This is a genomic window from Bifidobacterium asteroides (genome assembly GCF_009683175.1).
Taxonomy (GTDB): Bacteria; Actinomycetota; Actinomycetes; order Actinomycetales; family Bifidobacteriaceae; genus Bombiscardovia; species Bombiscardovia asteroides_H.
Map to the genome: position 1 here is coordinate 1 of NZ_WKKW01000004.1, position 115,343 is coordinate 115,343.

The 115,343-nt window shown below is 61.7% G+C and carries 96 protein-coding genes and 4 tRNA genes (1 of these 100 running past the window's edge); 22 read left to right on the forward strand and 78 right to left on the reverse strand.

The genetic code is table 11. The annotated features are described in order from the left end of the window. Window positions 1-2,098: 2,098 nt before the first annotated feature. On the forward strand, window positions 2,099-2,623 hold the full coding sequence (locus GKC41_RS06220; RefSeq protein ID WP_154313454.1) for a hypothetical protein: 525 nt from the start codon (window positions 2,099-2,101) through the stop codon (window positions 2,621-2,623). 818 nt (window positions 2,624-3,441) lie between these two features. Next, the gene (locus GKC41_RS06225; protein WP_154313455.1) at window positions 3,442-3,924 is read left to right on the forward strand and encodes a hypothetical protein; all 483 of its coding nucleotides are present in this window, start codon (window positions 3,442-3,444) and stop codon (window positions 3,922-3,924) included. A 148-nt stretch (window positions 3,925-4,072) separates the two neighbouring features. Here GKC41_RS06225 and GKC41_RS06230 read toward each other — a convergent pair whose 3' ends face one another. From GKC41_RS06230 to GKC41_RS06250, 5 genes are all read right to left on the reverse strand, one after another. After that, window positions 4,073-4,747, reverse strand: a complete 675-nt coding sequence (locus GKC41_RS06230; protein ID WP_154313456.1) for a response regulator transcription factor — start codon at window positions 4,745-4,747, stop codon at window positions 4,073-4,075. Then, complete coding sequence (locus GKC41_RS09030; protein WP_324612073.1) at window positions 4,744-6,204, reverse strand: sensor histidine kinase; 1,461 nt, start codon at window positions 6,202-6,204, stop codon at window positions 4,744-4,746. Before GKC41_RS09030 ends, GKC41_RS06230 begins: the two co-directional genes overlap by 4 nt. Further along, window positions 6,132-6,932: an ABC transporter permease gene (locus tag GKC41_RS06240; RefSeq protein WP_154313458.1), complete on the reverse strand. Its 801-nt coding sequence runs from the start codon at window positions 6,930-6,932 to the stop codon at window positions 6,132-6,134. Before GKC41_RS06240 ends, GKC41_RS09030 begins: the two co-directional genes overlap by 73 nt. Then, window positions 6,929-7,681 (reverse strand): ABC transporter permease, encoded by a 753-nt coding sequence (locus tag GKC41_RS06245; RefSeq protein WP_229281686.1) that lies wholly within the window; start codon window positions 7,679-7,681, stop codon window positions 6,929-6,931. Before GKC41_RS06245 ends, GKC41_RS06240 begins: the two co-directional genes overlap by 4 nt. Window positions 7,682-7,776: 95 nt before the next feature. Then, on the reverse strand, window positions 7,777-8,742 hold the full coding sequence (locus GKC41_RS06250; protein ID WP_229281687.1) for an ABC transporter ATP-binding protein: 966 nt from the start codon (window positions 8,740-8,742) through the stop codon (window positions 7,777-7,779). A gap of 406 nt (window positions 8,743-9,148) precedes the next feature. Here GKC41_RS06250 and GKC41_RS06255 point away from each other — a divergent pair, with 406 nt between their 5' ends. After that, window positions 9,149-9,928: a MerR family transcriptional regulator gene (locus tag GKC41_RS06255; protein WP_154313461.1), complete on the forward strand. Its 780-nt coding sequence runs from the start codon at window positions 9,149-9,151 to the stop codon at window positions 9,926-9,928. 84 nt (window positions 9,929-10,012) lie between these two features. Beyond that, entirely contained in the window at window positions 10,013-10,540 is a 528-nt protein-coding gene (locus tag GKC41_RS06260) for a VOC family protein (protein WP_154313462.1), read from the forward strand. A 308-nt stretch (window positions 10,541-10,848) separates the two neighbouring features. Here the strand turns inward: GKC41_RS06260 and GKC41_RS06265 are convergent, their stop codons facing one another. From GKC41_RS06265 to GKC41_RS06320, 12 genes are all read right to left on the reverse strand, one after another. Beyond that, on the reverse strand, window positions 10,849-11,274 hold the full coding sequence (locus GKC41_RS06265) for a DUF2511 domain-containing protein (protein ID WP_229281688.1): 426 nt from the start codon (window positions 11,272-11,274) through the stop codon (window positions 10,849-10,851). Window positions 11,275-11,289: 15 nt separating this feature from the next. Then, window positions 11,290-12,150, reverse strand: coding sequence for an ATP-binding cassette domain-containing protein (locus GKC41_RS06270; RefSeq protein WP_154313464.1), 861 nt, complete (start codon window positions 12,148-12,150; stop codon window positions 11,290-11,292). 31 nt (window positions 12,151-12,181) lie between these two features. After that, a complete protein-coding gene (locus GKC41_RS06275; RefSeq protein ID WP_154313465.1) occupies window positions 12,182-12,940 on the reverse strand; it encodes a murein hydrolase transporter LrgB in 759 nt (252 codons plus the stop codon). After that, entirely contained in the window at window positions 12,937-13,422 is a 486-nt protein-coding gene (locus GKC41_RS06280) for a hypothetical protein (RefSeq protein WP_198229339.1), read from the reverse strand. Before GKC41_RS06280 ends, GKC41_RS06275 begins: the two co-directional genes overlap by 4 nt. A gap of 239 nt (window positions 13,423-13,661) precedes the next feature. Next, a complete protein-coding gene (locus GKC41_RS06285) occupies window positions 13,662-14,507 on the reverse strand; it encodes a hypothetical protein (protein ID WP_154313467.1) in 846 nt (281 codons plus the stop codon). 14 nt (window positions 14,508-14,521) lie between these two features. Continuing rightward, window positions 14,522-15,118: an RNA polymerase sigma factor gene (locus tag GKC41_RS06290; RefSeq protein ID WP_324612074.1), complete on the reverse strand. Its 597-nt coding sequence runs from the start codon at window positions 15,116-15,118 to the stop codon at window positions 14,522-14,524. Between the two features lie 241 nt (window positions 15,119-15,359). Continuing rightward, a complete protein-coding gene (locus tag GKC41_RS06295) occupies window positions 15,360-15,893 on the reverse strand; it encodes a ClbS/DfsB family four-helix bundle protein (RefSeq protein ID WP_154313468.1) in 534 nt (177 codons plus the stop codon). 281 nt (window positions 15,894-16,174) lie between these two features. Next, window positions 16,175-17,560 carry a hypothetical protein gene (locus GKC41_RS06300; RefSeq protein WP_046322885.1) on the reverse strand — a complete coding sequence of 462 codons (1,386 nt, stop codon included), beginning with the start codon at window positions 17,558-17,560 and terminating at the stop codon, window positions 16,175-16,177. Between the two features lie 32 nt (window positions 17,561-17,592). Beyond that, the gene (locus tag GKC41_RS06305) at window positions 17,593-18,324 is read right to left on the reverse strand and encodes an ABC transporter ATP-binding protein (RefSeq protein WP_229281689.1); all 732 of its coding nucleotides are present in this window, start codon (window positions 18,322-18,324) and stop codon (window positions 17,593-17,595) included. Window positions 18,325-18,639: 315 nt separating this feature from the next. Further along, the gene (locus tag GKC41_RS06310; protein ID WP_154313469.1) at window positions 18,640-19,680 is read right to left on the reverse strand and encodes a zinc-dependent alcohol dehydrogenase family protein; all 1,041 of its coding nucleotides are present in this window, start codon (window positions 19,678-19,680) and stop codon (window positions 18,640-18,642) included. 237 nt (window positions 19,681-19,917) lie between these two features. Next, on the reverse strand, window positions 19,918-20,487 hold the full coding sequence (locus GKC41_RS06315) for an endonuclease III domain-containing protein (RefSeq protein ID WP_229281690.1): 570 nt from the start codon (window positions 20,485-20,487) through the stop codon (window positions 19,918-19,920). 174 nt (window positions 20,488-20,661) lie between these two features. After that, complete coding sequence (locus GKC41_RS06320; protein WP_154313471.1) at window positions 20,662-21,336, reverse strand: HAD family hydrolase; 675 nt, start codon at window positions 21,334-21,336, stop codon at window positions 20,662-20,664. A 284-nt stretch (window positions 21,337-21,620) separates the two neighbouring features. On the opposite strand from GKC41_RS06320, the gene GKC41_RS06325 reads away from it, so the two are divergent. Both GKC41_RS06325 and GKC41_RS06330 read left to right on the forward strand, forming a co-directional pair. Then, window positions 21,621-21,959, forward strand: a complete 339-nt coding sequence (locus GKC41_RS06325; protein ID WP_154313472.1) for a metalloregulator ArsR/SmtB family transcription factor — start codon at window positions 21,621-21,623, stop codon at window positions 21,957-21,959. Between the two features lie 10 nt (window positions 21,960-21,969). Next, window positions 21,970-22,698 carry an SdpI family protein gene (locus tag GKC41_RS06330; RefSeq protein ID WP_154313473.1) on the forward strand — a complete coding sequence of 243 codons (729 nt, stop codon included), beginning with the start codon at window positions 21,970-21,972 and terminating at the stop codon, window positions 22,696-22,698. Window positions 22,699-23,069: 371 nt separating this feature from the next. Here GKC41_RS06330 and GKC41_RS06335 read toward each other — a convergent pair whose 3' ends face one another. From GKC41_RS06335 to GKC41_RS06345, 3 genes are all read right to left on the reverse strand, one after another. Then, entirely contained in the window at window positions 23,070-23,549 is a 480-nt protein-coding gene (locus tag GKC41_RS06335; protein ID WP_154313474.1) for a GNAT family N-acetyltransferase, read from the reverse strand. A 238-nt stretch (window positions 23,550-23,787) separates the two neighbouring features. Then, window positions 23,788-25,896, reverse strand: coding sequence for a bifunctional cytidylate kinase/GTPase Der (gene der, locus GKC41_RS06340; RefSeq protein ID WP_324612075.1), 2,109 nt, complete (start codon window positions 25,894-25,896; stop codon window positions 23,788-23,790). After that, a complete protein-coding gene (locus GKC41_RS06345; RefSeq protein ID WP_045924410.1) occupies window positions 25,893-26,666 on the reverse strand; it encodes a pseudouridine synthase in 774 nt (257 codons plus the stop codon). Before GKC41_RS06345 ends, der begins: the two co-directional genes overlap by 4 nt. Before the next feature lie 170 nt (window positions 26,667-26,836). On the opposite strand from GKC41_RS06345, the gene GKC41_RS06350 reads away from it, so the two are divergent. Then, window positions 26,837-28,066, forward strand: coding sequence for an aquaporin (locus GKC41_RS06350; RefSeq protein ID WP_154313475.1), 1,230 nt, complete (start codon window positions 26,837-26,839; stop codon window positions 28,064-28,066). Between the two features lie 31 nt (window positions 28,067-28,097). Here the strand turns inward: GKC41_RS06350 and GKC41_RS06355 are convergent, their stop codons facing one another. From GKC41_RS06355 to GKC41_RS06435, 17 genes are all read right to left on the reverse strand, one after another. Continuing rightward, window positions 28,098-28,445 (reverse strand): DUF3017 domain-containing protein, encoded by a 348-nt coding sequence (locus GKC41_RS06355; protein WP_154313476.1) that lies wholly within the window; start codon window positions 28,443-28,445, stop codon window positions 28,098-28,100. Between the two features lie 132 nt (window positions 28,446-28,577). Further along, window positions 28,578-29,951 carry an NAD-dependent succinate-semialdehyde dehydrogenase gene (locus GKC41_RS06360; RefSeq protein WP_324612076.1) on the reverse strand — a complete coding sequence of 458 codons (1,374 nt, stop codon included), beginning with the start codon at window positions 29,949-29,951 and terminating at the stop codon, window positions 28,578-28,580. A gap of 130 nt (window positions 29,952-30,081) precedes the next feature. Further along, a complete protein-coding gene (gene purH / locus GKC41_RS06365) occupies window positions 30,082-31,683 on the reverse strand; it encodes a bifunctional phosphoribosylaminoimidazolecarboxamide formyltransferase/IMP cyclohydrolase (RefSeq protein ID WP_154313477.1) in 1,602 nt (533 codons plus the stop codon). A 52-nt stretch (window positions 31,684-31,735) separates the two neighbouring features. Beyond that, a complete protein-coding gene (locus tag GKC41_RS06370) occupies window positions 31,736-33,112 on the reverse strand; it encodes a DUF6350 family protein (RefSeq protein ID WP_229281691.1) in 1,377 nt (458 codons plus the stop codon). Further along, window positions 33,109-34,032, reverse strand: coding sequence for a succinate--CoA ligase subunit alpha (sucD, locus tag GKC41_RS06375; RefSeq protein ID WP_154313479.1), 924 nt, complete (start codon window positions 34,030-34,032; stop codon window positions 33,109-33,111). Before sucD ends, GKC41_RS06370 begins: the two co-directional genes overlap by 4 nt. After that, a complete protein-coding gene (sucC, locus tag GKC41_RS06380) occupies window positions 34,029-35,243 on the reverse strand; it encodes an ADP-forming succinate--CoA ligase subunit beta (RefSeq protein ID WP_154313480.1) in 1,215 nt (404 codons plus the stop codon). The genes sucD and sucC overlap by 4 nt, the downstream gene beginning before the upstream one ends. Window positions 35,244-35,265: 22 nt before the next feature. Next, window positions 35,266-35,850 carry an adenine phosphoribosyltransferase gene (locus GKC41_RS06385; protein WP_154313481.1) on the reverse strand — a complete coding sequence of 195 codons (585 nt, stop codon included), beginning with the start codon at window positions 35,848-35,850 and terminating at the stop codon, window positions 35,266-35,268. A 108-nt stretch (window positions 35,851-35,958) separates the two neighbouring features. After that, entirely contained in the window at window positions 35,959-36,546 is a 588-nt protein-coding gene (locus GKC41_RS06390; RefSeq protein WP_154313482.1) for a preprotein translocase subunit YajC, read from the reverse strand. Window positions 36,547-36,612: 66 nt separating this feature from the next. Next, window positions 36,613-37,689 (reverse strand): Holliday junction branch migration DNA helicase RuvB, encoded by a 1,077-nt coding sequence (ruvB, locus tag GKC41_RS06395; RefSeq protein ID WP_229281692.1) that lies wholly within the window; start codon window positions 37,687-37,689, stop codon window positions 36,613-36,615. Between the two features lie 3 nt (window positions 37,690-37,692). Continuing rightward, complete coding sequence (ruvA, locus tag GKC41_RS06400; protein WP_324612077.1) at window positions 37,693-38,304, reverse strand: Holliday junction branch migration protein RuvA; 612 nt, start codon at window positions 38,302-38,304, stop codon at window positions 37,693-37,695. A 42-nt stretch (window positions 38,305-38,346) separates the two neighbouring features. After that, a complete protein-coding gene (gene ruvC, locus GKC41_RS06405; RefSeq protein ID WP_154313483.1) occupies window positions 38,347-38,928 on the reverse strand; it encodes a crossover junction endodeoxyribonuclease RuvC in 582 nt (193 codons plus the stop codon). A gap of 4 nt (window positions 38,929-38,932) precedes the next feature. Continuing rightward, entirely contained in the window at window positions 38,933-39,688 is a 756-nt protein-coding gene (locus GKC41_RS06410) for a YebC/PmpR family DNA-binding transcriptional regulator (RefSeq protein WP_045935369.1), read from the reverse strand. Window positions 39,689-39,749: 61 nt separating this feature from the next. Next, complete coding sequence (locus tag GKC41_RS06415) at window positions 39,750-41,036, reverse strand: glycosyltransferase family 4 protein (protein WP_154313484.1); 1,287 nt, start codon at window positions 41,034-41,036, stop codon at window positions 39,750-39,752. Then, window positions 41,011-42,021: a phosphatidylinositol mannoside acyltransferase gene (locus GKC41_RS06420; RefSeq protein WP_154313485.1), complete on the reverse strand. Its 1,011-nt coding sequence runs from the start codon at window positions 42,019-42,021 to the stop codon at window positions 41,011-41,013. The genes GKC41_RS06415 and GKC41_RS06420 overlap by 26 nt, the downstream gene beginning before the upstream one ends. Window positions 42,022-42,025: 4 nt before the next feature. After that, complete coding sequence (pgsA, locus tag GKC41_RS06425) at window positions 42,026-42,700, reverse strand: phosphatidylinositol phosphate synthase (RefSeq protein WP_154313486.1); 675 nt, start codon at window positions 42,698-42,700, stop codon at window positions 42,026-42,028. 3 nt (window positions 42,701-42,703) lie between these two features. After that, the gene (thrS, locus tag GKC41_RS06430) at window positions 42,704-44,749 is read right to left on the reverse strand and encodes a threonine--tRNA ligase (protein ID WP_154313487.1); all 2,046 of its coding nucleotides are present in this window, start codon (window positions 44,747-44,749) and stop codon (window positions 42,704-42,706) included. A 76-nt stretch (window positions 44,750-44,825) separates the two neighbouring features. Then, a complete protein-coding gene (locus tag GKC41_RS06435; RefSeq protein ID WP_045924425.1) occupies window positions 44,826-45,656 on the reverse strand; it encodes a PAC2 family protein in 831 nt (276 codons plus the stop codon). A gap of 162 nt (window positions 45,657-45,818) precedes the next feature. Here GKC41_RS06435 and GKC41_RS06440 point away from each other — a divergent pair. From GKC41_RS06440 to GKC41_RS06455, 4 genes are all read left to right on the forward strand, one after another. Then, window positions 45,819-45,891, forward strand: a tRNA-Gly gene (locus tag GKC41_RS06440). 27 nt (window positions 45,892-45,918) lie between these two features. Next, window positions 45,919-45,989: transfer RNA gene (locus GKC41_RS06445), tRNA-Cys, on the forward strand. Between the two features lie 23 nt (window positions 45,990-46,012). Further along, window positions 46,013-46,084 (forward strand) — tRNA-Val (locus tag GKC41_RS06450). Between the two features lie 31 nt (window positions 46,085-46,115). Next, window positions 46,116-46,188: transfer RNA gene (locus GKC41_RS06455), tRNA-Val, on the forward strand. 600 nt (window positions 46,189-46,788) lie between these two features. Here GKC41_RS06455 and GKC41_RS06460 read toward each other — a convergent pair. Together GKC41_RS06460 and GKC41_RS06465 are read right to left on the reverse strand one after the other, a co-directional pair. Continuing rightward, window positions 46,789-47,442 carry a helix-turn-helix transcriptional regulator gene (locus tag GKC41_RS06460; RefSeq protein WP_154313488.1) on the reverse strand — a complete coding sequence of 218 codons (654 nt, stop codon included), beginning with the start codon at window positions 47,440-47,442 and terminating at the stop codon, window positions 46,789-46,791. A 752-nt stretch (window positions 47,443-48,194) separates the two neighbouring features. Continuing rightward, a complete protein-coding gene (locus GKC41_RS06465; protein ID WP_324612078.1) occupies window positions 48,195-51,353 on the reverse strand; it encodes an InlB B-repeat-containing protein in 3,159 nt (1,052 codons plus the stop codon). A gap of 95 nt (window positions 51,354-51,448) precedes the next feature. Between GKC41_RS06465 and GKC41_RS08845 the strand changes: the two genes are divergently transcribed. Next, on the forward strand, window positions 51,449-51,787 hold the full coding sequence (locus tag GKC41_RS08845) for a hypothetical protein (RefSeq protein ID WP_229281710.1): 339 nt from the start codon (window positions 51,449-51,451) through the stop codon (window positions 51,785-51,787). An 88-nt stretch (window positions 51,788-51,875) separates the two neighbouring features. On the opposite strand, the gene GKC41_RS06470 is transcribed toward GKC41_RS08845, so the two are convergent. Further along, a complete protein-coding gene (locus GKC41_RS06470; protein ID WP_154313489.1) occupies window positions 51,876-52,751 on the reverse strand; it encodes an undecaprenyl-diphosphate phosphatase in 876 nt (291 codons plus the stop codon). A gap of 145 nt (window positions 52,752-52,896) precedes the next feature. Here GKC41_RS06470 and GKC41_RS06475 point away from each other — a divergent pair, with 145 nt between their 5' ends. Beyond that, window positions 52,897-53,691, forward strand: coding sequence for a fructosamine kinase family protein (locus GKC41_RS06475; RefSeq protein WP_154313490.1), 795 nt, complete (start codon window positions 52,897-52,899; stop codon window positions 53,689-53,691). A 10-nt stretch (window positions 53,692-53,701) separates the two neighbouring features. On the opposite strand, the gene dnaJ is transcribed toward GKC41_RS06475, so the two are convergent. Together dnaJ and hrcA are read right to left on the reverse strand one after the other, a co-directional pair. After that, a complete protein-coding gene (gene dnaJ, locus GKC41_RS06480) occupies window positions 53,702-54,838 on the reverse strand; it encodes a molecular chaperone DnaJ (protein WP_324612079.1) in 1,137 nt (378 codons plus the stop codon). Between the two features lie 84 nt (window positions 54,839-54,922). Continuing rightward, a complete protein-coding gene (gene hrcA / locus GKC41_RS06485; protein WP_154313491.1) occupies window positions 54,923-55,996 on the reverse strand; it encodes a heat-inducible transcriptional repressor HrcA in 1,074 nt (357 codons plus the stop codon). Window positions 55,997-56,180: 184 nt separating this feature from the next. Between hrcA and tkt the strand changes: the two genes are divergently transcribed. Continuing rightward, a complete protein-coding gene (gene tkt / locus GKC41_RS06490; protein WP_154313492.1) occupies window positions 56,181-58,283 on the forward strand; it encodes a transketolase in 2,103 nt (700 codons plus the stop codon). A 156-nt stretch (window positions 58,284-58,439) separates the two neighbouring features. Then, window positions 58,440-59,549: a transaldolase gene (gene tal, locus GKC41_RS06495; RefSeq protein ID WP_154313493.1), complete on the forward strand. Its 1,110-nt coding sequence runs from the start codon at window positions 58,440-58,442 to the stop codon at window positions 59,547-59,549. Between the two features lie 79 nt (window positions 59,550-59,628). Here the strand turns inward: tal and hemH are convergent, their stop codons facing one another. The 12 genes from hemH to GKC41_RS06555 all read right to left on the reverse strand — a co-directional run bounded on the left by hemH (window position 59,629) and on the right by GKC41_RS06555 (window position 74,376). Further along, a complete protein-coding gene (gene hemH / locus GKC41_RS06500; protein WP_154313494.1) occupies window positions 59,629-60,552 on the reverse strand; it encodes a ferrochelatase in 924 nt (307 codons plus the stop codon). Further along, entirely contained in the window at window positions 60,545-61,942 is a 1,398-nt protein-coding gene (locus tag GKC41_RS06505) for an MFS transporter (RefSeq protein ID WP_154313495.1), read from the reverse strand. The genes hemH and GKC41_RS06505 overlap by 8 nt, the downstream gene beginning before the upstream one ends. A gap of 4 nt (window positions 61,943-61,946) precedes the next feature. Next, window positions 61,947-62,705, reverse strand: a complete 759-nt coding sequence (gene hemQ / locus GKC41_RS06510; protein WP_154313496.1) for a hydrogen peroxide-dependent heme synthase — start codon at window positions 62,703-62,705, stop codon at window positions 61,947-61,949. A 232-nt stretch (window positions 62,706-62,937) separates the two neighbouring features. After that, the gene (secG, locus tag GKC41_RS06515) at window positions 62,938-63,186 is read right to left on the reverse strand and encodes a preprotein translocase subunit SecG (protein ID WP_045935382.1); all 249 of its coding nucleotides are present in this window, start codon (window positions 63,184-63,186) and stop codon (window positions 62,938-62,940) included. A gap of 60 nt (window positions 63,187-63,246) precedes the next feature. Continuing rightward, a complete protein-coding gene (tpiA, locus tag GKC41_RS06520; protein WP_154313498.1) occupies window positions 63,247-64,029 on the reverse strand; it encodes a triose-phosphate isomerase in 783 nt (260 codons plus the stop codon). 90 nt (window positions 64,030-64,119) lie between these two features. Next, complete coding sequence (locus GKC41_RS06525) at window positions 64,120-65,316, reverse strand: phosphoglycerate kinase (protein ID WP_154313499.1); 1,197 nt, start codon at window positions 65,314-65,316, stop codon at window positions 64,120-64,122. A gap of 79 nt (window positions 65,317-65,395) precedes the next feature. Continuing rightward, window positions 65,396-66,355 carry a DNA-binding protein WhiA gene (whiA, locus tag GKC41_RS06530; RefSeq protein ID WP_045935384.1) on the reverse strand — a complete coding sequence of 320 codons (960 nt, stop codon included), beginning with the start codon at window positions 66,353-66,355 and terminating at the stop codon, window positions 65,396-65,398. Between the two features lie 120 nt (window positions 66,356-66,475). Further along, window positions 66,476-67,369 (reverse strand): RNase adapter RapZ, encoded by an 894-nt coding sequence (rapZ, locus tag GKC41_RS06535; RefSeq protein ID WP_154313572.1) that lies wholly within the window; start codon window positions 67,367-67,369, stop codon window positions 66,476-66,478. 2 nt (window positions 67,370-67,371) lie between these two features. Then, window positions 67,372-68,331, reverse strand: a complete 960-nt coding sequence (locus GKC41_RS06540; protein ID WP_154313500.1) for a shikimate dehydrogenase family protein — start codon at window positions 68,329-68,331, stop codon at window positions 67,372-67,374. A gap of 61 nt (window positions 68,332-68,392) precedes the next feature. Further along, complete coding sequence (gene uvrC, locus GKC41_RS06545) at window positions 68,393-70,693, reverse strand: excinuclease ABC subunit UvrC (protein WP_154313501.1); 2,301 nt, start codon at window positions 70,691-70,693, stop codon at window positions 68,393-68,395. Continuing rightward, window positions 70,690-73,611, reverse strand: a complete 2,922-nt coding sequence (gene uvrA / locus GKC41_RS06550) for an excinuclease ABC subunit UvrA (RefSeq protein WP_154313573.1) — start codon at window positions 73,609-73,611, stop codon at window positions 70,690-70,692. Before uvrA ends, uvrC begins: the two co-directional genes overlap by 4 nt. A gap of 162 nt (window positions 73,612-73,773) precedes the next feature. Further along, window positions 73,774-74,376 (reverse strand): DNA-3-methyladenine glycosylase I, encoded by a 603-nt coding sequence (locus GKC41_RS06555; protein ID WP_154313502.1) that lies wholly within the window; start codon window positions 74,374-74,376, stop codon window positions 73,774-73,776. 412 nt (window positions 74,377-74,788) lie between these two features. Between GKC41_RS06555 and GKC41_RS06560 the strand changes: the two genes are divergently transcribed. Beyond that, on the forward strand, window positions 74,789-75,751 hold the full coding sequence (locus GKC41_RS06560) for a TspO/MBR family protein (protein ID WP_154313503.1): 963 nt from the start codon (window positions 74,789-74,791) through the stop codon (window positions 75,749-75,751). A gap of 117 nt (window positions 75,752-75,868) precedes the next feature. Then, window positions 75,869-77,470, forward strand: a complete 1,602-nt coding sequence (locus tag GKC41_RS06565; RefSeq protein ID WP_029678807.1) for an ABC-F family ATP-binding cassette domain-containing protein — start codon at window positions 75,869-75,871, stop codon at window positions 77,468-77,470. Window positions 77,471-77,494: 24 nt separating this feature from the next. Here GKC41_RS06565 and GKC41_RS06570 read toward each other — a convergent pair whose 3' ends face one another. After that, window positions 77,495-78,184: an MgtC/SapB family protein gene (locus GKC41_RS06570; protein WP_015021846.1), complete on the reverse strand. Its 690-nt coding sequence runs from the start codon at window positions 78,182-78,184 to the stop codon at window positions 77,495-77,497. Between the two features lie 136 nt (window positions 78,185-78,320). On the opposite strand from GKC41_RS06570, the gene GKC41_RS06575 reads away from it, so the two are divergent. The 3 genes from GKC41_RS06575 to GKC41_RS06585 are packed head-to-tail and all read left to right on the forward strand — an operon-like array spanning window position 78,321 to window position 82,002. Next, window positions 78,321-80,228 carry a bifunctional ADP-dependent NAD(P)H-hydrate dehydratase/NAD(P)H-hydrate epimerase gene (locus GKC41_RS06575; protein ID WP_154313504.1) on the forward strand — a complete coding sequence of 636 codons (1,908 nt, stop codon included), beginning with the start codon at window positions 78,321-78,323 and terminating at the stop codon, window positions 80,226-80,228. A 28-nt stretch (window positions 80,229-80,256) separates the two neighbouring features. After that, window positions 80,257-81,039, forward strand: coding sequence for a 2,3-bisphosphoglycerate-dependent phosphoglycerate mutase (locus tag GKC41_RS06580; protein WP_154313505.1), 783 nt, complete (start codon window positions 80,257-80,259; stop codon window positions 81,037-81,039). A gap of 24 nt (window positions 81,040-81,063) precedes the next feature. Continuing rightward, window positions 81,064-82,002: a LysR family transcriptional regulator gene (locus GKC41_RS06585; protein WP_154313506.1), complete on the forward strand. Its 939-nt coding sequence runs from the start codon at window positions 81,064-81,066 to the stop codon at window positions 82,000-82,002. 19 nt (window positions 82,003-82,021) lie between these two features. Here GKC41_RS06585 and GKC41_RS06590 read toward each other — a convergent pair whose 3' ends face one another. The 9 genes from GKC41_RS06590 to GKC41_RS06630 form a co-directional block, all read right to left on the reverse strand. Continuing rightward, a complete protein-coding gene (locus GKC41_RS06590) occupies window positions 82,022-83,140 on the reverse strand; it encodes a DsbA family protein (RefSeq protein ID WP_154313507.1) in 1,119 nt (372 codons plus the stop codon). Window positions 83,141-83,296: 156 nt separating this feature from the next. Then, window positions 83,297-84,046 carry an orotate phosphoribosyltransferase gene (pyrE, locus tag GKC41_RS06595; protein ID WP_154313508.1) on the reverse strand — a complete coding sequence of 250 codons (750 nt, stop codon included), beginning with the start codon at window positions 84,044-84,046 and terminating at the stop codon, window positions 83,297-83,299. Further along, a complete protein-coding gene (locus tag GKC41_RS06600) occupies window positions 84,043-84,990 on the reverse strand; it encodes a dihydroorotate dehydrogenase (RefSeq protein ID WP_154313509.1) in 948 nt (315 codons plus the stop codon). The genes pyrE and GKC41_RS06600 overlap by 4 nt, the downstream gene beginning before the upstream one ends. Continuing rightward, window positions 84,987-85,832 carry a dihydroorotate dehydrogenase electron transfer subunit gene (locus GKC41_RS06605; RefSeq protein ID WP_154313510.1) on the reverse strand — a complete coding sequence of 282 codons (846 nt, stop codon included), beginning with the start codon at window positions 85,830-85,832 and terminating at the stop codon, window positions 84,987-84,989. The genes GKC41_RS06600 and GKC41_RS06605 overlap by 4 nt, the downstream gene beginning before the upstream one ends. Further along, the gene (pyrF, locus tag GKC41_RS06610) at window positions 85,829-86,890 is read right to left on the reverse strand and encodes an orotidine-5'-phosphate decarboxylase (RefSeq protein ID WP_154313511.1); all 1,062 of its coding nucleotides are present in this window, start codon (window positions 86,888-86,890) and stop codon (window positions 85,829-85,831) included. Before pyrF ends, GKC41_RS06605 begins: the two co-directional genes overlap by 4 nt. A 2-nt stretch (window positions 86,891-86,892) precedes the next feature. Next, window positions 86,893-88,317 (reverse strand): dihydroorotase, encoded by a 1,425-nt coding sequence (locus GKC41_RS06615; protein WP_154313512.1) that lies wholly within the window; start codon window positions 88,315-88,317, stop codon window positions 86,893-86,895. Between the two features lies 1 nt (window position 88,318). Next, window positions 88,319-88,732, reverse strand: coding sequence for an aspartate carbamoyltransferase regulatory subunit (locus tag GKC41_RS06620; RefSeq protein WP_154313513.1), 414 nt, complete (start codon window positions 88,730-88,732; stop codon window positions 88,319-88,321). After that, window positions 88,729-89,736, reverse strand: a complete 1,008-nt coding sequence (pyrB, locus tag GKC41_RS06625; protein ID WP_154313514.1) for an aspartate carbamoyltransferase — start codon at window positions 89,734-89,736, stop codon at window positions 88,729-88,731. Before pyrB ends, GKC41_RS06620 begins: the two co-directional genes overlap by 4 nt. Window positions 89,737-89,806: 70 nt before the next feature. Continuing rightward, on the reverse strand, window positions 89,807-92,887 hold the full coding sequence (locus GKC41_RS06630; RefSeq protein ID WP_154313515.1) for a bifunctional [glutamine synthetase] adenylyltransferase/[glutamine synthetase]-adenylyl-L-tyrosine phosphorylase: 3,081 nt from the start codon (window positions 92,885-92,887) through the stop codon (window positions 89,807-89,809). Window positions 92,888-93,580: 693 nt separating this feature from the next. Here GKC41_RS06630 and GKC41_RS06635 point away from each other — a divergent pair. Then, the gene (locus GKC41_RS06635) at window positions 93,581-93,901 is read left to right on the forward strand and encodes a hypothetical protein (protein ID WP_154313516.1); all 321 of its coding nucleotides are present in this window, start codon (window positions 93,581-93,583) and stop codon (window positions 93,899-93,901) included. Between the two features lie 58 nt (window positions 93,902-93,959). Here GKC41_RS06635 and metF read toward each other — a convergent pair whose 3' ends face one another. From metF to lepA, 12 genes are all read right to left on the reverse strand, one after another. Next, window positions 93,960-94,841 carry a methylenetetrahydrofolate reductase [NAD(P)H] gene (gene metF, locus GKC41_RS06640; protein WP_154313517.1) on the reverse strand — a complete coding sequence of 294 codons (882 nt, stop codon included), beginning with the start codon at window positions 94,839-94,841 and terminating at the stop codon, window positions 93,960-93,962. Further along, on the reverse strand, window positions 94,834-97,170 hold the full coding sequence (gene metE / locus GKC41_RS06645) for a 5-methyltetrahydropteroyltriglutamate--homocysteine S-methyltransferase (RefSeq protein ID WP_154313518.1): 2,337 nt from the start codon (window positions 97,168-97,170) through the stop codon (window positions 94,834-94,836). Before metE ends, metF begins: the two co-directional genes overlap by 8 nt. Window positions 97,171-97,339: 169 nt before the next feature. Next, complete coding sequence (locus GKC41_RS06650) at window positions 97,340-97,909, reverse strand: SixA phosphatase family protein (RefSeq protein ID WP_154313519.1); 570 nt, start codon at window positions 97,907-97,909, stop codon at window positions 97,340-97,342. A gap of 80 nt (window positions 97,910-97,989) precedes the next feature. Further along, complete coding sequence (locus tag GKC41_RS06655) at window positions 97,990-99,123, reverse strand: tRNA (adenine-N1)-methyltransferase (RefSeq protein WP_154313520.1); 1,134 nt, start codon at window positions 99,121-99,123, stop codon at window positions 97,990-97,992. 6 nt (window positions 99,124-99,129) lie between these two features. Further along, complete coding sequence (locus GKC41_RS06660) at window positions 99,130-101,076, reverse strand: ABC transporter ATP-binding protein (RefSeq protein ID WP_154313521.1); 1,947 nt, start codon at window positions 101,074-101,076, stop codon at window positions 99,130-99,132. Beyond that, window positions 101,077-102,840, reverse strand: a complete 1,764-nt coding sequence (locus GKC41_RS06665) for an ABC transporter ATP-binding protein (RefSeq protein ID WP_324612080.1) — start codon at window positions 102,838-102,840, stop codon at window positions 101,077-101,079. A gap of 142 nt (window positions 102,841-102,982) precedes the next feature. Continuing rightward, window positions 102,983-103,822 (reverse strand): ATP-binding cassette domain-containing protein, encoded by an 840-nt coding sequence (locus GKC41_RS06670; RefSeq protein ID WP_154313522.1) that lies wholly within the window; start codon window positions 103,820-103,822, stop codon window positions 102,983-102,985. 2 nt (window positions 103,823-103,824) lie between these two features. After that, window positions 103,825-104,277, reverse strand: a complete 453-nt coding sequence (locus GKC41_RS06675) for a hypothetical protein (protein WP_045935411.1) — start codon at window positions 104,275-104,277, stop codon at window positions 103,825-103,827. 45 nt (window positions 104,278-104,322) lie between these two features. After that, complete coding sequence (locus GKC41_RS06680; RefSeq protein WP_154313523.1) at window positions 104,323-105,870, reverse strand: glutamate synthase subunit beta; 1,548 nt, start codon at window positions 105,868-105,870, stop codon at window positions 104,323-104,325. 1 nt (window position 105,871) lies between these two features. Then, window positions 105,872-110,446, reverse strand: a complete 4,575-nt coding sequence (gene gltB / locus GKC41_RS06685) for a glutamate synthase large subunit (protein ID WP_324612088.1) — start codon at window positions 110,444-110,446, stop codon at window positions 105,872-105,874. A 123-nt stretch (window positions 110,447-110,569) separates the two neighbouring features. Then, window positions 110,570-111,913 carry a radical SAM family heme chaperone HemW gene (gene hemW / locus GKC41_RS06690; protein WP_324612081.1) on the reverse strand — a complete coding sequence of 448 codons (1,344 nt, stop codon included), beginning with the start codon at window positions 111,911-111,913 and terminating at the stop codon, window positions 110,570-110,572. 4 nt (window positions 111,914-111,917) lie between these two features. Next, the gene (gene lepA / locus GKC41_RS06695; RefSeq protein WP_324612082.1) at window positions 111,918-113,795 is read right to left on the reverse strand and encodes a translation elongation factor 4; all 1,878 of its coding nucleotides are present in this window, start codon (window positions 113,793-113,795) and stop codon (window positions 111,918-111,920) included. A 145-nt stretch (window positions 113,796-113,940) separates the two neighbouring features. Between lepA and rpsT the strand changes: the two genes are divergently transcribed. Further along, entirely contained in the window at window positions 113,941-114,201 is a 261-nt protein-coding gene (rpsT, locus tag GKC41_RS06700) for a 30S ribosomal protein S20 (protein ID WP_015021872.1), read from the forward strand. A 40-nt stretch (window positions 114,202-114,241) separates the two neighbouring features. Here the strand turns inward: rpsT and GKC41_RS06705 are convergent, their stop codons facing one another. Beyond that, window positions 114,242-115,024 carry a trimeric intracellular cation channel family protein gene (locus GKC41_RS06705; protein WP_015021873.1) on the reverse strand — a complete coding sequence of 261 codons (783 nt, stop codon included), beginning with the start codon at window positions 115,022-115,024 and terminating at the stop codon, window positions 114,242-114,244. Window positions 115,025-115,206: 182 nt separating this feature from the next. Then, on the reverse strand, window positions 115,207-115,343 hold the end of the coding sequence (locus tag GKC41_RS06710; RefSeq protein ID WP_154313525.1) for a branched-chain amino acid aminotransferase. The gene runs 991 nt beyond the window's last position; 137 of the gene's 1,128 nt are visible here — the last part of the coding sequence; its start codon lies beyond the right edge, outside the window; its stop codon occupies window positions 115,207-115,209.

A 115,343-nucleotide genomic window follows, 5' to 3' on the forward strand; every position in this document is an offset into this window, starting at 1 on the left:
AATACAAGTATTGCTTGCGTGACGGTTAAAAGTCTTCCATAAATTATTGACAAAAGATGCAATAAGTCAAAAGTTATTGTAAAGTACGATTCGTATGCGCTAAGGGCATACCTAATTTAGGGGAAGGAGGGGAACATGAACAACTCATTGCAAAATCTGCAGGAAGCAGAGACTCCGCACATGGAGACTTTCAGTAACTCACAGTTTAGTTCCTATAGGCCGGTAAAGAAGAATATCAAAAAAACAGATACGAGAAATGAAAGATATTTTCCAAAATCCAAGGAAAGGGAGGGCGAGGCGCATTTTTTGCTGTCCGGAGTATAACAAACTGAATAACAAAAGGTATCGATGCCGAACACAGAGCATAAAACTCTATTTTAACCAATACTAACTACGTTCTAAATTTAGTATAAAGGAAATAGACAACAGAAACTAGCAGAAAAAACACAGTATGCTAACAAGATGTCCTTGTAATTATGCATAATCCGCCGCATCCGCCGCCCTCGGAAAATCGCTAGCCCATATCAATGGTAATAACCTTCAGCTTCTCAATATCCAATCCGAATTGTGCTCCACTCTAACATTTGTCATACTAGCAATCTCCATAAACCTTCATTCATACAAGGACACCGTGAAAGGAAAGTGACGGGCTATGTCTTACCGATCTTTTCTGTTTTAAAGGCCCATGGTTTTCAGTAGTTGCTTGAGAGCACAACTTCCCTGCCTGGTGCTCTGCCCCTCAAGTCAGCGCTGACATTAGCCATCGGGCTGCTATCGTCAATGAATATTATTATCTTATCGATCTGGCTTAGAATGATAGCTCCAGTTCACCGTCTTGCCTATTGAAGTTTGGCCAAAGGGAGAGTTACAGGGTTGAAATATGTGCTCGTTGTTTGAATCGAGTACGTCTGCAAGGTGGAAGTCGGGGATTGAAATGGCCATTTTCGATCGAAATGATCGCCTGTCGACTTACTCCCAGCTTTTTGATAGTTGTTCTTGAAACCTATCGTATTCCTTTCGCAGCTTTACCAGGCGGTAATCCATGATGTACGAACCTTACGATTGCATAAGACAGGGCGGGAATCAAGAGCATCGTTAACAGAGCTCACACGAGCATGAACACCCAATTGATCAGCCCCCATCAACTGGCGGCCAGCAGGCAATCGACTGACACCAGTCCAAGGAAAACACGGCATGAATGTTGCTCGGACTTTCCGTACTGGTGGTCCTATACTGTACTTTTCTGCATGCTGATTGGTTCCGCACAAGATTGGGATCCATCAAAACGCCCCGCCAAAGGCTCACGGCTGCGGGACAAAGTATCACGGACACGATTAATGCCTTAATCAGCCACAGCACAGTCTGTGGCATGAAGCCAACCAGAATCAATCTCATAGGAATGCTACTCGTAAGGTTTGAAATCAAGGCGGTTGTGAGCAGTAGCATCGAACGAAAACGGAAACGAGCAGTGCCAGACGATCTGGGTCGGGTATCGGCTGCTGCTTTTCAGGAGCAATGAGAGGGGGCATTCTGTGGAAAAATCGTTCATAAGCATCCACAAAACGATTGAGCGATCGAATCAAACCTCAGAAGACCTTTAGATCCCTGTTATTGTTGAAACGTCGACAGAATCATACTGATGATAGGGGGAATTTCCTAATTTGTAGGAGAAGATTTCGGAGCCTGATTACATTTTGATCGCAATAAACCGGTAGGCCGCAGATCCAATTACCACGCAGTTCTAAACACTGAGATTGTAGCGAAATTGACGGGGAAACAGTTCAGTCTGCTTAGGCTGTGTGCATAGTGTTGGCGGTCCACTCCACAGACTTTTGAGAGCATATAAAAGCTATTAGGATAAATCAAATAGCAAAGTAAGCAGTGCCGAAGAGTCCATAAAACTTTAGAAGACAACTTTGGTGGCTAGGAATGACAAAGATCTAAAAAAGCTTCAAATAAAGAATCTTGGACCGTAATTAATGCTATTTCAAATTCTCGGAAATCTGCTTATTAACCAGCTTTTAGGATATGATACGTATACTAAACTAGTAAAGTGTTAGATGAATTTTTGAATCACTGAATATGGAGGAAAACAAAAATGGATTCCTATCCTATTGGCATTGCATCGCAATCATTGAGGATTCCTGATGAGGGGGCTACATTCCGTACCATTCCAGAAGCACTTACTTTCATGGCGAAAAATAAGGTTAGTTTTACAAATCAACAAGTTCCGTCAGTTTACAGCTTCTATCAGCATTCCTCACGGTCGCCAACGGTATCTACTGGTTTAAATGCAAAAAATCCTCCTCATGTCACTGCTGCCTCTCCTGGTTTAACTAGCCTTCAAATATCATTTTTTAAAGAAGGAAAAGATAATTGGGACTTTGTTTCATCTACACCAAATAGAAAATACATTATTGAACGTTGGCCAAAAGAAGAGAATTCCAAACGTGATGGTAATTCTATAGGTCTTAAACGCCATATCTTCATAATGTATAAGCGAGACACAAGACGCAACATATACACATATCTCGGTCAATACAGGATTGTTGCTCTGTTCCCAATTGCAGAAGATGAGGCACAGACCGAAGGTTTACAGATAGCTCTTTGGGAGAGAGAGTAATCTTATTCAAAAAGATTGATTAGTCTATATATTCCATCTTCTGTCTTGCGATAATGCAACCTTTGCATAAGGGCATTGCGATTGCAGCTTTAGGACAACTCTATATAAAACTTTGTTTCAAATTCCACACCTAATAGATAGATTCCAATTACTATTCGATGGCGGGAGCCGAGTCGAGTTTTATACGCCTTATATGCGTTCGTTTAAACTAATGGTGCGACAGGACGCACTCTAATCACTTATCTGGAGTGGCACGCGATTTCCTGGGTGGGTTTGGAGGCGGTACCTTTGAAGCGAGATGCATGGACAGCATGCTAATGGGTCCTGTGTTAGGCTTTGCATTTGTGTGTCCATGTCAGTGATCTAAAACCAGTTTCTTCAACTCGATGGTGTTTTATTACGTGTATTTTGGGGTCCATTATGCTCGTGGAAGATGAACTCGTGAAGGTTGGATCGGTCTTATTCGACACACAAATATAGCTAAACGACATTAGCAGGTTAAGCGCTATGAGCACAAGCTCAAATTTGCCGGAACTGAGGCTGAAGGGGTAAGGTCGGTCAGTCAAGTGTTTCGTAATACACCTATAAAGGAACACTGTCGGGCATTATGCATTAGTCCGATTTATTGTGTCCGTACGACCATATTCGATTGCTTTGAGTTAGCGTCCCATGTGGTCTCGTAGTATTTCGGTTAGATAGCGCTTTTCAAATCATGCTATAGCTGTGGGTGCCAGGGTTTTGGTATTTTTACCTTACTCCCATCGAGATATGTAATCGTCTAATTTCTCTTTTCCGGTTCGGTCAGAGCTGGGGAGGCTATGCCGTCGGCGCTGTTCTCAACCTTCACCCAGAGGTCAAGGCCGCAGTCATGGGTTTCTGGATTCAATCGCTCGATCGATATGATGCGTCAGCCCGGCAGAAAAATCGCCGGACCTGCCGTCTCGCTTATCCTGCCCTGCCTGGGCTTATATGAGCATGTAAAGTTCGGGAAGTTTGCGGGCTATACCGCTTTGGATAGCTTGAAGAAATCCGAGGTGGGAATTTTCATCACTCAGAGCCGGGATGATCAGGTGGTACCGGTTAGATATAGTTATGACCTCTTTCATGAGGAATTTCAGTCCAATCCACGATTCAGGTTCCGTGAATACCAGGATCGCGGGCACGCCTATGTCTACTATTCCCAGGACTCGGTGCGATACCGAAAACAATTCGGCAAGGAATACAAGGAGCACATGAAGCAACTGGGTCAAAAGCCTTCTAACAAAAGCTATAACACATATTCTGCCAAGCATTTCGACTAGTCGAAGGGCTTCGAGCTGGATGTGCCGTTGATGAACCAAATGGCGGATTTTTATCGTCAATATAAGAGTTAAAGAGTTAAAACGCAGGAATTCCAGTCAGACGCGGTTTTCTTCCGTCCACGGATGAGCGAGTCGGCGTTCAATACGATTACTGATTCGTCATGTTGGCCTGATACCAAAGGACGGCGATGTTGATCCGGTCCCTGACCTTGAGTTTTGCCAGTATGCGGCTGACGGTCTTTTTGACCGAATCATGCTGCAGCTGGAGGCGCTTGGCAATCTCCGCATTCGTCAGGCCTTGACTAACCAGCGAAGCGACCTGAAGTTCGCGTTTGCCTAGTTGCGCGAATTTAAGGCGAGCCTCAGATTTATCATTAGCTTTTGGCCTTGGAACTCCTTTCCTGATCACTTCGGCCGTGATGCGCGGCGTGAGAATGGCATCGCCTGCATGCACCGCATGGATGGCTCTGTTCAGATCGGCTGTCTTGACATCCTTGAGCAGGAATCCAGATGCGCCTGCCCCTAAAGCTGTGAACGCATAGTCGTCCTCGTCGTAGGTGGTCAGAATGAGAATGCTCATTTCAGGATGGAGCTTTTTGATACGGCTGGTGGCATCCAGCCCGTCCATGACAGGCATGCGCACATCCATCAGAATCACATTGGGCAGAGGCTGCTGATTTTCCGTGGCTGTGGCCAGCTGATCCAGAGCCTCTTGGCCGTTGGCCGCCTGTGCTACGACATGCAAGGTTGGATCCTTGGCGACCATGAGTGCCAGTCCCATGCGGGTCGGGCGCTGGTCGTCGACGATCATGACACGGATCATGCACTTTCCTCCTTACCCTTGTTGTCAGCTGCTGTTGCAGCTAGTGGGGGTATGCGAGCCTGCAAGGTCCAACCGTTCGGACCAGGACCTGAATGGAAGCTGCCGCCATGAGCTTGCAATTCGGCTCTTAACCTGGCAAGGCCTGTACCGTTGTCACCGCCATCGTCAGCATCATTGTTCAAGAGCTGGCCATCATCACGAACGATGATGTCTATACAGCCCTGGCTGTCGTGATCCCAGGAGACCACAATGCGGTTGACCTTCCGTCCATGGCGGAGGGCATTGGTGACTGCCTCCCTGGTCACGGTGAAAGCGAGGTTGGCCTGTTCGGAATCCTGCGGTCGATGGCCAGTCTCTGTCAGGGCAGTGCTGATTCCGGCTTGGCGGGCGTGGTCGAGAATGGGTTTGATGTCATCCCAGCCATGCCCCTCCCCTATGGGCTGCGCTGGGTTGTTTTCAGTTCTTGCCTTTGATTGCAGGGTTTTTACAGCTGTCCGGGTGTCATCCAATCCCTGCCGTGCCAGGTCGTTGATCATAGAGATGGCCTCATCGATTTCCGGCTTTCCGCTGGCATGATCCATCCCCTCGGATAGGGCGATGATGGCGGTCAAGTCGTGACCCACGCTGTCGTGCAAATCGGCGGCGACCCTGGACTGATACATGGCCTGATCCCGCTCATGGGCCAGGGTTAGAGCATGCGAGTGCTCCTTCTCCAATGCCTGCTCTGACAAGTGTGATTGCCTTACGGAGCGTGAGAGGAAGGCGACTGTCAGACACAGGGCGAATGCCAGACCTGTTGGATACAGAAGGTCGGTGAAGTGGACATCATGATGCCAGTTGGCAGAGAGTGCAATGCTGAGCAGACCCAAAATGGTGGAACTACACAGTCCAGCTGCCAATGATGCCATGCTTTTGGCTTCTACAGCGCAGGCGTAGAGGTTGACGAGCCAAGGAATGATCAGGTAGGTGCATCCCGAGCCATAGATTGCGGCAGTCAGGGCAAGCAGGCCACTGAAAACCAGTAGGGTCGCCATAGGATATAGGCGGCGCAGGCATAGGGTGACAAGTGCGACAAAAATAATGACCACGAACAGGGGCAAGCCCCAGCTGTCAGACGTCAAAACCTGGTAAAGGGTTCGATTGGCACTGCCTGGGGCGAGAATCAGCCTGGTCAGCATCATCGTCTCGTAGATGGCGCAGAGAAAGACTGCCACGAAGGCCGTGTATGGCCGGTTCCATAACTGAATCCAACCTTGAGTCTTCTTGTCTGCCCTCATCGATGAGCCTCTTCCTGGTAACTGCTGGTAGTCCATTATGCTGTCTGACACTGAAATGTGCGACCTTACGAGTGCTGCATCCTCTCTTAATTGACTCTGCATCAAAATTAGACTGCTCTGCGGGCCTCGTGCCGGAATATAAGGAGGCTGATCAGCACCCAGAGGATTGCCGTCATGCACGAGGCCGCCATAGAGGCCGTAGACGCGATATTGCCCATGTCACGGGCTGCGGATGCAGTGGTGATCAGGGCCAGCGGATACGGCAGTGCCAAAGCCGGTGCGGCAATCGACAGCACACAGCCTGCCAGAGTGAGCAGAAACATGATGCTCATGGTTGAGGCAAAGGATTCGGCTCTGGCAGCTATGGCCTGGGTCAGAGTCATAATGACCCACACTGCCAACGTCATCGGTACGCCACGCATAAGATAGGGACCGAGTTCCGCAGGGTCGAAGCCTCCTACCAGAACACCCACGAGTATGAATTCGGATTCGAAAATGGCGACGGTAAGGAGGGATGCCAGCAGTCCGTGCAGCATCTTCCCGACTATGGCGGTCCCGACCATGCCGGAGGCATTAAGGCGCTGCCAGTTGCGTCCCTTGTGCTCGCTGGCTTCAACCTGGGCTGCAAAGGCTGCGACCAGGACTGGTATGAAGACCATGCTTGGCAGAAGGATCGCCTGCCCCCAGACCGCAGCCCAGGTCACTCCTTGAGCCTGGAAGTCCGGTCTGTAGCTCTGGTACTGGTCCCAACCGTTGAATATTCCTATGGCGTCGAAGAGCACTGTGGCTAGCCAGTACCAAGTATTGCCGGCCTTGCGGATCTCCCATCTGAAGGCGGCAGTGATCGATGGCCTAGGGCGATTCATCGGGCTAATGGTTATGGTGTTTGTCGAGTACTGTCTGTTCATCGGTCTGGCTCCTTGACCTTGACGATGAATGCTGATATTCCGGACCAGATAATGCAGGCCAGAAGGCTGGTCAGGACCTTCATCCAGGGATTGGTGACCAAGGTCATTCTGGCAAAACCATCAGAGCTGGCTGAAAACAGGAACGGGCTGGCGGCGGAACTGATCCCGGCCGGGAAGAACCAGCCCAGACCCGGCATACTCATCGGGGCCAGTCCAGTCCCGATCAGACCGGCTATCACACCCAGTCCCAGGCCTATAGCCTGCCTTTCGATAGTCAGGGAGAGGGCGAGTTGTATGGTCGTGACAGCCATGGATGAGAAGCAGGCAATCAGTGTCGGAAGGAGTATGTATTCGGCCAGACTGCCCTCGAGATGGAACCCTTGTGCCGAGGCCGTCAACGGTATCCAAGTCAGAGGAATTACGAAGCAAAGTGTAAGCGCGCACCCCGCAACTACGAGCTTGGCAAGAAACATCCCCATCGGGCTCTGGCCCAAGGAGAGCCATTTGAGATCCATGCGCTCGCTGCTCTCCATGACGGCAAGCCGGCTGGTCAGCAGGGCCGCGAGGATTGGTGCCAGCAGGCCTACGGTCTGGAAGATCTCACCTTGTGCAAGGGCTACGGTACGAGTGGCGGGGTTCGAAGATTCAGCTCGTTTCATGAATGCCAAGCCCGACCATGACGAAACCAGAACAATCATGCCCAAGGCCATCCACCAGAATGAGGAGCCTTTCAACTTGCGAAGCTCCATGGAAAGCAGAACAGGTAGCCCTCCTGGATGGGATGGGCGTGGCGGTTTTCCCAATCGAAATTCTTCGGACCGCATGGAGATTGATTCGACAGAGCTCATCGTGTGCTCCTCCGTTTAAGACCGGACGGCTTCATACCACTCTGAGCTACATGGTTCTGTAAGACATAGTTTTGTGGAATATGGTTCTGCGGGTTTTCCACTAGTTCGAGGAAGGCCTCTTCCAGGCTTTTGCGTTCGGAAGCGACACGGTATACCTGCAGACCATGCGAAACCAGTCGAGTTACCAGCGATCCGATTTGTGGATCGGGTATCTCGGGAATGCGCAGGGTTGCGCTCTTCCTGATATATTCGTGGTGAATGCCTTGAGCTTCGAGCATCTCTGATGCGAGCCCAGGATCGGACACCCGTAGATCGATATGACCCTTATCGCGCAGATTTTCCAATGTCCCCTGGTAGAGCAAATGACCACCGGCAATGATGCCAACCACCGGAGCCATCTTTTCGATCTCGGACAGGATATGACTGCTGATGATGACGGTGGCCCCCTCCGAGGCGGCCAGGTCCATGATTATCTGTCGCACCTCGACCACTGCCTCGGCATCCAAGCCATTGGTGGGCTCATCCGAAAGCAGGAGCTCTGGCTGCGAGATCAGCGCCATGGCGATGCCCAGCCGCTGCTTCATCCCTAGAGAGTAGGCGCCCGCCTTCCTCTTCTCGTATCCCCGCAATCCAACCTTGGTGAGCACTTCTGAGGCAGCCGAAACTGGCAGATCCAGATAATCGGCTACCATGCGGCAGTTATCGAGACCTGATAGGCCTGGATAGAAGCTGGGTCCTTCAATCATGGAGCCCACACGGCCCGGCTGAATCCTGCTCTTCTTTCCGACCTGCTGTCCAAGCATCCATATGCTTCCAGCAGTCGGTTTTGTCAATCCCAGGAGGAGTTTCATGGTGGTCGATTTTCCGGCTCCGTTTGGTCCCAGCAGTCCGTAGACCCCGCCTGCCGGCACCCGAAGATTCAGTCCATCCACGGCTTTGAATCCGCCATAGGCCTTGACCAACCCCTGTGTGGACACAGCCAGTTGCGGGTCGTCGTTTCCGTCCGTATATGCCATTACGCCTCCCCTTCCAATCGGAATTCAACTGATTCCTATGCAAGTTCGACGGGCGCAATCCTTCAACGCGGGAAAAGAAACTGTCCCCTGCAGGGGACACGTCGCTGCTGACGGGCTGATTTGCATCCAAAGGAAAAGAGTCTCGCTGGATTTAGTAGTCTTCATGATTGGATAGGGGCTACTTTGCAAACAAGCAGAACTAAAAGCGTCCTCATCAAGAACCTGTTATCGTCAAGAACCTGTTATTGGTTATTGGGACGCTAGGGGCCGGCGTGTGCATGCACCCACTCACCCATCCCCCAGAAAACAAACGATTTGACCTTGACATGATGGCAGGGTTTAGGGTCAAGGCATGACACGTGAGAGCGAATTCAGTGGCGAAGGCAGCAAGAGCGGCTTGAGCATCGGTCAGATGTCTGAACTTACAGGGGTCAGTAGGAGAATGCTGCGCCACTGGGAAGAGGAAGGACTGATCTATCCCATTCGTGGACTGTCGAATTACCGGCAATATATGCAGGATGACGTCGCACGGCTGGAGCGAATTGTGACCTACAGGGAGATGGGATTCAATGCCAGACAAATCAAGGCATTGCTCGATTGCAAGACACCACTTGCTTTGGACGAGTTGCAGGGACAGCGCTCACGTATTGAGGAGAAAATCCAGCTTTTTAGGAAAGCTGCGGATCGTCTGGACCGACTCATAGCCCTTGCCGAGGGAAAGTCAGGTAATGATTCAGTTCCTACGAAGTCGGAAGCATACGAACGCTGGGGTGCTAGCAGGCAGTGGCTTGAGTATGCGGAGCGAAAAGCTTCCCGCTCCGAACAAGAACAGAAAAAGGACATGACCCGGCTTAAAGACGTGGAAAGTGAGCTTGCACAAGCCAAACGAAAAGGTCTGGCTCCGACATCAGATAAGGTTCTTGAACTGATTGACGAGCATCGGCAGGCTTTGTCATGGTTCCATGTGACGCCGTCCATGCATGTCATTCTGGGGCGAATGTATGTGGCCGACCCGCGTTTCAGGCGCCATTACGAACAACTGGAACCTGGATTGGCGAAATGGATGCTGGTTGCAATCGAAACTGCAGCGCGTGCAAGCGGGATAGATCCAGCCACAGCCAGATGGGAGTGACGCAGTCAGTGTCTTCCACCCACGTATCACGTCTTCTGTTTGAGAATCCAATTGAAAATCCTTCAACTAAGGAACGAGGCAACCATGCACAACCATGACCAGCCCAAAGCTACTGCTTATACAGGTGCAGGCACAAGTCCCGTGCCGGAGCCAGGGAAAGATGCGGAGCCGCCGGAGCCTTATAGGGGCGTTTACCTCATGCCTATGTTCATGTGCCTGTATAGCCACGATCTAGAAGAATCGGAGGTTTTCTGGACGCAGGGATTGGGTTTCATCAATTTATACACCATGCCAGGCGTGATGATTCACTTGCGGCGCTGGACCTTTCAGGATGTGCTGCTCCGCAAGAGTGGCCCCAATGCTGGCAGCCCTGATGCGGATATGGAGTCCATAGGAAGCCTGAGCGTAGCAGTCACGGAAAAGCAGATATGCAAGATTGTGGATGCATGCGAGCGCCTTCGTCCGGGATCTACTTCAGCTCCATCACGTAAGCCGTGGAACTCACTCGAAGCCAGGATTCACACTCCGGAAGGCCTGATTCTTATTCTGACAGCCGCTTTGGCTGTCGACAAACAGAAGGCTCAAGTTTATCTGAACTCGCACGGTCAATGAGCAAAGTTCAAGCCCTCCTCCCCTGTCATGATTTGATTCTAAGAGCAACGATTAGATGTCTCGAACGGTCGGTGGGTTCAAACATAAGGCTCTACATCTTTGAGCAGATAATTATTGGCTCCAGCCTCGATGGCCGGCAGAACATGGTGGTAAGAGGTGCATTCCAACTGCGCTGCCAGCCAGTTGAATGGCAGGGTTGTAACAGAATGTAGATACATAATCCGGCAGGCTGCTCTGGACCCGGTAAGATCAGGTAGGCTACCTGAAGAGGACAAACCGCAAAGCCCTGTAAAATTGGTTTAATTGGTTTATTTTGGTATGTCGCAGACCGAGAAGGCAAAACTCATCAGAGTTCCTACTGACTTACTCTTGTCTGATTTTAGTGTTTCAATGCTTTTGAGATGCTCATTGTCTTGTACCTGGTTCAGTGCGTACTGTGCGCCATCTGAGGTGGTAAAGCGGAGGATGGGGTCTCCCTGCTTGCTGAGCCTGCAGGACACGGCACCTTTATCTACCTTCAAAGGCCAGGTGTGTCCCAGATCTTCCTTCGAAATTGTTTGCGGGTTACTGGTGGCTGCAACCTTATTGCTTCCATCAGTGGAATACTCTTCAGGGTGCTTCATGCCATCAGTGCATCCGACAACCCCCACTGTCAGCATAATTGTGGCGTATATCAGGAAAAGGGTTCTGAGGCTCTGCTTGATTAGCTTTATAATCATTCGACGTTCTTTCATACTTGGAGATGGTTTCTAGCGCTCGCTGGCCAAAGCCATATATCCGTCCTCAAGGTTGGGCGCAGTTTCTACAGAGCCCGCGGGCGGTGTATCGGTAACTATGCGGTATCTTGTCCCCTGTGGGGTGGGTTCCGCGTTGATGATTGTGGCATTATCCGGTGGGGCCGCGATGGGAGGCGTGACCCAGGTGTGACCGGCAGCTTCATGGATCAGCCCCTCAGTCGGCCCGTCATACTGGTTGCGTCCGAAACGTAATACGCATACCCAGGGGCAGGTTTGTGCAACGTCATCGAGTATGTGGGTGGAGAGGATAACGGTTCGATCCTGCCCCAGCTGGGCAAGGAGCGTGCGGAACCGCATGCGCTCTTCGGGATCCAACCCCGCTGTGGGCTCGTCGACTACCAGCAGCTGGGGGTCGCCCATAAGGGCCTGTGCGATGCCAACCCTGCGCCTCATACCCCCGGACAACCCTCCGATAGGTTGGTTCATCACATCATCCAACCCCACTTGTTCCAGGAGGGTATGGGCCTGCTCCTGCCGCACACGTTTATTGCCAATCATTTTCAAGATGCCGATATAATCAAGGAATCCAAGTGGCGACAGGTTGTCGTACGGGGTGATGTGCTGAGGCAGATAACCCAGGTGTCGTTTTAAATTTCGCCTATTGGCCGGCAAAGACAGGTCTTGCCCATCAATAAAAACTTTACCTTCAGTCGGTTTGATTATTCCAGTGAGAATGCGCATGAGGGTTGTTTTGCCGGCACCATTTGGACCAATAAGCCCTATCATGCCCTGTGGAAGATCAACGGTCAGATCGTTCAAAGCCGCCGGTCTCCCCCGAAAATCCTTGGTCAGATGGTCAATAGAGATAAACATGTGAGTAATTCCTTTCAGAGTCAGATGAAAGTCAGACCTGAGCTTTTATGTGGTTGGAGGCTATGTTTGCGCCAGTGAAGAGAAGGAGGATAATACACGCCTGCCAGAGCAAGGATATGACTCCCGATTGGACGGTAAAGGGGCCGTTCGCTGGTGCGTATATAGGATCGGTATGGAACCATCCTTGCGCAATGGGATCACCAATGACGGCCAGCGGGCCGCCATTGAGCGTTGGAAGTGGCAATAGGGGGGTATAGAAAGCCAGCCAGGCCCATGCCAGGACGGCAAGAATTCGGGCTACGATTGTGGGCAACAGGGCTCCTAGCAGGGCGGATATCCCCATAGCGATCAGCATTGATGGTGAGAGTATGACAAGTGCTACTGCCAGGGCCACCAGTATTGCCTTACCGTTGCCTTTAAAGGCTTGGTGTACCGCGATCAATACAAGGAAAAGCAGGGAAGATGATATGCAGATGACCCAGGCTCCCAAGACATGAGCCGAGCGGATGACGGCCATCGGCAAGGGGGAGGTGGATTCAAGTTCGTCCATACCTGTTCGCCTGCCGGCAGTCATAAGGTCGCTAAAAGATGCTGCGTATGCCAACGGGGTGAACATAGCAAGAACCTGTCCGGTAAAGACAAGACCATCTGTGTTGCTGAATCCAGGTGACATAGGAGAAGCATAGGCCAAAAAGAGGGCGAAGAGCGCCAGCGGTATGCTGGCTATCCACAAGGCCTTGCGCCGATAAAACATCAGTAGCGTGATGCGTACAAGGCTCAGTATCCTCATAGGGCTGCCACCCTTACAACATTGCGCTCCGCATCACCGCACATGTTCCATCCGAAGATTGCGCCTGCTGCTGCAATAAACAATGGAATGAGTCGTTGCCGGACCGGATCGGTTATGTATGGATCCCATATAAAACATAAAAACAGCCAAATAGCTATGGAAGCCAGCGACGATGTTGGCATAGACGTGGTGAGTACGGCTATAAGGAAAACCAGACAGTTGACAATGAATATACTGCCAACCGGGGTAACGATGCTCACCCACCCCATGTCGCGTGGCCAAAGTCGCATCATATGCAAGCCGGTAAAAAGAAGGCCTGCGGCTGCAAGAAATGCTCCGGTAATGATAAGCAGCCTGGTCACTTGAACCTTCCGCCATCCAGTTGGGGTTGACTCAGCAAGTTCAACGATTGGATCACCGTTGAGTACAAAAGCTGTAGATAGACCAGCAGCAATTACTGGCACCTGAGTAAGAACCATCATAACCGGCCGTATGCGGCGCAATGACCAAATGCTCTCCAGTACGAAGCCCGCAAGAAGAACACCTGCAGTCAGTATGAACGGCAGTAATACTAGCCTATAAAGCCTCTTGAGCTGTATACCTACGAAAGCCAACCTCGTCCACCTTCCTCATATCTGGTTTTGGCCTCGGCTGCTGCCAGACATTGTTCGCTACTCGTTCCGTCTGCTTAGTTAGTAGCGAGAGAGGATGAAAAGGTTCATTAATTTTTATCTCCACCGGCGAGTCGAGTATGCCAGGCAAGAGGAGCGGTAAGGATAACAGCAGATAGGAGTCCCACTGTCAGTAGGATGGTCCCTGCCCAGGCTGCGGTTGTAGTGGGTACCGAATTGACCCATGCCGGTAGGAAAAATGATGGCCTCAAGTTCTGCAAAGTTCTCAATAGTGGTGCAAGTACCCCTAGGAGCAGTGCAATCCACGAGCATTGCCATATGCATAAGAGGGCCACAATATTCGCCAGGAGTGTTATGGGGGCTATCGTTTGGGCAATAACTGTCAGGGGTCTTATTCCAGGGTTGATTGCAGTGACAATCAATAAGGTTACTCCCCCGACGACAATATTGGAGATGAAGGCCAGCAATAGCCTAGAACCTACTACAACTTGAGGTCCCAGGGGCATACTGAGCGTTAATTCACGATCATCTTTAATGGAAAAGACCAGGATCATGGTCAGTGCCATGTTGAGCATGAGTATATTTGAAAAGATATGCGTACCGAGACTGCCGTAACGTGCACCTTGCATAAGGTTGCTAATTAAAACGGAGCACGCTGCTATCGCAATTTCCACCAGTAAGATATATCGCGGTATGAGGCGGAATTGTGCCAGAACAAGCGGGCCACAGGAACGCACTCGACGCATGAATGGTATTGGTCGATCCGTTGCCAGCGACGGCTTCTGTTGGATGGCCTTCAGTACGCTATTAAAAGCTGGAACTGCCGGCTGAACATTCTGCTCTCTTTCCCTAAGCGCCTCTTGAACTTCACCCCGGTATTCTTCGGTGAGCGGGCCTGTGCTGTCTGGGCTTGTGCTCTTATATCGGTCTGCCATAATCACCCCTTCAATTATCTCTGGCTCTGCAGTTTTTGGGTTTTGACTGGAGCGAGGTCGGTCAACTGCGGGCGCAGGATCTGTCTTGCCCGGGCAATGCGAGATTTCACAGTCCCGACCGGAACGTCGAGCAGGGAGGCTATTTCCGGGTAGGGTAACTCGTGAAGCCATGCCAGCGTCACCGTGTATGCCATTTCTGCTGGGAGTGCATCAATCCTTTGCCGTATTATTTCCATCGTCAGATCTTTACTGACCAGTTCTACAGGCTCCAGCTGATCATCGGTTATCGAGTCAAGTTCCACCTGATCCATTTGGTCAGGTGGTTTCGGTTTGCGACGTTTCATATAGATTTGCCGCCGGGCAATGCTGAGTATCCAGGTAAGCACCTTGCTGTCTGCACGGAAGGTTTTTGAGGAACGCCAGCAGCCCAGCCAAGTGTCAGCAAAAACTTCGCTGGCATCCTCATCGTCGGATATTCGCAGGGAAATAAAGGCTTGGACGGTATGGGCATACTTATGGTAAAGTGCTTCAAAGGCCGATTCATTTCCGTCAGCCACCATCTTGATCAGCCTTATATCATCAGTATCTGGATCAATGCGAGATCGTTTCACTGATGATGTCCTTTCGATGATGTCCCTTCGCCTTTATGGGGATATGTGTCCTTCGCCGTCGTGCTTACATCCGAGATAACGTCTTGCATATTGCTATGCAAGCGGTTGTCGCGGTTTTGCTCCATTGCTATTACGAATATGCTGAGATGCTGCTTTTAGGATCGCCCATCCTGTGAATCACATCGCATGGCAACCCATTACTGTCTTGTATGAAACTGATTCTTTTCAGGTATCCTAGCGCTTATTTGCGTCCTTTCAAGTACTTCCGTATCTTCTTCAGGGCCCAGTCGTAATGGCTGGAGGTCGAAGAGATGAAGGCAGAGCCCAAGGTAGAGTTGCCTGTCCATGGGAGGGCGCCCTTGGTGAATAGCTGCTCGTCGGTGAACGATTGCGCCAGGGTCATGACCTTCTTATGGGATTCGATAAACAGGTTCAAGGCCTGATCGTAGGTGGTGTCATCATGCTTGTCCCGCAGCTTCACATTCATTTCGCCGTAATTGCGCCAGTTGTAGCCGTCAGGAAGAAAGTCGTGGGTCCTGCCCTGCTGGTTGTCCTCCACCCAGTTCAACAGCAGCTGATGCCACTCGTAGAGATGGACGAGCACATCCTTGATGTTCCTGTCGCGTGCCCAATGGGCCCCCTTCTCCTTGCTCAGGTCGAAGGAAAAGCGGCCATTGCGTTCATCTGGTGTCAGCGACTCAAGCAACGCTATGAGTTTGTCGAAGCCATCATCAGCCGCCTTGATAAGTTCTTCCTTGGTGGTCGGTCGCGCCATGATGGTCCTCCATTTGTCTTTGTTCGACAAGATTTGACTGGTTCATCGTCACCTGTCACGGTTTGTCATTGACTGTACCCTATATGGGCCTTGCAAATGCTCGTGTGTAGGAAATCGTCGCGAACTCAAGTGCTTACAGTTGCACCTACCAATTAAATACATCAAGCCGAGCGCTACATATACCGACTTAATTGATTTAACAAGAGACCTGAAGGAATGACAGAAGTCGGCAGGGTTGCTGTGGCTCAAATATGTATTCGTGTGCATACAGCAGGACTTTATTACTCGCCGATGGCATGCGATATGACGCTGACAGAGTTCTCGAATCTGGTGGTCAGAGCTTGGATTCCTGTGGCTGCGGCACCAAGCAGGGATACGATGAGCACCACTACGATCCATGCGCCCCATTGCACGCTCATCTGTGCTTTGCCCATGAAGCGTGAGAGCATGAAAGTCAGGGATGAGGTGCAGAGCAATGTGATGACCAGGGAGAACAGTGCGCTGGTAATCATAGTGATGATGCCGTCAAGCGCGCCCAATACTCTGAGCTGGCCGATTCCAGCACCTGATACGTAGGTCAGCGCCAGATCAAGTCCTCTGCCTTTGGAAGTGATCAAGGTGCCTGCAATTGCACCTGTTATCGCGATGATTATTGGCGGTCCAGTGAGCGCCAAGAGACTCGCAAACATGTCTGTGGTCGCCGGAACGCTGCCTGGTGTGTGGGGAAAAGCGACTAGCAAGGTGGTGATCATTGTGCTCAACCCTCCGCTGACGGTCATCAGCAATGATAGACCCGCAGTCATCGGGATTATCGTCGCTCCCTGGCGCTGTATGCTGCCGACAGCCTGTTGGCCTGCCAGCCTCCAGGTTCTGGATGGCAACGCTACAATACGCGTCCATATCGCCGTGAAGCCGGGCAGGAGATATGGCGCGAAAGCTGCCAGCGAAAATATCAGGAGGAACATGCCGCCCATGGCGAAGGCGAGAAATACCGTCATCCGATCTGGAGCGGCATCGCTGCTCATCTGACTGGCACGAGGGTTAGTTGCAAGTGCAAAAGCTGGAATCAGCAACATGCAGCCAGCACCAATCAAGCATACGATTCCCAGGAGGAAGCGGAAGACGCCTATCCGCTTTGGAGGGTCCTGGGATTGCCTGAGGGCTTCCATTGGTCGTATTTTCGAGAGCGAACGGATAGTCAACAAAGTGCTTATGAAGATGGGCGCAGCGCTGAAAGCGAGGCCTTTGCCTAGCGAATCGAACAGGTGGCTGCCGGCATAGGTCAAATGCAAATCAAATGGATTTGTCACCATGGCGAAGGTCAAGGGCGTAATCACCGGCAGCAAAAGGCAGGTGGCTGCAATGGACAGGATGAATAATCCCATGACTATCAGCAGATTCCAGGCCAGCAGTTGCCAAGGCAGAGCGCCTTGCAAAACCATGAGCGCCAGTTGATGCCGGCGTTGATTCAGTGCTGAATTCATGACCCATAGCAGCACAGCTATGGTGATGATCACGCTGAATGCCAAGGCGGGACCAGTGTATGTGGATCCAAGTACCTGCTCCGGGCCCTGATAGTCCTGATCAATGATCGTGGCGATCGCGATGAGGGAGCAGATGACAGTCTGGGATACGACCATGGCCAGCAAGACGGCGCTCCAGACCATGGGCGCTGCTTTGAGTTCGGACAGAGCGCCTCTCATGCCATGGGCGCTTTCGCAGAGAATGACTGGCTGATTCGGCCATCGCGCACGGCAAACAACCGATCGCACTGACCTGCCACTTCATTGCTATGCGTCACCAGTATGATGGTTTTCTTCTCGTGGTTGGCGAGTTCCTTCAGCACCGATATGACCTTTTCTCCGGATTCCTGATCCAGGGCGCCAGTCGGCTCGTCCGCGAATACCACGTCTGCGTCGGATAACAGGACGCGGGCCAGGGCAACACGTTGCTGCTCGCCGCCTGACAGCAGGGTGACGCTTTGCTTTTTCTGATCGATCAAGCCAAAGTACTTCAAGAGTGAATCCGCCGTCTTTCTGGGAAAGCGGGATCCGCGAAGGGTGAATGGCAGAGCCAGATTCTGTTCGACTGTCATGCTGGTGATCAGGTTGTAGGACTGGAATACAAAGCCTAGATGCTGGCGTCTGAACTTGGTCATGGCCGACAGCCCCAGACGGGTTATGTCCTTGCCCAGCAGAAGCACAGTGCCGCTAGTGGCCTTCTCCAGCCCAGCCAGGCAGTACAGCAGAGTTGATTTGCCGCTGCCTGACGGCCCGATGATGCCGGTCATCTCCCCCGGATAGGCAGTGAATGAGATGTCATTGAGAATGGTCAGTGAATCGCCGCGGCGCGGGGAGACCACCATGGACAGCCCCGTAGCTTCAATCGTGGGTGTCGGGCCTCTGCTTTCGCTTACGTTGGGGTTATTCATGGTTGCATCTTTCCCTTGGTTGATCATCGACAACCTTCCAGACCGAGGCATCTACGCTCAGTAATGCTGATTCGCCTCGCAGATGTCATGTGCCCTCGTTCGTCGCTTGACCCTGTATGACGGTCATCCTTGTCGTCATCAGTCAATTCCATTGATATCAGCGAAAGAAGGGATGAAATACCCTGGTTTACCCTGAATTATCCCTGACTCGGCCCTGATTTTTTCGAAATAACGGACATGTTCGAGCAGCTATGCTTATGCGCCGCCACTGGCAAAGTCAGTAGCGGCGGGGATCAGCTGATTACTGCTGCAGGCTCATTCGCTGACAAGCAGTAGGGATTTGATGGCGGTGCGCTGGTCCATGGCCTCATAGGCCTCCTGGATGTGATCCAGGGCAAAGCGCTGGGTAAAGACCTTGCCTGGCTGGATGCTGCCCTTGAGCACCTGGTCAAGCAGCAGAAGCCTGTCATATGTGGTGACCGCGGCCGTGCCTCCTCGCAGACCGACATTGCGCCAGAACAGCTTAGAGGTGTCCATGGTAGCCTGCTGCGGCACACCCACCCTGCCGACCACTGCGCCGGGCCGGGCCACCCTGACGGCGGTATCGGTGGACAGTTCGGTGCCCACGCATTCCAGAACCGCATCGGCTCCTGCACCGTCGGTGAGGGCCATGACCTGCTCCACAGCAGCGTCGCCGCGTTCAGCCACGATGTCAGTCGCTCCGAATTCACGCGCCAGCTTCTGGCGGTCCTCATGCCGGCTCATGGCGATGATGCGTTCGGCCCCACGCAGCTTGGCTGCTATGACACCGCACAGACCCACCGCTCCATCGCCCATGACCACGACCGTATCGCCTTCTTTGACCTGGGCTGTTGCGGCTGCATGATAACCGGTGGCCATCACGTCGGAGAGGGTCAGCAGAGAGTCCAGCATGTCGTCGCTGTAGTCCCCGGGCTGGCCTGGAATTTTCACCAAGGCCCAGTCCGCGTTGGTGAATCGTAGATACTCGCTCTGGTAGCCGCCGCTCCCCCGCCTGTCCGGATCAAGGCAGTCACCGTCGAAGCCGGCCCTGCAGGCTGCGCAGTGCCCGCAGCCATGAGTGAAGGGTGCTACGACGAAGTCACCAGGTTTGACATGAGTGACATCCGAGCCCACCTTTTCGACCAGGCCGATGGCCTCGTGCCCTACGTGACTGCCTGAGGGCATTGAGGAAATACCCCGGTACCACCACAGGTCGGATCCGCACACGCAGGCCCGGATGACCCGAATCACGGCATCTTTAGGCTTTTCGATGGTCGGCATCGGTGATTCCTCCAGCTCGATGCGGCCTGGCTTTACAAACTTTGCTGCCTTCATGCTCTTGCTCCCCATTCTTCACTACCTGGCGTATTTGCCTGCCAAGTATGCGGATGAAACATAGTCTACGGAGTTCAATCCGCTCGAAGTCAAGTCAATACCTTATTGTGCGCGATTCACCGAGGTTCGGACAAGATTGTTACGCGGGAACACGGTCATAAGATGCAGCCGTATAGAGGTGGCGTATAGGTGTACCGTCATATGCCTTGTGACTCGGCCGAACCTCGAGGGATCAACTCATTTGGAAGAGCTTTCATGACCGCCAAGTTCCTTAAGGAAGGCGGCATAGGCTTGGGGGCTGCGATGGTTTTTGCCTGCTTGGACAATCAACCCGTGATATTCGCGCAGATCGTTGAGTGACCATTGATCAACACGGATAAAATCCGCCTCGTACTCTTCGCCCTCCTGGTATGACTGCAGGGAGGCCCAACCCAGGTCGTCCAGCATCCGGCGTGCATAGGCGTCCCAGATGAAGCAAGGCTGGCCGAAGGCATAAAGCCGTATGACGTCCGCTGTCTCGCGTCCAACCCCGGCAATGGTGAGCAGGTCGTCACGCAGACCTTCATCCGCGCAGTCCTCAACATCGGCCGTGTGGATGCCACGAGCCAGCAGCCACTGAGCCAGGGCTTTGCAGGTGCGTGCCTTGGCCTTCATGAAGCCGCTTGATCTGATCAAGTTTGTCAGCCTTGCCAGGTCAACGTCGGCCATGTTGCAGGGGTTGAGCAGATCGGCCGTGCGCAGCTGCTCGATGGACATGGCCGCGTTCCTCCAGGCTGTATGCTGGACCAGCACCGCCCCGATCATCATTTCGAAGTCAGTCTCTGCCGGCCACCAATTCTGAGATCCCAGGCGAGCGAGCAAACGTGAATACAGCCACTTTGAGCAACCGGCATTTATCCTGCCTGAATTGCCCATAACGCCTCCACCAAACTACTTGACGCTTTTCATGGTAACAGCTGGCTCCAGCCGGCGCGAAGCGAGTCAGAGAATGGCAGGCGCCTGGGCGAAGTCAGTGATAGCGCCATCAGCCTCAGAGCGGATGGCATCCCAATCCTTGGCCGAAGACTGGTCGTACATGGCCCAGACCTTCATCCCAGCGTGTTTGGCCGAATCGACGGCGACCAGAAGATCCTCGAACACTGTGCAGTGGTCGGGCGCAACTCCCAGCATCCGTGAAGCCAACAGGTAGATTTCCGGTTCCTCCTTGCCAATGCTTTTGGCATCATCCACGCTGCAGACCTGGTCGAAACAATCGGTCATGCCAGCGTGCTTCACAGCAGCCTGTCGCAGGCGCGGCGGAAGGCTGGTTGCCACAGCCAGGGCGGCACCGCTGGCTTTTAGCGCCTGCAGGTAATCAAGTGCATGTGGCTTGGGTTGTACAGCTGTGGCGTAGAGCAGGAGTGCGTCCTCGTTCCATTCCTCCACAAGATCTTCTGGGCGCTCGTCAAGGTGGAAGCGGTCGATGGTGTATCTGGCGATGGCACCGGTCTGCATGGAGGCGACTACAGATGCGTAATCGTCCGGCATAGGGATGTTGCGGCGAGCAAAGAATCGTTGGTCGATTTCCTTCCAAACTCCCATAGAATCCAGAAGTGTGCCGTCGAGATCGAAGATAGCGGCCTTGCCAATGTTGGCTTTTATTCCATTTTCGCCCATGCCGCAAATTCTCCTGTTCGCCGAAGTTATTCATAGTAGCATGACCTCAGATCGGGTCTGGCTCACCGGGTTTGAGCCAATGTTCTCCCCAACCAGCCTTGGCTTCAGAAAAGTAGGTATGTTCAACAGTTTAATGTCGCCACGACAGGCATCAATCCGGGCGATTGTCAATTATTTTGCGCTCAGTGAGTGAAAAGCGCATAAAAGTTGAAGAAGATATACAATATTGGTTGAAACAATGTTAGCATGCAAATACTAGAGAAAATCATCGAAAAAGGAGACTTATGGCTATTCAAGAAACAACAGCGGCTCTGGCTGATCCCCTGCGTCGTCGTGTGCTGGATCTTTTGGAGCAGGGCGGCATGGAGGCTGGACGCCTGGCTGAAAAGCTGGGAATGACGCCATCCAAGCTGTCCTATCATCTGCGGAAGTTGAAAGAAGCAGACCTGATTGTCGGCCACAAGCAGGGCACCAGGGTCATCTACGAACTCAATCTGAGTGTGCTGGACAGCACTATTCAGTGGCTCTACCGCCTGCGGACCAGCGCCAGCGACAAGAGAAGTCTGCCCGAGCCGCAGGCTGTGAGCAAGGAAACTGGTTCGACGGCGGTTTCCGAGTCCTAAGGAGACTCTCATGGGGGATGGCAGCAAAGCGGGTCGGTTCGTCCCGACCCTTGTCGCGGCTCAGTGGTTGCCGGGGATAATCATGCTGGGCGTAAGCCGCATAGTGATCAATCGTCTGCCGAACGAAAACGTCCCGCTTCATTGGAACGCACAGAACCAGGTGGATCGTTGGGGCTCTCCCCAGGAGCTGGTTTGGATGCCCTGCTTCTGCCTTGTCATTGCGCTGATTTGGACCATCCTCATGCTCGTCCTGCGCGCATATTTGATTAAACGTGGTGATGAAGCGGGACATACTTTGACCGTTTTTCTGCTGGGTGGGCTATGCGTGCAGATTATTTTCACTGTTATAGATCTGTTCGAAATAGCTGTTGCTGATCCGCATTGGGGATGGTGGCCGACGGATTTCGGCATTGATAAGGTCGCCATGCTATTGACTGGTCTGACTCTCATAGTCATCGGCAATCTTGCTCCTAAAACCAGACCCAACGGCATCAGCGGTTTTCGGGTGCCAGGTGCCTACGCCAGCCGCGAGGCTTGGCGCCGTTGTCAGCAGTTTGGCGGGGTGCTCTTCATGATTCTGGGCGTGGTCATGATCCTGTCTGCCCTGGCTTATAGCGGAGTCAGGCTCTATTGGATTTGTGGAACCGCTCTGGCAATCGCTCTTGTACTCATTCTTGCCTATGGTTCATACGCTGGCAGAAAGTATGCCGGGCAGGGAGAACCTGTCTACCACCGTTAGTTCCTGTAGGCAATGCGTGAGCTAAAGGGGACTGTGAATGACAGATCAGGATACAAGTAAGAACTTCCTGAATTCGAAGGAAGGATGTCGATGCTGATTTAGACCAAATCAAGTATCCGGCGCCATGGTGCTCTATTAGCGGCCATGGCGCACAGCCTGTATTTCATGGAAAATAGTTTGTCAAAAACAAGGATTAAAGCCAGCGCACTTCTATCGGGGTTTACTGTGGATGTAAGAGCATCCCCGGTATCTTTCTCGTCCAACTAACCCAAGAATGGCTGGCTACACGCCCAGCAATCACCCGCACGTTCACCCGCTTGAACTTGCATAGCTATCTACTCAGTGTAGATCCCAGGGAAGTTCTTGCTTTCTTAGCAACGATCCGCAGTTTTGCTTAAATTAATGAATTCATATACGCCATCGTTTGATTTCTGCAGCTTGGAACCATCTATTTTAAATCCCGCTCTCTGATAAACTTTGATTGCACGCTTATTGAAGCTGGCTACTGATAGAATTATTAATTCATAATTGAAATTATTCTGTATAAAGGCTTCAATTTCTTTAACGAAATTTAATCCTAGCCCTCGTCCAGTCAAGTCGGGTCTCAATCCTAAACCAACTTCTACCTTTTCCTCTGATAACCTTTCCAAGCAAAAATAACCAACCAGTTCATCTTTATCGTCCAAAATCTGATAATACTTATTTGCCCGCAATCTTGGTGTGATTATCTCTTCAAGATCCTCTGGATCATTCTCCATATCATAAAAACTATACATATCGTTGTAATGCCATTCTCTGGCTATCTGGTCTGCATTTGCCTGAGTTAATAACGCTATTTTTTCAAACTTCATATTTTCCCTTACTCAATATACAGACTCGGAATTTATATTGGTAATAATGGTACAAAGACCTCAGTTTTAGCGACTCCAAAGTCAATCAATACAACCCGAACTTTGGGAAAGACACGAATCCTGTAAGTCAAGTTTGCATTGCGCTGCTACTGGAGTGAGATGGTCGAGGTGCCGCGCCCGCCCGCAGGGGTATGGAAAGGTCCCTGGCCCGGCTCCTTAGTCGGCCCAGGGACCTTCTTTATTTGCGCTTCTTCTTCTCGCGGATATGCACCGAGATCTGGATGGGAGTGCCCTCGAAGCCGAACTCCTCGCGCAGGCAGCGTTCCAGATAGCGGCGGTAGCCTTGCTCCAGGAAGCCGGTGGCGAAGATCACGAAACGCGGTGGCCTGGTGGAGGCCTGGGTGGCGAAGAGAATCCTTGGCTGCTTGCCGCCCCGCAGCGGATGCGGGTGGGCAGCCTGAACCTTGCCCAGGAAGGAGTTGAGCTTGCCGGTCGGTATGCGCTTGTCCCACGATTCCAGAGCTGTGCGCATGGCCCTGGCCAGCCGGTTGGTGTGCCAGCCGGTCTTGGCAGACAGGTTGACCCGCTCGGCCCAGGTGACCCGGTCGAACTCGGTCTGCCAGAGCCGCTCAAGACGCTGGCGGCCGAAGTCGTCCAGCAGATCCCACTTGTTGAAGACCAGGACGATGGCCCGACCCGCATCCACAGCCTGGCTCATGACCTTCAAGTCCTGGTCGGCGATGGGCTGGGAGGCGTCGAAGAGGATGAGCGCCAGTTCCGAGCGTTCGATGGCCGCCTGGGTGCGCAGGCTGGAGTAATACTCGGCCCCTGAGATCTTGTGCAGGCGGCGCTTGATGCCGGCGGTGTCGATGAAGAGCCAGTCCTCGCCGTCCACCTGGACCACCTCGTCGACCGGGTCGCGGGTGGTGCCGGCCACATCGTGGACCACTGCCCGCTCTTCGTGGGCCAGTTGGTTGAGCAGGGAGGACTTGCCCACGTTGGGCCGGCCGACCAGGGCCACCCGGCGCAGGCCCTCCGGGGTGAGGAATCCCGAGGTCTTCTCGGCCTTGCTGAGCTGTTCCAGCGCGGCATCCAGCAGATCGCCTATCCCCCGGCCGTGCATGGCGGAGATGGCATAGGGTTCGCCCAGACCCAGCTTCCAGAATTCGGATGCGGTGTAGTCGGCCATCCGGTCGTCCAGCTTGTTGACGGCCAGGACGACCGGCTTGCCGGCAGCCCGCAGCATGGTGACGATCCGCTCGTCGCTGGCGGTCAGCCCCACCTGGCCATCCACGACCAGAATGACGGCATCAGCCAGGGATACGGCTACCTGTGCCTGGGAGGCGATGGCGGATTCGATGCCCTCCACGTCGCTCTCCCAGCCGCCGGTGTCCACCAGCTTGAACTGGGTGCCGGCCCACTCGGCCTCGTAGCTGACCCGGTCGCGGGTCACGCCAGGGGTGTCCTCGACCACGGCGGCACGGCGTCCGAGAATCCTGTTGACCAGGGTGGACTTGCCCACGTTGGGCCTTCCCACCACGGCCAGCACGCCCACGGCCTTGGGTCCATGGTCCTGGTCATCCTGGTTCTCGGAGCCGCCCTCCAGCAGGGCTCGGTCCTCCTCGTCCAGCTCATAGTCGTCCAGGTTCCGGGCGTACTCGTCGTAGGAGTCCTCCTCCATGGCCGAGGAGACCAGATTGATCAGGACCTGCAGGGTCTGCTCGAAGGTCAGATCGGAGTTGTCCACGGTGGCCACCCCGTCGGCTGCGCTCATGAAGGAGGTGACCTTGGAGTCCCGGGCATCCCGGGCAGCCAAATCCTCGGCGCCTGCCGACCCGGACTGGGCCTGGCCGCTGCGGCGGGCCTGGCGGACCTCTTCGCGAGCTGTCAGCAGCACACGGACCTGGGCATCCGGGGCCACCACGGTGGTGATGTCCCGTCCCTCGGCCACCACGCCTCGCTCCTGGTCGGCCATGATGGCCCGCTGGGCGGCGATGAGGACATGTCGCACGGCCGGAATCGAAGAGACCACGGAGACGTGTTCGGAGACCTTGGTGGAACGTATCTCTTCATCCACATCACGGTCATCCAGGCTGACTCTGGGATGTTCGGGGTCCAGTCCCATGACCAGGTGGCCGCCGGTGATGGAATCGGCCACGGCTTCGGTGATGGCCTCCTGGTCGGGTTGATCCGCGTCCAGGTCCAGTCCGCGGTCCATGCACCATAGGGTGACGGCCCGGTACATGGCGCCCGTATCCAGGTAGGCCAGGCCGAAATGCTTGGCCAGGGCTCGCGAGGTGGAGGACTTGCCCACGCCTGCCGGGCCATCGATGGCGACGGTGATCACAGTCCGACCTCCTTATCCAGAGCCTTGATCTCGGCGGCGGAGAGCACCCGGTAGGAGCCCGGACGGATTTCGCCCAGCCGGATGGGGCCGATCTGGGTGCGCACCAGCCGGGTCACCGGGTAGCCGATGGCGCCGAAGATGCGCCGGACTATCCGGTTCTTGCCCGAATGCAGGACCACCTTGACGATGGTGTGCTCGCGGTTGTGGTCGATGATGGCGCAATGGTCCAGCCGGATCAGGCCGTCGTCCAGCTCCACCCCCTGGGTGACCAGCCGTCGGCAGACGTTGCCGCCAATGTGGCCGCTGAGCGTGGCGATGTAGGTCTTCTCCACCTCGTAACGCGGGTGCATGACGTGCTGGGCCAGCTCCCCGTCGTCGGTCATGAGGATGAGGCCCTCGGAGTCATAGTCCAGCCTGCCCATGTGGAAGACGCGCTCGTAGCGGTCCCCGATGATGTCGCGCAGGGTGAACCGACCCTTGGGGTCGTCCATGGTCGAGAGGACCTTGCGGGGCTTGTTCAGGGCCAGGGTGACGTGCTTGTCGTTCAGATGGATGCGGGATCCATCCACGCGGATCTGCTGATGGGAGGGGTCCACCCGGCTGCCCAGGGTGGTGACCAGCTTGCCGTCGACCTCGACCCTGCCCTGGGTGATGATTTGTTCGCATTTGCGACGAGAGCCGAATCCGGCCTGGGCCAACACCTTCTGGAGGCGGATGCCTTCCTCCCCCTGTTCGCGCGCTCTGATCGCCTGTGTGTATGGATGTGGCATCGTTCTCCCAACGTGGCCTGATAGATATGTAACGGATACCGTTCCGGACGACCGCAGCCGCCGAAAGGTCATATCATACTATATCGGAGCCTAGGGAAGTGTTGTTGGCTTGCCCTAAGCTGGAAACTGTTATTGCTCATTGTCGTCGAAGGGATAGCAAGGTGGGGAACATGACTATGGAAGCAAGTGCTGAGCCGGTCCTCGAACAGGCCGACGGGCAGGTTGCCGCAAAGCCCGTCCGCAGGCGGATCAGGCCCCGTGATGTTCGTTGGATTCGTGCGGCCGCAGAGCTGGCGGGAACCTTCCTGATCTGCGCGGTCATCTACCTGTCCTACAGCTTCGGCCAGCTGGTCATGGGCCAGCCCAGCGTGGTGCTGCCGGTTCTGGGAACCGCTCTGGCCTACCTGGTCGTGACAGCCATGCTGGGCGGCGTCTCCGGCGGACACTTCAACCCCGCCGTGACCGTGGCCGCCATGTTCACCTCTCAGATCGGCATGGTGGATGGGCTGATCTACATCGTCGCCCAGGTGATCGGCGCTATCGGCGCCGGCGCGATCGCGGTCGCCTTTGTTCCGGTTAGCAGAGTGCCGCAAAGAACCTGGCTCATGTTCTCGGTCAACGGTTTTTCCGGCGGCTCGCCCGCTGCGGCCACCCTCAGTCAGCAGCACATCGCTTTCGGAGCGCCGATGGCCATCGTGGTTGAGCTGATCGGCTGCATGATCGTGGTGGCTGCGGCCATCACCACCCTGCGTTCCGACGGCCGCGCCCGTCGCAACCATGCACTCTATACCGGGCTGGCCTATGGCGTCGGCGTGCTGGTCACCTACCCCATCACCTGCTCGGGACTGAACCCGGCTCGCTCAACGGGCATCGCCATCTTCGCCCAGTCCAAGCACATGGCCGTCAGCCCGATCTCCCAGCTCTGGCTCTTCTGGATCTGCCCCCTGCTGGCTGCATCCCTGGTGGCCCTGGTCATCATCGTGACCAGCATCATCACCGACAACATGGCCATGCATGCCATGGGTATCGCCACTGACGCCCAGCCGGTTGCACAGGCACAAACACACGCTGACGCCTTCGCTGCTACAGGTGCGCAGACCCAGGATCAATCCGCCCAGGCCAATCCTGCTCCGGTTCAAAACACTGCCGCTGATGCAGCAGATGCTGCAGACACGGTCGCCCCCGCAGACACCACGGCTCAGGCTGTCGATGTATCGGCTCTATCAGATACTGATGCAGGGCAGGATGCCGATGCCGGTAAGCAGGCTGATGGTGGCCAGGATGAGGTTGCCCCAGTCGATGCAGGGACCATTCCCGATCTGCAGGTCGAGCCCCTTCACACCGCTTCCGAAAACGAAGAGGGTTACGAGGAACCCAAAGACAAGCCTACCGAAGGCTGAACTTAGCGAGGACCGAAAAGCCTGAGAGGGGTCACAGCAGCAGCTGAATGCTGAAATAGGTGACCAGGAGGCCGATGCCCAGGGCGATGCTGATGAAGGCGTCGAAGGGCACCGACCGCACCTTCCAGGGGCTGCGATCCTTGAGAATCAGCCGCAGGGCGCCGCAAACCAGGGCCGCGATGGACACCAGTCCAGTCGCGGCCCATGTGTATCCACAGAAGGCCACGAGCGCGGCGACCAGCACCACCGTAAAAATGATCCCCTCGCATACAGGACGGCCTTCCTGGGCCTCAGAGACGAAGGGATGACCTCGGCCTGATGTCTTGGGCGGCTGCGGGGGCTTGAGGTCCGGGTTCTCGGCCTTATCTGCGTCTGTCATGCTCTCCTGCCTCTGCACTTGCTCTGCAGGTTCGAGCCTACCAGCGCTGCTGACGCAAAGCGACCGTGCCGCCATCGCCCTCGGACGATGATGGCACGGTCGCCGTTTCAACAAGGAGTCAGAGCAGCCTGATCAGTTCTTGTGTTGGAAGATCAGATGCTCGTTGGCGAAGGTGTCGAAGCCCAGGCTGTAGAGCTCGCGGCCGTAGCCGGAGTTCTTGATACCTCCGAAGGGCAGCTCGGGCATGGTCACCCAACCGCCGTTGATGAAGGTCATGCCGGTCTCGATGCGACGGGCAAGGGCGTCCGCATGCTCGGTATCCGAGGAGAAGACCACACCGCCCAGGCCGTAGCTGGAGTCGTTGGCCAGCTCGATGGCCTCATCCTCGTTGGCCACCTTGTAGATGGAGGCCACAGGGCCGAACATCTCCTGGTTGTAAACGGGGTTGTCGCGGTCGATGTCCGTCAGAACCGTCGGGGTGAAGAAGGCCCCCGGCGAATCGTAGGGCTTGTTGCCGTAGGCGACCTTGGCTCCACCGGCCACAGCGCTTTCGACCTGCTTGGCCAGGTTGTCGCGGGCGGAGACCATGCACATGGGGGCCAGCGTGGTTTCGGGGTTGCTGGGATCTCCAAGAACCGCGTGCGAGAAGGCGTCGACGATGAGCGAGACGAAGTCGTCGTAGCGGTTCTCCGTGACGATGAAGCGCTTGGAGGAGGTGCAGACCTGGCCGGCGTTGGTCAGCCTGGCGCCTGGGGCCACCTTCTTGAGCAGATCCCAGTCAGCGTCATCCAGGACGATGAAGACGTCGTTGCCGCCCAGCTCCATGGAGGACTTCTTCAGGTGGGCTCCAGCCGACTTGGCCACTGAGGCACCACCGCGCTCCGACCCGGTAAGGGCCACGCCAGAGACCCGTGGATCGGCGATGGCACGGTCCACCTGGTCATAGTTGATGAAGAGGTTGGTCAGGCTGCCCTCGGGGGCTCCGGCCTTGGTCACGGTCTCCTCAAAGGCTACCGCCGAGCCGGGCACGTTGGAGGCGTGCTTGAGGATCATGGGGTTGCCCAGAATGAAGTTCGGGGCGAACACACGCATGATCTGGTAGTAGGGGAAGTTCCAAGGCTCCACCATGACCAGAACGCCAGTGGCCTGCTTGACGTAGTAGGCCTTGCCGGCGGGGTTGTCCAGGGGGACGGGAGCCAGTAGCTCCTCGGCGTGGTCGGCGAAGTAGTCGGCGATGTCCGCGCACAGTTCCACCTCGGCACGGGCCTCGCCCACCAGCTTGCCCATATCCAGGGTCAGGTTGGCTGCCAGTGCATCCTCGTTCTGGCGGAAGAGCTTGGCGACCTGGTGCAGCTGCGCGGGACGGTCTCCGGGGCCCTCCTGCTTGCGCCAGGTCTTGTAGAGGTCATGGCCACGGGCCAGGGCGTTCTCCAGGTCTTCGTCGGTGGCATCCGGATAGGTCTTGATCAATTGGTTGTTAAAGGGATTGACTGTCTGATAGGTCACAATATCTCCTTCGAATTATGGTTCCCAGTCAGCATCATCGCTGGTCAGTTCATTCAGCATATCACCGCATTGGACCCCACGGTCAAGGAATTTGTCGCAAGGCGACATCCGACCGCGGGGTCTGGTTTCATCAGTGGAAGAAGTGGCGGGTTCCGGTCAGATACATGGTCAGATCGGCGTCCTGGGCGGCCTTGATCACCTCGGGATCACGGATGGATCCCCCCGGCTGCACCACGGCCCTGATGCCGGCCTGAATCAGATACTCCAGACCGTCTGCAAAGGGGAAGAAGGCGTCGGATGCGGCTACCGAACCCTTGGCGCGGTTGCGGCCCTCGTCCAGGGTGTTGGCACGCTCGACCGCCAAATGGCTGGAGTCCACCCTGTTGACCTGACCCATGCCGATGCCCACGGTGGCTCCCTGGTTGGCCAGGAGCACAGCGTTGGACTTGACCGAGCGGATGGCCCGCCAGGCGAAGGTCAGATCATCCATGGTCGCCTGGTCGGCGGGATTGCCGGAGACCAGACGCCAGGTGGAGGGATTGTCTCCAGGGGCATCGATCAGGTCGGGCGTCTGCACCAGTGCTCCCCCATCGATTTGACGGATGATCGGCCGCTGACGCGGGCGGCGTTGCACGGACAGGATACGCAGGTTCTTCTTGGTCCGCAGCAGGTCCAGGGCCTCGGGCTCATAGCCTGGAGCCACAATCACCTCGGTGAAGACCGGCTTGATCTGCTGGGCCATTGTCAGCGTAACCGTGCGGTTGGCGGCGATGACCCCGCCATAGGCGCTCATGGGATCGCAGGCGTGGGCGCGGCGGTGGGCCTGGGCGATGTCCTCCCCCACGGCCAGACCGCAGGGGTTGGAATGCTTGACCACGGCCACTGCGGGCAGGTCGGGGAAGTCCCAGACCGAGCGCCAGGCGGCATCCGCATCCACGTAGTTGTTGTAACTCATCTCCTTGGCCCCGCCCAAGTGCTCTGCTGCGGCAAAGCCGTCCCGGTCCAGCGGGTCCAGGTAGAGGGCGGCCTTCTGGTGGGGGTTCTCCCCGTAGCGCAGTTGGTTGGCCAGACGCCAGGTGCGAGTCAATGCCTGGGGTGGTTTCTGCTCCTCGGCCTTGTCCTGCTTGTCGTCGACCCATGTACGTGCAGTCCACTCGCCGATGGCCGCGTCGTAGGAGGCGGTCAGCGCGAAGGCTTTGGCAGCCAGGCGTCCGCGCTCGGGCAGGCTGAACCCGGTGCCGGAGGCGATGCGCTCGGCGGCTAGGGCATAGTCTTCCGGGTCGGTGATGACAGCCACGCTGGCATGGTTCTTGGCAGCGGCGCGAATCATGGCAGGGCCGCCGATGTCGATGCGTTCCAGGCACTGGTCTGCGTCGGCGCCCTCAAGGACGGTCTGCTCGAAGGGGTATAGGTTGACCACCACCAGGTCGAAGGGGGCAATGCCCAAGTCTTTGAGTTGCCGGACATGGTCGGGGTTGGTCATGTCGGCCAACAGCCCGGCGTGGATGTGCGGATCCAGGGTTTTGACCCGACCATCCAGGCTTTCGGGAAAGCCGGTGACCTTTTCCACCGGGGTGACCTTAACTCCCAGATCCTGCAGCTTCTTTGCGGTGCTGCCGGTGGAGACGACCTCGGTGCCTGCCTGGCGGAAGGCCGATGCCAGGGCCTCGAGGCCCTGCTTGTGGTAGACCGAGACCAGTGCTCGGTTGATGGTTCGATTCGTGGTGACCATGGAAACTCCTACTCCTATGCTTGAATGCCGAGGCGCCCCGCCACCTTCGGACCTACTTGCCTGGTCTGCGGGTGGACGAGACCTGTCGTGGTGTGTCTGCTCGGTCGGTTGCCTTGGGCTCCTTTCCCTCCTGACCGCGTGATTGATTGTGTTTTTCCTTGTTTTCCGCCTGGGCGGAAGTCTTTTTGTCGCCTGCCTGGCGCAGATAGTCAATCAGGACGTCCTTGATGATGATCAGGGCGGCGGTGACAAGTGCCAGCAGCCATACTCCCAGCAGGCCGACCCCCAGGGAGGTTCCGATCATGCGCAGGGTGGAGGCTATGGGCACGCCCACTCCGGCCAGTCGCTGGCGGCCCAGGGCACCGTTGGAGAGCTGGAAAAGCAGAGCAAGACCGAGCAGGGTTACCAGCCAGGTCAGGGCCATGGCCAGGGTTGCCATAAGGAAGCAGACTGCGGTGTCTTGGGATTTCAGCCCTGCTTGACGCACGGCAGCGTGAATTCTGACACCCCATGGTCCGATGAGCAAGAGAATACCGACAACCACTCCGGCCAGCAGGGGCAGGTTGAGCAGGAGCAGACGAACCTCCTGCCGGGAGACCGGCTCCGGGAAAAGTCCAAAGAGGGGCAGCGAGGGCAGACTGGAGGCATGGCCTGACCAGAGGGTGAAGGTCGCCAGCCCGCCGATGTTGAAACCGTTTCCGAAGAGCCAGGAGGCGGCCCATATGATCAGATTGGGCAGCCAGGCAAGGGACGCCAGGCTGGTCGTCACAGCCGAGGCGGTGCCCATACGTGTCAGTTTGAACAGGCGGCCCACGTCTCCGTGATAGAGGGCGATCCAGACGATCAGGGCGATCAGGCCGGCGGCGAGCATGGCAGCCAGGAGGATCATACCGGCCGTGAGACCGAGCCGAACGGTCCTGCGGACCTGGACCGGCAGAGCTTTTTCGATGCGTTTGGTGAAAGCCTGGCGGAAAGGTTCAGAGCGGACCCAGGCCCAGCCGTAACCCAATAGGAAGACCAGGCTGGTCCGCAAAAGAATGACCGGGGTGGTGTCGACCTGCATGGTCTGGCTGCCCTGCATGAGAATCAGGTTGCACAGCACCCAGACGACCAGGCCGGCAATGCAGCCGCCGACGGACACACCCATGCGGCCGACCAGGGTGCGGATCACCCAAATCAGCAGGCCGGTCAGCAGTAAGGGGATGATGGTCAGGGTCAGGGCACCGGCTGTAAACCCGCAGCCTTGGGTGAGCAGGGTGATGGTTTCCGTCAGGGCCACAGTGGCCATGGACAGGGAGGGCCCGCCCTCCTCGATGGAGATGATGAGCAGGAGCAGGGCCATGCAGGCGCCTAGGGCGACAGTGTAGATAAGCATGGCCAGAAAGGCCTCTAGGGCCCCCCGGAGCCATACTTTCACTCTGCCGGTCATATGATGGCATGCTCCCGCAGCAGGTCGCGGGTCAGCCGGGCGGTCTCGCCGGGTGTGGTGCCCACCTGGATGCCGACGGACTCAAGCACTTCCTTCTTGTCTGCAGCCGTGCCCTTGCCGCCCGAGATGATGGCTCCGGCGTGGCCCATCTGCTTGCCTTCGGGGGCGGTGAAGCCGGCGATATAGGCCACGATGGGCTTGGTCATGTGGGTGGAGGCCCAGCGGGCGGCCTCCTGTTCGGCCGAGCCGCCGATCTCGCCGATCATGACGCAGGCCTTGGTTTCGGGATCGCGGTTGAAGGTCTGCAGGGCCTCCAGCATGGTGGTGCCCACAATGGGGTCGCCGCCGATGCCCAGGCAGGCGGTAAAGCCGATGGAGGACAACTCCCCCATGAGCTGGTAGGTCAGGGTGCCGGACTTGGAGACCAGTCCTAGAGGGCCGCGACTGGCGATGCCCTGCGGGATGATGCCCAGGTCTGCGCCAACGCCGTTGGGCCGGTCGGACATGGTCATCAGTCCCGGGCAGTTGGGGCCGACGATGCGGCAGCCGCGTTCCCTGGCCAGGGCCACGCAGTAGGCGGTATCGGCAACGGGAATGCCCTCGGTGATGACCACGATCAGGGTGATGCCGGCCTCGATGGCTTCGACCATGGCGTCCTTGGCGAATCTGGGCGGGACGAAGACCACGGAGATGCGGGCTCCGGTCGCCTGGCGCGCTGCTGAGCAGTCGGTGTATACGGGCAGATGACGAGCCTGGCCGTCTGGGCCGTCAAAGTCCACCGTCATTCCGGCCTTGCGGGCGTTGACCCCAGCCTGGATGTTGGTGCCTGCCGCCATCATGCGGGCCGTGTGGACCATGCCCTGGCGACCGGTCATGCCCTGAACCATGACGGGGGCGCCGTCTTCAACGAAGAGGGTCATCGTCCCGTCTCCTTTCCTGCCTGAGCGGCCAGGGCCACGGCCTGATCCGCCGCCTCCTCCATGGTGCGGGCCACCTTGAGCCGAGGCTCTTGGGCCTTGGCCAGCAGATCCAGTCCCTCGGCAGCCTCATTGCCGTCGAAGCGGACCACGATGGGCCGGTCGTCGTTATGGTCTTGCCCGTCCGCAACGTCCACGGCGGCCAGGATGCCCTGGGCCACCTGCTGGCAGGAGGTGATCCCTCCATAGACGTTGACCATGACCGAACGGACCTTGGGGTCGGAGAGGACCACGTCCAGGCTGGTGCGCATGACCTCGGGCGAGGCTCCGCCGCCGATGTCAAGGAAGTTCGCGGGTCCGACAGGAACGCCCTGCCTGCGTCCCGATCCGGCGACCGCATCCAAGGAGCTCATGACCAGTCCCGCGCCATTGCCGATGACGCCTACCTGACCGTCCAGATGGACGTAGTGCAGGCCAGCGGCCTTGGCCTTGGCTTCCAGGGGGTCAAGCTGAGCCGGGTCCGTGAAGCGCTTCCAGCCGTCGTGCCGGAAGGCTGCGTTCCCGTCCAGTGAGATCTTGGCATCGAGGGCGTCCAGGTGCTTGGTGGCCTCGTCGTCCGGATCACCCACCTTGGCCAGGGGGTTGATTTCGACCAGGGTTGCATCGCTGTCCTGGAAGGTGTGCCACATGCCCAGAAGAATCTGTGCAGCCTGCTCCAGATCGGCATGGTAGAAGCCGATGCGCTCGGCCATGGTGCGGGCGGCCTGTCTGTCGAAATCCTCCAGGGGGCCGATGTGCAGGCGCCGGACCGATTCGGGATGTTCCCGGGCGATGGTCTCCACCTCGGTGCCCCCGCTGGCCGTGGCCAGGACATCATAGTCCCGGGAGGTGCGGTCCACCGAAATGGACAGGTAGTACTCGTGCAGGATGTTGCGTGCCTCGGTGACCAGGATCCCGCTGACCGGATGGCCGTCGATGTTCATGGGCAGGATGGCCTCGGCCAAGGCTACGGCCTGATCGTGATTCTCGGCTCGCTTGACTGCTCCGGCCTGTCCCCTATGACCGATGGTGGCCTGGCCCTTGATCATGCAGGGGTAGCCGATGACGTCGGCTGCCTGGCCGGCCTCTTCTGCGGTTGAGGCATAGACGGCCCTTGGTTGGGAGATGCCATGTTCAGCGAGCAGCTGCCTGGCCTGGTATTCGTACAAATCCATGGTGAAGATCCCCCAATCGTGCTCAGGCGGGCATGTTCATCAGGCAGGTGACCGGGTAGGCGCCCAGGGCCTTACGGCCGTCCAGACCGTTGAGTTCCATGACGAAGCTGAAACCAGCCACCTGGCCTCCGGCCTGCTCCACCAGACGTGCAGCCGCCTGAGCAGAACCGCCGGTGGCGATCAGATCGTCGACTATCAGGACTCGCTGGCCTGGTTTGAGGCAGCCCTGCTCGATTTCGATACGGGCGTTGCCGTATTCGAGGGCGTATTCCTGGCTGTAGGTGGGGGCAGGGAGCTTTCCGGCCTTGCGCATGGGCAGGAAGCCCTTGCCCAGATCGGTGGCCAGCTGGGGACCAATCAGAAAGCCGCGTGCCTCAAGGCCGGCTACCAGGTCGAAGTCCTCTGGCTTCACGGGTAGGGTGCGCTTCATGGCGTCGAGGATGATGGCCAATCCCCTGGGATCCGACATGGCCGGGATGAAGTCCCTGAAAAGGATCCCCTTCTTGGGAAAGTCCGGAATGGTACGGATCAATGAGATCAGATAAGCGGCGTCATCATCGCCGACCTGCTTAAGTTCTCCAACCTTGATATCGTCCGATTGAGCCATGATCTTCTTTCTGTCTTGCTCCTAGGAAGTGGTTGCCGGGGCCATCATACGCGCGTCGCGTTTCCGTTCAGAGTCAGCCTGACGGAAGGTGTGGCGTGCGAATAAGGTTCAGGACTTGGCGGAAGTCGAATCTGAAGCCTTGGAAGCATCGGATTCTTCAGCGTCTTCCGACTTCTCCGCAGTCTTGGCCTTGTCTGATTCGTCTTCAGGCTCCGACTTGGATTCAGCCTCGTCCTTGGGCTCTGAGGCGGCGAAGTTCTGTGTGGCAGTATCGTCAGCGGTGGTTTCTTCGCCATCGGCATTGTCGTCGGCGTTGTCATCGTCTTCAGCGGCGGTGACCTCGGCGGGGGCGTCCGCATCCTCGGACTGGCCCTCGACCTGCTCGGGCAGGGGGTTGCCGTTTTCGTCAACCTCGTCGTCGTGGACGTAGGCCGGGACGATGGGCGGCTTGGTGATGGCCTGGATGCGCCAGCGGGACTGCGAACCCTCGGAGTCGATGACCACCTGCTCCTTCTCCAGATCCACGGAGACGACCTTGCCCAGAAGGCCTGTGGTGGTGGCTACCTCGTCACCGGGCTGTAGGGACTGGCGGAAGTCCTGGACGGCGGCCTGCTGCTGTTTGCTCTTGCGGGAGCTTCCCCACATCATGGCGATCATCAGGGCGATGATGACGATCATGAAAATCATGGATCCCATGGTTGTTTCCACTCCTTGTTTCGACGGGTATCAAACGGCGCTATGCATTGCTGCGAAGACCCCAGTCTAGAACAGCTTCATGACATCCTCGGGCGGTTTGCGGCCCAGGTGCTCCCAGGCCTTGGAGGTGGCTACACGCCCCTTTGGGGTGCGTACCAGGAAGCCCTCACGCACCAGGTAGGGCTCACAGACCGTCTCCACCGTCTCGGCCTCCTCGCCCACCATGGCGGCCAAGTTGTTCAGGCCCACGGGTCCGCCGTCGAAACTGTTGACGATGGCCTTGAGGACGGCCAGATCCAGGCGGTCCAGCCCCTCGGAGTCGATCTGGTAGAGGGCCAGCGCCTGCTTGACGTCATCAGGGCCGACCTGGTCAAGATCGTGGACTATGGCCCAGTCGCGCACACGGCGCAGGAGGCGGTTGGCGATCCTGGGCGTGCCGCGGGAGCGCAGGGCCAGCTGATGGGCGGCGTCATCCTGCAGGACGATGCCCAGGACCCTGGCCGACCGCTCGACCAGCTTCTCCAGCTCCTCCTCCGGGTAGAAGTCCAGGTGGGCGGTGAAGCCGAAGCGGGCCCTCAGGGGCGAGGGCAGCATGCCCTCACGGGTGGTGGCGCCGATGACCGTGAACCTGGGCAGGGTCAGCGGAATGGAGGAGGCTCCGGGACCCTTGCCCACCATGACATCCACGCGGAAGTCCTCCATGGCGATGTAGAGCAGCTCCTCGGCGGCCCTGGGCAGGCGGTGGATCTCGTCGATGAAGAGCACCTCGCCGGCCTCCAGGGAGCTCAGGATGGAGGCCAGGTCGCCGGCATGCTGGACGGCCGGCCCCGAGGTGACACGGATGGGCACCTCCAGCTCGTGGGCGACGATCATGGCCAGGGTGGTCTTGCCCAGGCCTGGAGGGCCTGCCAGAAGGATGTGATCGGGGGCCACGTCCCGCTTCTTGGCGGCCTTCAGGAAGAGGCCCAGCTGGGCCTTGAGCCGGGGCTGTCCGATGAATCCGTCCAGGGTTTCCGGACGCAGCTCCTCGTCGCTGACCGGCTCGCCTTCGATGGGCCGGGCCGAGACCATCCGCAGGGATTCCTCCTGGGCGTCGCCATTCTGGGAGTCGATGTACCCCGTAGACATCTGCTTGTCAGCCATGGGTCAGCGCCCCCTGTCCAGCCGGGTCAAGGCCTGCTTGAGGACCTTGGGAATGTCGGCCGACTGCAGGGGCAGGGAGTAGCCGCCCTCGCTGCAGGTCTGCTCCACGGCCTGCTCGGCATCACGCTGCAGCCAACCCAGGGAGATCAGTCCCTCAACCACCTGATGGGCACCATCGTCGGTCTGGGCGGGTCCCTGCCTGCCTGTGCCGGCATCCAGATCCAGCTTGCCGGAGAGTTCGAGGATGATCTTCTGAGCGCCCTTCTTGCCCAGGCCAGGCGCCCGGGACAGGGCCGTAGCATCGCCGTCGGCCACGGCCTGGGCCAGCTGGTCCGAGTTCAGGGTGGCGAGGATGGACAAGGCCACGCGGGGCCCGATGCCGCTGACCTTCTGTAATTGGGCAAAGAGCGATTTGGAGGTGCGGCTGAGGAATCCATAGAGGGTCAGCGCGTCCTGGGTCAGGGAAAGGGCGGTGTAGACGGTGACCGTGGACTCGGCCCGCATGGAGGCCAGGTCCGACTGGGGCATGCGCACCTCGAAACCCACCCCCGAAACATCGATGACGGCGGAGCCCGTTTCGATGGCGGCCACCTGCCCGGTCAGCATTGCCAGCACTTGATCACCCCTCGATGGAATCGAACGTCTGTTCGAATCAGCTTACATGTCTCGCTGGACTCCCCGGTGCCTGCCGTACCTGGCAGAGGCCTGGGCCCACTGACGTTGGGCCTGGGTCAGATGCTCCTCGCGTTCCCCGCCCTGGATGGCCCCGGCCGGCCTCAGGGCGTGGCAGATGGCCTGGGCAAGAGCGTCGGCGGCATCGGCGGGTTTGGGCAGCTGGTTGAGCCCAAGAATGCGGGCCACCATCCGCTGCACCTGGATCTTGTCGGCCTGGCCGTTGCCGGTCACGGCCATCTTGGCCTCGGTGGGTGTGTGCAGAGCCACCGGAATGCCTCGTTGTGCCGCCCCCAGCATGGCCAGCCCGGCCGCCTGGGCCGTGCCCAGCACGGTGTTGTGATTTGATTGGGCGAAGACCCGCTCGATGGAAACCACGTCGGGGCTGAAACGGTCCAGGGCGGCCGTCAGCCCCTGGTAGATGGTCAGCAGCCGCAGGTCCTGGCTCTGTTCGGGGTCTGAGCGCACGACGTCCACATGAACAAAGGAAAGCCGGCGCGATGCACCGGCTTCAATGACGCCGACGCCGCATCGGGTGAGCCCCGGGTCGACGCCGAGAACGATCATAGGGTCACTCGTCGTCCAACTGGGCCATGACCTCGTCGGGGGCGGTCCAATTGCTGTAGATCTCCTGCACGTCGTCCAGGTCGTCCAGGTTGTCGATCAGCTTGGAGACCTTGCGGGCGGAGTCCAGGTCCAGGGTGACCTCGCTCTTGGGGTTGAGGACCAGGTCGGCGGAGTCGTAGTCCATGCCGGCGTCCTGCAGGGCCTTGCGGACGTTGACCATGTCGCCGGGGGCGGTCAGCACGGTGTAGCTCTCGCCGTTGTCCTGCACGTCCTCAGCACCGGCCTCGGCGGCCTTCTCGAAGACCGTATCGTAGTCCAGTCCCTCCGAGGGGACGATGATCTGGCCCTTGCGCTCAAAGTTGAAGCTGACCGAGCCGTTCTGGGCCAGGGAGCCGCCGCCCTTGGTCAGAGTTGAACGGACCTCGGCGGCCGCGCGGTTGCGGTTGTCGGTCAGGCACTCGATGATGATGCCCACGCCGGCGGGAGCGTAGCCCTCGTAGACGATGCTCTCGTAGTTGGCCGCTCCGGCCTCCTCGCCCGAGCCGCGCTTGACGGCCCTGGTGATGTTGTCTGCGGGCACGGAGGACTTCTTGGCCTTGACGATGGCGTCGTAGAGGGTGGGGTTGCCGTCGGGGTCACCGCCGCCGGTGCGGGCAGCGATCTCGATGTTCTTGATCAGCTTGGCGAAGAGCTTGCCACGCTTGGCGTCGATGGCTGCTTTCTTGTGCTTGGTGGTCGCCCACTTCGAATGCCCTGACATATGTCTCCTGACGGTACGAATGCGTAAACGAATGGAATTCTAGTTCCGCTCTTCGACAATTTTACGGGTTTTCAGGCCCTTTCGTGGGGGCTTCATCGTAAAGAGAACCAGCCTCCCGGCCCACCAGTCTGCCCAGCAGGCCACGGCGATGATCGGGCCGGGCTGCCAGGGCCCGGGCGTAGACATCCAGAACCTGGTCGGTGACCCGCTCCCAGTCGTAGTCGCTGGCCCGCTGCATTCCGCACGAGGCCAGATCCAGGCGGGCAGGTCGGTCGTCCAGCAGGCCCAGGACCACCCGGGCGCAGTCCTGGGGGTCTCCGTTGGCGAACAGACGTGCGCTGCGCCCGTTCTGGGAGACATCCTCGAAGGCGGGCAGGTCCGAGGCCACCACCGGGCAACCCGCCGCCATGGCCTCGACCAGCACGATGCCAAAGCTCTCTCCCCCGGTCTGCGGAGCCACATACAGGCCAAGGCTGTGGTAGAAGGAGGCCTTGTCCTCGTCGCTGATCCGTCCCAGGAAGGTGAAGTGCCGGGCCAGTCCGGGATCGACGGCTTCGAGTATTTCCCGGGCCTCCCCCTGGCCGTCACCTGCACACAGGAAGCGGGCTCCGGGCACGCGCCGAAGAATGGCGGGTGCGGCCTGGGCCAGAATCCTGAACCCCTTGCGCTCCTCCTTCATCCTTCCCAGGAATCCGATGGTGGGTTCCCGCTCGCTCCCCTGCCATTCCGGGCGCGGCCGGGCATTGCGCAGGGCTCTGGTCTCGATGCCGTTGGGGATGATCTGGCTGGGTATGCCCGGCTCCAGCAGATTCCGGGCGTTCCGCATGGCCGAGGGGCTGACGAAGATGGCCTGGCTGATGTTGGCCAGGTATCGGCGCAGGTAGCGCCTGGTCAGCCTCAGGGCCAGCGGGGTCGTATCGAAGGCCGCATGGAAGGTGGCCACATAGGGGCAGGGAATGAATCCGGGCCTCAGGGGCTTGTGGCTCAGGGAGGGCACCTCGGGCTCGTGCAGGTGCAGGATGTCGAAATGGCCCTGCCTGACCCACTGCCGGGTCTTGTGGCCGGCCACGCCGAAGTAGCTCAGGTTGGCCACGGATCCGTTGTAGGGAATGGAGAAGGAGGAACCGGTGGTCTGCACCCAGAGGGGCATGTCCTGGGTGCGTCGGCCCGGGGCCAGAACCTGCACCTGGTGGCCGCGGTCCATAAGATGTCTGGCGAAATCGCGGATGTGCAGTTGGACGCCGCCCGGGGTCTCGAAGGAGTAGGGCGAGATGATCCCCACCCGCAGACGCGCCTTGATGGCGGCCCGCTCCGGCTCCCGCTCAGGCCTTTGTTCGGGTGCCTTCATACCCGTCACCTCCCTTGTTCCTGGATGCCTGGGCCAGTATGAAGTCCGGCAGGTCGTGCATCCGGGAAAGATCCAGATCCTCAAGGAAAATCGGCTGGAGCATGTGCCAGTCCTCGGGATGCTCGCGAATGCCCTGGGCCCACTGGTCCACCCAGGCCTGGGTCAGGTCGTTGATGGCCTGCTCCCGGGGCATGTCCAGGTAGGGATCGATGGCGATGGGCCCGTCCACCTGGCAGACATAGCCGTAGGGGGCCTTGGCCCGCCGGCGGCGCTCCCCCGTCAGCCTTTCCCTGTGCATGTTCACGGTATACAGGGGCAGACGGGCGTCCAAGGCGATGACGGCAGGTCCGGCAGCAACGCGAATCCAGGAGTCGAAGGCCTTGACGAAGACGCCTCGGCGGCTCAGGTCGCGGTCGGCCAGCAGGGGCACCACCTGGTCAGGCTTCCGCAGCAGGGTCGTCAGACGGCCGGTGATGTCCGGCTCGCCGGTCAGCAGGATGTTCATGCCCAGACGGCGACGGATGTCCGCAAAGGTGTTGAGCATTCCCTGGTCCCGCAGCCGCTCGGCGACCGTGGTGACCTGGCCTACCGTGGAGCAGGCCCAGAAGCCCGCGTAGTCCCAGTTGCCCTGGTGGCCCATGCCGATGGGCAGGGAGCGCAGGCTGATGTCGGTCTTGGCCGGATCCGGGTAAGCACTGCCACCGCCGTGTATGCGTGCCAGCAGCTGCTCCTTGGTGCGGGCTCCCACGGTCAGGGCCTCGACGAAGTAGACGAAGTAGGAGCGCATGCCCTGGCGCGAGGTGCGCCGCAGATTACGACGGTCGGCCTCTGGCATGACATGGGCCAGGTTGCGCTCCAGCTGTCTGACACCGCCTATCCGGAAGAGCCAGCAGAGGTCGGCTGCCGCCAGAAAGAGGCCGCGCAGCAGCCGCTCGGGCACCAGACGCGCGTGCTGCGCCAGAAAGATGAGCAGTCGGTCCGGCATAGGCTCACTCGTGGTTGGGGTTGGCAGGCTGCGGGTTGCGGCTCATGTCCTTGGCGACGTGGCTGATTCGCTGCCAGACGGTGACGACGCCCAGCAGGGCCAACAGGACCAGGAAGCAGCTGAGTACGGCCAGAGGCAGCCCGGCCCCGGTCAGGGCCATGCCCACCAGGATGATGACCAGCCGGTCCGACCTGGTGGCGATGCCGTTCTTGGCCTCAAAGCCCTCCGCCTCGGCCCGGGCCCGGGCGTAGGAGGTGACGAAGGAGGTCATGATGGCGAAAAGCGCTGCAGCCATGCCCACCTGGGCCCAGATGTCGGGACCCTGGTGGCTGCCATCAGCCACCCAGGCCAGTTCGTGGCGGCGCAGGTAGATGATGACTCCGGCCAGGACGGCCCAGTCGGCTATCCGGTCAAGGGTGGAGTCCAGGAAGCCCCCGAACTGGGTGCCACCGCCGGTTAGCGCGGCCACGGACCCATCCAGGGAGTCGAAGGCCACCAGAATGGCCAGGACGATGGCCCCGGGCAGGAGCCAGCCGGTGAACCCGGTCGCGATGGCGACCAGGGTGGTGCCTACGGCTCCGCTGATGGTGACACCGTTGGCGCTCACGCCCAAACGAACCAGGCCGTGGGCGATGGGGGCGATGATGCGCTTCCAGGGGCGTCGTAGATGCTCGAACATTGGTCAGTCCTGACTGCAGGAGGTGTTCGCTCGGAAGTCGTCCGCCGAGTTGATCTGGGCGCGGACCTTGATGGCCTCGTTGATCCAGGTTCGGGCCTGCTCCACAGGCACGCCGTTGAGCTGGCTGCCGTCGCGGAAGCGGAAGGAGACCGCGTTCTTGGAGATATCCTCCTCGCCGGCGATCAGGATGAAGGGGGCCTTGGACTTGGCCGCGTTGCGGATCTTCTTGCCGAAGCGGTCGTCGGAGCGGTCGATCTCGCAGCGGACCATGTCGTCGCGCAGCTGGTCCAGCAGGTGCTCCAGGTGGGGGGCGAACTCGTCGGCCACGGGCACGGCCTGCACCTGGACCGGGGCCAGCCAGGCCGGGAAGGCGCCGGCGTAGTGCTCCAGCAGGATGGCGAAGAAGCGCTCGATGGAGCCGAAGAGGGCCCGGTGGATCATGACCGGCCGCTGGTGGGAGCCGTCGGCGGCGATGTACTCCAGCTGGAAGCGCTCGGGCAGGTTGAAGTCCAGCTGAATGGTGGAGACCTGCCAGGTGCGTCCGATGGCGTCCCGGGCCTGCACGGAGATCTTGGGCCCGTAGAAGGCGGCGCCCTCGGGGTCGTCGACCAGCTCCAGCCCGGAGTCCTTGGCCACTTCGGCCAGGGTGTTGGTGGCCTCCTCCCAGACCTCGTCGGAGCCGACGAACTTGTTGGGATCCTTGGTGGACAGCTCCAGATAGAAGTCGTTGAGGCCGAAGTCCTTCAACACCTTGAGCACGAACTGGAGCAGGTTGGTCAGCTCCCCCTTCATCTGGTCCCTGGTGCAGTAGATGTGGGAGTCGTCCTGGGTCAGGCCGCGCACGCGGGTCAGGCCGTGGACCTCGCCGGACTTCTCGTAGCGGTAGACGGTGCCGAACTCGAACAGCCGCAGGGGCAGCTCCTTGTAGGAGCGCTGGCGGGACTTGAAGATCAGGTTGTGCATGGGGCAGTTCATGGGCTTCAGGTAGTAGTCGAAGCCCTGGCGGGTCACCTTGCCGTTGGCGTCCTTCTCCTCGTCCAGATGCATGGGCGGGTACATGCCGTCCTTGTACCACTGCAGGTGGCCCGAGATCTCGTAGAGGTGGCCCTTGGTGATGTGCGGGGTCTGCACGAAGGAGTAGCCGTTGCGCCGGTGCATTTCACGGGAGTAGTCCTCCATGGCGTTGATGACGGCCGCGCCCTTGGGGTGGAAGACGGGCAGGCCGGGCCCGATCTCGTCCGGGAAGGAGAAGAGGTCCATCTCGGCGCCCAGCTTGCGGTGGTCGCGGCGGGCGGCCTCCTCCAGACGGGCGGTGTAGGCCTTCATGTCGTCCTTGTTGGCCCAGGCGGTGCCGTAGATGCGCTGGAGCATGGGGTTCTTCTCGTCCCCGCGCCAGTAGGCGGCGGCCGTGCGCATGAGCTTGAAGCTGCGGATGTAGCGGGTGTTGGGCAGGTGGGGGCCCCGGCAGAGGTCCTTCCAGACCGTGTTGCCCTCGCGGTCCAGATTGTCGTACATGGTCAGCTCGCCGCCGGTGGCCACCTCGGTGGCCTCCTCGCTGTTGATCTCGGCCTCCTTGGCCCCGATCAGCTCCAGCTTGTAAGGCTGGTCGGCCTCCTCCTTGCGGGCCTCCTCCTCGGTGACCACGCGCCGGCGGAAGCTCTGGGAGGACTTGATGATCCGCTTCATCCGCTGTTCGATCTGCTTGAGGTCGTCGGGGGTGAAGGTCTTGTCCACGTCGAAGTCGTAGTAGAAGCCGTCTTTGATGACCGGGCCGATGCCCAGCTTGGCGTCCGGACGGATCTCCTGGACTGCCTGGGCCATGACGTGGGTGGCCGAGTGTCGCATGATGGCCAGCCCTTGGTCGCTCTCCAGGGTGATGGGCTCGACCTTGTCGCCCTCGTGCAGGGGTGTGTAGAGGTCGCGTGGCTGCCCGTTGAGGTCGACGGCGATGATGTCCTTGTCGTCAGCAAAAAGCTGGACGCCAGTCTGATCCGCCGCCACCTCCTTCCGTTCGCCCTTGACGATGATGGAGATGCTCGACTGTGTCATGAATGCCGTCCTTGCTATCGGAGCCCGCGTTACAGGGTGCAGGCTGGACATGGTTATCGAGCCACAGCCTAGGTCGTCACTCAGACAAGGAGGGGCCTTTGTTGCCCATGGAGCGCAGGTAATCCTCGGCTTCCCGGACCAGCTCTTCGGCGGCCGGCTCGTCCACCTGGGCCTGGTCGACGTCCATCTCCAGACGGTGGACGTAGTTGGCCAGGTCGTCGTTGCAGCGCAGGAGCATGCCGGCCTGGGCCTTCCACTCGGCGGCCTTGCGTGGCAGCTCCCCCTCGTCAAGGTGGACGCCAAGCATGGCCGAGAGCCTTTGCAGCAGCTGCAGGGTGCCCTGGGCGCACTCGTCGCTGCCCAGGTACTGGGGCACGGAGACCCAGATGGACTCGGTGCTGTAGCCGTCCTGGGTGGCCAGGGCATCCAGCACGGTGGGGATGCCTATGGGGCCGGAGTGGCCGTCGGTGTCGGTCTTGGGCTGGTCGCCGGCCAGGTCGTCGATGGGCAGGGGCCTGGTGTGGGGGCAGTCTGCGAACATGGCGCCCAGGGTGATGATGGCCTCCGCCTCGTCGTCTTCGGCCCAGTGGATGCTGCGCCGGCAGAAGTCGCTCCAGTGGTAGTTGGGCTCCGGGCCCATCTCCAGCAGCAGGGTGTGGGTGTCATCAATCCGCACCCGGTAGATCTTGGCGGAGGGCCAGATGATCCGCCGCCGACCCTGCACATGGCAGAGCATGGGCCGTGACATCTGGTAGTCGTAGAACCCGTCGCCCGGAATGCTGCCGATCTCGTGGGACTCGTAGACGTTCAACAGGTGGCGGATGACGTTGGTCGAGGCTGAGCACGCATCGTTCCAGCCATCGAAGGCGGCCACCATGGTGCAGTGCTGCCTGGCTTCTTCACTCATACCTCTCACCCTACCGGTAGGAAGCCTTGTATTGCGCAGCTTTGCCATCAGCGGAGGGTGGCTTTATGACGCGGCGACACGCGCTTTTTGCCAAGTGCGGAGGTCTACGCTACAGTAGTGCAACGTGCTTCGGCAGTCACCACCACGGTGAAAGTTGAATGTGCGGGCATAGCTTAGTTGGTAAAGCGCGACCTTGCCAAGGTCGAGACCGCGGGTCCGAGTCCCGTTGCCCGCTCGAGGTTTCGAGCAGTTTAACCAATACGGTGGGTTAGCCAAGCGGTTAGGCAGCGGCCTGCAAAGCCGTATAGACGAGTTCGACTCTCGTACCCACCTCTCTCTCGAAACGAGAATGACCCGGGCGGTTGGCGCAGAGGTAGCGCACTTCCCTGACACGGAAGGGGTCACTGGTTCGAATCCAGTATCGCCCACGAGGATCACTTCGGTGGTCTTTCCCAATCCGGGCGATTGGCGCAGCGGCTAGCGCACTTCGTTCACACCGAAGGGGTCGCAGGTTCGATTCCTGCATCGCCCACCTGGATTTTCTCCCTCTCCCCTATATTCCATCTAGAGACAGTTTTCAGTCAGTAATTGATGCCTACGAATCTTCTCAATTATCAGTGATCGTATTCCTAATGATCCCCGACTGATGATTCCTCCAGCAGGAATTTAGGTAATAAATTATTGTTACCAATCCAAACGAGGTTTACTCTTCATGCTCACTTGCAGTGCTCGTATCGGCTGAATTGCGCACCAGCTGACGCTTGCCATGCCGGTTGTCATGGCGGATAGCGAACGGAGTGTTGAGCATGTCCGGGACCTTGTGATAATTTGCTCTTAGCAACAGGTCGGGGGACCTGCCAGAAACGGGAGTACCTGATGCATCCTTGAAGAGGTGATAGTATGAAGAAAGGCCTAGGCCAATGAGGGCACGTAACTAGCCTGGCTGATTCTGCACTGCATCACAGCTTGAGGAAACTGTGGTCTCCCTGTTTTACCTATGAAATACTTGCGTGGTCTGTCTGTGTGGCCACGTTCCGGTTGTCGCCAGTGGCGACACCGTGCTGTAAAGCTCCTCCGGCGGCACAGAAATATACCCCCCTCTCCTGCCGCCGGAGGTTTTACTTTTCAGGCCCTATTTGAGGGCCTGCAGGTACCGGTAGAGGGTGGGGATCGAAATCTTGAGCTCGGGGGCTACGATGCCTACCGCGCCCTTGATGAGGAAGATGCCCCGGTCCTTGATGTTGCGGATGATGTCCAGCCTGTCCTGCTTGGTCAGCTTGTCCATGGGGATGTTGAACTGGCGGACCTCATCCCTGGTGATCCTACGGATGTTCTCCGCAGGCTCCTCGCTCACGTGGCGGCGGGAGGTCTCCGTGGAGATCTGCACATCGTCGGAGTCAATCGAGGACAGGGTCTGCAGCACATGGGCGGCCTGCTGCAGCTCGGTGATGTTGATACTGATGCAGAGCAGGCCAATGACTGTCTGCTCCTGGTTGCGGATCAGGTAGGAGGAGACGCGGAACTCGTGCTTGTTCAGGCGGCGCCCACGGTAGTCGGAGACGAAGTCGGCCCCGTCCTGGTCGGCCCGTATGGTCAGCTGGAGCGTCTGGTCCGTAATCCCGTCGCCCAGGGAGCGTCCGGAGAGCTGACCGTTGCGGATGAAGACGATGGAATTCTCCGGGCGGGTAATGTCATGCACAACAATCTCGGCCATAGGACCGAAGGAATCGGCTATGAATTCTGCCAGGGGAAATACCTCTTCAAGGTTGTCTACTGTGAAATGCATGGCTGATCCTCAACATCCTAACAGGGCGGCTTGTAGCCACCGGTTGGTGCTGCGGGAAGCGAAAGGTATTGGATGGCGTGATATGGTCCATCACCTCCATACCAGCCAATCGGCCTCCTCTAATCCCGTATATTAGACCTTCTTTTGCGCACTTCCGTCCTTTACATACGGCCTATTGAGGCCGCAGGAGAGCCGAAGTGCAGAAGGGATTTTCATGGTAGCGCACGAAGGCGGCTGAATCTTGCTTTTCGCAAACCCGGCCAGTCGTAACGGACGCAGCGTCGTGGCGGAGCCGCTTCCCACCTGTCCTGCAGGACGGGATGAGAGCGGAAACCTGGTAATCATGGGGAACCGAGTGATTCAGAAGCTGAGGATACGTACCTGTAGCGCGCCTAGGACAAAGTGCATGAACAATGTGAGTCTGGTCACGTATTTTGGGATCGGTTGGATCTAAAGGCCACTTTGTCAAAGAAATTAAACAAGTTGATACGACACATGTCTGAATGGATAAACAGCGGCCGGGCCGGCTGGTGGCTGTTGAGCCTCCTGGCCTGCCCGGCCGTGTTTCCTCCTCTCCCAGGCGGGGACGGGGGCGTGCATGCCTGCCCTCGGCTTCCGCCTGCAGAAGTGTGGTGGGGGCGCGGGAGGGAAGTGTCGGCTCTCTTGGGGTTTGAGCCTTGACTGGCACTTGTCCTCCCTGCTCCCCCTTGATGGGCCGGGGGCGGGGGGATTGATACGCCGCCCGGCCGCTCTTACTCGTGCGAAGCGTGCAATAGTTGGTGTGTTTCCTGCCGGTGGCGTCGTGAGGCGAGGACCCCGCCCATGCCGGTCATGCCCGTGGCCAGGGCGAGCAGGATGCCTTCCCCTCCGGCCTTGGGGAGCACGCCTGCAGGCAGGTACGTGTATCGGAGAGAAGTGTCGGGCGTTTGGGGTGCGCCGCCCAGCGTGTAGTCCACGCTGACCGTGACCGTGCCCGGCGCGTGCGCGGGCGTGAACACGGTGACACTATTGCCGTCGCCGCGCGTCAATCCTGATACGGCGGTCTGGTCGAACCTGACGCCGGTGATCACCAGAGCCAGGTTGAACGACACCGGCACAGGAGCCGACTTGCTGTTTCTGCTGCCGTTGCCGAGCTGGCCGTACTGGTTGTCTCCCCAGGCGTAGGTGTTCCCGTCGCTGCCCACGGCCAGCGAATGCAATTGTCCGCCGCTGACCTGTGTGGCTTTGAGCCCTAGGCTCTTGTCGGTGGGGCTGGCGGGGTCGCGCACGCGCACAGGAGCCGACGAAGAGTTGTTGCTGTTGTTGCCGAGGTTGCCATACCAGTTGTATCCCCATGCCCAGGCGTTGCCGTCGCTGCCCACGGCCAGCGAAAGATGGGATCCGGCGCTGACCTGTGCGGCTTGCAGTCCTTTGCTCTTGTCGGTGGGGCTGGCGGGGTCGCGCACGCGCACAGGAACAGGATTCGTGTCACTGTATCCGCTGGCGGTGTTGTTGCCGAGGTTGCCATACCAGTTGCATCCCCATGCCCAGGCGTATCCGTCGCTGCCCACGGCCAGGGAATGATCCCATCCGGCGCTGACCTGCAGGTAGGTGAAATCCTCTGGCAGGTCCGGGTACGCCTTGCGGTCAGGCGTCTTCACCCTGACCGGCGTTTTCTGGCTGCTGCTCGTCCCGTCGCCGAGCTCGCCATTGCCGTTGTATCCCCATGCCCAGGCGTTGCCGTCGCTGCCCACGGCCAGGGAATGCCAGCCTCCGGCGCTGACCTGCAGATAGGTGAAGTCCGCTGGCAGGTCCGGGTACGCCTTGCGGTCGGGCGTCTTCACCTTGACCGGCGCATACCGTGTGGTGCTCGTCCCGTCGCCGAGCCGGCCATAGGTGTTGTTTCCCCAGGCGTAGGCGTTGCCGTCGCTGCCCAGGGCCAGGGAATGATATTGTGCGGCGCTGACCTGCAGGTAGGTGAAGTCCGCTGGCGCGCCTGCAGGCTTCCCCACTTTGACCGGCGTTTTCTGGCTGCTGCTCGTCCCGTTGCCGAGCTGGCCATTGCTGTTGTCTCCCCAGGCGTAGGCGTTCCCGTCGCTGCCCAGGGCCAGGGAATGAGAGTCTCCGGCGCTGACCTGCAGGTAGGTGAAATCCGCTGGCGCGCCTGCAGGCTTCCCCACCATGACCGGCGTATGCTGGTCGGTGCCCGTCCCGTCCATCCCGTTGCCGAGCTGGCCATAGTAGTTGGATCCCCAGGCGTAGGCGTTCCCGTCGCTGCCCACCGCCAAGGAAAAATAACCGTTTGTTGATCCGCTGATCTGGCTGAATCTGATGCCCCGGCTGGCGCTGTCGGGCGGGGTGATGGTGGCGGGTTCCCTGCCCAGCTGGCTGCCCTTGTCGGGGCTGATGCTCCACCTGCTGTTCCGGCTTGCCGGCGTCCAGTGGGCGGCCAGGGTCAGGTCCTTGTCGACGGGCCTGCTGAAATCATAGGCGACCTCGCCAATGAACCAGCCGTCGAACAGGAAGCCATCGCGCGACGGATCAGGGGAGGGGCGCTTCACCCTCCCGTACGGGGCGGGGACAGTCTGGTCTGCTGGTATGGGGCTTCCGCCGCCCGTGTCGAAGCGGACCGTGAACGCGGATCCTGGTTCCGCAGCTCGTGCCGGCGGCTGGTCGACCGTGTACGCAAGGCTCCTGGCGAAAGGCTGCCCGTCCTGCCTGCCCGTGATGAGGATGGCGGCCTGTCCGGGCTTGCGGGCGGGAGCTTCAGCCTGCCAGGAGCTGCCGGTCTTGCTGAGGTTGAGCGGCTGGCCGTCCAGGCTGGCTGATGCCAAGGTGGGCGCCTGCGTGGTGTCGAGCCTGACGGGTTTGCCGGGCTGGCCCTGCCCGTCCAAGCTCCATGTGAGCATGCCGCCCTGCCTGCTGACGGCGGTGATCCTGCCGCCGGCAGCGGCGGCCCGCATGTACTGCTGGCTCCCGTCGTCCGCACGCTTGGGGGCTTCGCCTGGCTTCCAGGCCCAGACAAGACCATTGGAATCAACCAACGCTGCTTGTGTAGCGTTACTGCTTATTGCTGCGACGGCAGAATGGTCGGGCATAATCAGCAATTCTGGCTGGGTTTGTCTGTTATCCAGATAACTGGTCTGGCCGGCTGAGTCCAGAAGCACAAAACCATGATCCGTGGCTGATATCTGAACAATTCGGTGAGCAATCTTGACGTCTTGGATCTGAGCGGTATCAACGGCATCCGGCTTCCAAGCCCAGATTTTGCCTTTGCTGTCCATGGCGAGCAGGCGATCAGCATTGCCAGCCACCTTGATTGTTGAGGCCTGGTTGGGCAGGCTTATGGCCTTTTCTGTCGGCTTCCCCATGCTGGTCCATGTGCGTATACGGCCATCCTGATTCACTGCTATGAGCTGGTCAGAAGCCATGGCAATGCTGGTGTACGTCGTGGAATCTGCGTCAAGCAGGGCAGGCGTATCCCCGCCTTTGCTCCAGGTGTAGATGCGGTGATCCCTGCTCAAGGCCGCAAAGCCGTCATGGCCAACTATTCCAGTCATGAATCGCACGTCACTGCGTTCGCCCTGAGGTGACGGCACCTGAACAGGCATTTCAGCCTTTGATGTCCACGTGAACAGGCGGCCATCGCCGGTCACGCCGATCAGCTTGTCGTCATGGGCTTCCAGGGTGCTGAACGAGGGTGAGTCCGCACTCGGGGGTGTGATGGTGATGCTGGTGCCGCCGGAAGCCGGACCATGGTCGGGGCTGAGCGCCCAGTCAGTCACCGGGGTCCACTTGGCCTTCAAAGTGATGTCCCTGGTGATCGGGGTGCGGAAATCCATCATCGCGTCATGCTCGGACCAGCCGTCGAAACGGTAGCCGTCGCGCTTCGGATTATCAGCAGACGGCGACGCCAAGGAGCCATCCGGCACAGTTACATGTTCCGCTTTGCTTCCATCGGCAGGGTCGAACACCACAGCATGAGCATCAGAAGCAGACTGGAGCCCAGCAGGTGAATAAGAGCTGGATGGCGAAATTCCAAGGGATTGGGAAGAACCTGTCGGGGTTTGAACAGGGGAAGAAGAAACAGATGACGCCTTCAGCGGCGACGGGGAAGGCAGGCTTGTTGGTTGTAGATGGCTCAGGGAACCGTTATCTGCCTGAGCGGTATAGCGACCCCCCCCCCCTGTTGACATCTGAGCCGGAGGCGAAGACGGTGCCGGTGGCCATGCCGGTCAGCAGCAGGGGGATCAGCACCAATGCTGACATGAGCGACCGCAGGCCAAACCTATGCGTACGAGAATCGGCAGACGTCGACGACGAAACCACAACAAACCTCCCCAAAGGATTCAAAACGCTTGGCTGACCCAGTCCCCCGCAACCATGGGCAGCGCATGAGCAAATCGTATCACGCAGCCATGTGAGCGTCGAATCCCTCGGCAATTCACCCAGGCTCAGCTGGCCGCCACGCCCCCTACTGCGGGCAGGGCGCCGACCATGAGCATGATGGCCACGAAGATGGCCAGGCCGATCCGGTAGATGACGAATCCCCGGTAGGAGAAGCGCGAGACGATCTTCAAAAAGGCGATGATGACGATGTATCCCAGCAGGAAGCTGACCACGGTGGCGCAGATGGTGGCCCCCCAGCCGGGGAAGGCGGCGTCCGCGTTGATGTTCTTCAGGGACTTGACCGTCTCGAGGATGCCGGCGCCGAAAACGGCGGGAATGGCCATGAGGAAGCTGACCCGGGTGGCGGACTCGCGGGTGTAGCCCAGGGCGCGGCCGAAGGTCATGGTGCCGCCCGAGCGGGAGACGCCGGGGATCAGGGCCAGCATCTGCCCGATGCCGAAGAGCAGGGCGTCCCGGGCGCTCATCTGGCGGATCTCCTTGTTCTGGCGGCCGTGGCGGTCGAAGTAGTCCAGCAGCAGGCCGAAGACGATCAGCACCACCACGGTGATCCAGAGGTTGCGCAGCTTGGTCTCGATGATCTTCTGGAAGAGCAGGCCCGCCACCACGATGGGCAGGGTGCCCAGAATGATGTACCAGCCCAGGGCCGCATCATGGTCCTTGGAGCCCATCCGCTCACGCCATGAGGAGCCGTCCTTGCCAGCCAGGCAGCGGAACCAGTGGGTCAGTATGCGGGCAATGTCATGCCGGAAGTAGAGCAGGACCGCCAGCTCGGTGCCGAATTGGATTATGGCCGTGAAGGCCGCGCCCGGGTCCTGGCCCAGCAGGCCGCCCACAATGCGGATATGGGCGCTGGATGAGACGGGGAAATACTCCGTCAGGGCCTGCACCAGGCCGAACAGAATGGCTTCGTAGAAATTCATGGACCCCTCTTGCTATGTCGGACAACAATGGCAAGCATAGCCACCGCGCAGGGCAGGCAGAGCCAAGGGCCGGGCATGTCTCGCAGAATGCCCACAATGGGTCTTGTCGGAATCGACGACTCGACGAATAGGGGTGTGGATCATCATGGCCAAGACCTACAGAAAATCCAGGGGCGGGGCCCCGGCGGGATTCTTCGAGTGCGAGGGGCGCGGGCTTCAATGGCTGGGCCAGGCCCAGGCGCAGGGCGGTCCCCGGGTGGTGGACGTCTACGGCTGGGGCCCGGACTACCTGGACATCGAGGAGGTGGCCTCCGCCTCCCCCACGCCTGGCGCGGCCTACCGCTTCGGCGCCCAGCTGGCCCACATGCATGATGCCGGGGCCGACCACTTCGGCTCCGCGCCCGAGGGCTACACGGGCACCTGCTACTTCGGACCCCTGCAGGATCCGCTGCCCATGGACGTGGGTGCCTGGGACGACCCGGCCACCTACTGGGCCAAGGGGCGGCTGGAGCCCATGGTGGGCATGGCCATGGATCGACGGGCTCTGAACCGCGATGACATGAAGATGACCGAAGATGTGATCCAGGCCCTGCCGCAGCTGTTGGGCCCGGCTGCCAATGACAAGCCTGCCCGTGTCCACGGGGACCTCTGGAGCGGGAACGTCATGTGGACCAGGAATGACGGGAACACCCAGGCCGTTCTGATCGACCCTGCGGCCCACGGCGGCCACCGCGAGGAGGACCTGGCCATGCTGCAGCTGTTCGGCATCCCCTACCTGGGGCAGATTCTGGACGGTTACCAGAGCGTACATCCCCTGGCGGCCGGCTACCAGAACCGGACCACGCTCTGGCAGCTCTACGCCATCGCCGGGCACTGCGCATTCTTCGGCGGCGGCTATGTGAGCGAATACCGGTCCATGTGCCGGTCGCTGCTGGGCTGACTCAGCCGCCTCAGCTGAAGATGTCCTTGAGCTTGCCGAAGATCCCCTTGCGGCCCCCGACTCCAGCAGGCTTGGCGCTCTGCGGGACCTGCTTGGCTTCTGAGTCGTGGCTGTTGGCGAAGTCCTCAATCAGGCGGCGCTGATCGTCGTCCAGCTTGGTGGGGATCTGGACCAGCACGTGGACGATGATGTCGCCGCGCTCCTCCCGGTTGCCGAGCCTGGTTACTCCCAGGCCCTTGATGGTGATCTCCTGGTCGGGCTGGCAGCCTGCGGGAATATCCACCTGGCGCTGGCCGTCGAAGGTCTCCAGGTCGACCTGGTGGCCCAGCACGGCCCAGGTCATGGGCACGGCGATCCAGCAGTGCAGGTCCTGGCCGCTGCGGGTGTAGTGCTTGTCGGGCTTGATGCTGATGTCCACATACAGGTCGCCGGCGGCACCGCCGCCCTCGCCCACCTCGCCCTGGGAGGCCAGCCGCAGGCGGGAGCCGTCAGCCACGCCAGCGGGCACGTTGACGCCCACCTCGCGCCGGGTGCGCACACGGCCATGGCCGTTGCAGACCGGGCAGGGATGCTCGATGATGGTGCCGTGGCCCTCGCACCGCTCGCAGGGTGCCTGGCTCATCATCTGGCCCAGCAGGGTCCGCACCACTTTCTGGGCATAGCCCTTGCCGTTGCAGACCGGGCAGGTCACCGGGGAGGTCCCCTTCTGGGCCCCCGAGCCGCCGCACTCCTGGCAGAGGCCGTAGGTGCTGATGGGGGTGCGTACCACGCCGCCGAAGATGGCGGTCTTCATGTCCACGGAGACCTGGGCCAGGGCGTCCCGGCCGGGCTGGGTGCGCGGAATGGGCCCCTGGGTGGTGCCCCCGAAGCCGCCGCCGAAGAACTGGTTGAAGACGTCGCCCATGTCGAAGGGGCTGCCCCCCTGGGAGGCCTGGGGATCGTTGGGGTCCACGCCCGCGTCGTACATGCGCCGCTTCTCGGGGTCGGAGAGCACCTCGTAGGCGCTGTTGACCTCCTTGAACTTGTCCTCGTATTCAGGCCCGGCGATGTCCGGGTGGTACTTGCGGCTCATCTTGCGATAGGCGCGCTTGATGTCCTGATCGCTCGCGCCGCGCTCGACTCCCAAAACCTCGTAGTAATCTGCCACCGATCATCCTTTTCGTTTGATGCCCTCTCGACCCATAGTTGCATGGGCCCACGATACCTATGACTTATGCCCTTGCCCTGACGGTCACGGCTCCCCGTCGCCGGCCAGGAAACCGGTCAGATAGGAGGCCACAGCACGAACCGCGCTCATGGTCGCCGGATAGTCCATATGGGTCGGGCCGATGGAGCCCACAAAGGCCACGGGTTCGTCCGCTTCGGAGCCGTCGGTCTGCCTGGACCGGGCATGCCCGTATCCGCTGGTCACCACCGAGGCGTGGGCCAGCTCCGGGGTCCGGGTCTCGGTGCCGATGGCCACGCTGACTCCGTTGCTTTCACGTGAGAGCTCGCTCTGGGCCCGCATGAGCCGCATGAGCACCACCTGTTCCTCCAGGGCGTCCAGCAGCGAGCCCAGATCCCCCAGGGAGACGGCCTGGCTGTGGGTCAGCTGGGAGGTGCCAGCCATGTAGAGGCCGCTGGTCTGCTCCCGCGTGGCCATCTCGTCGAAGACCGTGGCCACCAGGCGCAGCATGGACTTGTCTCGGCCCTCGGTGAGGGAGTCGGCCAGCATGCGGCAGCGGTCGGCGGCGCGGTCCAGGGGCAGGTCCTGGCATTGTCTGTTGATCTTGTCGGACAGGTCCGCCAGGGCGTTCGGGTCCTCCTGCAGGGGCCCGTGCAGGGTGCGCTGGACCACCCGGCCGGTGTCGGTGATGACCACCATAAGTACGGTCCCCCGGCTCAGTCCTATAAGCTCGGCCCGGCGCAGGTTCGAGCTGGCCAGGGAGGGCGAGGCCACCACGGCGATCTGCCCGGTGATCTGGGCCAGAAGACGGGCGGCGTGCTGCAGGGTGTCCTCCAGGTTGACCGACCCGGACAGGAAGGCGTTGATCCCCCGGCGCTGGGCGGCGGACAGAGGCACGATGGTGGCCAGCCTGTCGACGAAGTAACGGTAGCCCTTCTGGGTGGGGATGCGGCCGGCCGAGGTGTGGGGCTGGATCAGGTAGCCCTCGCTCTCCAGGGCCGCCATGTCGTTGCGCACGGTGGCGGAGCTGACTCCAAGCTGATGATTTCTGGTGAGCGAACCCGACCCTACCGGCTCGCGAGAACGAATATAGTCCTCGACGACCGCGCGCAGCACCAGCATGCGTCTGGTATTAGGCAATGTCGCTCCTTCCGTCATGGTTTCATTATTAGCACTCGGGCCATGAGAGTGCCAAAACGTCGTGCGAAGAGCCGAATTGTGTCGTCTCAAACCGATACGATGGAAACGCATAGTGAAGGTAATCGAACATTTTCGACACAAGTCGAACATGGAGACCTCTACATTGGAAGGAAAGCAGCACCATATGGCAGATTTCACATGGTCCGAACTCGATGAGCGGGCTGTCAAAATGGCCAAGGTCCTCTCGGCCGACGCGGTCGAGAAGGCCGGAAGCGGCCATCCCGGCTCCCCTATTTCGCTGGCGCCCATCGCTTACGCGCTCTACCAGCACTTCATCCGTCATGACCCCAACGACCCCGACTGGGTTGGGCGTGATCGGTTCATTCTTTCCGGCGGCCACGCCTCGCTGACCCAGTACGTGCAGCTCTACTTCTCCGGGTACGGACTGACCCTGGACGATCTGAAGCGCTTCCGCACCGCCGGCACCAGGACCCCCGGCCACCCCGAGTACGGCCTGACCCCCGGCATCGAGATGACCACCGGCCCGCTGGGCCAGGGTCTGGCCTCGGCCGTGGGCTTCGCCTATGGTCAGCGCTACGAGCGCGGTCTGCTGGATCCGGACGCACCCGAGGGGCAGTCCCCCTTCGACCATAAGGTCTGGGTCATCTGCGGCGAGGGCGACGTCGAGGAGGGCGTCTCCTCCGAGGCCAGCTCCCTGGCCGGCGACCAGCGCCTGGGCAACCTGACCGTCATCTTCGATGCCAACCACATCCAGATCGAGGGCGACACCCGCATCGCCCTGGGCGAGGACATCCTCAAGCGCTACCAGGCCTACGGCTGGTACACCGACGAGTTCAGCTTCATCCAGCCCGACGGCTCCTACAAGGAGGACGTCGAGGGCCTGGCTGCCGTCCTGGAGAAGGCCGAGCAGGTCACCGACCGCCCCAAGTTCATCAAGGTGGACACCCTGATGGCCTGGCCAACCCCCGGCAAAACCAACGATCCTTCAGCCCACGGCTCAGCCCTGGGCGCCGAGGCCGTCGCCGGCCTGAAGAAGACCCTGGGCTACGACCCTGAGCAGAGCTTCCAGATTGACGAGGAGGCCCTGGCCCACGCCCGCGAGGTCGCCCAGCGCGGTCTGGCCGCCCACAAGGACTGGGACGAGAAGTACCAGGCCTGGCGCAAGGCCAACCCCGACAAGGCTGCCCTCTACGACCGCATCCATGCCGGCAAGCTGCCCGAGGGCTTCGACAAGGCCCTGGACGACCTGGAGGCTGGCTTCGAGCCCGGCTCCAAGGTGGCCACCCGCAAGGCCTCCGGCGCAGTCATCAACGCCCTGGCCCCCATCATGCCCGAGCTCTGGGGAGGATCCGCCGATCTGGGCGGCTCCAACAACACCAACATCAACGGTGCCGTCTCCTTCGCTCCCGAGGCCGACAAGACCGTCCAGTGGCCCAAGGCCAGCAAGTACGGCCGCCAGCTGCACTTCGGCGTACGCGAGTTCGGCATGGGCGCCATCACCAACGGCATCCTGCTGGGTTCGGACACCAGGCCCTACAACGGGACCTTCTTCCAGTTCAGCGACTATGAGCGCCCCTCGGTGCGCCTGGCCGCCCTGATGGACATCCCCAACCTGTATGTGTGGACCCACGACTCCGTGGCCCTGGGCGAGGATGGCCCCACCCACCAGCCCATCGAGCACCTGACCGCCGTGCGCGCCATCCCCCAGATGGAGGTTGTGCGCCCGGCCGATCAGTACGAGACCGCTGAGGCCTACCGCGCCTTCTTCGAGAAGGACAACACCCACCCCACGGCCATGATCCTGACCAGGCAGGGCGTGCCCACCCTGGAGGAGACCAAGGCCAAGGCCCGCGAAGGCGTGCGCAAGGGCGCCTACGTGCTGGTCGACACCGAGGGCCAGCCCGACGTGCTGATCATGGCCTCCGGCTCCGAGGTGCAGCACGCTGTGGCCGCCTCCAAGACCCTGGCCGAGCAGGGCGTCAAGGCCCGCGTCATCTCCGTGCCCTCGCTGGAGTGGTTCGAGGAGCAGGACGACGAGTACAAGGAAGCCGTTCTGCCCGCCTCCGTGAAGGCCCGCGTCTCCGTTGAGGCCGGACTGGCCACACCCTGGTACAAGTACCTAGGCAGCTATGGCAAGCCTGTCTCCATCGAGCAGTTCGGCCTGCAGGGCAGCGGCGACGAGAACATGCGCGACCTGGGCATCACCGCCGATCATGTGGTCGAAGCAGCACAGGCCTCCCTGGAGGAAGTCCGTCGGGCCCGCTGAACCCGGCATCGTGATCAATCGGGGGGCCGTCCGCGACGCCGGCCCCCTCCCCTACGGGCACGCCCGAAACGCGGGCCTGCGGGAATACAGCAACAGACTTCCCGGTAGTGCATAGTGAATGTGATTCCATCGGGAACCCAAATAAGGAGTGACAAGATGGCAGAAAATGCAAACACCCAGCGCACCAGCGATTCAGGTGTCTCGATCTGGTTGGACGATCTGAGCCGCACCCGCATCGAGTCGGGCAATCTGCAGCAGCTGATCGCCGAGCGCAATGTGGTGGGCGTGACCACCAACCCCTCGATTTTCCAAAAGGCCCTGAGCCAGGTGGGTCCCTATGACGAACAGCTCAAGCAGCTGGGCCGCATCCCCGTCGAGGAGGCCGTCCGCGAGCTGACCACCACCGACGTGCGCAACGCCACCGACATCTTCCGCGAGGTTGCCGAAAAGACCGACTACGTGGATGGACGCGTCTCCATCGAGGTCGATCCTCGTCTGGCCCACAACACCGAAGAGACCGAGAAGCAGGCCGAAGAGCTTTGGAACAAGGTCGATCGTCCCAACGCCATGATCAAGATCCCCGCCACCCTGGAGGGCCTGCCTGCCATCACCGCCACCCTGGCCAAGGGCATCTCGGTCAACGTGACCCTGATCTTCTCCCTGGAGCGCTACAAGCAGGTCATCGACGCCTTCATCGAGGGCATGGTCCAGGCCGACAAGAACGGCCATGACCTGAAGCACATGGGCTCGGTCGCCTCCTTCTTCGTCTCCCGCGTGGACACTGCGGTCGACAAGCTGCTGGAGGCCAACGGCTCTGACGAGGCCAAGTCCCTGGAGGGCAAGGCCGCTGTTGCCAACGCCCGCCTGGCCTACGAGCTCTTCGAGAAGGCCTTCGACAGCGATCCTCGCTGGGCCGACCTGGAAGCCAAGGGCGCCAAGCGTCAGCGTCCGCTCTGGGCCTCCACCGGCACCAAGAACGCCGCCTACTCCGACTGCAAGTACGTGGACGAGCTGGTGGCCCCCGACGTGGTCAACACCATGCCTGAGAAGACCTTGAACGCTCTGGCCGATCACGGCAACGGCGCTCCCTCTGTCAAGGGCACCTACGAGGAGAGCCACCAGGTGATGCAGAAGCTGGCAGACCTGGGCATCAACATCAAGGATGTGACCGACAAGCTGGAGGCCGATGGCGTCGCCGCCTTCATCGACTCCTGGGATTCGGTCCTCTCCGACGTGCAGAAGGGCATCGACCGCGTCAACGGCTGAGCGCCTGACTGACAGTCGCTGCCAATAAAGATTGTGCCCCCGTCCGGCTCAAACCGGACGGGGGCACAATTCGTATCAGTTACTCGGCCTTGGCCTCCTCGACCACCTGCTGCAGGGTGGCGATCAGGGCCGGGCTGTCGTTGGGCATGTTCAGCCTGGTCAGGGTGCCGCCGGCGGACTCGATGGCCTTGGCCAGCTCCATGTCCACGTCGTAGCAGATCTCCAGGTTGTCGGCGATGAATCCGATGGAGGCGGAGACAATGGTCTTCATGCCGCTCTCGGTGATCAGATCCTTGGCCACGGTGACGAAATCAGGCCCGATCCAGGGCTCCTGGGTGCGGCCTGCCGACTGCCAGGCCAGTACGTACTGGTCCTCATTGAGACCGGCTGCCCGGGCCACGGCATTGGACAGACCGATGACCTCATCCTTGTAGGGGTCCCCTCCCTGGATGATGCGCAGGGGCAGGGAGTGGGCGCTGAAGATCACCTTGGTGTCCGGCCGGTGGGTCAGATCCTTCTTGGCCACCAGCTGGTCGCTCCAGAAGTGGATCAGCTCCTGGTGGTTCCACCAGGACCGCACCGGCAGGTATTCCATGCCCGGATGGGCCTCGATGGCCTTGCGGGCGCGGTTGTGGTAGTCCTCGCTCGAATAGGAGGAGTACTGCGGGGCCAGCGGCAGGCCGATCACCCTGGTGATGCCATCGGCGGCGATCTGGTCGACCGCATCCTTGATGAAGGGGGTGATGTACTTCAGCCCCTCGTAGACCTTGTAGGCGCCGGGATGGGCCTTGTCCAGCGCAGCCTGGAGGCCGTCGCGCTGGGCCGTGGTGATCCTGGCCAGGGGCGAGGGCAGACCGATGGCCTTGTAGCGGCCGACCAGCTGGTCCATGAGCGGCTTGGGGGGCTCCTGCCCATGGCGGATGTTGGTGTAGTACCCCCTGATGTCGGACTCCTGGTAGGGGGTGCCGTAAGCCATGAGGAGGACTGCTGTAGGTTCAGTCATCAGCAACTTCTTTCTGTGAAAATGGAATGCAGTATGTCAGGCCGATATTGACCAGGGCTATGACGATGACCACCAGGAACATGTTCCTGTAGGAGGCCAGACCGGCCTGTCCGCCCGCCTTGCCCAGCTCAATGGCCGAGGCGAAGAGCAGGGGGGCGATGGTGGTGCCGATCTTCTTGCAGGCCGACAGCCCGCCGATGGCCTGCATCCGGTTCTCGGGCCCGGCCAGCCTTCCGGCAATGACCTGGAGCGGCGAGGACATCATGGAGCCCATGCCGACCCCCATCAGGAAGGACAGGACCATGAAGAGCTGCAGGTTGTGCAGGGTCAGGGTGATCACCAGAGCCATCAGGCCTATCAGCGACGACGAAAAGACCAGCGTGGTCCGGTAGCCGAACTTGTCGACCAGGAGACCGCCCAGCCAGGACCCGACCACGGAGCCGAGCCCGACGCCGACCATGACCATGCCGGCCGAGCGGACCGGGAGCCCGAAGACGGAGTGGACATAGGTCGGAATGTAGACGAAGAGGGAGAAGAACATGCCTCCCAGCGTTCCCAGCAGCAGGGTGAGCCCGTAGGAGGGCAGCTTCAGCAGGCGGATGGGTAGGAAGGGCATGGTTTCCTTTGAACCGCCCAGATTGCGCTCATGCACCAGGAAGACCGCGCCGGCCACCACTGTGACCAGGAGGCACCCGATGATCAGGGCCAGATAGGCGGTTCCGTACTGGAGGAAGGTGATCGCCACCATCAGCAGTGCCAGGGCGATGCTGAAGGAGCCCAGGCCCAGGTAGTCGGTCTTCCAGGCGCGGTCGGTCTGGGAGTCGCCCATCATGAACCAGGCCAGAATAAACAGGATGGCCAGGAAGGGCAGCATCATGAAGTAGTAGGCCCGCCATCCGTGGGTGATGCCCAGGAGCATGCCCGAAAGTACCGGGCTGACCATGGCGGAAAGGCCGGCGATGATGCCCACCGTGGAGACCTTCCTGCCCTGGTTGTTCCTGCGGGCGCGCTGCAGCAGGACGTTCATGGACAGGACCATGATGCCGCTGTCTCCCAGGGACTGGATGAACCGGCCCAGCAGCATGACCGCATAGTTGGGCGAGACCGCCGTCATCAGACATCCAAGGAACCAGAAGGCCAGCTCCCAGAGGAAGACCTTCCTGGTCCCGTGGGCGTCGGAGAGGTTGGAGGTGATGGGGGTGCCCACCACCAGGCCCAGCGTGTAGAGTCCGACCACCCAGGAGGAGCCCATGGTGGTCAGGCCGAAGGTCCGTGTGATGGACGGCAGCATGGTCGGCACCGCTCCCCCATCCAGCTGGGTGATGAAGACGATGACCATGAAGAACCATATGGGCGTGGAAAGGATCGATCTTCTCTCTCTTGTCGACATGGTGTTACTGTCCCATCTGGTCCGCGAGCAGCCTGTCGATGCGCTCGGGATCGGTATGGGTGCCTACCAGGAAGTAGGGGAATTCGCCGTAGATGGAACTGGCTTCGATGTAGCGCATCTCGGTGACGATCTTCTTGAATTGGACAGGGTCGTCGGCGAAGAGCGTGACGCCCCACTCGTAATCGTCCAGGCCGATGGAACCCGTCAGGATGATGGAGACCTTGCCGGCGTAGGAACGGCCGATCTTGCCATGGTCGTGCATGTAGGCCTTGCGCTGGTCGTAGGGCAGCGTGTACCAGTTGGCTCCGGGCACGCGGGTCTTCGACATGGGGTAGAAGCAGATGTAGGGCTTGTCGGGCGTCTTGGGATGCAGGCTGGCATTGACGTAGGACCAGCCGCGGTCCGTGGTCGGCTTGCCCGAGTAGAGGCCCACCTCGGTGACCGACACGTAGGAAATGGTAGGCTCCAGGTAATCGGACAGGCGCAGCTTCTCCAGGGAGGTTTCGACCTCCTGCAGCTGATCCAGGGTTTCCCTGAGGACCATCAGGCCCAGGTCGGCCTTCTGCCCGTTGACCTGGCACCAGTAATGGCTTCCCTTGCCCTGGGACTGGACCTCGTCCAGCTGTGCGGCCAGGGCCTTGAACTCATCCAGGCATTCCCGGCGTTCGTCCTGGGGCACTCGGCGCCACTTGGCCCAATCGATTTTCCAGAAGAGGTGAAGGCAAAACCAGCCCTCCAGACTCGGTGCAGCTTGCTCAGCCATGAGCACTTCCTTTCGCTTGCTTAGCTTGCACGGCATTGTGTGATGCGCCGCTCATCCGGCACACCGTTTCCACCTTATCCGTTGAGCGACTGAATCGTTGGATTATCGGTGCATAGTGAATGACATATTGTGGTAATAGTCAAGGACTAAGGGCCTTGAACCAAAGTCGTCCGGATATGGAAAAACCCCGGTCGATGCCGGGGTCGGGTATTTCAGGTATTGTCTGTCGGAATCAGGCCAGCTTGTACTTGGAAATGAGATCCAAGGCGATGATGATGGCCACCCAGATCAGGGCCACGATAATGGTCAGACGATTCAGGTTCTTCTCGGCTGCGCCCGAGGTGCCGGCGTTGGAGCCGATTCCACCGCCGAACATATCGGACAGGCCGCCGCCCTTGCCCTTGTGCAACAGAATCAGCATGGTCAGCAATATGCTGGCGAGGATGACGACGATTTGAAGCACAATCTTGACAATGGCCACGGCACATACCTCCACGTAAGGAACTGGAAACAAGTATACATACACCCGTCGAAAAACGCATCAGCCCTTGGCGGCCAGTCGCACAATCCGCGCGAACTCCTCCACATCCAGGGAGGCGCCGCCCACCAGAAAGCCGTCCACGTCCGGCTGGGTGATCATCTGGGAGGCGTTCTTGGAGGTGACCGAGCCGCCGTAAAGGATGCGTACGGCCTGGCCGGCAGAATCTCCGAACTTGCCTGAAATGTGATCGCGGATGGCCCTGGCGGCCTGCTGGGCGGTGTCCGGGGTGGCCACCATACCGGTGCCGATGGCCCAGACCGGCTCGTAGGCCACGATCAGGTTGTCCATGTCCTCCTTGGCCAGGTCTCGGGTGACGTCGTTGACCTGACCAACGGCGAAGTCAAGCTGGATGCCCTGGCGACGCTCCTCGTAGCTCTCCCCCACGCAGAGGATGGGCTTCATGTCCGCAGCCAGGACGGCCCGGACCTGGTCGACGATGTTGGCATCGTCCTCGGGATGGTACTTGCGCCGCTCGGAATGGCCCACTATGACGTAACTGCAGCCCAGTTGGGCCAGCATGTCGGCGGACACATCCCCGGTAAAGGCCCCCTGTGCGGTGACGGAGACGGCCTGCGCCCCGTATTCGATGGGCAGGTTGTCGGCCTCCACCAGCACCTGGACGGAACGCAGGGCGGTGAAGGCGGGCATGAGAGCCACCTGGCAGCGCCTGCGGTCGAAATGGGCATCGCGCAGGAGCCAGGCCAGCTTCTGCACGAAATAGGTGGCTTCCAGGTGGTCGAAGTTCATCTTCCAATTGCCGGCCACCAGGGGAATGCGTGCCATACCAGACCTTTCCATCCGCGCAACAACAGCAATGCCGGGCCGCCGGATGCGAAACCCGGTGACCCGGCATTGCCCGTCTGTCTGCCGATTCTACTCCAGCACCTTCAGACCCGGAAGCTCCTTGCCCTCAAGGAACTCCAGGGAGGCGCCGCCGCCGGTGGAGATGTGCGAGAAGCCATCCTCGGGGAAGCCCAGGTTGCGCACGGCAGAAGCGGAGTCGCCGCCGCCGACGATGGTGAAGGCTCCGGCCTTGGTCGCATCGACCAGACCCTGGGCCACAGCCCGGGTGCCATCGGCGAATGCCGGGAACTCGAAGACGCCCATGGGGCCGTTCCAGACCACGGTCTTGGAGTCCACGATCTTGTCGTGGAAGAGCTTCTGGGAGTCGGGGCCGATGTCCAGACCCATCTTGTCCGCGGGGATGCCGTCGGCAGGAACCACCTGGTGGGGCGAATCCGCCTTGAACTCGTCAGCCACCACGATGTCGGTGGGCAGGACCAGCTCCACGCCCTTCTCGCGGGCGGTGGCCATGTAGCCCTTGACGGTATCGACCTGATCCTCCTCCAGCAGGGAGGAACCGACCTCATGGCCCTCGGCCTTGAGGAAGGTGAAGACCATGCCGCCGCCGATGACCAGACGGTCGGCCTTGCTGAGCAGGTTCTCGATGACGCCCAGCTTGTCGGAGACCTTGGAGCCGCCCAGGACCACAGTGAAGGGCCGCTCGGGGTTCTCGGTCGCCTTGGACAGGGCCTTGACCTCCTTCTCGACCAGCAGGCCTGCCGCAGAGGGCAGGAACTTGGCCACGGAGTAGTTGGAGCCCTGGGCACGGTGGACCACACCGAAGCCGTCGGAGACGAAGACATCACCCAGGTCGGCGATCTTGCGGGCGTAGGCATCGCGCTCGGCCTCGTCCTTGCTGGTCTCCTCGGGGTTGTAGCGCACGTTCTGCAGCAGGACCACGTCGCCGTCGTTCATGGCGGCCACCTTGGCATGGGCATCGGGACCGTAGGTGTCCTCGGCCAGAGGAACCTGCACGCCCAGCAGCTCGCCCAGGCGGGCGGCCACGGGGGCCAGGCTCAGCTCGGGGACGACCTTGCCCTTGGGGCGACCCAGGTGGGCCATGAGGATGACCTTGGCGCCCTGGCCACGAAGCTGCTCGATGGTTGGCAAGGCGGCGCGGATGCGACCGTCGTCCGTAATGGTGGTGCCGTCCAGCGGCACATTGAAGTCCGCGCGGACGAGCACGCGCTTGCCCTTGAGATCACCGAGGCTCTTCAGTGTTTTCATGCGTATCCTTTCTGACTGCGGGTCCATGCGCCCGCTCCCCTGCCATGGTACTCAGGCAGACCGACCTGTGTGAGCTATCTCACTCTTGTTTGGCCTGTTCCTCGGCCCTCTTCTTTTCGACCTTGGTGGCCAGCTGCAGCAGGCGGCGGATGCGTCCGGCGATGGCGTCCTTGGTGACCGGTGGATCGGCCAGGCGGCCCAGCTCTTCAAGGGAGGCCTCGCGGTGGTCCAGACGGAGCTGGCCGGCCGCACGCAGGTTCTCGGGGATGTCGTCGCCCAGAATTTCAAAGGCCTTGGTGACCTTGGCGCTGGCCTCGACGGCTGCCTTGGCCGACCGGCGCATGTTGGCATCGTCGAAGTTGGCCAGGCGGTTGGCCTTACCACGGGACTCACCGTCGCTGCGCTTGCCGGTCCACTCCCTGGAGGACTTGGGGGCGCCCATGAGGTTGAGCATGCGTTCGATGACGTCCGGATCGCGCAGGGTGACGCGCTCGGAGCTGCGCACCTGGCGGGCCTTGGCGTTGATGCCCAGACGGCGGGCTGCGCCCACCAGGGCCAGGGCGGCCTCGGATCCGGGGCAGACGATCTCCAGGTAGGAGGCCTTGCCCGGGTCGGACAGCTCGCCATGGGCCAGGAAGGCCCCTCGCCAGGCGGCCTTGACCTGGGCGATGTTGCCGGAGACTATGTCGGCGGGAAGACCGCGAACCGGGTGCTTGCGGCGGTCCAGCAGACCGGTCTGCAGGGCCAGGGCGCCGCCAGCCCGCAGCACTCGGACCGAGTAGCGGGTCAGGTTGCCGGTGGGGGCCTGACGCTTGACCTGGATCAGATCGGAATCATGGCCGTAGACGTCCCTGATGGTGTTCTGCAACCACTGCGCTGCCGGCAGGGAATCGAATTGCGCTTCCACCACAATGTGACGCTGAATGATGTGCAGACCGCCGCCGAAGCGGATCATTGCCGCCGATTGCGCTTTCTTGGCAGAGGGGGGTTCGTTGTCAATCGCGGCCAGCTCGCTTTTGACATCATCAAGTAGGGCCAAGAGCCGTCCTCCTACGAAAAAATACTGAAAAATGAATACTTCCTGGCCGCGCGACACACCTGCCGTGCAAACCACCGGATTACTGTGATACCGAATATCTTGGACAAATTGTGCCTTTGGCTATCCGCGGGAACGGTGCGGCAGCTCGCGGGCCGAGACCGTCACCTCCATTCCCCGGGACCGCAGGCGGGCGGCCAGAGCGTCGGCCATGGCCACTGAGCGGTGCTGTCCGCCAGTGCAGCCAAAGGCGATGGTCACATAGTGTTTGTCCTCGCGTGCATAGCCGCTGAGCGCGGTCAGAATGGCGGTGGTGTAGGCATCCAAAAACTCCTTGGCGCCCTTGCTGGCCATCACATAGTCGCGGACCGGGCCGTCATGGCCGTTCAGGTCCCGCAGCTCGGGGACCCAGTAGGGGTTGGGCAGGAAGCGGACGTCGGCGACGAAGTCGGCATCGATGGGCAGCCCGTACTTGAACCCGAAGCTCATGATGTGCACGCCCACGGTGGTCGGGCCGGAGCCCAGGACCATTTCGTACAGGCGGGTGGAGAGCTGATGGATGCTCAGGTTGGAGGTGTCGATGACCATATCGGCACGCTCCTTGAGCCCGCCCAGCAGGCGGCGCTCCTCGCGGATGCCGTCGATCAGGCGGCCCGAGCCCTGCAGGGGGTGGGGTCGGCGGACGGATTCATAGCGTTTGACCAGCACCTGGTCGGAGGCATCCAGAAAGAGGATGCGGCAGCGCACGCCCAGGTCGTCCAGGTGGCTGAGCACGGCCGACAGGTCGTCGAAGTAGGAGCGGGACCGGACGTCGATGACGGCGGCCAGGCGGTGCAGGGAGCTTCCGGCCGAGGTCATCATGTCGACCAGGGGCACCAGCAGGCGCGGTGGCATGTTGTCGACCACATACCAGCCCATGTCCTCCATGGAGTCGGCGGCGCGGGAGCGGCCTGCGCCGGACATGCCCGTGATCAGCAGTACCTCGAAGCCTGCGAAGGGCGGTTTTTCCGTCGTCATCGTCATGCCTCCCTCAAGGCTTGGTCCATGGCGGCCACCGGTACAGCGGCCAGGGGTCGCTCGGTCATCAGCGCCACCTGACGCACGGCTTGATAGAGCAGCATGCGTTCACCGCTGATGGCCCGGGCGCCCGGCCGACGGCAGAAGGCTCTCATGAGCGGGGTGGGCCGTGGGTCATAGACCACATCCAGAAGGACCGGGCCCATGCGGCTGCCGCCATCAGCCGTATTGAACAAATCGGCCAGGGGATCGGCTGCACCCGAAGGCAGGGTGGAGACGACGATATCGCCCTTGGTCAGGGCCCTTTCGGCTGCCTCAGCCTGGTCCATGGCGGTGACGGTTGGCTCAGGCAGACCCAATCGGGAGGCAAGGTCCAACATGTGGTCACAGTGCTCCGGGTTGCGGGCCAGCAGGTCCACACGCTCGACCCCCAGCACCTTCAAGGCACAGAAGGCGGACTCGGCGGTGTTCCCGTTGCCGATGACCAGGGCCTGCGCTCCCCCATACGGTTGGTCAGGAAGCCGGTCCTGCCGACCCTGACCGGCTGCCTTAAGCAGGGCGGCCAGATCGTCAGGGTCGTCGTCGGCCCGGCAGCGGTCGGCAGCCTCCAGCAGGGCGGCCACAATCCCCTCCACGTCGGTGTTGTACAGGGACAGGCCCCTGGCTGGGCCGCCCTGTGCAAAGACTGCTGTGTTGGCCACGCCCAGGGTGCTGGACCAGCAGTCACGAAAATCGCCCATGGGGCCAACGGCACTCTTCAGGGGCATGGTCAGGCTGAGACCGGCCCAGGTCGGGTCAAGCCCGTGGATAAAGTCCGCCAGGCCGTCAGCGTCCATGCGCACACGGTCGTAGCGCCAACCGTCCAGGCCCAGTGCGGCGTAGGCCGAGCGATGCAGGAGGGGCGAAAGGGAATGGCTGATGGGGTCGCCCAGAACGGCACAACGACAATCAGGTCCATTCATGTCTGCAATCACGCACCAATCAAGATCAGGGCATGGCCTTCTGCCAGCCTTCTGGGCCATTTTATCGCTGGCTGTCCCCGGCCTGGTCCTGGTCGCTGTGCAGGGCCCGGTAGATGGCCTCGGCCTTGGCGGAGCCGATGCCCTTGACGGCCTCAAGCTCCTCCTGGGAGGCCTGACGCATGCGCTTGACCGAACCGAAGTGATTGAGCAGCTTCTTCTGATAGGCGGGACCAATGCCCGGAATCTCATCCAGGGCCGACCGGAGGGCACCCTTGCGCCGGGTCTGCCGGTGATAGGTGATGGCGAACCGGTGGGATTCGTCGCGCACCCGTTGCAGCAGGTACATGCCCTCGGACTGGCGCTTGAGGATGATGGGATAGTCGTCGTCAGGCACCCAGACCTCCTCCAGGCGCTTGGCCAGGCCGCACAGGGCCACATCGTCCACCCCGCAGTCGTGCAGGGCCCGGGCGGCGGCGGTCACCTGGGGCTTGCCGCCGTCGACCACGACCAGGTTGGGCTTGTAGGCGAAGTGACGGGCGGTGGTGTTCTGCTGGACGATGGCGCCCTCCTCCTGCTCCACCAACTCGGGTGCCTTGTCACTGGCCTTTCGCTCAGCCTCCATGCTGTCACCGCTGTCGCCCGCGATGTTGCCGTGGCGGAAGCGTCGGGTCAGGGTCTCGTAGATGGCGCTCATGTCGTCCACAGCGCCCTTGCCGTCCTCGCCGCGGATGGCGAATCGACGGTATTCGGACTTCTTGGGGACAGCGTCCTCGAAGACCACCATGGAGGCCACCTGGAACTGGCCGCCCACCGTGTTGGAGATGTCATAGCACTCGATGCGCAGCGGGGCGCGGTCCAGTCCAAGGGCCTTGGCCACGTCGTTCATGGCCTGGGTGCGGGTGCCCATGTCGCTCATGCGGCTGAGCTTGCTGCGCTGCAGGGCCTGGCGGGCGTTGGCATTGGCCCGGTCCATCAGGGACTTCTTCTCACCCCGGCTGGCCACCCGGATGGTCACTGCGGAACCGCGCAGCTCACGCAGCCACTCCTGCAGGTCGCCGGTCCGATCCGGCTGGATGGGGACGATGACCTCGGGAGGCACCGGCGAGATGGGGGCCAACAGGTCGGCGCGTCCGGTCTGATCCTGATGCTGGTGTCGGCTCCTGGTGGCCTTGGCCCGGGCTTCGGCGTCCAGGGCCGTGACCTTCTGGGTGGAGCCCATGGCATCCCTGTCCTGGCTGATGGAGACCTGGGTATCGGAATCTCCGGGCAGCTTGTGCAACTCGCTGTCGTTCTCATTCATCAGGTCCGAGTAGACCTGCACCAACAGGTCGCTGATCAGCTCGCTGTCGGAGACGTCCTCCACCCGCTCCACGCTCCAGTTGCGTTCGCCCCGGATGGCTCCCGAGCGCACGAAGAAGGCGTGGACCGAGGCCTCCAGTTCGTCAGAGGCCACGCCGAAGACGTCCACATCCACGTTGGAGGCGAAGGCGACGGCATTCTGTTCGATGACCGTGTCCAGCATGGCGATCTGGTCGCGCAGACGGGCGGCCTTCTCGAAGTCCAGCTCCTTGCTGGCCTTCTGCATGCTTCTGGTCAGCCCGGCCCGGTAGCTCTTGCCCAGCCTTCCGGTGATGACCCCGGTCAGCTCCGTGCACAGACGCCGGTGGTCGCTGGCGCTAATCCGGCCCACACAGGGTGCCGAGCATTTGCCGATGGAGGCCAGCAGGCAGGGGCGGCCGCTGAGCTTGGCCTTGCGGAAGACACCGGGGGTGCAGGTGCGCACCGGATAGGTCTTGAGCAGGGCATCCAGAGTGTGCTTCATGTCCCAGACCTTGGCGTAGGGGCCGAAGTAGCGGGTGTCGTGCCGCTTGCGCACGCGGGTCATCCACACCCGGGGGAACTCCTCGCCCACGGAGACGGCCAGGTAGGGGTAGGTCTTGTCGTCGCGCAGCTTGACGTTGAAGTGTGGATCGAACTCCTTGATCCAGGTGTATTCAAGGGTCAGGGACTCCAGGTCGGTGCCCACCACGGTCCACTCCAGGCTCCGGGCCGTCAGCACCATGGTCTGGGTGCGCGGGTGCAGGTTTTCCAAGGGCTGGAAGTAGTTGGTCAGACGGTTGCGCAGGTTCTTGGCCTTGCCCACGTAGATGACCCGGCCGTCGCCGTCCCGCCACTTGTAGACGCCCGGCTGGGTGGGGATGTCGGAGGTCTTGGGGCGGAAGAGGTCCCGGCTGTCCCCCAGCAGGGGCGCGCCGTTCTTGTTGACGCCGGTCGTGGTGCCGGTGGCGGACTCCTCCTCCAGGGCTTGGGCGGTGCGTCGCCATACCTGCGGCGTGTGCCGCTCGAAGCAGCTGCGGGTCATGATTGTGCAGCCTTGGCGACCTTGGCGGGATCAAGCATGGGCTTGAGGTACTTGCCGGTCCAGCTGTCCGGATTGGCGGCCACCTGCTCGGGAGTGCCCTGGGCCACCACGGTGCCGCCGCCGTCGCCGCCCTCCGGTCCCAGGTCGATGATCCAGTCGGCGGTCTTGATCACATCCAGGTTGTGCTCGATGACGATGACCGTGTTGCCCTTGTCGACCAGGCCGTGCAGGACCTTGAGCAGCTTGCGGACATCTTCGAAGTGCAGGCCCGTGGTGGGCTCGTCCAGGATGTAGACGGTCTTGCCGTCGGAGCGCCGCTGTAGTTCGGTGGCCAGCTTGACCCGCTGTGACTCGCCTCCGGACAGGGTGGGTGCCGGCTGGCCCAGACGGATGTAGCCCAGGCCCACGTCCACCAGGGTGTCCAGATAGCGGGCGATGGAGGGATAGGCCTTGAAGAAGTGGGCGGCCTCCTCGATGGGCATATCCAGCACGTCCGAGACGGTCTTGCCGTTGTAGGTGACTTCCAGGGTCTCCCTGTTGTAGCGCTTGCCGTGGCAGGTCTCGCACTGCACGTAGACGTCGGGCAGGAAGTTCATCTCGATCTTGATGGTTCCGTCACCGTGGCAGGTCTCGCAGCGGCCGCCCTTGACGTTGAAGGAGAAGCGGCCCGGACCATAGCCGCGCACCTGGGCCTCGGGGGTCTTGGCGAAGAGCTGGCGGATCTTGTCCCAGACGCCGGTGTAGGTGGCCGGGTTGGAGCGCGGGGTGCGGCCGATGGGGTTCTGGTCCACATGGATGACCTTGCGCACCTGGTCCACGCCCTCCACCCGGGTGTGCTTGCCGGGCACGATGCGGGCGTTGTTGAGCTGGTCGGCCAGGACCGGATAGAGGATGGAGTTGACCAGGGTGGACTTGCCGGAGCCGGAGACGCCGGTGACCAGGGTCATGACCCCCAGCGGGAAGGAGACCTTGAGATTCTTCAGGTTGTTCTCGCGAGCCCCCACCACGGTCAGCTGACGGGTCTTGCTGGTCTTTCGGCGGCGCTTGGGCACCTCGATGGAACGGCGACCGGCGATGTAGTCGGCGGTGATTGAGCGGGAGGCCTTGACCAGGTCCTGCGAGCGCCCGGAGAAGATGACCTCCCCGCCATGCTCGCCGGCCCCCGGGCCGATGTCGACCAGCCAGTCGGCCTGGCGGATGGTGTCCTCGTCGTGCTCGACCACAATCAGGGTGTTGCCCAGGTCGCGCAGCCGCTGCAGGGTCTTGATCAGCCGGTCGTTGTCCCGCTGGTGCAGGCCGATGGAGGGCTCGTCCAGCACGTACATGACGCCCACCAGGCCCGAGCCGATCTGGGTGGCCAGGCGGATGCGCTGCGCCTCGCCGCCGGAGAGGGTGGCCGCCGCCCGGGACAGGGTCAGATAGTTCAGACCCACGTCGTTGAGGAAGCGCAAGCGGGCGCGGATCTCCTTGAGGACCTCGCCGGCGATCTTGGCCAGGGCGCCCTCCATGTGCAGGCCCTCCACCCACTTCAGGCTGGCGGACACGGCCATGTCGCAGACCTGGGCGATGGACAGGCCGTCCACGGTCACGGCCAGGACCTCGGGCTTCAGACGCTTGCCCTGGCAGACCTGGCAGGGCACCTCGCGCATATAGGACTCGTAATACTGCTTCATGGGCTGCGAGTCGGTCTCGTCGTGGCGGCGCATCAGGGTGCGGACCACGCCCTCGAACCCGGTGGTGTACTCGCGCAGGCGGCCCCAGCGGTTCCGGTAGGAGACGTCCACCTTGAAGTCGTGCCCGTACATGACGGCATGACGGACCTCCTCGGGCAGGTCCTTCCAGGGGGTCGAGGTGGAGAAGCCCATCTCCTTGGCCAGGCCGTCCAGCAGATGGCCGTAGAAGCGCTGCTGGCTCTTGGTGCCGCTCCAGGGCTCCACAGCCCCGTCCTTGAGGCTCTTCTCCGGGTCGGGCACCACCAGCTCGGGGTCGATCTCCAGGTTGAATCCCAGGCCGGTGCAGGCCGGGCAGGCTCCATAGGGGGCGTTGAAGGAGAAGGTCCGGGGCTCGATCTCGTCCAGCTCCAGCTCGTGGCCGTTGGGGCAGGAACGCTTTTCGGAGAAGGGCTGGCGGCGCTCGGGGTCCTTGGCATCCAGATCCACGAAGTCGGCCACCACCGTGCCCTTGGCCAGGCGTAGGGCGGTCTCCACGGAGTCGGTCAGCCGCTGGCGCATGCCCTCGCGGATGACCAGCCGGTCCACCACCACCTCGATGGTGTGCTTCTTCTGCTTGGTCAGCTTGATGGAGTCGGACAGCTGGTGCATGTCCCCGTCGATGATGGCCCGGGAGTAGCCGTCGGAGCGCAGGAGCTCAAGGGTCTCCACGAACTCGCCCTTGCGGCCCTTGACGATGGGGGCCAGCAGCTGGAAGCGGGTCCCCTCCGGCCTGGACATGAGGGTGTCGACGATCTGCTGTGGTGTCTGGGCGCGTACCTCGGCCCCGCAGACCGGGCAGTGGGGAATGCCGGTCCTGGCGAAGAGCAGGCGCAGATAGTCGTAGACCTCGGTGATGGTGCCCACCGTGGACCGGGGGTTGCGGTTGGTGGTCTTCTGGTCGATGGAGACGGCCGGGCTCAGACCCTCAATGAAGTCCACATCGGGCTTGTCCATCTGCCCCAGGAACTGGCGGGCATAGGCGGAAAGGGACTCCACATAGCGGCGCTGCCCCTCGGCGAAGAGGGTGTCGAAGGCCAGGGAGGACTTGCCGGAGCCCGACAGGCCGGTGAAGACCACCATCCGGTTGCGGGGTATGGACAGGTTGACGTTCTTGAGGTTGTGGGCCCGTGCGCCCTGGATGACGATCTTGCGGTCGTTGGGCACCATGGACAGGTCCGCCACCAGGGACCCCTTGGATTCGATCATGCGCGGGTTCTCGATGGCCGCGTCCACTGTCGACTTAGGCTTGTTCTGCTGCTTCACGTGCTTCCCATCCGCTTCCCTGAAGACCCATGGCCAAGGCTGAGGCCAAAGCCTGACCATAATATCGCCGGGGCCGAATAATTCGAACAGGTGTTCGACGACGGCTTAGATGGACGGGGCGGGCGAATCCAGGGGCGGACTGCCGCAGCCGTTGAGGAAGCAGTCGTGCTGGTGGTCGTTGATCATACCGGCTGCCTGGAGGAAAGAGTGGACCGTCACCGGCCCCAGGAAGCGCAGGCCCAGGTCGCGCATGTCCTTGCAGACGATGGCTGACAGGTGGTCGTAGCGCGGTATGGAGGGGTCGTCCGGGTAGTCGTGGTTGATGGTTTGGCCACCGGTGAAGGACCAGCAGTAGCGGTCGAATGCCTCCCCGGGAAATTGTCGGGCGATCAGGGCCGCGTTGGCCACCGTGGCTTCGATCTTGCGACGATTGCGGATGATGGCTGGGTCGGCCATGAGAGAGTCGATTCGGTCCGCGTCGAATGCTGCGACGGCCTGAATATCGAAGTTGTCGAAATCCCTGAAGAGGGCCTGGCGGCGGTGCAGGACCAGCTTCCAGCTGAGCCCACACTGGAATATCTCCAGGGAGAGCATGGCGAAGAGCCTCTGGGAGCCGTGAAGGGGGCGACCCCACTCACGGTCGTGGTAGCTGCGCATGAGTGGGTCGTCCACCCGGGCCCAATCACATCGATGTGAAGGTTCGGCCATGCTGCACTCCCCTCTCCTGTGTTCGGCTTCAGGCTAGCACCGGCGGCCGCCCGGAACGGGTGGTCAATACCACTGAGCCAGGCGGGCTGATTTAGAGTTGGAGCAGAGGCCGGTCGGCCCATGCCCGGGGCAATCCCAAAGGCGGCAGTACGGTTGCGGCCGGCAAGGAGAGGAAGCATGTGCCATGACTGACAAGGACAATCCGCGCAGACTCTGGACCGACGATGAGGACCCGGTCGAGAGGGCCAAGCGCACCTCCCCTGCCATGCAGGGCAGCCAATCAAATTCACACTCGTCATCGGCGACCCAGGAATCGAGAAATGGAAGTTCGGCATCTTCGGGTGCATCGGCTTCAAATTCATCGACTCCAAAGTCGTCTACTTCAAGTTCGTCTAGCTCAGGTTCATCGCCTTTGGGTGCACCGGCCAAAAGGTCTGATGATTCGTCGAAGAAGGCATCGACCGGAAAAACCGATGTCGATCAGACCACCAATGGAGGCGGCGCTCGCTCTGGAAACAGCAGCAATGAGGCAGCGCAGGAATCAAATCAAGCAAAGCAGGGTGAGCCTGACAAAGAACAGGAATCCTCCAAGGGACGTGGCTGGAAGATCTTCGAGGACATCCTGCTCTGGGTTGCCTGGGTGGCCATGGTGGGCTTCAACGGCTATGCGGAGGTCTACCACTTCAATGGCACGACCGTGGGCGGCCTGGCACGCAAGGTCGACCTGTGGATCATGCCCGCCGGCTACGTCTTCGCCATCTGGGGGGTCATCTACATCGCCCTGGCCATCTGGCTCTTCCGCTTCTGCCTGGCCGGCCCCAGCCGCAAACGTCTTGGCTTCCTGCCCTTCACGCTGAGCGGGCTGCTCTTCGTGGCCACCTGCTGCCTGAACATCGCCTGGCTGGCACTGTGGCATATGGAGCGAAACTTCTGGGCCCTGGTCATCATCCTCATTCTGACCGTGCTGGCCTGGATGCTCTACGCCCTGGTGCGCAGGGATGCCACCAAGGCCGGAACCCCCACCGCAGCCAAGGCCCTGGATTGGATCCCCCTGTCCATCTACGCCAGCTGGCTGAGTGTGGCCACCCTGGTCAACGCCGGATACATGGTGGTGGCCGGGCACAAGGTCGGCAATGCAGTACAGGGATTCGCCACCATCATCGTGGTCGGCGCCCTACTGGCCGTCGCTTATCTGATGAACAGGCATGGCAAGGACTGGGTCTTCGGCCTGGTGGTCATCTGGGCCTGCCTGGGCATCGGCATCAGGATCTTCTCCTTCGCGGCAGTCATGGGTGTGCTCGTCATTGCTTTGACCGCAGTGGGTGCCTTCCTGGTCTACTTCCCCTGGAGCAAGTTCAGGGTGGTCCGTCGCTGACCCATCCATGACTGATCCATTGCCCCGTCAGCCGAGACGCACTGGCGGGGCTTGCTTCTTGCTACCATGATTCCTTGCAAGTTTTGAATCCATAAGGAAAGCGGGGTCGGAGGCGGCATGGCTATTGAGGCGCAGGGACTTGAGATCCGAATAGGTGCCCGGCTACTGCTGCAAGCCACCGACTTCCACGTGACCAAGGGCGACCGGATCGGCCTGGTGGGCCGCAACGGCGCAGGCAAGACCACACTGACCCGGGTCATCACCGGCGATATGCTCCCCTCGGCCGGCAAGGTGCGTGTGACCGGACAGCTGGGATACCTACCCCAGTCCACCCATGCGGGCAACTCCGAGCAGAGCGCCCTGGACCGGGTCATGAGCGCCAGGGACATCGCTTCCATCATCCAGCGGATGCGCAAGGCCGAGACCGAGATGACCAGTCCTGATCCCAAGGTCATGGAAAAGGCCATGAAGCGCTACGACAAGGCCCAGCAGGACTTCGAGAACGCCGGGGGCTATGCGGCACAATCACAGGCCATCGTCATGGGCGAGAGCCTGGGGCTGAGCCAGGAGACCCTGCAGCAGGCACTGGGCACCCTCTCCGGCGGTCAGCGCCGACGGGTCGAGCTGGCCAGAATCCTCTTCTCCGATGCCGACACCCTGATTCTGGACGAGCCCACCAACCATTTGGATGCCGACTCCATCGAGTGGCTCAAGGGCTACCTACGCCGGTTCGAGGGCGGCTTCCTGATCATCTCCCACTCCACCGAGCTGCTTGACGAGACCGTCAATCGCATCTGGCACCTGGATGCCCAGCGCTCCTGCATCGACATGTACACCATGGGATGGAAGGCCTACCTGCGCCAGAGGGTGGTGGACGAGGAGCGCCGTCGCCGCGAACGGGAGGTGGCCGAGAAGAAGGCCGACCGTCTGATGCGTCAGGGCATCCGACTGCACGCCAAGGCCACCAAGGCCGTGGCCGCCCAGAACATGATGCGCCGCGCCCAGCGCCTGCTGGCCGACACCCAGGAGGCGGAAAAGGCCGAAAAGGTGGCCGACCTGCGCTTCCCGGATCCTGCCCCCTGCGGCCGCACGCCCATCATGGCCGAGGACCTTTCCAAGGCCTACGGATCCAACATCGTCTTCGCCGGAATCAATCTGGCCATCGACAAGGGCTCCCGGGTGGTCATCCTGGGATACAACGGCGCTGGCAAGACCACCACCCTGCGCCTGCTGGCCGGCATCGAGCAGCCCGACACGGGCAAGGTGACCCTGGGGCACGGGGCCAAGATCGGCTACTTCGCCCAGGAACATGACACACTGGATAACGACGTCACCGTTCTGGAGAACCTGCAGCATGTGGCCCCTGACCTGGACAACACCCAGGCGCGGACCATCCTGGGCTCCTTCCTCTTCTCGGGGGACGACGCCATGAAGCCCACCAAGGTGCTTTCGGGCGGCGAGAAGACCCGACTGGCCCTGGCCACCCTGGTGACCAGCCGGGCCAACGTCCTGCTGCTGGACGAGCCCACCAACAACCTGGACCCCGCTTCCCGCGACGAGATACTCAAGGCCATCGCCAAGTACGAGGGGGCCATCGTGCTGGTCACCCACGACGAGGGGGCCGTCAAGGCGCTCAACCCCGAGCGGGTGCTGCTCATGCCCGACGGTGATGAGGACCTCTGGAGCGACGACTACCTGGATCTGGTTGCCGAAGAGTAGGTAGCCACAATGGCGAAAAGCGGGTCAGTCGTCCTCCCCCAGGACCTCCACCCCTTTGACCCCTGGAGTCTGCCCAATGGATTCGACCAGCTCGGTCACGTCCCCCTTGCCCAGCAGGTTGACGGTGACATCGGCGCCCTTCCAGGCATCCCGGTGCAGCTCATGGATGGTCAGCACCCGGGATTCGAAGCCCATGCGGGTGGCCAGCAGCAGGGATTCGCGCAGACAGCCGTGTCCGTCCTGATATACGATGCGCAGGACCGTGTTCTGACGATTGCGCAGGAACCACTTGAGGATGGGCGCGATGACCAGGACAGCTAGAAAGTAGAAGACGACGGCCAGGATGGCGATGGCGAAGAGCTGAACCCCGCAGGCCATGCCCACGGCGGCGGCCACCCAGATGGCGCTGGCCGTGGTCAGACCCTTGACCGAATCATGGTTGAAGAAGATGACTCCGGCACCGATGAAGCCGATGCCCGAGGCCACCCCGGCCGCGATTCGCGAGGCATCCCAGGAATAGTTTCCTACAGCGGCCTGGATGCCGTAGAGGGAGACCATGGTGAACAGGCAGCTGCCCAGGCCCACCAGAATGTGGGTGCGGATGCCAGCGTCGTGTTTGAGGAACTCGCGCTCGAAGCCGATCAGGCCACAGAGCACCACCGTCAGGACCACTGCCATAATCTGGCCTTGATTCGGCATCGCGAATCCCTGCATGATTTCCTTTCCTGCCCTCGTAAATAGGCAGACCTTATAACGCTTGCAGGACAAGGCCATCGGATAGAGTGGAGCCAGCACGTGGCCGGCCCTGCCGCCGCCGCACGTGGACCTTTTGAATGAGGGGTGTGATGCCATGAAGCCGTCATCAGATGAACGCCGCGAAGCCCGGCGGACCCTGGCCACCAGCGCCTATACCGCCGACATGATCCGATCCCTGGAGCAGCCGTTTTTGGATGACGGGGTGCCCCTGATGCGCATTGCCGCCGGATCCCTGGCCTCCGTGGCCGACGTCATGCTGACCCAGGCCGGGCTGGAGCCGGCAGGAGCCAGGATCGTCCTGCTGGCAGGGGCCGGCAACAATGGCGGCGATGGGCTCTATGCCTCGGCTGATCTGGCCGGGCATGGAGCCGATGTGACTGTGGTGGCGACCGGGCGCAGCCTGCACCAGGGCGGGTTGGATGCCCTCCTGCGCGCCGGCGGAGTGGTCACTGCCCTGGATCCCCAGGCAGCCATCCAGGGCTGCGAGGCACCAGTAGGACCGGACCAGGCTTCCGAGGAGCTGGACCAGGCCCTGGAGCTGTGCCGACAGGCGGATTTGATCATCGACGCCATGACGGGTATCGGTCTCAAGGGTGCATTGCGCGGCATTCCCGCAGCTCTGGCCGCAGAACTGGGCATGGAGAGCGGTCTGCCCGACAGACCAGCCTGGCACGACCCCGCCGGACAGGATGGCCCCCTGGTGTTGGCTGTAGATACCCCCTCCGGCGTGGACATTGATGAAGGCACCCTGCCCGGGGCCTACATCCCGGCTGATGTGACCGTGACCATGGGGGCCATGAAGCCCTGCCTGATGCTGCCCCCGTCCGCCTACGTCTGCGGCAGAATCGTCCTGGTGGACTTCGGCTTCGATACCTCGGCCCTGGTCCCCAGCGTCTCCTGCATGAACGCCGAGGACTGCGCCGGTCTCCTGCGGGCGCCCCGGGTCGATGACACCAAGTACAGCCGGGGCGTGGTCGGCCTGGTCACCGGATCCGCCCTCTACCATGGAGCCGGGCTGCTCTCCAGCAGGGCTGCGGCCAGCGGCAATGTGGGCATGATCCGTTACTGTGGCCCCGAACAGGTGGGCAACCTGATCCTGCAGGAGCTGCCCGAAACGGTCCTGGGCCGTGGGCGGGTCGAGTCCTGGGTGCTGGGCTCGGGCGTGCCCACCCGGCAGGCCCAGGAGGCCGCCGGACCTGAAGGCCAGGACGGCCAGCGGGACCTGATTGCCGACATACTCAATCGTCAGGCCGCGGACCTGGACGAGGACGATGCAGCGGCCGACCCGCCGGTGGTGGCCGATGCAGGAGCCCTGGATCTGCTGCCGGACCGACTGGGCCCGCGTACCGTGCTGACCCCGCATGCCGGCGAGATGGCCGCCCTGCTCAACTCGCATGGCGAGAACGTGGACGGCGACCAGGTCATGGCCGAACCCTTGCGCTGGGCTGTCCGCGCCTGCCAACTGACCGGGGCCACCATTCTGCTCAAGGGGGCCATCACGCTGGTCGTCGGCGAGGACGGCACCGACCGCCCTCGAGTCATGACCACCGGTTTCGGCCCAGCCTGGCTGTCCACAGCCGGATCAGGGGACGTGCTCTCCGGAACCATCGGGGCCATGCTGGCCCAGAACGCCGGACCGATCCAGGATGATGCCACACTGATGGTGGATCTAACGGCTGCCGCGGCCTTCCTGCACGGACTGGCAGGTTCTCTGGCCAGCGGCGGCAGGCAGACCGGCTGGGAGCAACCGCTGATCTTCGACCCCCGCAAGCCTCAGGACTTTGCGGATCTGGTTGCCGAGGACAACCAGCCAGAGGGTCAGGGGGTCGTTGCTGGGCACATGGGACAGCCAATCCGCGCCGGGCAGGTGGCCGATGCCCTACCCAGGGCCATAGGACTGGTCATGTCCAGAGCCGAAGGGGCTGCTGAACAGATCGACCAATCCATCCAAGACGGAGACGATGCCTCTCAATTCTTCGAAAACAGCTCACTTTGGTTCTAAGCATGTGGTTGGAAAAGGAGTTGATTCGATGACCGCGCAGCTCATCGTCATGCGTCACGGAGAGAGCGTCTGGACTCAGAAGTCGGTCAACCGTTTCGCCGGTTGGGTGGACGTACCCCTGACGGAACGCGGACTGCAACAGGCCCGCCATGCCGGACAGCTGCTCAAGAAATCAGGCTTGCTGCCTGAACTGGTCTTCACCTCCCTGCTGACGCGGAGCATCATCACCGCCAACACTGTCCTGGACCTTGTCGATCGGGCCTGGATTCCGGTGGAGCGCACATGGAGGTTGAACGAACGCCACTATGGCGCCTTCCAGGGACAGACGCGACCGGCCATGCTGGAACGATACGGCCAGCAGCAATTCAATATCTACCGGCGTTCCTACGATGTTCGGCCGCCTGCCATCGCAACCGATTCACCCTACTTTCAGGGACGGGATCCGCGCTATGCCCCGGCCATGGGCGACGAGTTGGACAGCCAGAATCCGGCCGAGATCCGTGCCGAGTGCCTCAAGGACCTGCTGATTCGCCTGCATCCCTACTGGCGCAGCCGGATAGCCCCCAACCTGGCCCAGGGTCGGACTGTGCTCATCGTCACCCACGGTTCCGTGGTCCGCAGCCTGATCAAGGTCCTTGAGGGCGTAGACGACAAGGACATCCGATCCATCAATGTACCCACCGGCGTGCCCATGGTCTACAGCTTCGAGACCGATGGAGACGGCAACCCCCAGGTCCAGGGACCGGGTCGCTATCTGGATCAGGAGGCCGCAAACCAGGGCATGGCGGAAACCGTGGCCCTGGGCCGATAGGGCCTTGGGTATAGATTGGCTTATATGACACTGCTCCAACTGCGCTACATCGTCAAAATTGTCGAATGCGGCTCCATGAACGAGGCCTCGCATGAGCTCTACATCTCCCAGCCGGCCCTGAGTTCATCGGTCAAGGAGCTGGAGAACGAGCTGGGCATCGAGATCTTCACCCGCCATTCGCAGGGGATTGCTCTGACCGTGGACGGGGCGGAATTCCTGACCTACGCCCGGCAGATTCTGGACCAGACCGACCTGCTGGAGGCCCGCTACCGGCAGGTCAGGCCCCGCAAGCAGCTCTGCCGGGTCTCCACCCAGCACTACATGTTCGCAGTCGAAGCGTTCGTGGAGATGATCAACTCCATCGATTCGGACGAGTACGAATTCACCATACGGGAGACGCGCACCAGGGACATCATCGACCAGGTGGCCACCCTCCAGTCGGAGATTGGCATCATCTACGAGTCCGACTTCAACAAACGGGTCCTTTCCAAGATGCTCCGCGAGAAGCACCTGGACTTCCACCCTCTTTTCCGCGCGGACCTGCATGTCTTCATCGCCCGGACCAACCCCCTGGCAGATCGGGCCATGGTGACCATGAAAGACCTGGAACCCTATCCCTTCCTGCAATATGAGCAGGGCGAAGAAGGCTCCTTCTACTTTGCCGAGGAGGCGGTCTGGCCCGACTACTCCCCCAAGCAGATCACTGTGAGCGACCGGGCCACCATGCTCAACTTCATCGTGGGGCTGAACGCCTACACGGTCTGCACAGGCATCGACAACGAGGATCTGAACAACGAGAAGATCGTCAGCGTCCCCTTGGAATCAGATGAATCCATGCTGGTGGGTTGGATCGTCAACAGCCGGACCAAACTGTCCCACGCTGCCGAACTCTACTTGGACAAGCTGCGCCAGGTGGTGTCCAACCACGGATACTCGCTGATTGAACAGGAGTCAGGCGAGTAGCAGCAAAACAAGCAACCGGTCACTGTACTTTCAGCGCTTTTCCTTGGGCTCCGATGGATGGCATCTTTCCTTGATGACCCACATCCTGCGATTTGAGCCCCAGGGCCTTGAGCAGGGCTTGGTCCAGATGTTCCAGCCCTCCCTGGCTCTTTGCCGCTGCGGTCAAATCCCAGACCTTGCCGTTGATCATGATGGTGGGTGTTGAGAACTCGCCCTTGGCGTCCTTGGCATCCTTCCGGGTGATGGCGTAGTCGTTGACCTTGTCCACCCATGGCCTGTAGGTGCCCTGGGCGAAACGGTCTGCCAAGGACCTGGGCACTCCAGCTCCCACGGCCTGGTCGGCCAGGCGCGCGTCGGAGACGGCCTGATAGGAGCTTTCATCAGGCTGGAAGTCGGTGGCAAAAATGGCAGCGGCGAAGGCCGGCAGATGATCCGGGTCCTCCTGGGCCACCATAGCCAGGGCGTTGTCCACGCGACTGGAGTACTCGTCGCTTGAGGCTGAATCCAGGAAGTTCAAAAAGTTGTAGGTGACGTTGATCTGGCCGGCGCTGATCATGCGCTGCAGCTGCGGATCGATGACCCGGCCCACCTTGCCACACCAGGGGCACATGGGGTCCATGAAGATCTCAAGGGTGGGCGCATCGGCAACCTTCTTCTTGCTGCCGACCCCTTTGGCTGAAACGGTCAGCCCTCCTTGGTCGTCGGCCACCGAAGGCTTGACGGCGACCTCTTGCAGATCCTTATAGGCCGTGGCGTCTCCGCTGGGAGCCTGACCGACTTGCGCGGTCGATGCTCCTGAGGAGGGCTTTTGGGCAGACTGGCCGACTCCAGAATGTTCTGCCCATAGCATGTATATGCCTGCCGCAAGCACCAGCACAAGAGCCACCGCCACCAGTATCAGCGGAAACCTCCGCAAGCGCTGTGCAGACGCACTTTCTTCAGACTCGCTCTCCTGGGGCTGGCCTGCCTCTGCCGGTTCATCCTCAGTCGCAATATGACTATCAGCAGATTCAGCCACAGCTGAAGGGTTCACTGCGTCAGCTGCTGTGGCCGAAGCGGTAGGCTTCACCGAATCCACTGCATCGTCCCTAGTCTGGTCCGGTTCCTCATGACCGTTCTGCTCCTGCGGTTTCGTCATGATCCATGGCCTTCCTTGCGATGATGATCCGCCGGCCTGCCCGTCGGACCTTTATTAATCTACACGAGGGTCATCCGGCAGAATGACCATCCGAAGAAGGTGCGTCAATGTGGTACGAATGCACAATTCGCATGTTGATATAAGACGGTCCTTTGCTCAGGCCCCGTAGCGCTCCAGATAGTCCCTGGCGGCATCTGCCGTGCGCTGGTCCAGAATGGGTGACCCGTCCGGGCCCTTCATGGAGGCAGCAGCATCGAAGATCTGGCGGACGTTGACGATGCTGATGACCGGGAAATGGAACTCGTCCATGATTGACTCCACAGCCGAGCCCTGGCCTTGACCGGTGCGCTCCATCCGGTCTACAGAGAGCACCAGGCCGACGATGGTGACCTTGGCCTGGGACATGATCTTGGGCACCACCTGGCGAACCGCGGTTCCGGCGGTCATGACGTCATCCACCAGCAGCACCCTCATGCCGTCCTTGAGCTGCGTGCCGACCATAAGGCCTCCGTCGCCATGGTCCTTGACCTCCTTGCGGTCAAAGGTATAGCCGACCGGCATTCCGTGTGCCCCGCTCAGTGCTATGGCTGTGGAGACGGCCAGGGGAATCCCCTTGTAGGCTGGGCCGAAAACCGTGTCGATGTCGGCGGGAAGGGTCCCCTGCTTCACGGCCTGAACAATGGTCCGGGCGTAGAACTCCCCCAGCAAGGCAATCAGCCGTCCGTCGTTGAAAGCCCCGGCATTGATGAAGTAAGGCGAGCGCCGCCCCGACTTCAGGGTGAAGTCACCGAACTTGAGCGCTCCGCTCTGGAGCAGGAAGCTGGTGAAGCCCTCCTGGATGCGGAGGGTCTGCTCCTGGGCATCCCCGTCATGGTTGGCCTTGTCTTCTGCTGCGGATGCACTCATCGCCAGCATTCCCCTTTCTTGAGCAAATCGGCCAGATCGGGCCGCTCGTCCAACAGATCGTCCAGTTCCCGAGCCACCCGCATGGGAGCCACAGGATCCACCAGGGCCGCAGCCCCCACCTCCACGGCATTGGCCCCCGCATAAAGGAATTCCAAGGCCGTGCGTCCCGAGTCGATGCCCCCGATGCCGATGATGGGAATGTCGGGCAGTGCCTGGCGCACCCGCCAGACGAAGGACAAGGCAATGGGCAGGATGCAGGGGCCTGAGACACCGCCGGTGCCTTGGGCCAGGATGGGTTTGCCTGTAGTAATGTCGATGCGCATGCCTACCAGGGTGTTAATCAGGCTGAGGGCATCCGCTCCCCCATCGACGGCCGCTCGGGCCACCTCTACGATGTCGGTGACGTTGGGGGTCAGCTTGACCACCATGGGCTTGTCGGTCAGAGCCCGAAGGCGGGTAATCAGCCGGTTGAGGGCCTTGGCGTCAGTGCCCACGGACATCCCCCCATGTGAGACGTTTGGGCAGGAGACGTTGATCTCCAACATGTCCGCCGGGGAGTCGGCCAAGCGTTCCACGACGGTGGCATAGTCCTCGTCGCTGTGACCGGCCACATTGGTGACCACGTTGGCTCCAAGGGCCTTGAGTCTGGGCAGCTCGTCCACCAGGTAATGGTCTACGCCCGGGTTCTGCAGGCCCACGGAATTGACCATGCCGGCTGGGCTCTCGGCGGTCCTGGGCGTGGGGTTGCCTTCCCAGGGAACCGGTGAAACCCCCTTGGTGGAGATGGCGCCCATCTGGGAGACATCATAATAATCCCCGCAGGCATCCAGGTTGAAGGTGCCCGAGGCCGTGCCCACCGGGTTCTTCCAGGGCGTGCCGGCCACAATAGTGCCATGCCGCCAGACGTGTGGCTCCAGAGGATCCATGATTGTCAGCCCGCTCATCGTGTCTCCTTCTTGTCCTCGTCTGCATCCCAGATCAGACGGTCGGCGGCGAAGACCGGGCCGTCCTTGCAGACCTTGAGCCTGCCGTCCACGGTGTCGACCACACAGGCCACGCAGGTGCCGTAGCCACAACCCATCCGGGACTCCATGCAACACTGGGCCGGCAGACCTGTCTTGCGGGCCCAGGCGGCCACGGCCCGCATCATGGGCAGAGGTCCGCAGGTCAGGATGATGGTCCGCTCGGGATCGATGTCGCCGCGAACACGGTCCAAGAGGGTTATGACATCCCCGGAGGCATTGTCGATGGACTCCAGCCGGTCGGTCAGCGAACCCATGATGGCATCGGCAAACCGGTGGTCACGGTAGCCCAGCAGGGCGGTGGTGTGCACATCGGACCGGCCTTGCAGGCACTGGGCTGCGCGGATCAGCGGGGGGACGCCCAGACCACCACCCACCAGCAGATAGTGGGCCGGCTTCTCCAGGTCGAAGCCATGACCAAGGGGCCCCAACAGGTCCACAGCCATGCCTGGCTGCAGTCGGGAGAATTCGTAGGTCCCTTGGCCCACCACGGCGAAGATGATCTCAATCTGCTCGCCCTCCAGAACCCGGCTGATGCCGAAGGGTCTGGGCATCATGGTCATGCGGTCAGACGAGTAGAGGTTGATGAAGGTTCCTGCCGGAGCGTGGGCCGCCAGGTAGGGGTCGCAGATGGTCATCCGCCAGACCTGCCGGTCCAGGGGCTCCATACCAGTGACCTGGGCCGTGCGGCGTCCGGGCATCCGACCCGCCTGTCGGGCCTGCTCCTCCACCCGGCTGGTGGATATGAAGAGGTTGGGTTTCATCGGGCCTCCTTGATCGCCTGATTGAGATCGTCCTTCATGGCCTCTGCGGCCCGGCGGGCATCGCGGGTGACCATACCCAGGGCCGCCTGGACGCTCAGCTGCGGGCTGTAGTCCGGATCCTTCCGCCAGGCTGCGATGATCCCCCGTGAGGAGTTGACCACAGCGCCGCCGCCGGACCGGTCGAACATGGGCGCCACGTCGGCCGCCGAACCACCCTGGGCTCCGTAGCCGGGGACCAGGAAGAAGGTGTGGGGCATGGCCCGGCGCAGCAGTGCGCCGTCCTCAGGGTGGGTGGCGCCGACCACAGCCCCAAGCCTGGAGTAGCCCGATTCGCCGATGGAGGGCTGCCCCCAGGATTCGACCAGGTCGCCCAGGCGTTGATAGATGGTGCCACCGCCCGAGTGAGTGTCCAGACCCAGCTCCTGGATCTGACTGCCCGAAGGGTTGGAGGTGCGCACCAGGGCGAAGAGGTCACCCTGGATGTGCTCGGCCGCCTGCAGGAGGGGCTCCACCCCGTCGGAGCCCAGGTAGATATTGATGGTCAGGGCATCCTCATACCAGGGGAACCTTCCCCCTGCCCGGGTCGGCCCATCCACTGTCTGTCCTGGATTGAAGGGCAGGGGAAGCCCGTCCAGATGGGCGGCATAGGCCTCGGCTGTTGAGCCGATGTCCCCGCGCTTGACATCCCCGATGACGTAGAGGCCGCGGTCGGCTGCGGCCCGGCAGGTGCCGGTGTAGGCCCTGATGCCCCAGGCTCCCAGGGCCTCGTACATGGCGATCTGAGGCTTGACTGCAGGCACCAGGTCGGCCACGCCCTCCAGGATGGCCAGGTTGAAGCGCAGATAGGCCCGGGCCAGGTGGTCCGCCCAGACAGCCTGGGCCTGCTCACCCTGGGTCTGTTGCGGATCCTTGGGGTCCAGACCCATCTGGGCCATGCTCCCAGCGGCACGTTGTCTGGCCTGTTCGATCAGCTGGCCGGGCAGCAGTTCCGGTCGTGGATCCAGGCCGACCACAGTCGGATTTTGCTTGTCCTGAATGAGCGCGGTCAGTCGGTCCATGCTCAGATCCTTTCCCTGGGGATGAGGCGGCTTGCGGGCAGGCGGGAGAAGACCAGACGCCCATCCTTGATGGTGGCCATGACCCGTCCGGCCAGTTCCGCCCCTGCGAAGGGGGTGTTCCTCGCCTTGGAGTGGAAACGGCTGGGATCAACCTTCCACTTGGCCTCAGGGTCCAGGATGACCAAGTCAACGGGCGGCTGGCCGGTCTCGCTGGGCTTGTCGGCCTCCAGTTGAAGGGGACCGGTGTCGGCCTTATTGACCTTGTTGGCAGTGTTCGAAGGCAGGTCTTCAGGCAGGAGCCGATGCACGCCCATGAGCCCGGCCGGAGCCAGGGACATGAGCTCGATCAAGCGGTCATGGCTGATGAGCCCGCTTTTGACCAGAACCTGGTTGCAGACCGCATATGCAGTCTCCAGGCCGATGATGCCGTTGGGGGCATCCTTGAGCCCCAGCGCCTTTTCAGCAGCAGTATGTGGGGCGTGGTCGGTGGCAATCATGTCCACAGTGCCGTCGGCCACGGCCTCAAGGGCTGCCTGCTGGTCGGCGCGGGAGCGCAGCGGAGGGTTCATCTTGGCCATGCTGCCGCAGCGCAGCAGGTCCTCGTCGCAGAGGGCCAGATAGTGGGGCGCGGTCTCGCAGGTGACCGGTAATCCACGGCCCTTGGCCCGGCGGACGGCCTCGAATCCCCCGGCGGTGCTGACATGCTGCAGGTGCACCCGGATGCCGGTACGTTCCGCCAAGACGATGTCCCGATTGATGATGGCGGTCTCGGTCGAGGCTGGAATCCCCTCCAACCCCAGTCGGCGGCTGACGGCTCCAAGGTTGACCTGACCGTGCTCGTGGTGTTCGCAGTGATCCAGGATGGGCACGTCGAAAGCCCTTGCGTTGGCGGCCACGGCCTCCAGTGTCTGATCGGTGACGGCCGAGCCGTCGTCGCTGATGGCCACTACGGGGTGTGCCCATCCGTGGCCAGGCAGGTGGCCCGACCAGTCGTCAGGGTTCGAGGCCTGACGGCCAGCCCGATCCAGGGTGGCCGCCACGCAGAGGGCATAGCCCACCGGCAGTCTCAGCCCGTGGTCCTGCTCGTAGGATTCCAGGTAGTCAATGACCGTGCGCCCGTCGGCCATCCTGGCGCGTCCGTCCATGGCTGGCTGGGTGTTGGGCATGAGCAGTATCAGCCCGTAGCCTCCGGCGGCTGCGGCAGCTGTGCCGGTGACCATGTCCTCCTTGTCGGTCTGGCCAGGGTCCCGCAGATGGACGTGGGGGTCGATCAGGGCGGGAGCCAGCACCAGCCCCGAGGCGTCTATCTGATCCACCTCTGCCGACATGGCACCGGTCTCGTCAATCAGCGCACCATTGGCGGCCTGGGGAAGTACCAGATCGACCGCCCTGCCGCTACGCCAATCAGTCAACCCCAGCAGCCGCATGTCAGTCTTCAGCCTTCTCGTCGCAGTAGTCGCAGCGGTAAACCCCGGCAGCGTCCAAGTGGAAGCGTTGGTCAACGCCGGTCTCCACAGTGGTCACGCACCGGGGGTTGACGCAGGTGATGACGTTCACCAGATGACTGGGGCGGTCCGGCTGATGCTTGCTGACGATCCTGCCATCCCGAACCACGTCCACCGTAGCCTCGGGGGCGATGAACCCCAGGGCGGTCAGGTCCAGATCCCCGGTCTGCTCGATCTTGATGATGTCCTTGGACCCGTACTTGCGGCTGTCCGTATTCATGATGAGGGCCAGCCGGGTCTTCGCCGGATCCACGCGCAGGTAGTGCAGCACCTTCAGGGCTGTGCCTGCACGAACGTGGTCGATGATGATGCCGTCAACGATGCTGGTGACCTTCATGCCGCCACCTCCTTCTGCTCGCGGTAACCAGGCAGCTCGTCACCCAGCAGGGCGCTTTCCAGGGCCATTCTGACCAGCATGCCGTTGCGGACCTGCTGGAAGTATGCCGCACGCGGATCATCGTCCACCTCCACGGCGATTTCGTTGACCCTGGGCAGGGGGTGGAGGATGGCCATGTCGGATCGCGCAGCCCGAAGCTTGTCGGCATTCAGAATGTAGGTGTCGCGCAGGCGCAGGTAGTCGTCCTCGTTGAAGAAGCGCTCCTGCTGGACACGGGTCATGTAAAGCACGTCCAAGTCGCCGATAACCCCGTTCAGGTCCCCGGTCTCCCGGTAGGTGCAGTCGGCCGAGGAGCGGATCCTTTCCAGGACGTATTCGGGGGTGCGCAGCTCGTCGGGGCTGATCAGGACGAAGTCCACATGGCCTAGGCGGCAGAGGGTGGTGATCAGGGAGTGGACGGTTCTGCCGAAAGTCAAATCACCACACAGGCCGATGGTCAGGTGGTTCAGCCGACCCTTGCGGGCGCGGATGGTGGCCAGGTCGGTCAGGGTCTGGGTGGGATGCATGTGCCCGCCGTCGCCGGCGTTGATGACCGGGACCGTAGCCGCCTGGGAGGCTACCAGGGCGGCACCCTCCTTGGGATGGCGGATGGCCACGATGTCTGCGTAGTTGGAGACCGTCTTCAGGGTGTCGCTGATGGACTCTCCCTTTGAGACGCTGGCCAGCTGGGCGCCGGCGAACCCGATGACCTGGCCGCCCAGACGGAGCATGGCCGTCTCGAAGCTGAGCCGGGTGCGGGTGCTGGGTTCATAGAAGAGCGTGGCCAGGACCCGGCCGTCACAGGTGTGGGCCACCTGACGGCGATGGGTATCGATATAGGCCGCCCGATCCAGCAGGTCCAGGATCTGTGTCATGGGAATGTCGTCGAGGGTTACCACACTTCGCCCACGAAGGGGAACGACGGCGGAAGAGGTGTTGGATGCGTGATCAACTTGTTGGGACAACGGCTCACCTTCCTCAAGGTGGCCACCTTATGTGACCTGAACAAGCATACGACCCCGGATGGACCCAGGGTCAGCCCCCGTAGAAGAGCCGTTCCATGACCTGCCTGCAGCGGCGCATGGCGGCCAGCAGCTCGTTGACAAAGTGCTGGCCCCGGTGGGCCGGGTAGCCCAGGCAGACCGCGATACCTCCCAGAACCTGACCGTCATCAGGCAGGATGTCCGCCTGGGAAACACGTCCGGACCAGAGGAAGTTGGCGTTGCGGGCTGCGGTGCAGAGCACCCAGCTGCGGCGTAGGGCCTTGGCATCCTTGGTCTCGATGAGTCCCGCAGCCTCCAGGGCGTCCAGGGCTGTCAGCGTGCCGGTGACCTGCAGCTCAGGCTGATCGTGGGCATGACGCAGCTGGAGGAGCTGGACAGTCCATTCCACGTCAGACAGCCCTCCCCGGCCCAGCTTCAGGTGCCGGTCCCGGCGCACGCCGCGCGGCAGTCGCTCAGCCTCCATCCGGGCCTTGAGCCGGCGAATCTGTCCCAGCTCCTCCTCGTTGGGCGGCTGCTGGGGGTAGCGCAACGGATTGGCCGTACCCTCAAGAAAGGCCTTTGCCAGGTCCGCATTCCCGGCTGCAAACCTGGCCCGGATCAGGGCCTGATGTTCCCAGGTCTCGGACCATTCGCGGTAGTAGCGCTGGTAGGAGTCCAGGGAACGCACCAGAGGACCCTGGCGACCTTCGGGGCGCAGGTCAAAGTCCAGGTCGATGCCAGGTTCCAGGCTGGCCCGTCCAGCCAGGACGGCCCGCAGGTCGGCAGTCACCCCACGTGCGAATTCCGCCGCCTGGTCCTGGTCGGCGCCCGAGGCTGGACGGTAAATCAGCATGATGTCAGCGTCCGAGTTGAAGTTGACTTCCCTGCCTCCGTAGCGGCCCATGCCGATCACAGCCAGATCTGCTGGTGCGCTAGCCTGTTCCAAACGGTGGTCCACGGCCCAGTCCAAGGCTGCATTGATGGCTGCATCGTAGACATCGGACATGCCCGCCAGGCAGGCCTGCTGATCGTCCACACCGCTCATCCAGCCCAGCCCAATCCGCTCGATCTCCTGGCGGCGCATGGCCCGCACTGCGGTGGCGAACTCCTCCAACGAGTCCGCGTGCCGTGTCCGATAGGCTGCGGCGCGCTTGTCAAGGGTGGCCCGATCACGGGGGATCATGTCCTGGTCATGGCCCAGCCAGGTGACCGACTGGACGGACCGGGCCAGGGCGCCGGACAGATAGCGGGAGTTGGACAGGACGTGGCAGAGGCGGCGGGCGGCCGAGGTGGAGTCCCGCAGGAAGCCGAGGTAGGTGCTCTTGCCGCCGAAGTGCTCCTCAAGGGTTCGCCAGCCCAAGAGTCCCATGTCCGGATCCTGGCCCTCCCCCAGCCACTGGAGGACAGCGGGCATGAGAATACGGTTGATCCTCGCCGACCGGGTGACCCCTGTGGTTAGAGCCGTGACGTGGCGGATGGCTGCATCGGGGTCGGCAAAGCCGATGGAGGCGAACCGGGCGCGGGCCGCCTGGGGGCGCAGGCTGACCTCGTCCTCGTCCACCTGGGCGTTGATGGGCAGCATGGGACGGAAGTAGATGGCCTGGTGAAGGTTGCGGACCTCGATTCTGGTGGCCTGATATTGGGCCAGCATCTGGTCGGCATGCAGACCGAATGCCCGGGCCAGCCGCCTCAGATCGCGGTTGCTCTCCAGTTCCTCCAGGCTTGGCGGCCGTTTGCCAGGGGTGCCTGAACGGTTGATTTTCGGAAAGAGGTGGGTGCGACGCAGCTGCCACATCTGCAGACGATGTTCCATGACCCGTTCGAACCGATAGTCATGGTCCAGCTGGTCGCCGTGCTTGCGTGAAATGTAACCGCCACGGGACAGGGCCTGCAAGGCGTCAAGAGTCGCTGGACAACGCAGATCCTCGTCGCTGGAGCCATGGACCAGCTGGAGCATCTGGACGGTGAATTCCACGTCCCGCAGTCCTCCCTGGCCCAGCTTTATCTCGCGCTCCTTGCGGTCCTCGGGTATCAGCCTCTCCACACGCTGGCGCATCCGCTGACAGTCGTAGACGAAGTTGGGTCGCTGGCAGGCACCCCAGACCAGGGGCGCGATCATGGCAGAGTAGCCCTGTCCCAGGGCCTTGTCGCCCGCAACCGGACGGGCCTTGAGCAGGGCCTGGAACTCCCAATTTTCGGCCCATTGTGCATAGTAGTCAGCGTAGGAGTCCAGACGACGGACCAAGGGGCCATCACGACCCTCGGGCCTCAGGGCAGTATCGACCTTCCAGAGCGGCGGCTCGGTCGAACCGGGGATGACCGACTGACAGACCCGCTGCAGGAGGACCGCCATGGCAGTGCCCACGGCGATGGGATCGGTCCCCTTTGAATCCGCTCCCGATGCCGGCTCCACCAAGTACATGATATCCACATCGGACACGTAGTTGAGTTCCTGGGCGCCCAGTTTGCCCATGCCGATGACCGTCAGACGACATGAATCCGCGTCGGTAACCTGACGGCGGGCGATGTTTAGAGCCCCTTGAAGCGCAGCGTCGGCCATATCGGACAGGGCCCGGCTGATTGCTGGCTCCAGCTCCAGGGGATCCTCGGCTGCCAGATCCCGGGCCATGACGGCAGCCAGCTGCAGCCGATATTCGAACCGCAGCGCATCGGCGTAAGCCGCCAGCGAGGGCACGGAGTCCGAGTTTGCTTCCACCTTATCCAAGGCGTCAAGGACCCGCCTCTGCCTGGTTTCCGCCGGACAGTCAGCCAAGTGATCCGGATCCAGAGCGGCCGCCTTTACCAACTCCGGCCGCGAGCGCATCAGTCGGCCCATGGCCTCCGAGGCCCCCAGCACCCTGATCAGCGACTGGGCGGCCTCTTGGCTTTTCTGCGGAGATCCGGCCAGAAAGTTCGGTCGGTCTGCCTTCTGATACTGTTCCAGAATCCGTATCAGTCCAGCAAGGGCTTCATCAGGATCGCAGGCCTGTCCCAGGGCTTGGATCAGTGTTTGCGCCAGAGCCTGGTCGTCCACGAGGCGGGCAAGCCGATCCAGCCGAACCCGGGCCTTGTCCAGGTCGTGCAACCCGAGGTGAATCAGGGTCGAAGTGGTCGGTCGCGCCGGATCTTCCATGAATTATCCCCTGCCTTTCCTCAGGCTCCGCGACGACTCTGATATCTGCGGAACAGGTACAGGCATTATAGGGGTAACGGGTCGTCAGCACTTGCGGCCCTCCCGGAATGCACAGAATATGGTGAAGATCAGGTTGGGTCATGGAACTTTGCTGCCTTCCCGAACTGCCTCAGCCAGACAGAGGATACGATAGCCAATGCCGGCGGAGCATAGGCGACTTCGCCATTCGCATCGACAACGCAACGAATCCCGAGGAGTGGTTCTGGGAGGCATCCTGAACACGACCTGGGACGTGTTTCTAAATCTCCTCCGGGAGACTTTTGAGCCTTTGCTTTTCCCTGACACCATCATTTCTAGGGAAGTGCTCCCTGTCCGCCATCCATTGTTGATTCCGCTCTGTGGCGGCTATGATAGCTGTCTATAGCGTCCACGCACACATTGATGTGTCAACAAGTCCGCAGGCTGATCATCGTAGAGGAGCTGACCTGGAATGTGTGAAACGGCTGTCTTGATGCAGATGGGCGAGCCGATGGCCACCTTGTCCGTCATACATCAAGCGCTTGCGTTTCCAGAGCCGCGGCATTCCCCGGTCTGCCACGATCTGCAGGACGTTTCGCGGTTTTCACACGCATAGCATCATGCGCGGCACCAGAAAGGCCTTGCCCGAGCAATCATGAAAGAAGGAACCCTAGAATGCACTTGACCGATACCCTCCTGACAATCGTGTGCGCCCTGATAGGGCTGGCGATAGGACTGATCTATGGACTTCTGCCGAAGAAAAACGACAGAATGACCGATTCTCAGCAACGCTGGATACCGGTCCTATCCTTGATCGGCCCCGGCCTTGTGGTAGTCATGATTCTGCTGGGACATGACCTGGCCTCCTGGTTGACCATAGGAGGGATGTTCCTTGGTCTGTTGCTGGGCATGATACCGCCGCTGAACAGGGCTGCACTCAAGGTCTGGCCATGGGTGAGGCCCCGCACCGACAATCAAGGCCGAAAGCGTCGCTGAAGGCAGAAAATCGCGCTTTGGCAGTCATCGGTGCGGGGCCTCCCCCGCTTTTATGCAGTTATTTATGGCTGCTGACCGGCTCCTCCTTGGCACCCGCCTGACGGAAGAGGTGACGGACGTTGTGCCAGATGCGCCTGGTGACCCCCGAGTGGTTCATGGAGTAGAGGTGGATGCCGTCCACCCCATGAGCCACCAGATCGGCGATCTGCTGAGAGGCGTAGATGATGCCCGCCTCGCGCAGGCTGGCCCGGTCGTCACCCCAGCGTTCCAGGATGGACTCAACAGCCGCCGGAATCCGCGCCTTGCAGACCTCGCTCATGTGCCGGACCTGGCCCTCGTTGGTGATGGGCATGATGCCGGCCTCGATGGGCACCTGGATGCCCGCTGCCCGAGCCCGGTCCAGGAAGTCCAGAAAATCGGCGTTGTCGTAGAAGAGCTGTGAAACCAGATGGTCCACGCCGGAATCGACCTTGATTCGCAGATTCTCAATGTCCTCCTCGGGCGAGGCGGCCTCCGGGTGGGTCTCGGGATAACAGGCTCCGTATATCGACAGGTTTGGCCGACGGGAGCGGATGTAGGCAGCCAGGTCACTGGCATGGTCGAAGACCCCGGCGGGCTCACGGCCCTCCACGCTGTCGCCACGCAGGGCCAGCACCGCTGCCACCCCTGCGTCGTCGAACATGTCCAAAGCCTGATCGATCACCTCGCGGTCCGCGTACTGGGCAGTCAAGTGCGCCACCGCAGGGATGCCGTACTCGGTATGGATGGTCTTGGCTATGCGGGCCGTGGCCGTGCGGTCCGAGCGCCGGCCGGTCCCGTAGGTCACCGAGATGAAGTCGGGCATCAGCCCTTCCAGACCGTCCAAAGTGTCATAGATGGTACCCACCGGGGCATCGCGCTTGGGGGGAAAGACCTCCAGGGAAAAGATAGGTTCATGCATGATCCGACTCCTGACTGGACGATAGCTCCGCGCGCACCTGATGCGCGGCGGCCACCATGTGCTCCAGGCTGGGCCAGGTCTCCTTATCGCCTCGGGTCTTCAATCCGCAGTCGGGATTGATCCAGACCTTGGCCGCGTCCAGCTTCTTCAGGATGGCATGGATCCGGTCCACGATCTCCTCGGTGGAGGGGATGCGCGGCGAGTGGATGTCGTAGACTCCGGGGCCTGCCTCGGTCTCGAACCTGGCCTCCTGGATGGCATCCAGAACGGTCAGGTCGGAGCGGGAGGCTTCGAAGGAGATCACATCGGCGTCCATGGCATCAATGTCCTTGATGATGTCGTTGAACTCCGAGTAGCACATGTGGGTGTGAATTTGGGTAGTGGGTTTGACGCCGGAATGCACCAGCCGGAAGGCGGGGATGGCCCAGTCCAGGTATCGGCTGTGCCAGTCGGAGCGCCGCAGCGGCAGCTTCTCGCGCAGGGCGGCCTCGTCAATTTGGATGATGCGAATGCCCGCGGCCTCCAGGTCCAGGACCTCGTCTCGGATGGCCAGGGCCAGCTGACGGGTCTGCTGCTTGTGATCGATGTCCTCGCGGGGCCAGGACCAGTTGAGAATGGTCACCGGACCGGTCAGCATCCCCTTGACCACATGGTTGGTGCGGGACTGGGCATAAGAGGACCAGCGCACCGTGATGGGCCGGGCGCGGGAGATATCCCCCCAGACGATGGGAGGCTTGACGCAGCGGGTGCCATAGGACTGGACCCAGGCATTCCGGGTGAAGAGGTAGCCCTTGAGGTTCTGGCCGAAGTACTCGACCATGTCGTTGCGCTCGAACTCGCCATGGACCAGGACGTCCAGGCCGATCTGCTCCTGGTGATCGATGACCTGGTCGATCTTGCGGGCGATGAAGTCGTCGTAGTCCTCCTGGCTGATCTCCTTCTTACGCAGGCGGGCCCGCTCGGCGCGGACCTCGGCGGTCTGGGGGAAGGAGCCGATGGTGGTGGTAGGCAGCAGGGGCAGACCCAGCTCCTGGGCCTGGATCCTTTGGCGCTCGGGCCGGGCCGGGGTACGTACAAAGTCCTCGTCCTTAAGACCGGCCAGGCGCTGTTGCACCTGTGGGTCGGGCTGGACGCGGCTACCGTCGAAGAGCTTCTGGTTGTCGGCAAGGGCCTTGCTGGAGCGTCGCTGGTCCTCGTCGGCATCGGCCAGCCGGGCCAGGTCGTGCAGCTCACCCAGCTTCTCCAGGGCGAAGGCGAAGTGGGGCCGCACGGTGTCGGCATCCAGCCCATCCTCGTCGGCCACCGTGTAGGGCACATGCAGGAGGGAACATGCGGTAGCCACCACCACATTCGGAGTCACCTGGTGCAGGGCATCCAGGAGGCCCAGGCTGACTGCATAGTCATTGCGCCAGATGTTGCGGCCGTTGACCAGGCCGGCGAAGATGGTGGTTCCCTCGGGCACGCCGTGCTCCTTGAGGGCCGCCAGATTCTCATCCCTGCCCTCGACCAGATCCAGACCGATGCCGTCGAAGCCCAGACCAGCCAGCCGTTCATAGCAGTCGCCCACATGGCCGAAGTAGGTGTTGAGCAGGACACGGACCTTGCCCTGGTCGCTCTGGCGGGCCTTGAGGATGGGCTGGTAGAGGGTCTCGAAGAGGCCCTGGTCGCCAGGCTCCTTGTCCAGGACCAGATAAGGCTCGTCCAGCTGTACCCAGTCGGCGCCCAGGCCGATGAACCGCTCCAGTATGGTCGCATAGGCCTTGGCCAGGTCCTGGACCAGCGCCGGGTCAGGATCCAGCAGCTCACCCTGGGGACCGCGTGCCAGCTTGAGGAAGGTGTATGGTCCGATCAGCACCGGCTTGGCGGCGATGCCCTGCTCGCGCGCCTCCCGGTACTCCTTGAATGGTTTGTCGCCTTCCAGGGCGATTTTGGTGTCCTGATCGATCTCGGGAACCAGATAGTGGTAATTCGTGGTGAACCACTTCTTCATGGGCAGGGCGGTAACGTCACCCTGCTCCCCCTGGTAACCACGGCCCATGGCGAAGAGGGTGTCCTCGGGGCCCAAGCCCAGCTTCCGATAGCGCTCGGGCACGACGCCCAGAAGGATGGACGTATCCAAGATCTGGTCGTAGTAGCTGAAATCATTGACAGGAATCAGGTCGACGCCGGCCTCCTGCTGAAGCTGCCAGTGCCTGGCCCGCAGGTCGGCGGCTGTGCGCCGAACCTCGTCCAGATTCCGTTCGCCCTTCCAGTAGCCCTCGATGGCCCTCTTGAGTTCGCGGTGCGCACCGATGCGCGGGAACCCGGACACGGATGTAATCGCTGCCATGAAACCTCCCAGTTTCGTCCTGATGTCTCCGGTCAGCCTATCAGCGGCGGGGGGAGGCGGGTAATTGGTGCAAATAAGGTGTCGCCATAAATTGAATCGATAACGACATGACAGCAGCCAGGTGATTATTGGTCGCCAAGACTGCCTATGGAAGATCGTCTACGGCTTCTTATGCCGGCCAGTCCCCCAGGTCCTGGGGGCCCAGAATGCCAAGCAAACGGGCCTGGTGGGTTCCCCAGTCGGTCAATGGTCGCTCAGATCCCAGCACGACCATGGTGGCCGGCGGCAGTCCAAGATTGAGCAGGTCCAGAAGGTCGGGATCGGAGTTGTCCTCGGCCAGCCATTGTGAGCAGATAGACATGGTGGGCTCATGACCTAGGATGAGGACCCGGCGGTCACGGTCCTCGGTCTGCGCCAGCTGGTCGAAGACCGCCTGCATGCCGGATTCATAGAGGGATTCCCGGTAATCGACCCGCGGCCCGTCCCCCAGGGGCTTGAGCATGCCGTCCAGGGTCTGACGTGCCCGGGGCGCACCCGAGCAGATGATGCGGTCGGGCACCAGACCCAAAGCGGTCAATCCACGACCCATGATTCGGGCCTGTTTCAGGCCTCGGTCGGTCAGCTGACGGCTGCGATCACCCTGTGGCCCCTGGCGTTCGGTCTTGGCATGACGCATGAGCATGAGTGTCCGGCTGCACCTGCGCAGATCCTCGGCCTTCAGACCTTTTCGCAAACCCATGCATACTTCCTTTCCCGGAGTCCCTATCAGGCGTCTTCTCCATTATGACAGAGCTGACTGAAGGCGCGGGTCATGAGCGATCAGCTTTCCTGCTCCCTGCCGCCTTGAAGGGTGCGCACCTGATGATCCAGGTCGCGCAACACCTTGCGCAACTTACGATCGGAGACCCGGCGCAGCTCCAGATCCTCGAGATCCTCCAGATCCTGCGTCTCACGCTCGTGATTGGATCCACTGATCTTTGCAGGCCGTCGGCCCTGATCCACGTCAGTCCGGTAGTCCTTGGTGGCCCGGATATGTTTGCGTAGCGCCTGCTGACCGGGAGCCATGGCCCTGCTGGTCAAGAGGAAGCCGGTGTGCCCGATCATCTCATGCTCAGGTCGGACCGCCAGACCGTCGGCCTTCCAGGAACGCTCCAGGCTCTCCATGATTTCTGGCTCGGTCCATCGGCCGTCTGCGCGCAGGGCCTCGGCAAGTCTGCTGAGCTGGGTGGTTGTGGTCACGTAGGCGGTCAGCACGCCACCGGGGGCCATGACCCGATATGCCTGCTCCAGGCGGTTCCAGGGGTCGAGCATGTCCAGAACAATACGGTCGAATCCGTCCTCGGGCAGGTCGGCCGCAACGGTGTCGAAGTCGCCGGTACGCAGATCCCACTGGGCAGGGCGCTGCCCAAAGAAGACCGTTGCATTGCCCATGGCCACCCGGGCGAATTCCTCCCGTCGCTCAATGCTGGTCAGCTTCCCCTCCGTGCCGATGGCATCCAGCAGGCCCAAACTCATGGCCCCTGAGCCGGCTCCCGACTCCAGCACCCTCATGCCGGGACGGATGTCGCCCAGGAGAATGACCCTGGCCACATCCTTGGGGTACATGATCTGGGCGCCGCGAGGCATGGAGAGAATGTAGTCCTCAAGCCTGGGACGCATGACCGTGAAGGCCCATCCTCCGATGCCTCGCGAGGACTTCCAGGGCTTGGCCCTGTCAGGCGCCTCTGTATCTGTGCCGGCATCCTGCAAGTGACGCATCCGGCGCCACCTGTCTGTCGAGATGGTCACCACCACGGATCCCTCGGGCAGGCCAATCATGGCCTCGTGCGGCAGGAGGCCATGGTCGGTCTGGGTCAGGCCGCCTGGCTCAAGCATGACCGTCAACTTGCGGCCACGACGGTCGGTCAGCTGGACCCGTTCCCCTACGCTCAGCGGTCCGCGCCTTAGGCTCATGCCCCCTCAGTCCTCCTCGCCCTTGGTGAACTGGGAGTTGTAGAGGGAGGCATAGGCGCCACCGCGCTCCAGCAGCTGGTCGTGGGTGCCCTGCTCGACCACTGAGCCGTGGTTGACCACCAGGATCAGGTCGGCGTCACGAATGGTGGATAGCCGGTGCGCTATGACGAAGGAGGTCCTGCCCTTGCGCAGGGTGTTCATGGCCTGTTGGACCAACAGCTCGGTCCTGGTGTCCACCGAGGATGTAGCCTCGTCCAGGATCAGGATGTCGGGATCAGACAGGAAGGCCCGGCAGATGGTCATCAGCTGGCGTTCGCCCTGGCTGAGCTCGCTGCTGTCTTCGTTGAGGACGGTGTCGTAGCCCTGGGGCAGCTTGCGGATGAACTCGTCCACATGCGTTGCCTTGGCGCCATCGATCATGGTCTGCTCTGGGATGGTCTGCCCCTCGTCCAGCCCGTAGAGCAGGTTGTCGCGGACGGTCCCGTCGAATAGCCAGGTGTCCTGCAGGACCATGCCGAAGTGGCTGCGCAGGTCGTGACGGGTCACCCTGGAGGTATCCACGCCGTCTATGGTGATGCACCCGCCCTGGATCTCGTAGAAGCGCATGAGCAGGTTGACCAGGGTGGTCTTGCCCGCCCCGGTGGGCCCGACGATGGCGATGGTCTGCCCGGGCTTGGCTTCGATGGACAGGTCCTTGATCAGCGGCTCGGCCGGATCGTAGGAGAAGCGGACGTGGTCGAAGCGGACATGACCCTCGACCTTGCCTCCGGTCTCCTGTCCCAGATGGTCGGGATGCTCGATGTCCGGCACCTCTTCGGCCTCGTCCAGGAAGTCGAAGACCCTGCGACAGGAGGCCAGGGAGGACTGGAGCATGGTGCCCATGGAGGCCAGCTGGCCGATGGGCTGGGAGGCCTGACGGGTGTACTGGGTGAAGGCCTGCAGGCCACCCAGGCTCATGCTGCCGTTAAGCACGTGGACGCCGCCGATGATGACCACGATCACGAAGCTCAGGTTGCCGAAGAAGGTTGACATGGGCGTGACCAGGGCGGAGAAGAAGGAGGCCTTGAAGCTGGCCTGGTAGAGCTCCTGGTTGCGCTCCTCGAACTCATCCTCGGCCTTGCGCTGGTGGCCGAAGGCCCGGACCACCATGTGGCCGGAGAACATCTCCTCCACGTGGCTGTTGACCTGGCCGGTGCGGATCCACTGCCTGGTGAACTGGGGCTGGGTCTTCTTGAGGATGATGCCTGCGCACAGGGCCATGACCGGGATGATGATGAAGGCGATCAGGGTCAGCAGGGGCGAGATGGTCAGCATCATGATGAAGGCGCCGATGATGGAGAAAACCGAGAAGAGCAGTTCTCCCAAAATCTGCTGCAGGGTGCCCGAGATGTTGTCGATGTCGTTGGTGGTCCGGCTCATGACCTCGCCGCGCGGGGTCCGGTCGAAGTACTGCAGGGGCAGCCGGTCAAGCTTGTCCTCGATCTGCCTGCGCATGGTGTAGACCGCGTCGGAGACCAGCCGGGTCATCAGGAAGTTCTGCACCAGTCGGACCAGGATGGAGACCAGGTAGATGCCGATGACGAACATGAGGATGGTGCCGAAGCGCCCCCAGTCGATGCCCACGCCCACCTGGACGTTCATGGAGTCGATCATCCGGGCGAACTTGTCCTGGCCGCGGGACTGCAGGTAGGTAACCACAGCCTGCTTGGGGGTGCCGGGTTTGGCGCCCATCTTGACCAGCATGGACCCCAACAGCCCCTCGAAGAGGACGTTGGTGGCCTCGCCCATGACCTTGGGGCCGATGACGATCATGGCCACGGCGGTCATGCCGGCGAGAACCATGACGATGACCCTCCAGGGGCTGGCCAGCAGATAATGGACCAGCCGGCCCACGGTGTGACGGCGGCCGCCCACGGCCTGCGAGCCTGTGTTCGTGCTCAAGTCCTTGGCCATCTACTCGGCCCTCCCCTCGTCAATGCTGAGCTCTTCCACGTCGGGACCCTGCCCGCCCTGGGACTGGACGATCTCCTGGTAGGTGGGGCAGTCCTCCATGAGCTCGTCGTGGGTGCCCCGGCCGACGATGCGGCCTCGTTCCAGGACCAGAATCTGGTCGGCCTGGCGGATGGATGCCGCCCTCTGGGCCACCACGATCTGGGTGGCTTCGCGGGTGACCGGCACCAGGGCCTCATGCAGGGCACGGTCGGTGGTCATGTCCAGCGCGGAGAAGGAGTCGTCGAAGGTGTAGATGCGGGGGTTGCGCAGGATGGCCCTGGCCATGCAGAGCCGCTGCTTCTGCCCGCCGGAGAAGTTGGTGCCGCCCTCGGCCACGCGGGCATCCAGACCCTCGGGGATCTCCCGCACGAAGTCCTCGGCCTGGGCGATGCGCAGGGCTTGCCAGATGCGGTCGTCGTCGGCTTCGGGGTCCCCGTAGTGCATGTTGTCACGGATGGTGCCGGTGAAGAGGGTGGCCTTCTGCGGGACCGGTCCGAAGATCAGGGCCAGCTGGTCAGGGTCGTACTCGCGCACGTCGTGGCCGTCCACCAGGACCTGGCCGTCGGTGACGTCGAACATGCGGTTGGCCAGCCGGATGATGGTGGACTTGCCGGATCCCGTGGCCCCGATGATGGCCGTGGTGGTGCCCGGCCGGGCGGTGAAGGATATGTCGGAAAGGACCGGGTCCTGGGCGCCCGGGTAGCTGAAGTCCACGTGCTTGAACTCCAGCAGCCCCTGGGGATGCTCGTTGCGGTAGGGATGCTCGGGAGCGGCGATCTCGCTGGTGGCCTCCAGGACCTCATTGATCCTTCGGGCGGCCACAGCGGCCCTGGGCAGCATGACCGACATCATGGCAGCCATCATCAGGCCTGACAGGATGATCATCAGGTACTGGATGAAGGCCTGCAGGGCACCGATCTGCATGGCCCCGGAGTCGATGCGGCGGCCGCCGAACCACATGATGGCCACGTTGGACATGTTCAGCAGGAACCACATGAGCGGCACCATCATGCTCATCAGCCGACCGGTGGAGATCAGGACGCCGTAGACGTCGCGGTTGGCCTTGTCGAAGCGTGCGGCTTCGGTCTTCTCGCGGACGAAGGCGCGGATGACCCGCACCCCGGAGATCTGCTCGCGGACCAGGCGGTTGACCGAGTCCAGCATGTTCTGCAGACGGGTGAACAGGGGTCCCATTTTGCCCATGAGCACCAGTGCCACCAGAAGGATCAGGGGCACGATGACCGCAAGGGACCAGGTCAGGGGGCCGTCCTGGCGCAGGGCCAAAACCAGCCCGCCGATCAGCATGACCGGGGCCTGCAGAATGATCATGAGGGTCTGCATGGTGGTCATCTGCATCTGCTGGACGTCGTTGGTGGTGCGTGTAATCAGGGAACCTGCCGAGAAACGCTCGATCTCGTTGAGGCTGAAGCCCTCCACCGAGGCGAACAGGTCCCTGCGCAGCTCGTAGCCCATCCTCATGGCCAGCCGGGTGGCGCAGTAGACGGCTACCACGTTGGCCACGATCTGGAGGGCGGTGATTCCCATCATCTCCCAGCCGATCCTGTAGATGGCATCCTGGTCGCCCACGGCCACGCCCTTGTCGATGATGTCCGCCTGCAGGTTGGGCAGGTAGAGATTCAAGGCCGTCTGCGCCACCTGGAAGAGCACCAGAACGGCCACCTGGAGCCAGTAAGGCCGCAGGTAGCGGGTCCATATCTTGATCACGTCAACATCCTTCACGCATATAGGTCTGCCGCGGTCCCCGGGCAGACAAACCACCACAGTCTATACCCGTGCCCTGGCGAACGAATTTGCTATTCCTTGAGCTGATACGGGTGTGTCAGAACGGGTCCGCGGGCAGTGGCGTTCAGACGGCGAATGCACCCCAGCGTCCGTCGCGGTGGACCACGGTCAGGTCCAGACCGAAGAGCTCGCTCAGGCGCGGACCAGTCAGTCCGCCCTCCAAGGGGCCCTGGTAGACGATGGTGCCCGGATCCGGGTCGCCGGTGTCTGCAGTGTCGGCAGGACGCCGGCCCATCATGGCTATCCGACTGAAGCCAAGGGGAATCTCTTCAAGCCGGTGGGTGACCAGGATGACCGTGCGGTCCCTGTCCCCCCTGCCGATGTCGCTCAGGGCCCTGAGCACCAGCTCCCTGCCGCCCAGATCCAGCCCGGTGGTCGGTTCATCCAGGATGAGCAGATCGGGATTGGCCATCAGCGCCCGGCATATCAGCACCCGACCGCGCTCCCCTTCAGAGAGCCGGTACATGCGCTTGCCCTTGAGGTAGGCGATGCCGAACCGGTCCATCAGGGCCAGGGTGGCCTCCTCCTGCTCGGGCGTGAAGGTCTCCCTCCAGCGGCCTGTGGTGTCGCTGAAGGCGGTCAGCACCACGTCGTAGGGATCCTCCTGGGGGCTGATGGTCTTGGCCAGGCCGGCCGAGGCCAGACCAATCCGATGCCGGTAGGAGAAAACGTTCACCTTGCCCAGCCGGTTACCCAGGATCTCTACGCTGCCGGTGCTGGGGAAGCCTCGGGTGCTCATCATGGCCACCAGGGTGGATTTGCCCACGCCATTGGGCCCGAAGAGCACCCACTTCTGCCCGCGGCCCACCTCAAGGTTCACATCGTCAAGAATGACCCGGCCCTGACGGCGGAATCCCACGTGCTGCATGAGCACGGCCTGTTTTTCTGCCACGCTTTCGCTCATGGTCACAGGGCCGTTCCGTAGGAGTCCAGACGGGGATTGTCCCGGTTGCCGCCGACCAGGAAGAGCCCCAGTACGCCCAGGCAGAAGACCGCCGCGATGGCGATGGTGGCCCAGATGGGAACGTGTGGCAGCCACATGCAGACCAGGAAGGCCAGGCCGGAGCAGATGATCAGGGCCCAGACCAGGATTCGCAGCCACTGGCGCACGCCGCTGGGAGCCTTCAGCAGACGGGGGTTGCGGTCATTGGGGTCCACGGAATCCTTCTGCACCAGGTCATCGGTGTGCCCGGTGGGCTTCCACTCGGCGCCCTGGCCAGCCTCCAGCCGACGGGAGCGCTCCTGCAAGGCCCGTTCGTCCATCACTCCGGCCCTGCCCTTGGCCGTCATCCTCCGGTCGTCGCTGCCGCCACGGCGGCTCCGCTTGGCCTGCGCCCTACGTTCAGCGCGGTTGGTCATATCCCACTGCCTCCATCCCTTCGATCGGCACCATTCCTTTTCATATTAGCGTGGGCGCCGGTCGGCCGCGGGCAGGGTCATGGCGCGCTCATCGGCTCGGATGGGGGCGGGCAACTCAGTGGAGCCTGTCAGATACCGGTCCACGGCCGCAGCGCAGGAACGACCCTCGGCCAGGGCCCAGACCACCAGGGACTGGCCGCGTCCGGCATCACCGCAGACGAAGATGCCGTCACGGTCAGTGGCGTAGTCGGCATCCCGGGCCACGTTGCCGCGAGGGTCCAGGCCTATGCCGGTCTGTCCGGTCAGGGTGGCCGTCTCCGGATGGGCGAAGCCGATGCTGATCAGCACCAGGTCAGCGGGCAGGACCCGCTCGGTGTCGGGATGGGGGATGATTCGGTCCTGGTCGTCCCGGCTGACGTCCACCACCCGAACGCCGCACACCCGTCCCTCATGGTCCCGGTCGAAGCCGGTGGGGGCGCTGGTCTGGTCCAGGTTGATCCGGTCATCGGAACCGTCGCCCAGGTATTCCAGGCTGTCCACCGCATACTCGTAGTGGCCGCCCTCCTCCATGGAGGAGGTGGGATTGTAGAGCCGGGCGTAGGTCGGCCAGGGCCGGTCATCGGGCCTGGAAGAGGGCTCCTTGGGCCGGATTTGCAGGACGGTGACCGACTTGGCACCCTCTCGCAGGGCCGTGCCCAGGCAGTCCGACCCGGTGTCTCCGCCGCCGATGATGATGACGTCCTTGCCGGCTGCATCGATGTTGTTGATGGGCTCGCGGCCCATGAGTTTACGTGTGGGATCAGACAGGAAGTCCATGGCATAGTGGATGCCCTTGAGCTCCCGCCCGGGCAGGTCCACCCGGCGGGGCTCGGTGGAACCGATGGCCACCACCAGGGCGTCATAACGGGCCCGCAATTGGTCCCAGGTCAGGTCTCGGCCCACCTCAATACCGGTGCGGAATCGGGTCCCTTCGGCCTCCATCTGCTCCAGCCGACGGTCCAACAAGGACTTCTCCAACTTGAAGGCAGGAATGCCGTAACGCAGGAGGCCGCCTATGGCGTCGGCGCGCTCATAGACCACGACCGTGTGCCCTGCCCGGGTCAGCTGCTGGGCGCAGGCCAGCCCCGCGGGACCGGAACCGACCACGGCCACGGTCATGTCGGTCAGCCGCTGCGGAGGCCGGGGCTTGACCAGACCCAGGGACCAGGCCTGATCGATGATGGTCTGCTCGTCCAGCTTGATGGTGGTGGCCGGCTGGTGGATGGAGAGCACGCAGGAGGACTCACAGGGAGCCGGGCAGATCCGTCCGGTGAACTCCGGGAAGTTGTTGGTCAGGCTCAGCCGTTCGTAGGCCTCCTCCCAGCGGCCCCGGGACAGCAGGTCGTTGAACTCGGGGATCAGGTTGCCCAGGGGGCAGCCGGTCATGCAGAAGGGGGTGCCGCAGTCCATGCAGCGGGCGGCCTGCTCGGCGGTCCAGGGCCCGGGGCCGGTGGTCTGGTGCACGTCCCGCCAGTCCTTCAGGCGTTCGGCTACCGGGCGCTCGGCCAGCTCGTGCCGGGTGCGTACCTTGAGGAATCCCTTGGGGTCGACCATATCAGTGCGCTCCTTCCATGACCTGGGCGTAGGTGGCGTCCCAGACGCCGGGCGCGTTGAAGTCCACCTGCTCGCGTTCGGCCTCTTCCATGGCCTGCTTCATGGCCAGATAACGACGGGGAACCAGATGGGTGAACCGGGCCAGCGCGCTTGGCCAGTCCTCCAACAGGGCTGCTGCAGCCTTTGAACCGGTGAGTCGGACATGCTCGGCTATCAGTTCCTTGAGCATGGCCGCCTGGTCCTGGTCGGGCTCCAGGGCCAGCAGGGAGCCGTCATTCCAGGCTTCAGGATTGAGCCGGGAGGCATCCATGTCCAGCAGGTAGACGTCCCCTCCCGAGAAGCCGGCACCGAAGTTGCGACCAGTGGAACCCAGAACAACCACCAGACCGCCGGTCATGTACTCGCAGCCGTGGTCGCCCAGGCCCTCGACCACGAATCGGCCGCCACCATTGCGCACGGCAAAACGCTCTCCGGCCCGTCCAGCCACGAACATGTCGCCCGAGGTGGCACCAAATCCAGCCACATTGCCGCAGATGACGGTATGGTGCGGATCGAAGCGAACGCCCGGGGCAGCGTGGAGGATCAGACGACCACCGGAAAGGCCCTTGCCTGCATAGTCGTTGGCTTCGCCGATCACCCGGATGGTCTCCCCCCTGGGGATGAAGGCGCCCAAGGACTGTCCGGCAGAACCTGTCAGCGTGATGTCCACGGTGTTCGCAGGCAGGCCGGCGGCTCCGTATTTGCGGGTGATCCTGTAGCCCAGCATGGTGCCCACGCTGCGGTTGACGTTGCGCACGGTTGTCTTGATGGCCACCGGACGGCCCTCATCCAGGGCATCAACGGCCTGATTGATCAGGTCCACATCCAGGGACTTGTCCAGTTCGTGATCCTGGGCCTGGGTGTGGTGCAGCACAGTGCCAGGGGTGGGGCCCGGCTTGCGCAGGATGGCATCCAGGTCGATGCCCTGGCTCTTCCAGGTGCGCACGGAGGGGTCCCGGCGCAGGCACTCCACGTGGCCGACCGCCTCCTCCAGGCTGGTGAATCCCAGGGAGGCCAGGATCTCCCGCACCTGGCGGGCCATGAACATGAAGAAGTTGACCAGGTCCTCGGGCCGACCGGTGAAGCGCGAGCGCAGCTGCGGATCCTGGGTGGCTATGCCCTGGGGGCAGGTGTTCTTATGGCAGGCCCGCATCATGACGCAGCCCTCCACCTGCAAAGCTGTGGTGGCGAAGCCGAACTCCTCGGCCCCCAGCAAGGCGGCTACGACCACGTCGCGGCCGGTCTTGAGCTCCCCGTCGCACTGGACCACAATCCGCGAACGCAGGTCGTTCATGACCAGGGTCTGCTGGGTCTCGGCCAGGCCCAGCTCCCAGGGGGTGCCCGCGTGCTTGATGGCGTTGAGCGGGGCCGCCCCCGTGCCGCCGTCCTGGCCGGAGATGAGGACCACGTCGGCATGACACTTGGCCACGCCTGCGGCCACCGTTCCCACCCCGTGCTCGGAGACCAGCTTGACGTGGATGCGGGCCCGGGGGTTGGCCATCTTCAGGTCATGGATAAGTTGTTTCAAGTCCTCGATGGAGTAGATGTCGTGGTGGGGCGGGGGCGAGATGAGCTCGACCCCGGGTGTGGAGCGTCTGACCTGGGCGATCCAGGGTGGGACCTTGGCGCCTGGAAGGTGGCCGCCCTCCCCCGGCTTGGCTCCCTGGGCCAGCTTGATCTGCAGGTCGGTAGCCGAGACCAGGTAGTCGCTGGTCACCCCGAACCGTGCCGAGGCCACCTGCTTGATGCGGCTGGTCCGGGCCGGGTCTGCAATCCGGTCCGGGGACTCGCCCCCCTCGCCCGAGTTGGACCTGGCTCCCAGCCGATTCATGGCCAGGGCCATGGTCTCATGGGCCTCCTGGGAGATGGACCCGTAGCTCATGGCGCCGGTGGAGAAGCGGGTGACGATGGACTCGGCGGGCTCCACCTGGTCCAGCGGTATGGGCGCCCTATCGGAGTGCAGCTCCATGAGACCGCGCAGGGTCATGCCCTGCTTGGCCGCCGCGTTCACATGGTCGGTATAGGCCCTGAAGAGTCCGTAGTCCCCGCGCTTGGTGGACTGCTGGAGCAGGAAGATGGACTCAGGGTCGTTCAGGTGATCCTCGCCGGTGCGCCGCCAGTGGTAGTTGCCGCCTGTCTCCAGATCATGCCCGGAGCCTGCGGTCCACTCAATGGGATAGGCCACCCTATGGCGCTGGGCCACCTCGGCGGCGATCTCATCCAGGCCTATGCCGCCCACCAGGGAGGTGGTGCCGGTGAACCAGCGGTCGATGACCTCACGGCTCAGTCCGACGGCCTCGAAGAGCTGGGAGCCACGGTAGGACATGATGGTGCTCACGCCCATCTTGCTCATGATTTTGAGGACCCCGGTGCTCAGGGCCCGGACCAGGTTGTTTGAAGCCTTTTTGGCATCCACGTGCAGGTCCCCGCTGTTGGCCAGGTTCTCCACTGACTCCAGGGCCAGATAGGGGTTGACGCAGGCGGCGCCGTATGCGATCAGCAATGCCACATGGTGGACCTCGCGCACATCTCCGGCCTCCACCGCCAGGGAGACCTGGGTGCGGGTGTGCTGACGGAGCAGGTGGTGCTGGACGGCCCCGGTCAGCAGCAGGGAGGGTATGGGTCCCCAGATGTGGTTGGAATCGCGGTCGGAGAGGACAAGGACATTGCAGCCCTCCTCGATGGCCTGATCCACCTCCCTCTCGATGGCCTCCAGACGCTCCTCAAGGGCTTTGCCACCACCGGCCACCTGGTAAAGGCCCCGGATCAGACGGGGGCGGAAGCGGCCTTCCAGGACCGGTGCCCGGTCCAGGCGCTTGATCTGGGCCATCTGCACGGAATCCACCACAGGCAGGTCGATGTGGATCTTCCAGGCGTGCTCGGGGGTGTCCTCCAGAAGGTTGGGCTCGGGGCCGATGGCCGAGGCGATGCTGGTCACCAGCTCCTCGCGCTCCCAGTCCAGGGGCGGGTTGGTGACCTGGGCGAACTTCTGGGTGAAGTAGTCGAAAAGCATGCGGGACCGGCGTGAGAGTACGGCGATGGGTGCGTCATTGCCCATGGATCCGATGGGCTCCTTGCCGGTTTCGGCCATGGGCCCCAGCAGCATGGTCAGATCCTCCCGGGTGTAGCCGAAGGCCTGCTGTCTGCGGTGGACCGAGATACGCGAGTAATTGACATGCTCGCGCTCGGGCAGGTCGTCCAGGCGGACGATCCGTTCTGAAATCCACTTCCTGTAGGGGTGCAGCCCGGCCAGCTGGCGTTTGATTTCGCTGTCGGGCACGATCCGGCCCTCTTTGGTATCGGCCAGGAACATACGTCCCGGCTCCAGCCTGCCCTTGGCGACGATGGACTCCTGGGGCGTATCCTCCAGGACGCCGGCCTCCGAGGCCAGGACCAGGTGGCCGCCCTCGGTCAGCTGCCAGCGACCCGGGCGCAGGCCGTTGCGGTCCAGCTGGGCGCCCACCAGGGTCCCGTCGGTGAAGACGATGGCCGCCGGGCCGTCCCAGGGCTCGATCAGGGCGTCGTTGTACTGGTAGAAGGCCTTCAGGTCCGGGTCCATGTCCGGATCCTGCTGCCAGGCCGGAGGCATCATCATGGAGACGGCGTGGGGCAGGGACCGCCCGGCCAGGTGGAGCAGCTCAAGGGTCTCATCGAAGGTGCCCGAGTCCGAGGCTCCGGGGGTGTTGACCGGCAGCAGCGGGGCCATGTCGCCCAGCAGCTCCGAACTCAGCTTTCCCTCGCGGGCCGACATCCAGTTGCGGTTGCCCTGGATGGTGTTGATCTCCCCGTTGTGGGCGATCATCCGGAAGGGCTGGGCCAGAGGCCAGGAGGGGAAGGTGTTGGTGGAGAAGCGGGAGTGGACGATGGCCAGGCGGGCCTTCATGGCCGGATCGCTCAGGTCGGGGAAGAAGCCCTGCAGCTGCTTGGTGGTCAGCATGCCCTTGTAGGTGACGGTCCTGCAGGACAGGGAGGCAAAGTAGACGCCCAGCTCGTGCTCGGCCCGCTTGCGGACCCGGTAGCCCAGCCGCTCGAGGTCCAGTCCCCCTCGGCCTTGAGGCCCGGCGTCGCACATGATGGGCATGAGGAAGCGGGGCATGGAGGCCAAGGCCTGCAGACCCAGTCCGTCAGGATTGGTGGGCACCGCCCGCCAGGCCAGAACGCGCAGCCCCTCCTGGCCCGCAATCGAGGCGATGGCCTCCTCCTGGCTGGCAGCCTGTGCCGGATCCCTGTCCAGGAAGGCCATACCCGCCAGATAATGGCCGGCTTCAGGCAGATCCCGGTAGACACGGGTGCGCATGAACTCGTCAGGCATGGAGAGCATGATGCCGGCACCATCGCCGGTGTTGGGCTCGGCACCCACGGCTCCTCTGTGGTCCAGGTTGACCAGGACGCGGATGCCCTGCTCGACGATCAGTCTTTCATCCCGTCGGTTGAGGGTGGCCACCATGCCGAAACCGCAGGCATCGTGTTCCGTATCAGGGTCATAGAGCCCTTGCGGGCCGTGAACGTGCAGATCGAGAGGGGCCGTGAAGGACACCGCAATCACCTCATTCGTGGACGCGGGCGGGGCCGGCATGCTCCACCCTTGAAGAGCCTGGTCATTGGTGACTCAACAGGATAATGCATCCACAGGTGACATCCGTGTAACGTTCCGCGGTGTCTAACGAATTCCTACCGCCTCCAGGACCTGATCGATGACCAGATCGTTGAGCAGGCGGCCCCGACGGGTCACCTGGATTCTGTCACGCACGGGCAGCAGGAGGCCCTGGTCGACCAGATCCTCAAGGATCTTCGGGTCGGCCGCACGGCCCGCCTGTCTGGTCAGCCGGTCCAGCCCCAGGCCTTCGGGCAGTCGCAGGGCCAGCATGACCGTCTCCTCCAGGTCCTGCCTGAAGCCCAGAAGCTCGGCATCCTGCCAGGGCACATGTCCGGCGTCCATGGCGGCGGCCCAGTCCCTGGGGTGGGCGATGTCCCAGGAGCGAATGGCCCGGGCGCGCCACTCCCCCGGACCGGGCTCCGGCGAAAGCCACCAGTGTGCCCCGGAATCGGCCTCCTGCGCTGCCGCTGTTCCTGTGGCCCTGAACCCGGGCGAGACGGAGCGAACGGGCTCCTGCTCCCGGGCCTCTTCCACCGGTGCCATGCCCGTATCCTGGCCTTCCACAACACGATAGTGGGAGTGGGCGCCGGGCCCGATGCCGGCCCAGTCCACGTTGTGCCAGTAGCCCAGGTTGTGACGGCTCTCCTGGCCGGGGCGGGCCCAGTTGGATATCTCGTACCAGTTGAGGCCTGCCTGGGAGAGCATGTCGTCGGCCATCTCGTACTTGGCCGCCTCGTCATCGTCATCGGGGGCGGGCAGCTGGCCCCGGCGCACGGCTCGGCCCATCTTGGTGGTCGGTTCCAGGGTCAGGGCATAGGCGGAGACATGGTCCACGCCCAGGTCCAGGGCCGCCTGCAGGCTGGTCCGCCAATCCTCGAGCCGCTCCCCCGGCGTTCCGTAGATCAGGTCCACACTGGCCCTGAGCCCCAAATCCTGGGCGGCGGCCACATCAGTGGTCACATTGGCCGGAGTGTGGGTGCGGTCCAGGGTGGCCAGGACGCTGGGCACCGCCGACTGCATGCCGAAGGACACCCGATTGATGCCGCCCTTGAGCAGCTGCTCCAGGTAGACCCGATTCACGGTGTCGGGGTTGGCCTCGGTGGTGATTTCGGCCCCCGGGGACAGACCCCAGAGGTCGGCCACGGCCTCGACCATGCGCACAAGATCCTGGGCAGGCAGAATGGTCGGCGTGCCACCACCGAAGAAGATGGTGGACACGGGCGGCTCTATCAGACCTCGGGAAGTCTGCCAGTCGCGGACCATGCGCATCTCCTGGATGGCCAGGTCGGCGTAATGCTCCCGGCTGGCGCCCCCGCCCAGGTCGCGGGCCGTGTAGGTGTTGAAGTCGCAGTAGCCGCAACGGCGCATGCAGAAAGGCACATGGATGTAGACCTGGTAGGATCCCACCCGTTCAGCCCTCCTTCTTGGCGGCGGCCCGGATCTTGTCCTTGGTGTCCCGATCCTGGGTCTGGCCAGTGCTCAGGGCGGCAATGAAGGCCTCCTGGGGCACTTCGACATGGCCCAGCATCTTCATGCGCTTCTTGCCGGCCTTCTGCTTCTCCAGCAGCTTGCGCTTGCGGGTGATGTCGCCCCCGTAGCACTTGGCCAGCACGTCCTTGCGCAGGGCGCTGATGGTCTCCCGGGCGATGATCCGCGACCCTATGGCGGCCTGGATGGGGATCTCGAACTGCTGGCGCGGAATCAGCTTGCGCAGCTTCTTGGTCATCATCACCCCGTAGGCGTAGGCCTTGTCCTTGTGGACGATGGCAGAGAAGGCGTCGATCTTCTCCCCCTGGATGAGGATGTCCACCTTGACCAGGTCTGCGGACTGGGTGCCGTCGGGCTGGTAGTCCAGGCTGGCGTAGCCCTTGGTCCGGCTCTTCAGCTGGTCGAAGAAGTCGAAGACGATCTCGGCCAGGGGCATCCGGTAGTGCATCTCGACGCGCTCGGGACTCAGATACTCCATGGTCCCCATCTGCCCGCGATGGTCCTGGCAGAGCTCCATGACCGGCCCGATGAACTCCTTGGGGGTGATGATGTCGGCGCTGACCACAGGCTCCAGAATCTGACGAACCTTGCCGTCGGGGAACTCGCTGGGGTTGGTCACCGTGTGCTCGCTGCCGTCCTCCATGGTCACCTGGTAGGTGACGTTGGGGGCCGTGGCGATCAGGTCCATGCCGAACTCCCTGCTCAGGCGCTCGGTGACGATCTCCATGTGCAGCAGCCCCAGGAAGCCACAGCGGAAGCCGAAGCCCAGGGCCACGGAGGTCTCCGGCTCGTAGACCAGGGCGGCATCGTTGAGCTTGAGCTTGTCCAGGGCGTCGCGCAGCTCGGGGAACTGGGCGTTGTCGATGGGGAAAAGCCCGGAATAGACCATGGGCTGGGGGTCCTGATAGCCGGGCAGGGGCTCCTTGGCCGGGTTGGCCTCGGTGGTGACGGTGTCGCCCACCTTGGACTGGCTGACATCCTTGACGCCGGTGATCACATAGCCGACCTCCCCGGCGCCCAGGGCCTTGGTGGGGGTCATGTCGGGGCTGATCACGCCCAGCTCGATTGGGTCGTGCACGGTCGCCCGGCCCATCATGCGGATCTTCTGGCGCTCCTTGAGCTCGCCGTCCACCATTCTGATGTAGGTGACGATTCCCCGGTAGGAGTCGTAGACCGAGTCGAAAATCAGGGCGCGGGCCGGAGCCTTGGGGTCCCCCTTGGGGGCCGGCACCTGGTCCACGATGCGGTCCACCAGCTCGCGGATCCCCTGGCCGGTCTTGCCTGACACACGGAGCACCTCGTCCGTGGAGCAGCCTATCAGGTTAGCGATCTCCTCGGCATGCTTGTCCGGCTCGGCCGAGGGCAGGTCGATCTTGTTGAGGACAGGGATGATGGTCAGGTCATCCTCCAGGGCCATATACAGGTTGGAGAGGGTCTGAGCCTCGATGCCCTGGGTGGCGTCCACCAGCAGAACCGCGCCCTCACAAGCCTCCAGGGCCCGGGATACCTCGTAGGTGAAGTCCACATGGCCGGGGGTGTCAATCATACCCAGGGTGTATTCGACGCCGTCCTTGACCCAGGGCAGGCGAACGGCCTGGGACTTGATGGTGATGCCGCGCTCCTGCTCGATGTCCATCCTGTCCAGGAACCGGTCGTGCATCTCGCGCTTGGGCACGATCCCGCTCAGCTGCAGGATCCGGTCGGCCACTGTGGATTTGCCGTGATCGATGTGGGCGATGATGCAGAAGTTGCGGATCAGCGATTGGTCAGTGAATCCTGGTTGGTTCTTGGCTTCCTGCACCGGTCTGCTCTCCTCACGTATGTCTGGTCTAACGATTCTAGACGATGCCCTGGGCCGAAGCGCCCGCCTCTGGCGGATTCTTCTCCCGGTCGGGTGCTACTATGGTGGGTTGTCTGTACAGATACATTCATCGTTTGGAGCAACATTGGCAAACATCAAGTCGCAGAAGAAGCGGGTCATCACCAACGAAAAGGCGCACCTGCGCAACAAGGAGGTCAAGAGCGCAATCAAGACCTCCGTGCGTTCCGTGCGCAAGGCCGTGGATGCCGGTGACAAGGAGGCCGCTCAGGCTGCCTACCAGGTGGCCGCCCGCCGTCTGGACAAGGCCGCCGGCAAGGGTGTGATTCACCGCAACCAGGCCGCCAACCGCAAGTCCGGTCTGGCCAACGCCGTCAACGCCCTCTGAACCGGGTGCCCTATGGGGGCCGGTGATCCAAGCGCTTGGATCACCGGCCCTTTTTGGTATCCGGGTCCTCGTCGGTGTGCTTGATGGTGACGCTGATGTTCGACCGGCCACGCATCAGGTGACGGATGGCCCTGGCCAGCTGGGCATCACTGAGTGGGAGTCGGGCCGAGTGCCGGTCCACTGCCCCAGGCACCAGGATGTCGAATTTTACCGAGATGATGCGCAGGACGACCACCAGGGCCACGATGGCCAGGTCCAGGATCATGTCGACCCGGGCCGGATAGAGTCCATGCTGCTGAGCGCGCGTGGAGGCCAGGGTCAGCAGGCAACCAATCAGGGAAGGCAGCGCGTACCAGTGCTGGTCCTGGATGACCGCAGGCACCTGGTTGAGCAGGATGTCTCGCAGCAGACCGCCGACCAGGGCTGTTGCCATCCCCATGAAGATGGCCGTCATGCCGCCGGTTCCACACATTAGGGCCTTGGCGGTCCCGTTGACGGCGAAGGATCCCAGGGCCATGGCATCGGTGACCAGCATGGACCAGGTCATACGGCTGATTTCGGGATGTGCGACAGCCACCACCAGGCCGGATGCCAGGGTGACGATGACCGAGCCCTTGTCGGTGATGCCACTGGGCGGCACCTGACCCAGAAGGACGTCACGGACCACCCCACCGCCCAGGGCGCTGATCCAGGAAACCAAGAGGATGGCGATGATGTCGTAGCCCTTGCGCACGGCAGCCAGACCGCCCGAAAGCCCGCAGCTCAAGATGCCCAGGTACTCGATGACCATGAAGATCAGGTTCCCCTCCAAGGCCGTCTTCATCCCGCGCTTCTCCTCCCGGAACAGGTTCTCACTCAGGTCTGTCTATAGATTAGCCAAGCACACAGCAGAACAGGCCGGTGATGTGCGCAAGGCCACAAAGATGACAAAAGGCGGCCCAGGGCGAAGTCTCGCCCCGAAGCCGCCTTCCTTTCAAGATCTGTCAGGCAGGAATGAGTCAGCGCTCAGCAGACCTTCCACATCCAGTCGTGCGGATCCTCAATCTCTCCCAGCTGGATGCCCAGGAGCTCGTTGCGCAGGTCCATGGTGACCTTGCCTGAACCACCGTCGGCCACCTGAACGTCGAAGTTCTCGGACTTGA

Coding starts and splice junctions, on each gene's coding strand:
- GKC41_RS06435 (WP_045924425.1), bottom strand. CDS start 45,656: ATGAGTGAAGAAGCCAGGCAGCACTGCACCATGGTGGCCGCCTTCGAT.
- GKC41_RS06540 (WP_154313500.1), bottom strand. CDS start 68,331: ATGAATGGACCTGATTGTCGTTGTGCCGTTCTGGGCGACCCCATCAGC.
- GKC41_RS06275 (WP_154313465.1), bottom strand. CDS start 12,940: ATGAGGATACTGAGCCTTGTACGCATCACGCTACTGATGTTTTATCGG.
- GKC41_RS06240 (WP_154313458.1), bottom strand. CDS start 6,932: ATGAACAGACAGTACTCGACAAACACCATAACCATTAGCCCGATGAAT.
- sucC (WP_154313480.1), bottom strand. CDS start 35,243: ATGGATTTGTACGAATACCAGGCCAGGCAGCTGCTCGCTGAACATGGC.
- GKC41_RS06355 (WP_154313476.1), bottom strand. CDS start 28,445: ATGACAGACGCAGATAAGGCCGAGAACCCGGACCTCAAGCCCCCGCAG.
- GKC41_RS06415 (WP_154313484.1), bottom strand. CDS start 41,036: ATGAAGGCACCCGAACAAAGGCCTGAGCGGGAGCCGGAGCGGGCCGCC.
- GKC41_RS06680 (WP_154313523.1), bottom strand. CDS start 105,870: ATGGTCGACCCCAAGGGATTCCTCAAGGTACGCACCCGGCACGAGCTG.
- GKC41_RS06385 (WP_154313481.1), bottom strand. CDS start 35,850: ATGGCTCAATCGGACGATATCAAGGTTGGAGAACTTAAGCAGGTCGGC.
- GKC41_RS06590 (WP_154313507.1), bottom strand. CDS start 83,140: ATGACGAAACCGCAGGAGCAGAACGGTCATGAGGAACCGGACCAGACT.
- GKC41_RS06575 (WP_154313504.1), top strand. CDS start 78,321: ATGAAGCCGTCATCAGATGAACGCCGCGAAGCCCGGCGGACCCTGGCC.
- uvrC (WP_154313501.1), bottom strand. CDS start 70,693: ATGACCCGCAGCTGCTTCGAGCGGCACACGCCGCAGGTATGGCGACGC.
- GKC41_RS06705 (WP_015021873.1), bottom strand. CDS start 115,024: ATGAAGACGGCCTTGGAGGGGAACCTGATCTTCATGGTCATCGAGTAC.
- GKC41_RS06330 (WP_154313473.1), top strand. CDS start 21,970: ATGGGGGATGGCAGCAAAGCGGGTCGGTTCGTCCCGACCCTTGTCGCG.
- GKC41_RS06660 (WP_154313521.1), bottom strand. CDS start 101,076: ATGGCCAAGGACTTGAGCACGAACACAGGCTCGCAGGCCGTGGGCGGC.
- GKC41_RS06470 (WP_154313489.1), bottom strand. CDS start 52,751: ATGAATTTCTACGAAGCCATTCTGTTCGGCCTGGTGCAGGCCCTGACG.
- GKC41_RS06280 (WP_198229339.1), bottom strand. CDS start 13,422: ATGATGGTTCTTACTCAGGTGCCAGTAATTGCTGCTGGTCTATCTACA.
- sucD (WP_154313479.1), bottom strand. CDS start 34,032: ATGACCCTCTTCGTTGAAGACGGCGCCCCCGTCATGGTTCAGGGCATG.
- GKC41_RS06525 (WP_154313499.1), bottom strand. CDS start 65,316: ATGAAAACACTGAAGAGCCTCGGTGATCTCAAGGGCAAGCGCGTGCTC.
- uvrA (WP_154313573.1), bottom strand. CDS start 73,611: ATGATCGAATCCAAGGGGTCCCTGGTGGCGGACCTGTCCATGGTGCCC.
- ruvB (WP_229281692.1), bottom strand. CDS start 37,689: ATGGCTGACAAGCAGATGTCTACGGGGTACATCGACTCCCAGAATGGC.
- GKC41_RS06265 (WP_229281688.1), bottom strand. CDS start 11,274: ATGAAAGAACGTCGAATGATTATAAAGCTAATCAAGCAGAGCCTCAGA.
- GKC41_RS06325 (WP_154313472.1), top strand. CDS start 21,621: ATGGCTATTCAAGAAACAACAGCGGCTCTGGCTGATCCCCTGCGTCGT.
- GKC41_RS06565 (WP_029678807.1), top strand. CDS start 75,869: ATGGCTATTGAGGCGCAGGGACTTGAGATCCGAATAGGTGCCCGGCTA.
- GKC41_RS06225 (WP_154313455.1), top strand. CDS start 3,442: ATGCCGTCGGCGCTGTTCTCAACCTTCACCCAGAGGTCAAGGCCGCAG.
- ruvC (WP_154313483.1), bottom strand. CDS start 38,928: ATGATCGTTCTCGGCGTCGACCCGGGGCTCACCCGATGCGGCGTCGGC.
- GKC41_RS06675 (WP_045935411.1), bottom strand. CDS start 104,277: ATGACCAACCGCGCTGAACGTAGGGCGCAGGCCAAGCGGAGCCGCCGT.
- GKC41_RS06260 (WP_154313462.1), top strand. CDS start 10,013: ATGCACAACCATGACCAGCCCAAAGCTACTGCTTATACAGGTGCAGGC.
- GKC41_RS06605 (WP_154313510.1), bottom strand. CDS start 85,832: ATGAAACCCAACCTCTTCATATCCACCAGCCGGGTGGAGGAGCAGGCC.
- GKC41_RS06320 (WP_154313471.1), bottom strand. CDS start 21,336: ATGGGCGAAAATGGAATAAAAGCCAACATTGGCAAGGCCGCTATCTTC.
- GKC41_RS06570 (WP_015021846.1), bottom strand. CDS start 78,184: ATGCAGGGATTCGCGATGCCGAATCAAGGCCAGATTATGGCAGTGGTC.
- pyrE (WP_154313508.1), bottom strand. CDS start 84,046: ATGAGTGCATCCGCAGCAGAAGACAAGGCCAACCATGACGGGGATGCC.
- GKC41_RS06230 (WP_154313456.1), bottom strand. CDS start 4,747: ATGATCCGTGTCATGATCGTCGACGACCAGCGCCCGACCCGCATGGGA.
- GKC41_RS06295 (WP_154313468.1), bottom strand. CDS start 15,893: ATGGCGCGACCGACCACCAAGGAAGAACTTATCAAGGCGGCTGATGAT.
- GKC41_RS06475 (WP_154313490.1), top strand. CDS start 52,897: ATGGCCAAGACCTACAGAAAATCCAGGGGCGGGGCCCCGGCGGGATTC.
- thrS (WP_154313487.1), bottom strand. CDS start 44,749: ATGACACAGTCGAGCATCTCCATCATCGTCAAGGGCGAACGGAAGGAG.
- pyrF (WP_154313511.1), bottom strand. CDS start 86,890: ATGGACCGACTGACCGCGCTCATTCAGGACAAGCAAAATCCGACTGTG.
- GKC41_RS06635 (WP_154313516.1), top strand. CDS start 93,581: ATGCACTTGACCGATACCCTCCTGACAATCGTGTGCGCCCTGATAGGG.
- GKC41_RS06670 (WP_154313522.1), bottom strand. CDS start 103,822: ATGAGCGAAAGCGTGGCAGAAAAACAGGCCGTGCTCATGCAGCACGTG.
- GKC41_RS06335 (WP_154313474.1), bottom strand. CDS start 23,549: ATGAAGTTTGAAAAAATAGCGTTATTAACTCAGGCAAATGCAGACCAG.
- tal (WP_154313493.1), top strand. CDS start 58,440: ATGGCAGAAAATGCAAACACCCAGCGCACCAGCGATTCAGGTGTCTCG.
- GKC41_RS06650 (WP_154313519.1), bottom strand. CDS start 97,909: ATGGGTTTGCGAAAAGGTCTGAAGGCCGAGGATCTGCGCAGGTGCAGC.
- purH (WP_154313477.1), bottom strand. CDS start 31,683: ATGGTCACCACGAATCGAACCATCAACCGAGCACTGGTCTCGGTCTAC.
- GKC41_RS06350 (WP_154313475.1), top strand. CDS start 26,837: ATGACTATGGAAGCAAGTGCTGAGCCGGTCCTCGAACAGGCCGACGGG.
- hemQ (WP_154313496.1), bottom strand. CDS start 62,705: ATGGCTGAGCAAGCTGCACCGAGTCTGGAGGGCTGGTTTTGCCTTCAC.
- tkt (WP_154313492.1), top strand. CDS start 56,181: ATGGCAGATTTCACATGGTCCGAACTCGATGAGCGGGCTGTCAAAATG.
- GKC41_RS06620 (WP_154313513.1), bottom strand. CDS start 88,732: ATGAAGGTCACCAGCATCGTTGACGGCATCATCATCGACCACGTTCGT.
- GKC41_RS06300 (WP_046322885.1), bottom strand. CDS start 17,560: ATGGTCTGGAGCGCCGTCTTGCTGGCCATGGTCGTATCCCAGACTGTC.
- GKC41_RS06410 (WP_045935369.1), bottom strand. CDS start 39,688: ATGTCAGGGCATTCGAAGTGGGCGACCACCAAGCACAAGAAAGCAGCC.
- GKC41_RS06420 (WP_154313485.1), bottom strand. CDS start 42,021: ATGCCGGACCGACTGCTCATCTTTCTGGCGCAGCACGCGCGTCTGGTG.
- GKC41_RS06390 (WP_154313482.1), bottom strand. CDS start 36,546: ATGGGATCCATGATTTTCATGATCGTCATCATCGCCCTGATGATCGCC.
- GKC41_RS06315 (WP_229281690.1), bottom strand. CDS start 20,487: ATGATGATCGGGGCGGTGCTGGTCCAGCATACAGCCTGGAGGAACGCG.
- GKC41_RS06310 (WP_154313469.1), bottom strand. CDS start 19,680: ATGAAGGCAGCAAAGTTTGTAAAGCCAGGCCGCATCGAGCTGGAGGAA.
- metF (WP_154313517.1), bottom strand. CDS start 94,841: ATGCATGAACCTATCTTTTCCCTGGAGGTCTTTCCCCCCAAGCGCGAT.
- GKC41_RS06580 (WP_154313505.1), top strand. CDS start 80,257: ATGACCGCGCAGCTCATCGTCATGCGTCACGGAGAGAGCGTCTGGACT.
- GKC41_RS06600 (WP_154313509.1), bottom strand. CDS start 84,990: ATGAGCGGGCTGACAATCATGGATCCTCTGGAGCCACACGTCTGGCGG.
- GKC41_RS06345 (WP_045924410.1), bottom strand. CDS start 26,666: ATGCCACATCCATACACACAGGCGATCAGAGCGCGCGAACAGGGGGAG.
- GKC41_RS06585 (WP_154313506.1), top strand. CDS start 81,064: ATGACACTGCTCCAACTGCGCTACATCGTCAAAATTGTCGAATGCGGC.
- pgsA (WP_154313486.1), bottom strand. CDS start 42,700: ATGTTCGAGCATCTACGACGCCCCTGGAAGCGCATCATCGCCCCCATC.
- rapZ (WP_154313572.1), bottom strand. CDS start 67,369: ATGACGACGGAAAAACCGCCCTTCGCAGGCTTCGAGGTACTGCTGATC.
- GKC41_RS06655 (WP_154313520.1), bottom strand. CDS start 99,123: ATGAGCCTAAGGCGCGGACCGCTGAGCGTAGGGGAACGGGTCCAGCTG.
- tpiA (WP_154313498.1), bottom strand. CDS start 64,029: ATGGCACGCATTCCCCTGGTGGCCGGCAATTGGAAGATGAACTTCGAC.
- GKC41_RS08845 (WP_229281710.1), top strand. CDS start 51,449: ATGGCGAAATTCCAAGGGATTGGGAAGAACCTGTCGGGGTTTGAACAG.
- GKC41_RS06220 (WP_154313454.1), top strand. CDS start 2,099: ATGGATTCCTATCCTATTGGCATTGCATCGCAATCATTGAGGATTCCT.
- GKC41_RS06630 (WP_154313515.1), bottom strand. CDS start 92,887: ATGGAAGATCCGGCGCGACCGACCACTTCGACCCTGATTCACCTCGGG.
- metE (WP_154313518.1), bottom strand. CDS start 97,170: ATGGCAGCGATTACATCCGTGTCCGGGTTCCCGCGCATCGGTGCGCAC.
- GKC41_RS06505 (WP_154313495.1), bottom strand. CDS start 61,942: ATGTCGACAAGAGAGAGAAGATCGATCCTTTCCACGCCCATATGGTTC.
- GKC41_RS06555 (WP_154313502.1), bottom strand. CDS start 74,376: ATGGCCGAACCTTCACATCGATGTGATTGGGCCCGGGTGGACGACCCA.
- GKC41_RS06615 (WP_154313512.1), bottom strand. CDS start 88,317: ATGCGGCTGCTGGGGTTGACTGATTGGCGTAGCGGCAGGGCGGTCGAT.
- GKC41_RS06460 (WP_154313488.1), bottom strand. CDS start 47,442: ATGCATTTCACAGTAGACAACCTTGAAGAGGTATTTCCCCTGGCAGAA.
- GKC41_RS06270 (WP_154313464.1), bottom strand. CDS start 12,150: ATGTTTATCTCTATTGACCATCTGACCAAGGATTTTCGGGGGAGACCG.
- GKC41_RS06255 (WP_154313461.1), top strand. CDS start 9,149: ATGACACGTGAGAGCGAATTCAGTGGCGAAGGCAGCAAGAGCGGCTTG.
- GKC41_RS06305 (WP_229281689.1), bottom strand. CDS start 18,324: ATGAATAACCCCAACGTAAGCGAAAGCAGAGGCCCGACACCCACGATT.
- hemH (WP_154313494.1), bottom strand. CDS start 60,552: ATGACTGAACCTACAGCAGTCCTCCTCATGGCTTACGGCACCCCCTAC.
- GKC41_RS06285 (WP_154313467.1), bottom strand. CDS start 14,507: ATGGCAGACCGATATAAGAGCACAAGCCCAGACAGCACAGGCCCGCTC.
- GKC41_RS06245 (WP_229281686.1), bottom strand. CDS start 7,681: ATGGAGCTTCGCAAGTTGAAAGGCTCCTCATTCTGGTGGATGGCCTTG.
- GKC41_RS06370 (WP_229281691.1), bottom strand. CDS start 33,112: ATGACCGGCAGAGTGAAAGTATGGCTCCGGGGGGCCCTAGAGGCCTTT.